The 114,305-nt window shown below is 61.8% G+C and carries 106 protein-coding genes; 32 read left to right on the top strand and 74 right to left on the bottom strand.

All coding sequences use genetic code 11. The features are described from left to right. From AC07V8_RS18985 to epsL, 17 genes are all read right to left on the bottom strand, one after another. The coding region (locus tag AC07V8_RS18985) for a phosphohexomutase domain-containing protein (protein ID WP_494721484.1) at nt 1-512 on the bottom strand (512 nt) is incomplete at its 3' end. 32 nt (nt 513-544) lie between these two features. Beyond that, nucleotides 545-1,966, bottom strand: a complete 1,422-nt coding sequence (locus AC07V8_RS18990; protein ID WP_494679277.1) for a mannose-1-phosphate guanylyltransferase/mannose-6-phosphate isomerase — start codon at nt 1,964-1,966, stop codon at nt 545-547. 6 nt (nt 1,967-1,972) lie between these two features. After that, complete coding sequence (locus tag AC07V8_RS18995; protein WP_494679278.1) at nt 1,973-3,103, bottom strand: nucleotidyltransferase family protein; 1,131 nt, start codon at nt 3,101-3,103, stop codon at nt 1,973-1,975. A gap of 74 nt (nt 3,104-3,177) precedes the next feature. After that, nucleotides 3,178-3,924 carry a WecB/TagA/CpsF family glycosyltransferase gene (locus AC07V8_RS19000; protein ID WP_494679279.1) on the bottom strand — a complete coding sequence of 249 codons (747 nt, stop codon included), beginning with the start codon at nt 3,922-3,924 and terminating at the stop codon, nt 3,178-3,180. Nucleotides 3,925-3,992: 68 nt separating this feature from the next. After that, a complete protein-coding gene (locus tag AC07V8_RS19005; protein ID WP_494679280.1) occupies nt 3,993-5,462 on the bottom strand; it encodes a lipopolysaccharide biosynthesis protein in 1,470 nt (489 codons plus the stop codon). 19 nt (nt 5,463-5,481) lie between these two features. Then, nucleotides 5,482-6,318, bottom strand: coding sequence for a glycosyltransferase family 2 protein (locus tag AC07V8_RS19010; protein ID WP_494679281.1), 837 nt, complete (start codon nt 6,316-6,318; stop codon nt 5,482-5,484). Nucleotides 6,319-6,367: 49 nt separating this feature from the next. Beyond that, nucleotides 6,368-7,393: a glycoside hydrolase family 5 protein gene (locus tag AC07V8_RS19015; protein ID WP_494679282.1), complete on the bottom strand. Its 1,026-nt coding sequence runs from the start codon at nt 7,391-7,393 to the stop codon at nt 6,368-6,370. Continuing rightward, nucleotides 7,390-8,472, bottom strand: coding sequence for an acyltransferase family protein (locus AC07V8_RS19020; RefSeq protein ID WP_494679283.1), 1,083 nt, complete (start codon nt 8,470-8,472; stop codon nt 7,390-7,392). The genes AC07V8_RS19015 and AC07V8_RS19020 overlap by 4 nt, the downstream gene beginning before the upstream one ends. A gap of 30 nt (nt 8,473-8,502) precedes the next feature. After that, complete coding sequence (locus AC07V8_RS19025) at nt 8,503-9,624, bottom strand: glycosyltransferase family 4 protein (protein WP_494679284.1); 1,122 nt, start codon at nt 9,622-9,624, stop codon at nt 8,503-8,505. After that, on the bottom strand, nt 9,614-10,927 hold the full coding sequence (locus AC07V8_RS19030) for a polysaccharide polymerase (RefSeq protein WP_494679285.1): 1,314 nt from the start codon (nt 10,925-10,927) through the stop codon (nt 9,614-9,616). Before AC07V8_RS19030 ends, AC07V8_RS19025 begins: the two co-directional genes overlap by 11 nt. Before the next feature lie 17 nt (nt 10,928-10,944). After that, on the bottom strand, nt 10,945-11,817 hold the full coding sequence (epsG, locus tag AC07V8_RS19035; protein ID WP_494679286.1) for a chain length determinant protein tyrosine kinase EpsG: 873 nt from the start codon (nt 11,815-11,817) through the stop codon (nt 10,945-10,947). A 29-nt stretch (nt 11,818-11,846) separates the two neighbouring features. Beyond that, nucleotides 11,847-13,238, bottom strand: a complete 1,392-nt coding sequence (gene epsF / locus AC07V8_RS19040) for a chain length determinant protein EpsF (RefSeq protein WP_494679287.1) — start codon at nt 13,236-13,238, stop codon at nt 11,847-11,849. A gap of 76 nt (nt 13,239-13,314) precedes the next feature. Beyond that, nucleotides 13,315-14,106 (bottom strand): polysaccharide export protein EpsE, encoded by a 792-nt coding sequence (gene epsE, locus AC07V8_RS19045; RefSeq protein ID WP_494679288.1) that lies wholly within the window; start codon nt 14,104-14,106, stop codon nt 13,315-13,317. Nucleotides 14,107-14,158: 52 nt separating this feature from the next. Beyond that, entirely contained in the window at nt 14,159-15,094 is a 936-nt protein-coding gene (locus AC07V8_RS19050) for an EpsD family peptidyl-prolyl cis-trans isomerase (RefSeq protein ID WP_494679448.1), read from the bottom strand. A gap of 124 nt (nt 15,095-15,218) precedes the next feature. Further along, nucleotides 15,219-15,734 (bottom strand): hypothetical protein, encoded by a 516-nt coding sequence (locus tag AC07V8_RS19055; protein WP_494679289.1) that lies wholly within the window; start codon nt 15,732-15,734, stop codon nt 15,219-15,221. A 98-nt stretch (nt 15,735-15,832) separates the two neighbouring features. Further along, nucleotides 15,833-17,215, bottom strand: coding sequence for an undecaprenyl-phosphate glucose phosphotransferase (locus AC07V8_RS19060; RefSeq protein ID WP_494679290.1), 1,383 nt, complete (start codon nt 17,213-17,215; stop codon nt 15,833-15,835). A 9-nt stretch (nt 17,216-17,224) separates the two neighbouring features. Further along, nucleotides 17,225-18,481, bottom strand: coding sequence for an XrtB/PEP-CTERM-associated polysaccharide biosynthesis outer membrane protein EpsL (gene epsL, locus AC07V8_RS19065; RefSeq protein WP_494679291.1), 1,257 nt, complete (start codon nt 18,479-18,481; stop codon nt 17,225-17,227). On the opposite strand from epsL, the gene AC07V8_RS19070 reads away from it, so the two are divergent. Further along, nucleotides 18,475-18,750: a hypothetical protein gene (locus AC07V8_RS19070; RefSeq protein WP_494679292.1), complete on the top strand. Its 276-nt coding sequence runs from the start codon at nt 18,475-18,477 to the stop codon at nt 18,748-18,750. The genes epsL and AC07V8_RS19070 overlap by 7 nt on opposite strands. A 32-nt stretch (nt 18,751-18,782) precedes the next feature. On the opposite strand, the gene AC07V8_RS19075 is transcribed toward AC07V8_RS19070, so the two are convergent. Continuing rightward, nucleotides 18,783-18,983, bottom strand: coding sequence for a hypothetical protein (locus tag AC07V8_RS19075; RefSeq protein WP_494679293.1), 201 nt, complete (start codon nt 18,981-18,983; stop codon nt 18,783-18,785). Nucleotides 18,984-19,664: 681 nt separating this feature from the next. On the opposite strand from AC07V8_RS19075, the gene AC07V8_RS19080 reads away from it, so the two are divergent. Beyond that, a complete protein-coding gene (locus AC07V8_RS19080; RefSeq protein ID WP_494679294.1) occupies nt 19,665-20,348 on the top strand; it encodes a phosphatase PAP2 family protein in 684 nt (227 codons plus the stop codon). Nucleotides 20,349-20,514: 166 nt separating this feature from the next. Here the strand turns inward: AC07V8_RS19080 and AC07V8_RS19085 are convergent, their stop codons facing one another. The 6 genes from AC07V8_RS19085 to AC07V8_RS19110 all read right to left on the bottom strand — a co-directional run bounded on the left by AC07V8_RS19085 (nt 20,515) and on the right by AC07V8_RS19110 (nt 27,520). Further along, on the bottom strand, nt 20,515-20,718 hold the full coding sequence (locus tag AC07V8_RS19085; RefSeq protein ID WP_494679295.1) for a hypothetical protein: 204 nt from the start codon (nt 20,716-20,718) through the stop codon (nt 20,515-20,517). A gap of 28 nt (nt 20,719-20,746) precedes the next feature. Next, nucleotides 20,747-22,123 (bottom strand): LLM class flavin-dependent oxidoreductase, encoded by a 1,377-nt coding sequence (locus tag AC07V8_RS19090; protein ID WP_494679296.1) that lies wholly within the window; start codon nt 22,121-22,123, stop codon nt 20,747-20,749. Between the two features lie 8 nt (nt 22,124-22,131). Continuing rightward, nucleotides 22,132-23,340 (bottom strand): SfnB family sulfur acquisition oxidoreductase, encoded by a 1,209-nt coding sequence (locus tag AC07V8_RS19095; protein WP_494679297.1) that lies wholly within the window; start codon nt 23,338-23,340, stop codon nt 22,132-22,134. A gap of 4 nt (nt 23,341-23,344) precedes the next feature. After that, nucleotides 23,345-24,589, bottom strand: coding sequence for an SfnB family sulfur acquisition oxidoreductase (locus AC07V8_RS19100; RefSeq protein WP_494679298.1), 1,245 nt, complete (start codon nt 24,587-24,589; stop codon nt 23,345-23,347). A 357-nt stretch (nt 24,590-24,946) separates the two neighbouring features. Then, nucleotides 24,947-25,285, bottom strand: a complete 339-nt coding sequence (locus tag AC07V8_RS19105) for a P-II family nitrogen regulator (RefSeq protein WP_038487829.1) — start codon at nt 25,283-25,285, stop codon at nt 24,947-24,949. A gap of 180 nt (nt 25,286-25,465) precedes the next feature. Beyond that, on the bottom strand, nt 25,466-27,520 hold the full coding sequence (locus AC07V8_RS19110; RefSeq protein ID WP_494679299.1) for an NAD(+) synthase: 2,055 nt from the start codon (nt 27,518-27,520) through the stop codon (nt 25,466-25,468). A gap of 137 nt (nt 27,521-27,657) precedes the next feature. Here AC07V8_RS19110 and AC07V8_RS19115 point away from each other — a divergent pair, with 137 nt between their 5' ends. Continuing rightward, nucleotides 27,658-28,833, top strand: coding sequence for a GNAT family N-acetyltransferase (locus AC07V8_RS19115; protein ID WP_494679300.1), 1,176 nt, complete (start codon nt 27,658-27,660; stop codon nt 28,831-28,833). A gap of 51 nt (nt 28,834-28,884) precedes the next feature. Here the strand turns inward: AC07V8_RS19115 and AC07V8_RS19120 are convergent, their stop codons facing one another. Continuing rightward, the gene (locus AC07V8_RS19120; protein WP_494679301.1) at nt 28,885-29,028 is read right to left on the bottom strand and encodes a hypothetical protein; all 144 of its coding nucleotides are present in this window, start codon (nt 29,026-29,028) and stop codon (nt 28,885-28,887) included. 124 nt (nt 29,029-29,152) lie between these two features. Continuing rightward, complete coding sequence (gene ppa / locus AC07V8_RS19125) at nt 29,153-29,692, bottom strand: inorganic diphosphatase (protein WP_062114092.1); 540 nt, start codon at nt 29,690-29,692, stop codon at nt 29,153-29,155. A gap of 302 nt (nt 29,693-29,994) precedes the next feature. On the opposite strand from ppa, the gene AC07V8_RS19130 reads away from it, so the two are divergent. Genes AC07V8_RS19130 through AC07V8_RS19155 form a run of 6 tightly spaced genes read left to right on the top strand, consistent with a single transcriptional unit; the run spans nt 29,995 to nt 34,331 of the window. Further along, nucleotides 29,995-30,654, top strand: a complete 660-nt coding sequence (locus tag AC07V8_RS19130) for a GbsR/MarR family transcriptional regulator (protein ID WP_494679302.1) — start codon at nt 29,995-29,997, stop codon at nt 30,652-30,654. A 7-nt stretch (nt 30,655-30,661) separates the two neighbouring features. Then, entirely contained in the window at nt 30,662-30,889 is a 228-nt protein-coding gene (cydP, locus tag AC07V8_RS19135) for a cytochrome oxidase putative small subunit CydP (protein WP_494679303.1), read from the top strand. After that, entirely contained in the window at nt 30,886-32,472 is a 1,587-nt protein-coding gene (locus tag AC07V8_RS19140; RefSeq protein ID WP_494679304.1) for a cytochrome ubiquinol oxidase subunit I, read from the top strand. The genes cydP and AC07V8_RS19140 overlap by 4 nt, the downstream gene beginning before the upstream one ends. A 12-nt stretch (nt 32,473-32,484) precedes the next feature. After that, complete coding sequence (gene cydB / locus AC07V8_RS19145; RefSeq protein WP_494679305.1) at nt 32,485-33,624, top strand: cytochrome d ubiquinol oxidase subunit II; 1,140 nt, start codon at nt 32,485-32,487, stop codon at nt 33,622-33,624. Nucleotides 33,625-33,645: 21 nt separating this feature from the next. Beyond that, entirely contained in the window at nt 33,646-33,819 is a 174-nt protein-coding gene (gene cydX / locus AC07V8_RS19150; protein ID WP_061540764.1) for a cytochrome bd-I oxidase subunit CydX, read from the top strand. Further along, complete coding sequence (locus tag AC07V8_RS19155) at nt 33,816-34,331, top strand: DUF2867 domain-containing protein (protein ID WP_494679306.1); 516 nt, start codon at nt 33,816-33,818, stop codon at nt 34,329-34,331. The genes cydX and AC07V8_RS19155 overlap by 4 nt, the downstream gene beginning before the upstream one ends. Nucleotides 34,332-34,350: 19 nt before the next feature. Here AC07V8_RS19155 and AC07V8_RS19160 read toward each other — a convergent pair whose 3' ends face one another. From AC07V8_RS19160 to adh, 3 genes are all read right to left on the bottom strand, one after another. Then, on the bottom strand, nt 34,351-36,261 hold the full coding sequence (locus AC07V8_RS19160) for a sigma-54-dependent Fis family transcriptional regulator (protein ID WP_494679307.1): 1,911 nt from the start codon (nt 36,259-36,261) through the stop codon (nt 34,351-34,353). 121 nt (nt 36,262-36,382) lie between these two features. After that, nucleotides 36,383-36,781 carry a DUF779 domain-containing protein gene (locus tag AC07V8_RS19165; RefSeq protein ID WP_494679308.1) on the bottom strand — a complete coding sequence of 133 codons (399 nt, stop codon included), beginning with the start codon at nt 36,779-36,781 and terminating at the stop codon, nt 36,383-36,385. 78 nt (nt 36,782-36,859) lie between these two features. Continuing rightward, nucleotides 36,860-38,380, bottom strand: coding sequence for an aldehyde dehydrogenase (gene adh, locus AC07V8_RS19170; protein WP_494679309.1), 1,521 nt, complete (start codon nt 38,378-38,380; stop codon nt 36,860-36,862). A 485-nt stretch (nt 38,381-38,865) separates the two neighbouring features. Here adh and AC07V8_RS19175 point away from each other — a divergent pair, with 485 nt between their 5' ends. Beyond that, a complete protein-coding gene (locus AC07V8_RS19175; protein WP_494679310.1) occupies nt 38,866-39,099 on the top strand; it encodes a DUF2867 domain-containing protein in 234 nt (77 codons plus the stop codon). Here the strand turns inward: AC07V8_RS19175 and AC07V8_RS19180 are convergent. The 4 genes from AC07V8_RS19180 to AC07V8_RS19195 all read right to left on the bottom strand — a co-directional run bounded on the left by AC07V8_RS19180 (nt 39,066) and on the right by AC07V8_RS19195 (nt 41,926). Continuing rightward, nucleotides 39,066-39,848 carry a molybdopterin-dependent oxidoreductase gene (locus tag AC07V8_RS19180; protein ID WP_494679311.1) on the bottom strand — a complete coding sequence of 261 codons (783 nt, stop codon included), beginning with the start codon at nt 39,846-39,848 and terminating at the stop codon, nt 39,066-39,068. The genes AC07V8_RS19175 and AC07V8_RS19180 overlap by 34 nt on opposite strands. Nucleotide 39,849: 1 nt before the next feature. Further along, nucleotides 39,850-40,602 carry a cytochrome b/b6 domain-containing protein gene (locus AC07V8_RS19185; protein WP_494679312.1) on the bottom strand — a complete coding sequence of 251 codons (753 nt, stop codon included), beginning with the start codon at nt 40,600-40,602 and terminating at the stop codon, nt 39,850-39,852. A gap of 162 nt (nt 40,603-40,764) precedes the next feature. After that, entirely contained in the window at nt 40,765-41,037 is a 273-nt protein-coding gene (locus tag AC07V8_RS19190) for a helix-turn-helix domain-containing protein (protein WP_494679313.1), read from the bottom strand. 637 nt (nt 41,038-41,674) lie between these two features. Beyond that, complete coding sequence (locus AC07V8_RS19195) at nt 41,675-41,926, bottom strand: hypothetical protein (protein ID WP_494679314.1); 252 nt, start codon at nt 41,924-41,926, stop codon at nt 41,675-41,677. Nucleotides 41,927-42,023: 97 nt separating this feature from the next. On the opposite strand from AC07V8_RS19195, the gene earP reads away from it, so the two are divergent. Together earP and AC07V8_RS19205 are read left to right on the top strand one after the other, a co-directional pair. After that, a complete protein-coding gene (gene earP, locus AC07V8_RS19200; protein ID WP_494679449.1) occupies nt 42,024-43,181 on the top strand; it encodes an elongation factor P maturation arginine rhamnosyltransferase EarP in 1,158 nt (385 codons plus the stop codon). 138 nt (nt 43,182-43,319) lie between these two features. Continuing rightward, nucleotides 43,320-43,889 carry an elongation factor P gene (locus AC07V8_RS19205; protein ID WP_061939317.1) on the top strand — a complete coding sequence of 190 codons (570 nt, stop codon included), beginning with the start codon at nt 43,320-43,322 and terminating at the stop codon, nt 43,887-43,889. Nucleotides 43,890-44,216: 327 nt separating this feature from the next. Here the strand turns inward: AC07V8_RS19205 and AC07V8_RS19210 are convergent, their stop codons facing one another. Both AC07V8_RS19210 and AC07V8_RS19215 read right to left on the bottom strand, forming a co-directional pair. Then, entirely contained in the window at nt 44,217-45,464 is a 1,248-nt protein-coding gene (locus tag AC07V8_RS19210) for an MFS transporter (RefSeq protein ID WP_494679315.1), read from the bottom strand. Nucleotides 45,465-45,733: 269 nt separating this feature from the next. Continuing rightward, nucleotides 45,734-46,168, bottom strand: a complete 435-nt coding sequence (locus AC07V8_RS19215; protein WP_494679316.1) for an Rrf2 family transcriptional regulator — start codon at nt 46,166-46,168, stop codon at nt 45,734-45,736. A gap of 49 nt (nt 46,169-46,217) precedes the next feature. Here AC07V8_RS19215 and AC07V8_RS19220 point away from each other — a divergent pair, with 49 nt between their 5' ends. Both AC07V8_RS19220 and AC07V8_RS19225 read left to right on the top strand, forming a co-directional pair. Then, entirely contained in the window at nt 46,218-46,562 is a 345-nt protein-coding gene (locus AC07V8_RS19220) for a helix-hairpin-helix domain-containing protein (protein ID WP_494679317.1), read from the top strand. Between the two features lie 66 nt (nt 46,563-46,628). Then, nucleotides 46,629-47,543, top strand: coding sequence for a LysR family transcriptional regulator (locus AC07V8_RS19225; protein ID WP_494679318.1), 915 nt, complete (start codon nt 46,629-46,631; stop codon nt 47,541-47,543). Nucleotides 47,544-47,638: 95 nt separating this feature from the next. Here AC07V8_RS19225 and AC07V8_RS19230 read toward each other — a convergent pair whose 3' ends face one another. Next, nucleotides 47,639-47,797: a hypothetical protein gene (locus AC07V8_RS19230; RefSeq protein WP_494679319.1), complete on the bottom strand. Its 159-nt coding sequence runs from the start codon at nt 47,795-47,797 to the stop codon at nt 47,639-47,641. Between the two features lie 3 nt (nt 47,798-47,800). On the opposite strand from AC07V8_RS19230, the gene AC07V8_RS19235 reads away from it, so the two are divergent. Together AC07V8_RS19235 and AC07V8_RS19240 are read left to right on the top strand one after the other, a co-directional pair. Continuing rightward, the gene (locus tag AC07V8_RS19235) at nt 47,801-49,117 is read left to right on the top strand and encodes an MFS transporter (RefSeq protein WP_494679320.1); all 1,317 of its coding nucleotides are present in this window, start codon (nt 47,801-47,803) and stop codon (nt 49,115-49,117) included. A 64-nt stretch (nt 49,118-49,181) separates the two neighbouring features. Continuing rightward, complete coding sequence (locus AC07V8_RS19240; protein ID WP_494679321.1) at nt 49,182-50,171, top strand: M14 family metallopeptidase; 990 nt, start codon at nt 49,182-49,184, stop codon at nt 50,169-50,171. Nucleotides 50,172-50,252: 81 nt separating this feature from the next. Here the strand turns inward: AC07V8_RS19240 and mmsB are convergent, their stop codons facing one another. The 3 genes from mmsB to AC07V8_RS19255 form a co-directional block, all read right to left on the bottom strand. Then, entirely contained in the window at nt 50,253-51,146 is an 894-nt protein-coding gene (gene mmsB / locus AC07V8_RS19245; RefSeq protein WP_494679322.1) for a 3-hydroxyisobutyrate dehydrogenase, read from the bottom strand. 72 nt (nt 51,147-51,218) lie between these two features. Then, nucleotides 51,219-52,718, bottom strand: a complete 1,500-nt coding sequence (locus tag AC07V8_RS19250; protein WP_494679323.1) for a CoA-acylating methylmalonate-semialdehyde dehydrogenase — start codon at nt 52,716-52,718, stop codon at nt 51,219-51,221. Nucleotides 52,719-52,793: 75 nt separating this feature from the next. Next, nucleotides 52,794-54,017: an ABC transporter substrate-binding protein gene (locus tag AC07V8_RS19255; protein ID WP_494679324.1), complete on the bottom strand. Its 1,224-nt coding sequence runs from the start codon at nt 54,015-54,017 to the stop codon at nt 52,794-52,796. Nucleotides 54,018-54,187: 170 nt separating this feature from the next. Here AC07V8_RS19255 and AC07V8_RS19260 point away from each other — a divergent pair, with 170 nt between their 5' ends. Next, nucleotides 54,188-55,108, top strand: coding sequence for a LysR family transcriptional regulator (locus AC07V8_RS19260; protein WP_494679450.1), 921 nt, complete (start codon nt 54,188-54,190; stop codon nt 55,106-55,108). A 26-nt stretch (nt 55,109-55,134) separates the two neighbouring features. Here AC07V8_RS19260 and AC07V8_RS19265 read toward each other — a convergent pair whose 3' ends face one another. Continuing rightward, complete coding sequence (locus tag AC07V8_RS19265) at nt 55,135-56,154, bottom strand: hypothetical protein (RefSeq protein WP_494721485.1); 1,020 nt, start codon at nt 56,152-56,154, stop codon at nt 55,135-55,137. A 196-nt stretch (nt 56,155-56,350) separates the two neighbouring features. Between AC07V8_RS19265 and AC07V8_RS19270 the strand changes: the two genes are divergently transcribed. Next, nucleotides 56,351-57,187 carry a GNAT family N-acetyltransferase gene (locus tag AC07V8_RS19270; protein ID WP_494679326.1) on the top strand — a complete coding sequence of 279 codons (837 nt, stop codon included), beginning with the start codon at nt 56,351-56,353 and terminating at the stop codon, nt 57,185-57,187. Between the two features lie 12 nt (nt 57,188-57,199). Here AC07V8_RS19270 and AC07V8_RS19275 read toward each other — a convergent pair whose 3' ends face one another. After that, complete coding sequence (locus AC07V8_RS19275; RefSeq protein WP_494679327.1) at nt 57,200-57,775, bottom strand: DUF1439 domain-containing protein; 576 nt, start codon at nt 57,773-57,775, stop codon at nt 57,200-57,202. 306 nt (nt 57,776-58,081) lie between these two features. After that, complete coding sequence (locus AC07V8_RS19280) at nt 58,082-59,092, bottom strand: quinone oxidoreductase family protein (RefSeq protein ID WP_494679328.1); 1,011 nt, start codon at nt 59,090-59,092, stop codon at nt 58,082-58,084. A 97-nt stretch (nt 59,093-59,189) separates the two neighbouring features. Here AC07V8_RS19280 and AC07V8_RS19285 point away from each other — a divergent pair, with 97 nt between their 5' ends. Next, nucleotides 59,190-60,065, top strand: coding sequence for a LysR family transcriptional regulator (locus AC07V8_RS19285; protein ID WP_494679329.1), 876 nt, complete (start codon nt 59,190-59,192; stop codon nt 60,063-60,065). Between the two features lie 50 nt (nt 60,066-60,115). Here AC07V8_RS19285 and AC07V8_RS19290 read toward each other — a convergent pair whose 3' ends face one another. Then, nucleotides 60,116-60,640 (bottom strand): GlcG/HbpS family heme-binding protein, encoded by a 525-nt coding sequence (locus AC07V8_RS19290; protein ID WP_494679330.1) that lies wholly within the window; start codon nt 60,638-60,640, stop codon nt 60,116-60,118. Between the two features lie 400 nt (nt 60,641-61,040). Between AC07V8_RS19290 and AC07V8_RS19295 the strand changes: the two genes are divergently transcribed. Both AC07V8_RS19295 and AC07V8_RS19300 read left to right on the top strand, forming a co-directional pair. Then, complete coding sequence (locus AC07V8_RS19295) at nt 61,041-61,487, top strand: SRPBCC family protein (RefSeq protein ID WP_494679451.1); 447 nt, start codon at nt 61,041-61,043, stop codon at nt 61,485-61,487. A 19-nt stretch (nt 61,488-61,506) separates the two neighbouring features. Then, on the top strand, nt 61,507-61,782 hold the full coding sequence (locus AC07V8_RS19300; protein WP_494679331.1) for an LIC_13387 family protein: 276 nt from the start codon (nt 61,507-61,509) through the stop codon (nt 61,780-61,782). A 92-nt stretch (nt 61,783-61,874) separates the two neighbouring features. On the opposite strand, the gene AC07V8_RS19305 is transcribed toward AC07V8_RS19300, so the two are convergent. Further along, entirely contained in the window at nt 61,875-62,135 is a 261-nt protein-coding gene (locus AC07V8_RS19305) for a hypothetical protein (RefSeq protein ID WP_494679332.1), read from the bottom strand. A gap of 232 nt (nt 62,136-62,367) precedes the next feature. Here AC07V8_RS19305 and tmpT point away from each other — a divergent pair, with 232 nt between their 5' ends. The 3 genes from tmpT to AC07V8_RS19320 all read left to right on the top strand — a co-directional run bounded on the left by tmpT (nt 62,368) and on the right by AC07V8_RS19320 (nt 65,027). Next, a complete protein-coding gene (gene tmpT / locus AC07V8_RS19310) occupies nt 62,368-63,012 on the top strand; it encodes a thiopurine S-methyltransferase (RefSeq protein WP_494679333.1) in 645 nt (214 codons plus the stop codon). A 250-nt stretch (nt 63,013-63,262) separates the two neighbouring features. Continuing rightward, nucleotides 63,263-63,607, top strand: coding sequence for a zinc ribbon domain-containing protein YjdM (locus AC07V8_RS19315; protein ID WP_211441925.1), 345 nt, complete (start codon nt 63,263-63,265; stop codon nt 63,605-63,607). 76 nt (nt 63,608-63,683) lie between these two features. Further along, a complete protein-coding gene (locus AC07V8_RS19320; protein ID WP_494721486.1) occupies nt 63,684-65,027 on the top strand; it encodes a TAXI family TRAP transporter solute-binding subunit in 1,344 nt (447 codons plus the stop codon). A 227-nt stretch (nt 65,028-65,254) separates the two neighbouring features. Here AC07V8_RS19320 and AC07V8_RS19325 read toward each other — a convergent pair whose 3' ends face one another. From AC07V8_RS19325 to AC07V8_RS19380, 12 genes are all read right to left on the bottom strand, one after another. Further along, nucleotides 65,255-65,920 carry an energy transducer TonB gene (locus AC07V8_RS19325; protein ID WP_494679335.1) on the bottom strand — a complete coding sequence of 222 codons (666 nt, stop codon included), beginning with the start codon at nt 65,918-65,920 and terminating at the stop codon, nt 65,255-65,257. A 149-nt stretch (nt 65,921-66,069) separates the two neighbouring features. Further along, nucleotides 66,070-66,399, bottom strand: a complete 330-nt coding sequence (locus AC07V8_RS19330; protein ID WP_494679336.1) for a DHCW motif cupin fold protein — start codon at nt 66,397-66,399, stop codon at nt 66,070-66,072. Nucleotides 66,400-66,456: 57 nt separating this feature from the next. After that, a complete protein-coding gene (locus AC07V8_RS19335) occupies nt 66,457-67,458 on the bottom strand; it encodes an XdhC family protein (protein WP_494679337.1) in 1,002 nt (333 codons plus the stop codon). Nucleotides 67,459-67,646: 188 nt separating this feature from the next. Continuing rightward, nucleotides 67,647-68,930: a c-type cytochrome gene (locus AC07V8_RS19340; protein WP_494679338.1), complete on the bottom strand. Its 1,284-nt coding sequence runs from the start codon at nt 68,928-68,930 to the stop codon at nt 67,647-67,649. Beyond that, nucleotides 68,930-69,481 carry a (2Fe-2S)-binding protein gene (locus AC07V8_RS19345; protein WP_494679339.1) on the bottom strand — a complete coding sequence of 184 codons (552 nt, stop codon included), beginning with the start codon at nt 69,479-69,481 and terminating at the stop codon, nt 68,930-68,932. Before AC07V8_RS19345 ends, AC07V8_RS19340 begins: the two co-directional genes overlap by 1 nt. Continuing rightward, on the bottom strand, nt 69,478-72,306 hold the full coding sequence (locus AC07V8_RS19350; RefSeq protein WP_494679340.1) for a xanthine dehydrogenase family protein molybdopterin-binding subunit: 2,829 nt from the start codon (nt 72,304-72,306) through the stop codon (nt 69,478-69,480). The genes AC07V8_RS19345 and AC07V8_RS19350 overlap by 4 nt, the downstream gene beginning before the upstream one ends. A 353-nt stretch (nt 72,307-72,659) precedes the next feature. Continuing rightward, nucleotides 72,660-73,511: an ABC transporter permease gene (locus tag AC07V8_RS19355; RefSeq protein WP_494679341.1), complete on the bottom strand. Its 852-nt coding sequence runs from the start codon at nt 73,509-73,511 to the stop codon at nt 72,660-72,662. Between the two features lie 66 nt (nt 73,512-73,577). After that, a complete protein-coding gene (locus AC07V8_RS19360) occupies nt 73,578-74,399 on the bottom strand; it encodes an ABC transporter ATP-binding protein (protein ID WP_494679342.1) in 822 nt (273 codons plus the stop codon). 90 nt (nt 74,400-74,489) lie between these two features. After that, complete coding sequence (locus AC07V8_RS19365; protein ID WP_098496350.1) at nt 74,490-75,527, bottom strand: ABC transporter substrate-binding protein; 1,038 nt, start codon at nt 75,525-75,527, stop codon at nt 74,490-74,492. Nucleotides 75,528-75,773: 246 nt separating this feature from the next. Beyond that, entirely contained in the window at nt 75,774-76,370 is a 597-nt protein-coding gene (gene recR / locus AC07V8_RS19370; RefSeq protein ID WP_098496349.1) for a recombination mediator RecR, read from the bottom strand. Between the two features lie 22 nt (nt 76,371-76,392). After that, nucleotides 76,393-76,713: a YbaB/EbfC family nucleoid-associated protein gene (locus tag AC07V8_RS19375; RefSeq protein ID WP_014006791.1), complete on the bottom strand. Its 321-nt coding sequence runs from the start codon at nt 76,711-76,713 to the stop codon at nt 76,393-76,395. A gap of 58 nt (nt 76,714-76,771) precedes the next feature. Next, nucleotides 76,772-78,883: a DNA polymerase III subunit gamma/tau gene (locus tag AC07V8_RS19380; protein WP_494679343.1), complete on the bottom strand. Its 2,112-nt coding sequence runs from the start codon at nt 78,881-78,883 to the stop codon at nt 76,772-76,774. A 249-nt stretch (nt 78,884-79,132) separates the two neighbouring features. On the opposite strand from AC07V8_RS19380, the gene AC07V8_RS19385 reads away from it, so the two are divergent. Beyond that, nucleotides 79,133-80,779, top strand: coding sequence for an isovaleryl-CoA dehydrogenase (locus AC07V8_RS19385; RefSeq protein WP_494679344.1), 1,647 nt, complete (start codon nt 79,133-79,135; stop codon nt 80,777-80,779). Nucleotides 80,780-80,964: 185 nt separating this feature from the next. Here AC07V8_RS19385 and AC07V8_RS19390 read toward each other — a convergent pair whose 3' ends face one another. The 13 genes from AC07V8_RS19390 to AC07V8_RS19450 all read right to left on the bottom strand — a co-directional run bounded on the left by AC07V8_RS19390 (nt 80,965) and on the right by AC07V8_RS19450 (nt 100,128). Then, complete coding sequence (locus AC07V8_RS19390; protein ID WP_494679345.1) at nt 80,965-83,412, bottom strand: penicillin-binding protein 1A; 2,448 nt, start codon at nt 83,410-83,412, stop codon at nt 80,965-80,967. 104 nt (nt 83,413-83,516) lie between these two features. Beyond that, entirely contained in the window at nt 83,517-84,353 is an 837-nt protein-coding gene (locus AC07V8_RS19395; protein WP_494679346.1) for an alpha/beta fold hydrolase, read from the bottom strand. Nucleotides 84,354-84,549: 196 nt separating this feature from the next. After that, nucleotides 84,550-86,622: a TonB-dependent receptor domain-containing protein gene (locus tag AC07V8_RS19400; protein WP_494679347.1), complete on the bottom strand. Its 2,073-nt coding sequence runs from the start codon at nt 86,620-86,622 to the stop codon at nt 84,550-84,552. Between the two features lie 93 nt (nt 86,623-86,715). After that, nucleotides 86,716-87,492 carry a 2,3-dihydro-2,3-dihydroxybenzoate dehydrogenase gene (locus tag AC07V8_RS19405; RefSeq protein WP_494679348.1) on the bottom strand — a complete coding sequence of 259 codons (777 nt, stop codon included), beginning with the start codon at nt 87,490-87,492 and terminating at the stop codon, nt 86,716-86,718. 23 nt (nt 87,493-87,515) lie between these two features. After that, nucleotides 87,516-88,358, bottom strand: a complete 843-nt coding sequence (locus AC07V8_RS19410) for an ABC transporter ATP-binding protein (protein ID WP_494679349.1) — start codon at nt 88,356-88,358, stop codon at nt 87,516-87,518. Next, the gene (locus AC07V8_RS19415; protein ID WP_494679350.1) at nt 88,358-89,449 is read right to left on the bottom strand and encodes a FecCD family ABC transporter permease; all 1,092 of its coding nucleotides are present in this window, start codon (nt 89,447-89,449) and stop codon (nt 88,358-88,360) included. The genes AC07V8_RS19410 and AC07V8_RS19415 overlap by 1 nt, the downstream gene beginning before the upstream one ends. Beyond that, a complete protein-coding gene (locus AC07V8_RS19420) occupies nt 89,446-90,504 on the bottom strand; it encodes a FecCD family ABC transporter permease (RefSeq protein WP_494679351.1) in 1,059 nt (352 codons plus the stop codon). Before AC07V8_RS19420 ends, AC07V8_RS19415 begins: the two co-directional genes overlap by 4 nt. 20 nt (nt 90,505-90,524) lie before the next feature. After that, complete coding sequence (locus AC07V8_RS19425; protein WP_494679352.1) at nt 90,525-91,460, bottom strand: ABC transporter substrate-binding protein; 936 nt, start codon at nt 91,458-91,460, stop codon at nt 90,525-90,527. Continuing rightward, nucleotides 91,457-92,350, bottom strand: coding sequence for a siderophore-interacting protein (locus AC07V8_RS19430; protein WP_494679353.1), 894 nt, complete (start codon nt 92,348-92,350; stop codon nt 91,457-91,459). The genes AC07V8_RS19425 and AC07V8_RS19430 overlap by 4 nt, the downstream gene beginning before the upstream one ends. Beyond that, a complete protein-coding gene (locus AC07V8_RS19435; RefSeq protein WP_494679354.1) occupies nt 92,343-96,326 on the bottom strand; it encodes an amino acid adenylation domain-containing protein in 3,984 nt (1,327 codons plus the stop codon). Before AC07V8_RS19435 ends, AC07V8_RS19430 begins: the two co-directional genes overlap by 8 nt. A 1-nt stretch (nt 96,327) precedes the next feature. Next, nucleotides 96,328-97,206: an isochorismatase family protein gene (locus AC07V8_RS19440; protein WP_494679355.1), complete on the bottom strand. Its 879-nt coding sequence runs from the start codon at nt 97,204-97,206 to the stop codon at nt 96,328-96,330. Nucleotides 97,207-97,231: 25 nt separating this feature from the next. Then, the gene (locus AC07V8_RS19445; RefSeq protein WP_494679356.1) at nt 97,232-98,896 is read right to left on the bottom strand and encodes a (2,3-dihydroxybenzoyl)adenylate synthase; all 1,665 of its coding nucleotides are present in this window, start codon (nt 98,894-98,896) and stop codon (nt 97,232-97,234) included. Next, nucleotides 98,893-100,128 (bottom strand): isochorismate synthase, encoded by a 1,236-nt coding sequence (locus tag AC07V8_RS19450; protein ID WP_494679357.1) that lies wholly within the window; start codon nt 100,126-100,128, stop codon nt 98,893-98,895. The genes AC07V8_RS19445 and AC07V8_RS19450 overlap by 4 nt, the downstream gene beginning before the upstream one ends. A gap of 355 nt (nt 100,129-100,483) precedes the next feature. Here AC07V8_RS19450 and AC07V8_RS19455 point away from each other — a divergent pair, with 355 nt between their 5' ends. Beyond that, a complete protein-coding gene (locus AC07V8_RS19455) occupies nt 100,484-101,623 on the top strand; it encodes a 3-deoxy-7-phosphoheptulonate synthase (protein ID WP_494679358.1) in 1,140 nt (379 codons plus the stop codon). Continuing rightward, nucleotides 101,620-102,813, top strand: coding sequence for an MFS transporter (locus tag AC07V8_RS19460; protein ID WP_494679359.1), 1,194 nt, complete (start codon nt 101,620-101,622; stop codon nt 102,811-102,813). The genes AC07V8_RS19455 and AC07V8_RS19460 overlap by 4 nt, the downstream gene beginning before the upstream one ends. A gap of 88 nt (nt 102,814-102,901) precedes the next feature. On the opposite strand, the gene AC07V8_RS19465 is transcribed toward AC07V8_RS19460, so the two are convergent. Further along, nucleotides 102,902-105,334 carry a DNA internalization-related competence protein ComEC/Rec2 gene (locus tag AC07V8_RS19465; RefSeq protein ID WP_494679360.1) on the bottom strand — a complete coding sequence of 811 codons (2,433 nt, stop codon included), beginning with the start codon at nt 105,332-105,334 and terminating at the stop codon, nt 102,902-102,904. A 22-nt stretch (nt 105,335-105,356) separates the two neighbouring features. After that, a complete protein-coding gene (locus AC07V8_RS19470; protein WP_494679361.1) occupies nt 105,357-106,154 on the bottom strand; it encodes a TatD family hydrolase in 798 nt (265 codons plus the stop codon). Between the two features lie 191 nt (nt 106,155-106,345). Between AC07V8_RS19470 and AC07V8_RS19475 the strand changes: the two genes are divergently transcribed. The 5 genes from AC07V8_RS19475 (at nt 106,346) to AC07V8_RS19495 (ending at nt 112,043) form a co-directional block, all read left to right on the top strand. Then, nucleotides 106,346-107,350: a flavin reductase gene (locus tag AC07V8_RS19475; protein ID WP_494679362.1), complete on the top strand. Its 1,005-nt coding sequence runs from the start codon at nt 106,346-106,348 to the stop codon at nt 107,348-107,350. 72 nt (nt 107,351-107,422) lie between these two features. Beyond that, nucleotides 107,423-108,373 carry a LysR family transcriptional regulator gene (locus AC07V8_RS19480; RefSeq protein WP_494679363.1) on the top strand — a complete coding sequence of 317 codons (951 nt, stop codon included), beginning with the start codon at nt 107,423-107,425 and terminating at the stop codon, nt 108,371-108,373. Nucleotides 108,374-108,600: 227 nt separating this feature from the next. After that, entirely contained in the window at nt 108,601-109,887 is a 1,287-nt protein-coding gene (locus tag AC07V8_RS19485; protein WP_494679364.1) for an MFS transporter, read from the top strand. 75 nt (nt 109,888-109,962) lie between these two features. Continuing rightward, the gene (locus AC07V8_RS19490) at nt 109,963-110,649 is read left to right on the top strand and encodes a DUF2848 domain-containing protein (RefSeq protein ID WP_494679365.1); all 687 of its coding nucleotides are present in this window, start codon (nt 109,963-109,965) and stop codon (nt 110,647-110,649) included. A 35-nt stretch (nt 110,650-110,684) separates the two neighbouring features. Beyond that, nucleotides 110,685-112,043 (top strand): amidase, encoded by a 1,359-nt coding sequence (locus AC07V8_RS19495; protein WP_494679366.1) that lies wholly within the window; start codon nt 110,685-110,687, stop codon nt 112,041-112,043. 271 nt (nt 112,044-112,314) lie between these two features. Here the strand turns inward: AC07V8_RS19495 and AC07V8_RS19500 are convergent, their stop codons facing one another. From AC07V8_RS19500 to AC07V8_RS19510, 3 genes are all read right to left on the bottom strand, one after another. Beyond that, nucleotides 112,315-113,025, bottom strand: coding sequence for a DUF1223 domain-containing protein (locus tag AC07V8_RS19500; protein WP_494679367.1), 711 nt, complete (start codon nt 113,023-113,025; stop codon nt 112,315-112,317). A gap of 169 nt (nt 113,026-113,194) precedes the next feature. Next, nucleotides 113,195-113,980 carry an SDR family oxidoreductase gene (locus AC07V8_RS19505; RefSeq protein ID WP_494679368.1) on the bottom strand — a complete coding sequence of 262 codons (786 nt, stop codon included), beginning with the start codon at nt 113,978-113,980 and terminating at the stop codon, nt 113,195-113,197. Beyond that, nucleotides 113,977-114,279, bottom strand: a complete 303-nt coding sequence (locus tag AC07V8_RS19510; protein ID WP_494679369.1) for a 4a-hydroxytetrahydrobiopterin dehydratase — start codon at nt 114,277-114,279, stop codon at nt 113,977-113,979. The genes AC07V8_RS19505 and AC07V8_RS19510 overlap by 4 nt, the downstream gene beginning before the upstream one ends. Nucleotides 114,280-114,305: the final 26 nt, after the last annotated feature.

A 114,305-nucleotide genomic window follows, 5' to 3' on the forward strand; every position in this document is an offset into this window, starting at 1 on the left:
GGCCGCGCCAGCTTCACATCGCCGACGATGCGCTGCAGGTAGGCATCCTTGATGTCGTGCCGCCGGTAACTGCCGTTGGGCGCAGCCAGGGTGGCCCCGCCGCTGCCATTGACGACGGCTTGATAAAGCTGCTGGATCGTCTCGCCGTAAATCGCCTCCCCTGCCAGCACCATCTTGAAGCCGTTGTAGTCAGGCGGATTATGGCTGCCGGTGACCATGATGCCGGACTGCGCGCCAAGCACATGCGTGGCGAAATACACCATGGGGGTCACCACCACGCCAAGATCGATGACGCCGATGCCTGCATTTTGCAAGCCCGTCGCCAAGGCTGTACTCAGTTCCGGTCCCGACAATCTGCCGTCGCGCCCAATAATGACGACGTTTTCCCCTCTGGCGCGGGCAGCGACGCCGAATGCCCGGCCGATCTGGCGCGCAATCCCTTCGTCGAGCGTGACGCCGACGACGCCGCGGATGTCATAAGCCTTGAAGATGGATTTTGATAGTTGCACCATGTTTTCCTCGAAACGAATGCCAAATGAATGCCTTAACAGCGCTTATAAATGTCTTCGAAGCGGACGATATCGTCCTCGCCCAGGTAACTGCCCGACTGCACCTCAATCAGGTGCAGCGGCAGTTTCCCGGGATTTTCCAGGCGATGCTTGACGCCGATGGGGATATAGGTAGATTCATTCTCGGTAAGGAATTTCTCCTCCTCACCGCAGACGATGCGCGCCGTGCCGCTGACCACCACCCAATGTTCGGCGCGGTGGTGATGCATCTGCAGCGAGAGTTTGCCGCCCGGATTCACCGTAATCCGCTTCACCTGGAAGCGGTCGCCGGCGTCTATGCCTTCATAACAGCCCCACGGCCGGTAGACGCGCATGTGATTCATGTGCTCGGTGCGGCTGTCTTTCCGCAGCGCGTCGACGATTTTCTTGACGCCTTGCACCTGATCCTTGTGCACCACCAGCACCGCGTCCTTGGTTTCCACCACGATGGTGTCTTTTACCCCGATCACCGCCACGAAACGGCTTTCCGCGCGAATCATCGAATCGCGCACGCCGTCGACATACACGTCGCCGCGCAATACATTGCCGTCGTCGTCGCCATCCATGATTTGCCATAACGCGGACCAGGAGCCGATATCGCTCCAGCCTATCGCCGCCGGCACCACCACCGCGTGCCGGGTATGTTCCATGACCGCGTAATCGATGGATTCAGCCGGGCACTTGGCAAAGGCCGCCTCATCCAGCCGGCAAAAATCCAGATCCCGATAGGAGGCATCGAAAGCCAGCTGGCAGCTGTCGGCGATAGCCGGCCGGAATTCGCGCAGTTCAGCCAGGTAGCGCGCCGGCTGGAACAAGAACATGCCGCTGTTCCAGCTATATGCGGCATCGGCGAGAAAAATCTCTGCATTCGCCTTGTCCGGCTTTTCGACGAACTTCTCTACCGCATGACAGCCGTCGATGCCGCTGTAGACGGCTTTGGCGCGGCGAATATAGCCATAGCCTGTTTCTGCCGCGGTCGGCACGATGCCGAAGGTCGCCAGAGCGCCCTTTTCGACTGCCTGCGCCGCACGCCGGACGGCAGCATGGAAGGCTTGCGGATCGCCGATCACATGGTCTGCCGGCAGCACCAGCATGATGGCATCTTTATCGTGCTGCAGCAGGTAGTGCGCCGCCACCGCCACCGTTGGCGCGGTATTTTTGGCTTCCGGCTCAAGCAGGATCGCCAGCGGAGCGATGCTGATCGCGCGCAGCTGCTCCGCCACCATGAAACGATGCTCGTTGCCGCAGGTGAGCAGCGGCGGCATCAATTCCGGCCAGTCTGCCAGCCGCAGCAAGGTTTCCTGCAGCATCGAATATTGCGAGCGCAGCGCCAGCAGCTGCTTGGGTATGGCTTCGCGCGAAAGCGGCCACAAGCGCGTTCCGGAACCTCCGGCAAGGATTACTGGATATATTTTCATGTCAGCTCATTCCAGGGAGGTTACCGGTTCCAGCAGGCGGTCGCGGGCGTCGCCCCAATCCTGTACCCTGGCCTCGGACAAACGGCGCATCTCGCCGGCACGGTTGACGCTGTATTCCTTGAATACGATCACCTCGTCCAGCCGCGCATCGCCCAGGACGCGGGTGTATTCGAACAGCACGCTGCGTTCCACCTGCGCGCCGCTGCAGATATGGCTGCCGTTTCCTATCCAGGTCGGGCCGACGATCTTGCAGCCGGCGTCTATGCGACAGCCTGAGCCGATATACACCGGTCCCTCGATAGTGGTTCCATGCCAGTCTATGCTGGTGTTCAGGCCAGCCCACAAGCCATCGGCGATCTGCTTGCCCGGGATATCCAGCTGCGCCACGTGTCCCTGCAATACGCTTTGCAAGACGCTCCAGAAATCGGTCACGGTGCCGATATCGGTCCAGTTGAAAAAACGCTGCTGTGCATAGAACGGCAGGTTTTTCTTCGCCATCAGCGGAAACAGCTCGGAACCGATATCGAACATTGTGTCGGCGGGAATCAGGTCGATCATCTCCGGCTCAAAGATGTAGATGCCGGTGCTGGCGAAATTGGACAGAGCCTCATGCTGCTCCGGCTTTTCCTGGAACGACTGCACCCTGCCATCCTGGTCCATCACCACCACGCCGTAGTTGTTGACCTTGTCCCAAGGTACTTCCTTGGTGATGACGCTGGCCATGGCGCCCTTGTTCTTGTGCTCGAACAAGGCCGATGCGAGATCCAGGTCGATCAAGGCGTCGCCGCAGATGACGATGGTGGTGTCGTCGAAAAAGTGCCCGAATTGCTGTATCTTCTTCATGCCGCCGGCCGAACCCAGTGGCTCCGCCACCACTTCTCCGCGCTCGTTGGTGTAGCCTTCGAAGGAATAGCCGATCTGCACCCCGTACTGGCTGCCGTCGCCAAAATACTCTTCGATCTTGTGATGCAGGTAGCTCACGTTCACCATGATCTCGCGCACTCCGTAACTGGCCAGATATTCAACCAGGTAAGCCATCACCGGCTTGCCCAGGATCGGTATCATCGGTTTGGGCAGATCGTAGGTCAGCGGACGAACGCGCGTCCCTTTGCCTGCTGCCAGAATCATTGCTTTCATTTTTCACCTCGCATGAATTTGAACAAAATCAGATCGGACGGCCGCCCCGCGGCAACCGTTTCCGGGCGGCTTCTTCAGGTTTTTTGGCTCCCGCCGTCGTGCCTGCGGCACAGCAGCAGGAATTTCAGGATGTCGACGGTATAGCGGCGCAACAGGCGGCGCGGCTCAAGACACAGGCGATACAGCCATTCGAGCCGCATCCTTTGCACCAGCTGCGGCGCCCGCGGCTTGTAACCGCCCCAGAAATCGAACAGGGCGCCGACGCCGATGACCACTTTTGCATCCAGCGCCTGGCGGTTGGCGAGTATCCACTCTTCCTGCAGCGGATTGCCTAGCGCAACCAGTACGATTTCTGCCTGCGCCCGGTTAATCTCATCAACCAGGCCGGCGCGCCGCTGTTGCAAGCCGGCATAGCCGTCGCAACTACCGGCCACAGTCTGTTTCAATTTCCCGCGCACATGCTCCACCGCCTTGGGCAAGATCTCCGGCTTTCCTCCCACCATGAATACACGCTTGGGTCCATCCGCCCCGGACAGCAGTTGCGGTATGAAGTCGGTGCCGTTCAGGTTTTCCTTGAAGGCGTCGCGGCGGAACAGGAAGGCTGCGATATCCATGCCGACGCCGTCGTTGACGATCGTCACTGATTCGCTTTTCATCTTGTCCAGGAGATGGTTGCAGCGAACAATGAAATTCGTGTTGGCGAAAAACAGCGTTATCTTCTTGTTGAGCCACATCGCGTACAGCAGATGCCTGGTCAGCGCAGAGGACGTCGTCGCCACTACCGGAAAACCTGCAATCGGAATTGTCTTCTTTGTGTGCATGAAAAATCTCTCCTAAGCCGCGTCGCTGAAGACGCGGGAATGCCCATGGCTGCACGCTGTGCCGCTGCCTATCGCATACGGCCAAGGCGCATGGCTGAAAGCAGCAAGCCGTGCCAGGAAGCGTTGACCGTCCTGATCTGCCAGCCGGTGACGGCTACCATGAACGGGTACAAAAAACAGGCAATAAGAACACCGCCCGCAACTAGCGTCACGTTGCCAAGGCCTGGTGGAATCAGCGACAAATAAAGCACCAGTCCCGCAACCAAAATAATGCTGCCCACCAGCGGCGGCGCCAGTGCATACCACATCGCCCGTGCGTTCAGGCCAAGCGCACGGTTCAGCAGGATCTGGGATGTGGGGAAAACCAGCAGGTAGGCGCCACAGAACGACAAGCTCATGCCGAGCAAGCCGAAGCGATAAAAATTCACCGCCAGCAGGGTCGCCAGCGTCAATTGCGCGATGCCGAGCAGCACCGGCACACGGTTCCTGCCCAGGGAGAAAAACAGGTAGTCGTTCAGATGGACGATAGACGACAGCAGGTACAGCAAAGCCAGCACGCCGATTATCGGCGCCGCCGGCAGCCATTGAGCGCCGAATACGGCTGCCACCAGAGGTTCCGCCAGCACAGCCTGGAAGCACAGCAAGGGCGCCACGCAAAACAGCGTGATGCCGACAATCTTCAGATAGCCGCGGCTGAGCGCCGACAGGTCGGCGCCCGCATCGGAAAATACCGGCAATGCCACTTTCTGCATGGAGCTGGCGATCACCATGTACACCGACGAGGTCACCCGTTTTGCCAGGTTGTACAGGCCGGTGGCGTACGGTCCCAGGAAAATGCTCACCAGCAGCGAATCGCCATTGGTGTTGGCAAAGCTCAAGACACCGGTCAAGCCAACCTGGCGGATGTCGTTCCAATATTTATCGTTCAACGCCCGGTCAAGCACGATGCGCGGCAGCCAGCGGCTTTGCGCCACAATCAGCGCCAGCGCCAGTCCGGATCCGGTCACCTGCTGCACCACCAGCGACATCGCGCCCCAGCCGCTGGCGGCCAGCGCAATGCCGACTACGCCGCCGGTCAATACCGAGCCGATCGAGCGGATCGCCAGCTGGCGGAACATCATGTTGCGCACCAGCCTGGCTTCGTAGGCGCGCATCAGGCCGAAAAACAGCACCGAAAGGCTCATGCCCTGCAATACCGGCTTCAGTTCCGGCGCCCGGTACATGGAGGAAACCACGCCCGCGGAAAAAAACATCAAGGCGGTCAGCAGCAAGGCCGCCGCCGTGCAACAGGTAAACACCCAGGAATAAAGCCTGTCGTCCGGGACGCCGCCGCGTATCACCGGCATGGCAATCGCATCGAACACCACCAGCCGGGTAAACAGGATGAACAGATGGGCGACTGTCAGCAGGCCGAAGGCATCCGGCGCCAAAAAGCGCGCCAGCACCGCAAAGATCACGAATGAAATGACTTGCTGCGCGAGATTGTCCACGATCGACCAGATCGATCCGGAAGCTAAGCCAATGGTCTTCTGATTCATAACACTCTCATCTTTGTTGCTACGCGCGCCAGCCGCGCATGCGCGCCAGCACGCTCAGGTACTTGAACCTGGCCTTGAGGAAATTGCCGCTCGCCAGCGCCACCAGGACACCGCAGCAAGTCCTGATGCAGGTCACCGGGAAATACCAGAACGGATAGTGGTTGATGCGCATCACGCGCCCTATTCCGGCCTCATATTTCTGCTGCCGGCTGCAAGCGCCGGCGTCGAAATGACTGGTCTTTACCGGATGATGCAAAGTCATGTCGGCCATGAATTTCAGCTTGAACCCATGGCGCAGGCTGCGCAGAAGATAGTCCGTGCCCTCCGCAGCCCCCCAGACCGTACCCGCGCCGACGCCCAGCGTCTGGTCGAACGGCCCTACTGCATCGACCACGCGCCGGCGCAGGAAAATGCTGAATTCAATCGCGCCGCGCCAGACGTTATAGCGGTCCAGCAGCACGCTGCTTGCCAGCCAGCGGCCCTCGGTATTGCCGTCGCCGTCGGTGAAACGGCCGGTAATCCCATCCAGTTCCGGATGGCCGTTCAATACCGTTGCGACCTTTTGCAGCAAGCCCAGCGGGTACCAGCAATCGTCGTCGGGGAAGGCGATCACGTCTCCATCCACCAGTTCCAGCCCGAGATTGCGCGCGCGCGATACGCCGCGCGCCGGCGCCCGCACATGGCGCAGCGAGAATTTCTTGCGGTAGCGCTGCAGCAGCGCCACCAGCCTGTCATCGTCGTTCTGGTCGACCACGATCAATTCAAAGTTGCGGTAGTCTTGCGCGTCCAGCGATTCCAAAAAACGCACAAATTCCTCAAACCGTCCTACCGTAGCTAACACCAGCGAAAATTTCATTTGCATTCCTTTCAGTCTTGCTATCCGGCCGGGCACGGTCTGCCGGGCGCTATTGCTTGTCCTTGGAAGGCATGGCATTTTTCAAGATCGCCATTTGCGGCCGCTCGCCGCCGCCGTCCGGCTGCAGGCTGAACGGATAAGTCCCCAGCCATTGCCCAGCGGCCCAATAGGTCCAGCCGCCCCAGGCGGGGTTGCCTTTCATTGCATCCGCCATTGCCGACAAGGCTGCCAGGCATTGCTGATTTGCCGGCACGCCGAATTCCCCCAGGAACAGGCGGCGCCTGGTCGAGGTGGCCCAGAGGGCGACGTTGGCCATGATTGCGTTCAAGCGGGCCGGCTCCACGCAATCGTTGCCGGTGCCGGAAAAATTCGCGTCCGCGTACTGATGAACTTCGATCATGTAGTTATCGGCGGGATCGTGAAAGAAGCGGAAGGCGTCGGCATTGGAAACCGCGCCGTCTTTTGCATACCAGGAGTGGGCGCCGCTCCAGCCGCCGCCGGGAACCATGATCAGATGCCGCGAACCTTTCCTGCGCAAGGCGCTCAGCGTCTCTTGCGCGGTTGCCGCCCATTCCGCGGTCGGCAGCTTGGCCGGTTCGTTCATCAGGCCGAAAGCGACGTTGGCCGGATCCCTGAAATTGGCCAGCAGGCGCTGCCAGAGGTCGACCAAGGCCGCGCGCGGCACTTGCGGCGAACCGATGGGCTTGCCGCGATATTGACCATAGTTGTGCACGTCAAGGATCAGGCACACGCCGATTGAGCTGGCGGCGGCAACGCTATCCTTGATGCGCTGCAGTTCGGCCGGGTCCAGTTCGCCGAACAGCTGCGGCTGCACCCTCTCCCATAGAAACGGCAGGCGGAAGGCGTTCATGCCCATGGCTTGGAACAGGCGCATTTCGTCCAGGTCCGGATACACGTAATCGGTGAATGCCTTGCCGGGCAATTTCTCGGCAGCGAACTCGGCGCCGCTCAGGTTGACGCCAGCCAGTGGCTTGCCGTCCAGGCAAGCGGCCAGCACCGGCTGGCACATCAAGGCAAAAGCCAGGGCTGCGGCGGAAAACAGGAATTTGATCATCTGATATCACCTCCTAAAGGCATCGCCCGAGGGCTGGCCGCCGTCGGAAACAGGGCAAGGAATTTCCGCTTGAATACGGCGCCGACGGATTTGATCAAACGCGCTCCGGGCTTTTCAAGCAATCGATAGCTGAGCCATGAAAGCAAGAGAACAAGCATCGCCAAGGGAAGCAAAATGAAGAGTTGGAACGGCTCAGGATGGATTTTCCGGAGCAGGTAAATAACCGGCATATGCAGCAGATAAATGGAGAAACTGCATTCGCCGCACAGAAGCATGACCCTGTTTGCGAAAAAGCCATTGCCGACGGCGGAGGGGAAAGAGAGGCTGAATACCAGCAAGGCGCCGAATACGGCGGTCAGGATGCTGTTGTAGAACTCCTCGTTGCCGGAAAACGGAAGAACCAGCCATCCCGCCGCAATCGATATGAGCGCGGCAATCGCCAGCGCATGCAGGACGGCGAACAGTTTGCGGCTCTGGCCGGCGCTCTGGATGTGAGATCGCATCCAGCCGGCAACCACACCGAACAGGAAATAATGCAATTTCGAGCCGACGAAGGTGCCCGGGAAAATATCCCGGTACGACAGCAGAATCACACTGGCTAGAATCAGAAACAACAGGCCGGCGACGTCGGCACGGATCAGGTAACGGCTGCTGGCGGCCCAGGCCAGCACGAACAGGAAGTAGAACTCCACCTCCGGCGTGATGCTCCAGAATACCGACACATTGCCCGAAAAGAAAATATGGCGCAGGATATTCTTGCCCGATATCCCATAGACGAAATTCGGATCGATGTTGACGTAGATGAAAAAGGAAAGCAGCAGGATGACAATATAGGCGGGCGCGATGCGGGAAAAACGGGAAACCGCATAGTCGACCACGTTGAGCGCCGAAAATCTCTTGCCGAGGTAGAGATAGGCCATCAAAAAGCCGCTCAAGGAAAAGAAGATCGTCACGCCGATTTCCCCGGAAAGGTGGTTTTTCCAGGGCAGCGCGAACCAGTCCAGCGCGTGGCCGTACACCACCAGCAGCGCCGCCAGTCCGCGCAATCCCGTGATTGCATCGATTTTTTCTCTATCCATGGATCGCACCGGATGCCGTGGGCTGCCGCCTCAAGGCACCAGCTCCTTGTATATGTCGATATATTTTTCCGCGATGTGCCGCCAGTTGTAGCGTTCCACGAACTGCTGCATCTGGGCTCGCCGCTGCGTGTAATTGCTCTGCATCTCTTCGTGCAGGGCCAGCAACCGGCTTATGTTTTGCTCCGGGTTTTGCGTTGACAGCAACAAGCCCGCTCCGGATTGTTCCAGCAGGTTGCGGAATGGCGGGATATCGCTCAAGACCGGCGTCAAGCCGGCGCTCATCGCCTCGATCGGCGCGATGCCGAAACCTTCATGCCGGGACAGGCAGATGAAATAGCTGGACTGCGCTATCAGCGCCGCCAGTTCATGATCGGACGGGTTGGCAACGATCTGCACCGCGTCCGCCAGCTGCTCCCGCGTTGCCCATGCTTGCAACTCGTCCGCGCTGTGGTCGTATTCGCGGCCGGCGATAATCAGTTTCCAGCCAGGCTGGCGCTGCGCAAGTTGCTGGAACAAGGCCAGCGTTTCGAGCAGGCCTTTGTTGATCGACCAGCGGCCGAAATAGATCAATGTCCGTGTCGGCGCGAGCGCCGACTGGCCGCTGTATTTTTCTACATTGACGCCGTTTTCGATCACGGCCAGCTTGGGCGGCCTGACGATCCCGGCAAACATGTCGCCGTCGTTGTCGCTGGTGGCGATGATCTTGTCATACGCCAGGGATGAAGCGCGCGTGATCGTGTTGAAATACACTTTCTTGAGACGGGATGCGAATTTGGTGTGGAAGAATCCGCCATGGGTCGATGCCACCAGCGGCCGTTTGTGCACGGGGCGGGTCAACGCCAGGTAATCGAAAAAGAAGTCGATGCCGTGCACATGGATCACATCGGCGTCGGCAACATGTTCCAGCACGCTCGGGCACACCGGGTATCTGCTGCTGCCGTGGAACGGCAGGCGCACCACGGCGACACCGTTGACCGTGGCTTCGGCGCTGAGGAATTCGGCTGAATTCCTGAACAAGCGGTTGAGCGTGACCACTTTCGGCAGCTGGCCGTGATGATCGCGCTGCTGCCTGGCGATATTCTGCACCACGTCTTCCATGCCGCCGATGGAGGGAGAATACTGGCGCACGATGTGCACGACTTTAATAGGCATTTTTTTGCTCCTTTGTTTTACCCGCCGGCCGTGCCGCTTGACCTGCCGGGGATGAAGAAGAGGACGGGGAAAAAGCGGCCGCCTTGCCTGCGGTGCAGCCGACCAGGAACCAGAGGATGCCGGCGGTCTTCAGGGCAAACAGCGAAGTGCCGCTGACGCAGAGGATCAGGGAGATGTACAGCGTGATGTAGGTGCGGAAACGGTCCCCCCGCTGATCCTCCATCTTGAGCATCCAGAACGGACACCAAAGCAGGAAACACAGCGGCAAACCCAGCCGCGTCAGCAGCGAGGGATAACCCATGTCGCCGAAATTGGTGTTGTAGCCGTCCAGGCCGAGCAGCATGCCGACATTCAGGTTGAGCAGCGTGCGGCCGCTCACATATAGCCGGCCCAGGAAACTGTCGCTATAACCGCCGTCGAAGAAAGCGCCTATCAGCAGCAGCATCAGCGCGCTCAGCAAGGGCAGCACGATCAGCCAGGTGTTACGGGTCCTGGCCAGGGGCGAACAACGCAGCGCGATCAGCACCGCGACCGTGATCATGCCGTAACGCGAGTCGCTCATGACAATCATGGCAGCGGCGGCCAGCAGGAAGAAAATCGTCTCCTTGATTTCTTCGCGCCGTTTCGCCAAGCCCCAGGCAGCAATGATCACGGCAAAATTCCCCAGCGAAACCGGCTCCAGGAAAATCGAGGATATGCGGTGGCTGCCGAGCAGCGCCGGCAGTATGGTGCGGCCGATTCCCTCCGGCCGTATCCCGTTCAGTCCAAGCACGCTGTCTTTCGCCCAGTTGGAACCGGCGGCCAGGCCGCCCTGGCTGACGTAATAGGAAAAAATATTGAAGATGCGCGAATAAAAATCCAGGAAAAACCATTCAAGGAAGCCGAAAGCCAGCACCAGCAGCACTGCCAGCTTGAGGATACGGTCGGCATACCTGATATCGCCGATCTGCCGCCCGAGACCGTAGAACAGGATGGGAATCATCACATCCCGGAATCCTTTCGGATCGAGCTGGTTGCGCATGATCGCCAGCAGAAACAGATAGGCCGCCGTCAGGGCGGCGATGGCGACCAGTTCCAGCCGGATGTTCTTGCTCAGCACCACCATGCATGACAGGTAGATGACAAATTCCGCAAACACCACGCCGGCGGTGGAAATGGCATGGACGTTGGTATGAATGGCGCACAGCGCCGCCTGGTACAGCAGCGCCGCGATGAGTATCCACCACGTCAGCCGTTCAGCCGGCACCGACAAGCCGGCCGAACGCGGAAAAAAGAAATCCCTGATGTTGGCAAAACCTTGCATACGCTTGATTCCTTTTATCAGAAGCTGACCAGCACCGAACCGACGATTTCCGTGCCGCTGCGGCGCAGCTGGTCGCTGAAAGCGCTGAGATCGGCCGTCCGGGTATGGTCTTTGCGCACCACCAGCAGCACGCCGCCGGCGCGGGCGGCGATGGTCAGCACGTCGGCTGCGCTGGAACAGGCCGGCGTGTCATACAGGATGACGTCGAAACGGCTGCGCAAAGTCTGGTTCAAGGCGTTGAAGCTGGAGCGATTGATCAGTTCCTGAGGATTGGGCACCGACGCTCCGGCCGGCAGCAGCGACAGATCGGCGAACGACTCGGCGACCGCGAGCGGCTCCAGGCCGGAGCGTCCCGCCAGCACGTCGGCCAGCCCATGGCCGGCAGCCAGGTTGAATATCCGGTGCTGGCGCGGCTTGCGCAAATTGGCGTCCACCAGCAGGGTCTGCATGCCCAGCTGCGAAAACACGATGGCCAGGTTGGCCGTCAGCAGGCTGGTGCCGTCGCCGGCATTGACGCTGGCGATAGCCAGTGTCTTGCGCGCCCCGGTAAACCAGCGCAGCATCAACTGGCTGCGCACCGAACGCAGCATTTCGACTTCCGCGCTGAAAGGCTGGTAGGCGGCTACCAGGGCCTCCGGATAGTTTCCGGGGCTTTCCTGATAGGGATAGTCGAACTGGCGCGACAGCACTTGCTGGATATCCAGCTCACTGACCAGGCCCAGCTGTTGCGCCGCTTCGCCGAAACGCAGCCCTTGTTCCTGCTGCACGCGCCTTATGCGTTCGGCCTGCTCCAGCGTGAGTTTCCCTTGCTCCACCAGCATGTGGCCCATATTGCCGTCCTTGCGGGACGCCATTGTGCTGCCGAAGAGTGGACTGACCGGTTTATTCATTTTGATTCACCTTTCCGGTTGGCGCGCGATCATCGCGATAAGAACAGCTGAGGGAATGCGATCCTGCGCGCCGGCTTGCGCCAGACGATGGTGCCCAGCACCGGCGCGTCCAGCACATTGAGCAGGTCGCTGCCGCTCCTGATGCGCCGGTTCGCCATTTCCGCCAGCACCGCCAGGGCCAGTCCAAGCATGCTGCCGAACAGCAGCGACAGCACCATGTTGAGCGGAACATTCGGACTGGCGGGACGGGTCGGCACGGTGGCCGGGCTCAGCACGGAAACATCGGACTGGTTCGACTGCCCTTCCAGTTCAGTCTGGCTCAGGCGCTGGGCGGCGGCGTCGTAAGCGTGCTGCGCACTCTCGACATCCTTGGCCAGCACCGACAATTCATCACGGGCGCGGTTGAGCTGCAGCACCTTGGCGGTTTGTGCCGCCAGCGCGGCCTTGATCTCGCCCTCGCGCTGGCGCTGGATGCGGGCGTTGTTGGCGGCACCGGCATTGGCGGAGCTGATGCTGCTGTTGAGTTCCGAGCGCAACTGGTCGACCTCCGCCTTGGCGGCCTGGTACTGCGGATGGTTGCGGTCCAGGTTCTGCGACAGCAAGGCGAACTTCCCTTCCGCCGTCGCCAGCGAGGCTTTCAGGTTCTGCACCAGCACGTTCGAAATCACGTCCGGCGAGTCGCGGCCGCCGCGGCCCATCGCCTGGCTGCCGCGCGACGAGGCTTCCGCCCCCTGCCCTTGCGCCAGCACCAGCTGGCTAGATAACTCATTCAAACGCGTTGTTTCAACATCCAGATGGCTGTCTGCACTGACCAGCCCATGCTCTTGCTGGTAGCGCGACATCTTGTCCTGGGCTTGTTCCAGTTCGACGCGCAAAGCCTTGGTCTGCTGCGTGAAATATTTCGCAGCCTGCTGCAAAGGCTCGACCTTGATCTGCAGGTTGAGCTGCTGGTAAGCAGCCGCGATGCCGTTCGCCACCTGCGCCGCAAATGCCGGATCGCTGCCCTTGGCGGTGATTTCTATCATGCTGCTCTCGCGCGAAGGCGCTACTTCGATCATCTTCAGCAGAGAATCAGCCAGCCACTCGCGGATCGAGCCCTTGCCGTTGGCCAGCTGCCTGAAGCGTTGCTGGGTGACCGGATTGTCGGCCAGGCCAAGCATGTCGACCGCCTTCAAAGCCACGCCCCTGCTGCCGACGATATCGACCTGGGTGGCAATATAGCCGGACACCAGCTGCGCCGGCAGCACGTGGCCGGATACCGGGTCAGTGCCCTTGTAGTTCAGCAGCAGCGTTGCCGAAGTCCGGTAGATCCTGGGCAAGGCGAAACTGACCGCGGCAGTCGCCGCCACCGCGATCAGCAAGGTCAGCAGGATCACCTGGTAGCGTGCGCGCAGGATGCTTAGAAGCTGGGGGAAAGTCATGAGAGCTCCTCTCTGGCAGCGGCCTGAAAATGACAATAGGCCCATATGCGGATCAAAATATGGATCGGAATAAGCATCAAAACAGGCTCTCTTTCACATACACGACATCGTCCGTCTGCAATATTTCGTCGCGCGTGGCGTCTAACATCAGGACATTGCCCTTGCTGTCGCGCCGCTTGATGCGCACGCCACGCTCGGTGCCGCGCGGCGTCAACCCGCCCCCGACCGACAGGGCCTGGGCGATAGTCATGTTGCGTTCCAGCCGGTAGCCGCCGGGGTGCTGCACTTCGCCGTAGATATAGAATTTAGGCGCGCGGTCGACATAGATCATGTCGCCATTGACCAGGTCCAGGTTCGCTTTCATATCCGCCGCCTGTATCATGTCCTGCAGATTGACCACCTGCTTGCTGGTCTTGCCGTTGCGGGTGCGCACCACCACAGCGGTATCGCCGCCCTCAGGACCCACGCCGCCTGCCATCGCCAGCATGTCGGTCACGCTGCGCTTGCCGGCAATCGCGTAGCGGCCCGGATGCAGCACCTGGCCGAGTATCGACACCTGCTGGCTCTGCAGCTCGGTCACCGTGACATTCACTTCCGCCTTGCGCAGGAAGCCGCCCTCGATCAGCATGCCGGAGATTTTTTTCTCAGCCTCGGCGGCCGACAAGCCGCCGAGGCCAACCGCGCCTATCAGCGGGAACGTGATGTTGCCGGCATCGCTGACCTTGGTTTCCAGGCTCAGGTCGGGATTGCCGAACACCGAAATCTTCAAGCCGTCGCCGGGGCCGATCGGCGTATCCGCCGCGTTGGCGGAATTGATCGAAAGCGCCGTCAGCAGCGCCAGCAGACACAGGTAAATTCGTCTTATCATGATGGCCATCCCATTCATTTATTGTTGATTCCGGCAGGCAGCGTCAGACTGTTCATTTGAGCCCCGCCACGCCGGACACTTCCATGCTCTTGCGCACCTCGGCCTGCTGCTTGCCTGGCGACGTCGCCGCCACCGGCAGGCCGTTGCTATCGATGCTGTTAGCCGGCTTCTCCATGTACTCAAGCTTGGCGGCCGAACGCAAGCGGGTGATTTCCGCCGTGGCAATTTCCTGCATCTTCTTGTTCATCAAGTAACGCTCAATCTGCGGCCGGGCGACGTCCGGCGCAACCGGGCTATCCCGCAGTTCGGTCAGGACGCACAATAAATCGCGTTGCCCGTCCTTCATGACAAACAGGCGGCTCCTGCCTAGCGTCTGCAGCTTGTTGCCTATTTCCGCCGGCAGCTCCGCGCTGCTGTAGGAATATTGTCTTTGCGCATGCGCGATCTTGTTTTGCCGCAGCCATGCAGCCACCTGGCTGAGCGATTTAGACGAATCCATCATGGCTTTCAGCGGCGCGCTGAAGTCGCGGTCGGCGATGATCAGCTGCTCGACCTCAAACATCTTGCGATGGGCAAACATCTCCGGATGCGCCTGAAAATAGCCTTCGACTTCCGCCTTGCCAGGCTGCTCCTGGCCTCCCGCCCTGGATTCGAGATAAGCCTGCACAATGGCCTGGGTCTTGAAACGTTCGATAATCTGCAGCAATGCCGGGTCGCGGTCGATCTTGTTGCGCAAGGCTTCATCCAGCAACAGCTGGCGGTCGATCAAGGCTTCCATGGCTTGTTCGCGCATGGCTTGCCGCGGCGCGGCGCCATCCTCCTGCAGCCTGCTGGCGTAGCGCAGTTCAGCCTCGAGCTGCGGCGCGGTGATCTCTTCGCCGTTGATCCTGGCCACTACCTGGCCGCCTTTCTTTTTCTGATCGCCGCAGCCAGACAAATTTATTGCGGTAAGCAGCATCAGAATGCCTATTCCTTTCACGCCTAGCACCTTATTGACGAGAGACTTACTATTGATACGTTCAGAACACGCCAAGATCCGACTCCTCCGACTCCTGTTAGCAAGACAATTCCCGGCGGCGCGGCTGCGGCCGTTGCGCCGGCGGCGGCTGAGATCAGGCTGCATGTTGCCCGGCCAGCCGTGACGCCGAACCGAAACCGATAGAGGTGCGCATGGGGCGGCGGCGCAACTGGTACAGCAGGAAGCTGAATGCGATTAAAAGCATGGCCCAGCGCGCCGGCTTTTGCGGCGGCTTTGCCCTGAAGTCCTTGAGGAAATAAAACAGCAGGTCGTCCGACGCATTCATGCCGGCCACCGCCTTCCTGGGAGGCTGGACCAGCTTGGGAGTGCTTGAAAAAGCGACGGGAACGATGCCGGCGGCGGACCCGGCGCGGCCGCCTTGCGCAGAAAATGCATCCTCCCGGGCCGCCTCGGCGGGCTCCGACGCCGCCATTTCAGCGATTGCAGTAGCGGAACTGGCGGCCTCGGTTTGCGGCTGGTAGGCATACACTGCCGACGCATTTCCCGCCTCTTGCTGCTGCCCGTTCAACTGGAAAACCGGGGCCGCGGCCATCAGCGGGCCGCAATAGGCAGCCAGCAGGAAGCTCATCGATAGCGCTATTTTCTTCATGATTCTCTCCTGACAAAGTCCATCGTATTTCTTCAATTTCCTGATTCGGAAACACGAAAAAGATTCTCTCCGCGCGGCGCACAGCCTGATACGCCTGGCTAGTAAGCACTGTCCTTCTTCAATACCTCTTTGACCGTGCGCACGATGATCCACAGGTCCAGCGCCAGCGACCAGTTGCGCAGGTATTCCAGGTCGAACTCGATCCGCGAGCGCATTTTGTCCAAGGTGTCGGTTTCGCCGCGGTAGCCGTTCACCTGCGCCCAGCCGGTGATGCCCGGCTTGACCTTGTGCCGCAGCATGTAACCCTTGATCAGCTTGCGATACATTTCGTTGTGGGCGACGGCGTGCGGACGCGGGCCGACGATGCTCATGCGGCCTTGCAGCACATTGAAAAACTGCGGCAATTCATCCAGCGATGTGCGCCGCAGGAAGCCGCCGAAGCGCGTCACGCGGGCATCGTTCTTCTTGGCCTGGTCGACTACCGCGCCGTCTTCGGCAACCGTCATCGAACGAAACTTATAGACGATGATTTCTTCACCGTTCAAGCCGTAGCGGCGTTGCGCAAAAATGATGCGTCCGGGCGAAGAAAGTTTTACCCCGATTGCAATGGCGAGCATGATCGGCAGCAGCATGATCTGGATCAGCAGCGCCAGGACGATGTCGCTGCCGCGCTTCAAGACGCCGCGCAAGCCGATGAAAGGCGTCTCGCAGATACCGATGACCGGAATCCCGGCGATGTGGTCGAGCCGGGCCTGTATCAAGCCGAAGGTATAGATATCGGGCACGAAATAGACCGAGGCCGTGGTGTCGCGCAATTCCTCCATCAGAGCCAGCACCCGTGGCTGCGCCGACATCGGCAGGCAGATGAATATGGTGCGTATCTTGTGGGCGCGCACATACGCGCCGACATCCGCGATGGCGCCGAGATGCGGGCAGCGCATCCCGGACGGGCGGGCGGCCTGGTTGCGATCGTCGAAGAAGCCGCGCATGTCGATGCCGGCATTGCTGCCTGACGCCAGGCACTTGAGCACATCGTCGATCGGATCGTTGGAGCCGACGATGATCGCCGAGCGCAGCTTCAGCTCCTTGCCGAAATGGAAGGCCAGCATATGCGCTGTCAGGCGGCTCAGCAGCAATGCGAACGGCGCCAGCAAAAACCAGGCCAGGATGACACGCTCGGAAAACTCGTAGCGCAGCCCGGTTCCTTGTCCGATCAGGACCAGCACGACGACGGTGGCCGCCCAGCCCATGAAAATATCGCCGGCATACGCTAGCTGCTTGCCGATATGCAGAGTGCGGTAGAGATCGATCTGTTCGTAGACATAGGAAGATATGAAGAAGGCGATGATCATCAGCAGCAGGTAGTCGCCGGTGAATATTTCATTCTGCGTCAGCACGATCAGGTACAGCGAGCCAAGGATGATGGCCGGATCAAGCAGGCGCTTGAAAAACGAAACCAGCGGGATGTCGTTCTCAGTCATTTCCCACCTCTAGAATGCATAGCGCGTATTGAGCATCACGCCGTTGCTGACAAAACCGCCTGGCGCATTTCTCAAGGTCTGCGTGCTGCGGGTGCCGGACAGCTGGACGCGCCAGCGCAGGGTCGGGTTGTAGACCACGCTCAGCGCGGCATCGCGCAGTACATCGTTTTGATTGATGGATCCGAAGGTGCCGGATCCGGAGGAAGGTCCGAAATCTCTTTTTTGATATTTGTACTGCGCCACCAGCTGGATTTTTTCCGAATATTGCCAGGTCGACCCCAGGCTGGCGCCATGGTTCAGCGAATAGACGGTGGAGAGATCGTCCACCGCGCCTATCTCGCGCCAGCCGGCGACCGTGAGCTGAATCTTGCCGGTCGGCGACCAGTCGGCGGAGAGACGCGTGTTGACGCCGCTGAAATTCCTGACTGGAAGCGCATCCTGCTTGCGGCTGACCCAGCCGCCAAGGAAGTGCAACTGCGTCTTGCCGCTCAGCAGCCAGTCTATCTTGGCTTTCACTTCATCCTGGTTATAACCATTGAACACCAGCAAGCCGTTGTCCAGCTCAGGATTGGGGAAATCGGCATGCGTATGGCGCAGCTGGAGGCCGATCGTGCTGCCGCTGGCGGCGAGATAATCCAGGCCCAGCTCGGTCCGGTTCTGGTTGTTGTCGGCAGGCTGCTGCGACGCCAGGTCGTATTTCAATTTGCTGTACTCCAGGCCGCCGCGCACGCGCCAGCTCGGATGGAACAGCCAGGAACCGTCGGCGTAGACTTTTTCCTGCGTACGTATATTTCGCTCCAGCAGATGGAAGTCGATGAACGGCGTCAATCCTTCCGAATAATTGGCGCCGATATTGCCTTCGAAATGATCGCCTGCATGCCAGTTCCAGTTTGCGGCGAGATTCTTGTCGAGGTGATTGAGCTGGTCGAAGTGGTTGTAATCAACTTTGGCAACGTTCAGGTTCGCCGTCAGGTGCTGCCGGCTGAGCGTCTTATCCACAGCCAGCCCGAACAGATAGCGTTGCGTGGTGTCGGACAGATCGCTGCCTATCCCCATCGCCTGCGCCGCCGCCGAATTCTGCAGCCTCAGCAGATTGCTGTCGTAGCCGATGCTGTAGCCGGCATAGGGGGTGACCGCATCCGCCGGCGGCTGGATGATGTCGGCGGGCGGCATGATATCGGTTGGCACCAGGTCGGCGGCGCTGGCCTGGGTTGCGACTGCGGCGCAAGAGCATATCGGTATCAGGAAAACGATCTGCCATGGCATTCGGTAAAACTCGCTACAGGATTTTGAGCGCCTGTTCATTACACACCTCTCTAACGCAGCAGCTGCGTCATAAATGCATCGATCCAGGCTGGCTTGATATTGATATTTTTTACCAGGCAAATGGCGCGGCGAAATTTTCCGCTGATGGATCGATTCGCTGTTTTTGGAAACCCATCAAGCGATCAAAGATTGAGTCTTTCGTAGAAACCGGATCTATCGCCCTGCTTACGGACGGAATTCCGGCCTGGTCATCAGTTACGGAAAGCTGAAACTGTGCGACAGACAACAATGCTGCTTGCCATCAGGCTGCTGACGGCAACTGTGATATGGAATGAAACAAGAGCGGGTGGAAGGAAAAACAGGAAACGCCGTTCAGACGCTTGCGTACGATGTTTGACATGCGGACATCGATTTTCAGGGAGCGCATTACATCTTGCGCATCGGGTGCTGGCAAGCCGGAGCCAGCGGGGTTTTTACAAAAATCTTGAGCGGTTTTTCGCATGATATTCCCCTTAACAAGATACTTATGGAGCCAGCTGCGGCTCATACTGTAATTTGAATAAAGTTGACACCAACGTCAGTTTCTTACGATCTGAGAACGCCAGGTTTCGATCTGCATTTCTGAAATCATCGCGTTGCGAATACATGTTGCAGGACAACATAATGACCCCCGCCTTAGAAACTTAGTTCGTCATTGAAACGATTTGTTACATCTTACTTTTTATCAGTTCTCACGTTGACAACTACTTCGTTGACTGTTTAAAAATATATAAAAACATCAAATTTCCAATCCGACAAATTTTTATTACAATGCCTCAAAACGTATTAAATATAAGCTTCTCAAGCGATTAGCGTATGCCCATAATATGTCGCCCGAGCGTAAATCTCCATGTCATGGAAAAATTATCGCGAGTTATTTTTGACCTTCAAAAAAACTCCGGCGCTGCTAGTCAGGCATTGGTTTTCGCAAGGAAACAATTGATTGTGCGAAGCAGCAAATAAACCTTAAAAAGTACTTTACACAAATCAATGCCGCGGATTAAATCAAGAGAAAGGAATAAATCATATAAATCATATATTCATTAAAATCAGCCACCTTCCAAACATGGAACCGGATAACTAAATTAATTACTCAAAAGAAAGGCAGGAGATGATGTGGCACAATTACGCAGACCTTGCGGTGATGAACTGGATATCTCAGTTCACGGCCGCGTCGGCTCCTTTCAACCAGATCGTTCACTACATTTCAGGCTCCAACCTGTTCAAGGGCTTGCCGATCATGGGCATACTTTGGTACTTCTGGTTCAGGGATACGGATCCGAAATCAGGCAGCAGGCGCATCATCATCGCCACCTTGCTGGGCTGCGTGCTAGCCGTGCTGATCGCCAGGGTCGCGAACAACATCGGCCCTTACCAGCCGCGTCCTTTCGCCAGCATCGCGCTCTCCAATCACCAATACGTCGGCTTACCGTTGCCGGAAAGCCAGGCTTTGTACATATGGAGCTCCTTTCCCAGCGACCACGCCGCCTTGTTCTTCAGCCTGGCTACGGGAATTTTCCTGATCTCAAGAAAGACAGGCCTGCTGGTCTATCTGTATGTCCTGCTCTTTATCGCATTGCCTCGCGTATATCTTGGCTTGCACTACCCTACCGACATCATTGCCGGCGGCATCCTGGGAATAGCCTGCGTAGCGCTATCCAATCGCAGCAGCGTCATCGCGTTATATGACAAGCACAGCACCATGCTGCTGGATAGGTATCCGGCGGCCTTCCAGACCGCCTTGTTCATCATCAGCGTTGAAATAGGCACGCTGTTCGGCGACATCCGTCTTCTTCTCGAGGGCATAGTGAAATACTTTCCAAAATAGGGTTATCCGGCCACCTGATATTCCACTGCACGCATTGGGCGAGCGCAGCGTCAATGATCGTGCGCGAGAAATTTCCTTGGGGGGAATGGCCATGCTATTGCGTATTTCTGCCTCGGTCTGTACGCCAGCTAACAGAGAAGGCAGTGCAAGGACAATGAATCATTTTCTAGATGAAGCAGCTCTGATCCCGGCCAAGGATGGCTTGTTCGACGAGACCGGCAATATCGGCGCGAACAGCAAGAAGTTCCTCCAGCACTGGATGGGCTGCCATCTTGCCTGGGTAAAAACACAAGGCCTGATTGTTTTTTCTTCGCCGCGCGCTCAGGTCACGCGCGGGCACAGCTGCCGATCCTGCGAGCAGGATCGACAAACAAGATTTGTCATGATTCAGGAAAATATCAATCGGAGCGGACGGCCTGCCGGTAGCCTGCTGCCGGATGCCTGCCGGGCAAGGTCGGCTGCCCGGCTTCGAACAATTTCTCGCGCAAAGTCCCCTCTTCGTAATCCAGCTTGTAAGAGCCGCGCGCCTGCAATTCAGGAACCACCAGGTCGACGAAATCCTCGAAGCTTTCCGGCGCCACCGTGCGCGTCAGGTTGAAGCCGTCGATATCGGTATCCCTGATCCAGGCTTCCAGCTGATCCGCCACCTGCTGCGGCGAGCCGACGATGGCGACGTAACGACCGCCCAACGCCAGCTGGTCCAGCAGCTTGCGCACGGTCCAGCCGGCATCCGCGGCTGTCACCGCCTTGGCGGAGGACTGGATGGCGTTGCTGCTGGCCGGCTTGATGGCGTCGTCGATGCCGTACTTGGAAAAATCGAAGCCGGTACCGGCGGCGAAGTGGGCCAGGCCGGCTTCCGGATTGGCGTAACGGCAGTACTCGGCATATTTTTCTTGCGCCTCGGCGGCGGTCGGGGCGACGATGACCGAGATGCCCATGAAGATTTTCAGATCGTTGCGCTGGCGGCCGGCCAGCTGCGCCTGATCGCGCAGGTCGTTCACCAGTTTGCGTGCCGCTTCCGGTTTCTGGCTGGAGATGAATATGCATTCGGCATGCGCCGCAGCGAACTGCTGACCACGATCGGAGGCGCCGGCCTGGTACAGCACCGGGGTGCGTTGCGGCGAAGGTTCGCTGAGGTGATAGCCGTCCACCTGGTAGTGCTCGCCGCGATGGCTGATGCGATGCACCTTGGCCGGATCGGCAAACACCCGCCGCTGGCGGTCGCGCAGCACGGCGCCATCTTCCCAGCTGCCTTCCCACAGCTTGTACAGCACCTGCATGAATTCTTCCGCCCGTTCATAGCGGGCATCGTGTTCCGGCTGTTCGCTCAGGCCCATGGCGCGCGCCGCGCTGTCGAGGTAACCGGTGACGATATTCCAGCCTATCCTGCCGCGGGTCAGATGATCGAGTGTCGACATGCGGCGCGCGAACAGATACGGCGCTTCATAGGTCAGGTTGACGGTGACGCCAAAGCCCAGATGCCTGGTGACGGCAGCCATGGCCGACACCAGCAGCAAAGGATCGTTGACCGGCAGCTGGATGGATTCGCGCACGGTCAGGTCGACCGAGTCCTGGTAGACATCGTAGACGCCGACGATATCGGCCAGGAACAGGCCATCGAACTTGCCGCGCTCCAGCAATTTGGCCTGTTCGGTCCAGTATTCGAGGCTGGTGTATTCGGTGGAACGGTCGCGCGGATGCGTCCACAAACCATGGTTGATATGCCCGACGCAATTCATGTTGAAGGCGTTGAGGCGGATTTGCTTCTTCGGCATAGGCTTGTTCAGATGGCGCCGTGGCGCGGCGGATTCTTTTCGTTGAGATAGTAGTTACCGACCGCGTGATACTTCCAGCGCACCGGATCGTGCAGCGTGTGGGTGCGGGCGTTGCGCCAGTGGCGGTCGAGGTTGTGCTCGGCCAGGGTCGCTTGCGTGCCGGCCAGTTCAAACAGCTTGCTGCCGGCGGCCAGCGATATTTCCGTCGTCAGCACGCGCGCTTCAGCCACTGCTATCGAAGCCGCCGCCACCGAGGCCACGGCCGGATCCCAGGCAGCGGCATCGACCGCCGCGCCGGCCAGCTCCAGCAGCGCTTCGGCGCCAGCCAGCCGCACCGCCAGGTCGCCGAACTCGCGCACCGTCAGCGGGTCGTCGATGGCGCGCTCGACCTTGCTGTCGATCCAGGCGCGCGAACGGGTGCGCACGAATACCGCGGCGTCATGCAAGGCGGCGCGGGCGATGCCGATATCGATCGCCGCATGCAGCAGTTGCGCCACCGGGCCCAGCGAAGTCGGCCGCTCGAAGGCGCTCTGGAACGGCAGCACTTCTTCCGCCGTCACCCGCACATTGTCAAACACGACGGAACCGCTGCCGGTAGTACGCTGGCCGAAACCGGACCAGTCGTCGATCACTTTGACGCCCTCGGTGTCGCGCTTGACGATGGCCAGTTGCTGGACGCCGTCGTCGTCGATCACCGAGACCGGAATCCGGTGCGCATACAGCGCCCCGGTGGCATAGAATTTACGGCCATTGATGCGGAAACCGTCGCCATCCTTACTCAACCGGGTGCGCCGCTCCTGCGAAGTACGCGTGCCAAGTTCCGCCAAGGCGTTGCCGAAGCGTTCGCCGGCCAGGATGCGTTCGAAGTAATAGCGCTTTTGCGCCTCGCTGCCGTTGACCCGCAAGATCTCGACCGCATAGAAATGGTTCTGCGGGATCTGCCCGAGCGAACCATCGGCCGCGGCGATGGTGGCGATCACCTCGGCCAGCGTAACGTGCGAGACGCCGGCGCCGCCATAAGCGCGCGGCACGGAAATCCCCCACAGGCCGGAACGGGAAAACTGCTCCAGCTCGTGCAGCGGCAGCCGCCGCTCGCTGTCGCGCCGGCTGGCTTCGCGCGTGAATGAGACAGCCAGCGCGCGCGCCGCCGCAATGGCCTGGATATCGTCAAGAATGCGCACCACCGGACCGGCGGCGGCGTTGATAGAAGTCGTCATAGCGTCAATTCCAGGAATGCCGTGCGGGCGCGATGCCGTTCAGCAGATAGTTGCCGATGGCGTGCAGCTTCCAGCGCACCGGATCGTGCAAGGTATGGGTGCGGGCGTTGCGCCAGTGGCGGTCCAGGTTGTGTTCCGCCAGGGTCGATGCCGAACCGGCCAGCTCGAACAGCTTTTCGCTGGCGAGCAGCGCTATCTCGGTGGTCAGCACCTTGGCTTTGGCGACAGCAATCGAGGCGCGGGCGGAGGCATCGGCGTCGATCGCTACGGTTGAAATCTGGTCCAGCGCGACAGCGGCCTTGGCCAGCAGTGCATTGGCCGCATGCAGGCGGATCTTGAGGTCGCCGATGTCGCGGATGACATAGGGATCGTCGCTGGCGCGCTCCACCCCGCTGTCGGCCCAGGGCCGCGAGCGGCTGCGAACAAATTGTACGGTGTCTTCGATGGCCGCAGCGGCAATGCCGGCGTCGATCGCGGCCTGGATCAACTGCGAGGCTGGCCCCTGGATGCCGGCCTGCTGTGCCAGTTTCTGCAGCGACAGCACGTTTTCCGCGGCCACCGCCAGGTTTTCCAGCAGCACCGTGCCGCTGGCGGTGGTGCGCTGGCCGAACCCCGACCAGTCGTCGACGATGGTGAGGCCGGGCGTGCCGCGCTTGACGAACACCAGCACCGGCTGGCCCTGGTCGTCCAGCGCCTTGACCGGCACCCAATGCGCGAACAAGGCGCCGGTGGAATAGAATTTCTTGCCGTTGAGGCGATAGCCGTTCGGCGTTTCGCTCAGGCGCGCCTTCATCTCCAGGATGTTCCTGGTGCCGCGCTCCGGTCCGGCATTGCCGATGCGCAGGCCGTTCAGGACGTCGCTGTAGATGCGCGCCTTTTGCGCGGCGTCCGCGCTGTGGGCGACCACGCCGAGGATGCCGAAATGGTTTTGCGGAATCTGTCCCAGCGCCGGATCGGCGGCGCACAGCAGGCGGAATACTTCAGCCAGCGTGCGGTAGGAAACCTGGGCGCCGCCGAACTCGCGCGGCACCGTGATGCCGCCCAGTCCGCTGGCGGAGAATTTTTCGATTTCCGTCCAGGGCAGGCGGCGCTGACGGTCGCGCACGCTGGCCTCGAGGCGGAACTCGGCCGCCAGCTCGCGCGCGATATCGAGCGCTTCCTGGTCGCTGCCGATGCGATGCGCCGGCAAAACCCGGGGTAACAGGTCTGCCTGGCTTGCATCCGTTGCTGTTGTCGCGATAGACGACATGAATCACCTCTCTGGTAGCGCAGTTGACGGCAACTTGTGGTTGCCGCCGGTTGCCAAGAGAAAACGATAGCGCGCAGAGGCGACAGGCGTCCAATAAGAAAAACGCGTGAGAGTATGCGGAAATTGTTTTGCCGGCGTTCAGCGCTTGCAGATTGCATGCAGCACGGTCGCAACGACAGAACTGAAGGACTTGCTCATGGAGGGGAAAGCGTTACTGCGGTGAGCCTGGAGCCGCGGCCAGTCATCCAGTACATCGAACGACCGCGGCCAGATATGAGAACTTAGCAGAACTTGAAGGGAAGGAAGTACGACTTCTCAGGGTGCTGCAGAAACTGCATCAACCTTGCGCATGCAAACTCAAACGGCATCAGGGCCGGTTTCGCCGGTGCGGATGCGGATCACCTGTTCGATATTGCGCACGAAAATCTTGCCGTCGCCGATCTTGCCGGTGCGTGCCGCCTTGATGATGGCATCCACTGCGCGTTCGGTCAGGGCATCGTCGATCACCAGTTCGACTTTCACTTTCGGCAGGAAATCGACCACGTACTCGGCGCCGCGGTACAGTTCGGTATGGCCCTTCTGACGGCCAAAGCCTTTTACTTCGGTCACGGTGAGGCCGGTGACGCCGACTTCGGCGAGGGCTTCACGCACCTCGTCCAGCTTGAAGGGTTTGATAACGGCAGTAATTTGCTTCATGGCAACTCCTTTAGGCATTAAATATAAATCTGTTGCAGCGTGCTTGTCGTCCAGGCGCGATTCCTGCCAGGATCAAGCGCAATCTCGTAGAGTATATGAAAAACTCTATTTGTCTATACGCGGCAATCAATAACTCTGTTTTTAGGAGAGTTATGCAACACGGACTGAACTGTCATGCGCTCAGTCCGGAATCTTCGCCAGATCATCCAGCCATACTGTCGCTTCCGAATCGCTGGGCGCACGCCAGTCGCCGCGCGGCGACAAGGAACCGCCGTTGCCGACCTTGGGCGCGTTCGGCACGCAGGACCGCTTGAACTGGCTGCTGCGGAAAAAGCGGTCGAGGAAAATCCCCAGGTTGCGCTTGATGGCCGCCAGGTCGTACTGGTTCCTGGCGACGGCTTTATCCTCATGCGGCCAGCTGCCCTTGCTCTTGTCGTGCCACGCCGTGTAGGCCAGAAAAGCGACTTTCGAGGGCGCAAAGCCATAGCGCAGTATGTAATACAGATTGAAGTCTTGCAATTCGTAAGGGCCGATGACGTTTTCCGTGATCTGCTCCGGCTTGCCGCTGGCCTTGCCCGGCACCAGTTCCGGGCTGATTTCGGTATTGAGCACATTCAGCAAGACATCGGAACCGAGATAGCCGATGGCGCCGGTGTCGGCCACCCAGCGCACCAGATGGGAAATCAGGGTCTTCGGCACGCTGGCGTTGACGTTGTAATGCGACATGTGATCGCCCACGCCGTAAGTGCACCAGCCCAGCGCCAGCTCGCTCAGGTCGCCGGTGCCGATCACGATGGCGTGATGGAAATTGGCCAGCCGGAACAGGTGGTTGGTGCGCTCCCCCGCCTGGACGTTTTCAAAGGTGATGTCGTACTGCTCCTGGCCGGCGGCATAGGGATGGCCGAGGTCCTTCAGCATTTGCAGGCAGCTCGGGCGGATGTCGATTTCCGCCGCCGTGCTGCCGACCACCTGCATCAGTTGCCGCGCCTGCTGCAAGGTGCGGTCGCTGGTGGCGAAACCGGGCATGGTGTAAGCCAGGATATTGGAACGCGGCAGGTCCAGGCGATCCATGGCCTTGGCGCAGACCAGCAAGGCGTGGGTCGAATCGAGCCCGCCGGAGACGCCGATCACCACCTTGGACAGCTTGCTGGAGGAGAGCCGCTGCACCAGCGCCTGCACCTGGATGTTGTAGACCTCGGTGCAGCGCTCGTCGCGCCGTTTGCTGTCGGCCGGCACATAGGGGAAGCGCTCGACCTTGCGTTCCAGCGGCAAGGCCTGGCTGAGCGGCAGCGCCAGTTCAAAACGCACTACATCGAATTTCGCCACTTCCGCCGCATGGCGCCGCACCGACTGGCCGAAGGTGGTCTGCCGCATGCGTTCGCGCGACAGGCGCTCCAGGTCGATATCGGCAAAAATGAGATGCGAGGCGTCCAGGAAGCGTTCTGATTCCGCCAGCAGTTCGCCGTTTTCATAGATCAGGGCCTGGCCGTCCCAGGCCAGGTCGGTCGACGATTCGCCCTTGCCGGCCGAGGTGAACAAATAGGCCGACACGCAGCGCGCGGATTGCTGGGCAACCAGCTGGTGACGATAAGCGGCTTTCCCCACCAGCGCATTGGATGCGGACAGATTCACCAGCACGCTGGCGCCGGCCAGCGCGGCAAACGACGATGGCGGAATCGGCACCCAGACGTCTTCGCAGATCTCGGCATGGAAGCGCAGCAGCGGCAGGTTGGCGACCTCGAACAGCAAGCCGGCGCCGAAGGGCACCTTGGCCCCCAGCAGCGGGATCTCGCGCACCGCGGTGTTTTCGGCAGGACTGAATTGGCGCAATTCGTAAAACTCGCCGTAGTTGGGCGGATAGCTTTTCGGCACGATGCCCTGGATCCGGCCGCCGGCCACGACAGCCGCGCAATTGAACAACTGATGCTCAACCCGCAAAGGCAGGCCGACGATCATCGCCAGCGACAGTTCGGCCGAAGCCGCCACCACGTCGGCCAGCGCCGCTTCGCAAGCATCCAGCAAGGCGCGCTGGTGAAACAGGTCGTCGCAGGTATAGGCAGACAAACCCAGCTCCGGAAATGCTACCAGCACGGCGCCCTGCTCTTGGGCCCGGCGCGCCAGGCGGATGGTTTCGGCGGCATTGAAAGCCGGATCGGCCACCCGGCAATTGGGCACGGCGACCGCGACGCGCGCGAAATCATGGGAGTAAAGGTTGAGAAATTTATTGGTTGTCATCATTCTTCCTGCGCTCTGCGTGATGCTTTCAATTATCGCATGTAATGCCCTCTGCTCAGGATGGCGCGGCAGAGCGGTGGGGATGCTGCTAAACTTCCCTTTTTCGCCCTCATCCCCATTCACGGCTCGTCCAGTCCTTGACCAATACCACAACAGTACAGAATACCGGCCAGTTCGCCACCCGCATCGTCGCCTCGCTGAGCGAAGTCGGCCAGGCGGCATGGGACGAACTGCTGGGCTTGCAAGCCGACGCCAATCCTTTCCTCTCTTTCGCTTTCCTGCACGCCTTGCACGAAAGCGGCAGCGCTTCGGAAAAATCGGGCTGGCAGCCGCAGTACCTCACCTTGTGGGACCAGGCCGGACAGCTGGCGGCGGCGCTGCCCTTGTACGTCAAATACCATTCCTACGGTGAATACGTGTTCGACTGGGCCTGGGCCGACGCCTACCAGCGCAACGGCCTGGAATACTATCCCAAGCTGCTGTCGGCGATTCCGTTCACGCCGGTGACCGGCGGCCGCCTGCTGGCGCGCGACGCCACCGCGCGGGCGGCGCTGCTCAAGGTGCTGCAGGCACTGCGGCGCGATACCCAGACTTCGTCCACCCACATCCTGTATCCCCCGGCGGAACAGGCCGAAGCCTTGCAGCAGGCCGGCTTCATGCTGCGCAGCGGCGTGCAGTTCCATTGGCTCAATCCCGGCTATCGCGATTTCGATCAGTTCCTCGCGACGCTGGAGCGCAAGAAGCGCAAGAACATCGCGGCCGAGCGGCGCAAGGTGGCCGAGGCCGGCGTGCGCCTGCGCCGGGTGCGCGGCGTCGACGCCACGGAAGCGGACTGGGCGTTTTTCAACCGCTGCTATGCGCGCACCTACGCCGAGCACCGCTCCACGCCCTACCTCAACCTGGATTTCTTCCTGCGCATCGGCGCCAGCATGCCGCACAACATCCTGCTGATCGTGGCCGAGCGCGACGGCCGGCCGATTGCTTCATCGCTGCTGATCCATACCGAACAGACCCTGTACGGCCGCTACTGGGGCGCGCTGGAATTCGTGCCCTGCCTGCATTTTGAAACCGCCTACTACCAGCCGCTGGAATTCTGCATCGAGCAACAGATCGCCTGCTTCGAAGGCGGCGCCCAGGGCGAGCACAAGATGGCGCGCGGCTTCTTGCCGCAGAAAACCTGGTCGGCGCACTGGCTGGCGCATCCGGGTTTTGCCGATGCGGTGGCGAATTTCCTGGAACGGGAATCGGACGGCATCGACAGCTACATGGATGAGCTGAACGACCGCAATCCCTTCCGTTCTGCCCCACCCTGACTCAACAATCCATACCTCTTTACCGGCTCGGCGGACGTCCGTTGCCAGCGCTCAGGCGCCGGCGGTGATGGGGCTCAACCCCTGCTCGACGGCGTCGAGGAACAGCCTGGCCTTGGACGACAGATAACGGTTCGGCAGATAAATCCCGACCAGTTCGGCGGCCGCCTGCGCCCACGCGGAACGTCGATCATTCAAGGAGCGAATCCAGCGTGGGCAGAAAATCTGCCCACCCTACGGAAAACCGCCAGGTCATGAAAAAAGCGCACCGCGGTGCGCTTTTCAACATCAAACAACGCCGGATGGCCGGCGTTGCAGCAAATTACGCCGCGATGGACTTCTTGTAAGCCTCGACGCCCGCCAGGATTTCCTTGCGCGCTTCGTCAGGGCCGAACCAGCCGTCGATCTTGACCCATTTGCCCTTTTCCAGATCCTTGTAGTGCTCGAAGAAATGCTGGATCTGCTTCAGGCGCAGTTCATTCATGTCTTCCGGCTTTTGCCAGTGGGTGTAGATGCTCAGCACCTTGTCGACCGGCACCGCCAGCAGCTTGGCGTCCTGGCCGGCTTCGTCCGACATCTTCAGCACGCCCACCGGACGGCAGCGCACCACCACGCCCGGGAACAGCGGGAACGGCGTGATCACCAGCACGTCGACCGGGTCGCCGTCTTCCGACAAGGTTTGCGGGATATAGCCGTAGTTGCACGGGTAGTGCATCGCAGTGCCCATGAAGCGATCCACGAAAATCGCGCCGGATTCCTTGTCTACTTCGTATTTGATCGGATCGGCATTCATCGGGATTTCGATGATGACGTTGAAATCGTTTGGCAAATCGCGCCCGGCCGATACTTGATTCAGACTCATGGTGTGCTCTCGTCAATAATAAAAAATCAAAAACAATGTGGTGCGTTGGAGTTTGGCGACGCCAGGCATAGGCCCCGGCGTCCGCAATGCACCTTGCTAACCCGAAATTATAACGGCTGATAGCCCTATCGTGCGATGCAACATCGACTTATGTTGCTGCAGGACGATATCTTTTCAACAATTAGGCGGCGCTTCGTTGCAGGCAAAACACTAATCGCAGTAAATGATGCGGTACAACATGCTCCTTGCAAGCATTCCTGTTTTATCTTATATTTCAGTAATTACTGAAAATTCAAAATACCATGCACACCATCCCATCCGGCAACACCCCCACCGCCAACGCTCCGCTCACGCCTTTGACGCCACTCACCCAGCGCTTCATCTCACACTTCGGCGAAATGGGCAGCCGCTGGGGCATCAATCGCACCGTTGGGCAGATTTATGCGTTACTTTATGTCCTGGGGCAACCTTTGAATGCCGACCAGATTGCCGAGTACCTGACGTTTTCCCGCTCCAACGTCAGCATGGGCCTGAAGGAATTGCAGTCGTGGCGCCTGGTCAAGCTGCTGCATCACCCCGGCGATCGCCGCGAGTATTTCGAACCGCCGAAAGATATCTGGGACATTTTCAAGACTTTGCTGGAAGAACGCCGGCGCCGCGAAATCGAGCCGACCTTATCGATGTTGCGCGATGCGCTGCTGGAAACCCCTGCCAACGAGACCGACCAGCAGGCGCAGCAACGGATGCGCGAAATGTACAACCTGATCGAGCTGTCCAGTTCCTGGTTTGACGATGTGCAGCGGCTCTCGCCGGAAACCCTGGCTTCGCTGATGAAGATGGGTTCCAAGGTCAAGAAACTGCTGGATGTACGCGACAAGTTCCGCATGCCTGGCTCGGGCAGCAAGACCAAGAGCAGCAACGATCACCCCGATGTGCACCAGAACGCCAAGCTGAAGGAGTAGACGCCCTATGTCTTTCGCCTTGAACAAACGCCTGACGCGCCTGCCGCTGGCGGTCGAGATCACCCTGATCCTGATCGTCAAGATTGCGCTGCTGACCGTGCTCTGGAAAGCTTTCTTTTCCGAGCCGCAGACCAAGAAAATGCGCATGCCGACCGACCTTGTAGAACAGCACATGCTCAGTCCGCAGCCCGCCGCAATCCCTTCCCATCTCCCCCCTTCTGAGGCCCGCCAATGATTCCTATCGATGAAGTCGTCGCCCTGTCGCGTCTGCAGTTCGCTGCGACTGCGATGTTCCATTTTCTGTTCGTGCCGCTCACCCTCGGGCTGGCGTGGATCCTGGTCATCATGGAATCGGTCTATGTCATGACCGGCAGCCCGATCTACAAGGACATGACACGCTTCTGGGGCAAGCTGTTCGGCATCAACTTCGCCATGGGGATCGCCACCGGCATCACCCTGGAATTCCAGTTCGGCACCAACTGGTCGTATTACTCGCACTATGTCGGCGACATCTTCGGCACGCCGCTGGCGATCGAAGGGATGATGGCCTTCTTCCTCGAATCGACCTTCGTCGGCCTGTTCTTCTTCGGCTGGGACCGCCTGTCGCGGGTTCAGCATCTGCTGATCACCTTCCTGGTGGCGTTCGGCTCCAGCCTGTCGGCTCTGTGGATCCTGATCGCCAACGGCTGGATGAACAATCCGGTCGGCGCCGAGTTCAACTATGAAACCATGCGCATGGAACTGACCAGCATCATCGACGTCATCTTCAATCCGGTGGCGCAGGTGAAGTTCGTGCACACCCTGTCCGCAGGCTATGTCGCCGCTTCGATGTTCGTACTGGGCATCTCCGCTTTTTATCTGCTGCGCGGCCGCGACACCGCCTTCGCCCTGCGCTCGTTTGCGATCGCGGCCGGCTTCGGCCTGGCCTCGGTCCTGTCGGTGATCGTGCTGGGCGACGAATCCGGTTATACCGCGGGCGAAGTGAACAAGGTCAAGATGGCCGCGATGGAAGCCGAATGGCATACCGAGCCGGCGCCGGCCGGCATCACCGTGGTCGGCTGGCCGAACGAGAAAGAACAGCGCACCGACTATGCCGTCAAGATCCCGTATGTGCTGGGCCTGATCGGCACTCGCTCGGCCGACAAGCAGATCACCGGCATCCAGGACTTGAAGAAAGAGCATGAAGTACGCATCCGCAACGGCATGCTGGCCTACGCCGCCCTCACCCGCCTGAAAGGCGGCGACAAGTCGCCCGAGGCGGTGGCAGCCTTCGACAAGCTGAAAGACGATCTCGGCTACGGCTTGCTGCTGAAGAAGTACACGCCGAACGTGATCGACGCCACCCCGGAACAGATCGCCATGGCGGTCAACGACACTTTCCCGAAAATTGCGCCGATGTTCTGGTCGTTCCGGCTGATGGTCGGGCTGGGCATGCTGTTTCTGTTCATCTTCTCCTGCTCGTTCTACTTCCTGATCCGCAAGCAGCTGGCCAAGCAGCGCTGGCTGCTGCGCCTGGCGGTGTACAGCATCCCGCTGCCGTGGGTAGCGATCGAGCTGGGCTGGCTGCTCGCCGAGTACGGCCGCCAGCCGTGGACCATCTCGGGTGTGCTGCCGACCCATCTGTCTGCCTCGACCCTGCAGCCTGGCAGCCTCTACTTCAGCCTGGCCGGCTTCCTCGGTTTCTATGGCTTCCTGTTCATCATTGAAATGATACTGATGGTGAAATACGCCCGCCGCGGCCCGAGCAGCCTGCATACCGGCAAGTACCACTGGGAACGCCTGGAAGCATCAACCACCGGCTCGACCGCCAAGGCATAAGGAGAAACCGCCATGTTTGACTATGAAACCTTGAAAGTAATCTGGTGGGGCTTCGTCGGCGTGCTGCTGATCGGCTTCGCCCTCACTGACGGCTTCGACTTCGGGGTCGGCATGATGCTGCCCTTCATCGGCAAGACCGACGGCGAACGCCGGGTCGTCATCAATTCGATAGGCAGCACCTGGGAAGGCAACCAGACCTGGTTCATCGTCGCCGGCGGCGCCATTTTCGCGGCCTGGCCGCTGGTCTACGGTGCTGCGTTCTCGGGCTTCTATGTCGCCTTGATGCTGCTGCTGTTCTCGCTGTTCTTCCGCCCGGTCGGCTTCGACTACCGCAGCAAGGTGGCCGACACGCGCTGGCGCAATGCCTGGGACTGGGGCCTGTTCGCCGGCGGGTTCGTGCCGCCGCTCATTTTCGGCGTCGCCTTCGGCAACCTGTTCCTCGGCGTGCCTTTCCATTACGACGACACCATGCGGGTCGAATACACCGGCAACTTCTTCCAGCTGCTCAATCCCTTCGGCTTGCTGGCCGGCCTGCTGAGCGTGGCCATGCTGCTGATGCACGGCGCCGCTTACCTGCAGGTCAAGACCGATGCCCTGATCGCCCAGCGGGCGCGCGGCGTCGCCAAGGTTGCCGGACTGGTGACGGTGCTGCTGTTCGTAGCCGGCGGTTTCTGGGTCGCCTTCGGCATCCACGGCTATCGCATCACTGCCATGCCGGACGCCAACAGCGCCTTCATGCCGATCGTCAAGACCGTCGCTACGGCCAACGGCGCCTGGTTCGACAACTACGCGCGCTGGCCTGCGATCTGGGCCCTGCCTGGCATCGCCGTCGCCGGCGCTTTGCTGTGCGTGATGTTCAGCGCCGCCAACAAGGCCATGGCCGCCTTTCTCTCAAGCGGCTTTTGCGTCACCGCCATCATCCTCACCGCCGGCGCCTCGCTGTTCCCGTTCATCATGCCGTCCTCGCTCGACCCCAACAGCAGCCTGACGATCTGGGACGCTGTATCGAGCCACAAGACACTTGGCATCATGTTCTGGGTAGTAGTCGTCATGCTGCCAATCATCATGCTTTATACAAGCTGGGTGTACCGTGTCATGCGCGGCAAGGTCACGCTCAAGCATATCGAAGACAACCAACACACTGCTTACTAAGCGCACAGACAGGAGAAGATTATGTGGTATTTCGCATGGATATTAGGAGTCGGCCTGGCGCTGGCGTTCGGCATCATCAACGTCATGTGGCTGGAAGCCAACTACGCCTTCGGCAGCCGCGACGAAGAAACCACGCGCGAGCGCTTTGAAAGCGCTGCGGCCGAGCATGAACAAGCACGGGCGCGCAAGAAATGAGCGCCGCCTATGCCGTGGCAAACCTGGTTGCACCCAGCGCGGATTGCGAAGCGCTCTTGCCAGGCCATGATTTTGTCGATGCCTACCAGGTGCGGGCCGGCCTGCCAGGACTGAGCGCCAGGCATGCCGCCGACGCCATCATCAAGCATCCGCCGGGCTGGATCAAGCAACTGGTGGCGACCCGCAACCGCGTGGTGCGGCTGTTCCGGCTGCGCACGGTGGATATCGGCGTCGACGATCCGCACGCATCGCAGCAGACGGTTGGCGGCTTTCCGCTGGTGACGCAATCGGAGCGCGAAGTGGTGCTGGGATTTGACGACCGCCATCTGGATTTCCGCATCAGCATCAGGGTCGCGCCGGACGGCCCGGAGGCGACGCAAGTGACGGTCTCGACCATAGTCAAGACCAACAACCCGGCGGGACGCGCCTATCTGGCGACGATCATGCCCTTCCATCGGCTGATCGTGCGCCATCTGCTGGAACATGCACGTTTCCAGCAACATCCTTCCTGAACGCGACCGGCGAACGCTTTCAGCGCAGGTGCAGTTTGCGGTACACCGTATTGCGCGACACACCCAGGGCCTTGGCGGTAGCGGAAACGTTGCCGCCGCTGGCCTCAAACGCCTGCCTTACAGCCGTTTGCGCCAGATCTTCCAGACTGCCGCGACCGGCAGCGTTAAGCGTTGCCGGCGCCAGCGCCTGCATATCTTCCAGGAAATCGTCAGGCAAGTGCTCCAGCCGGATCACGCGGTCGGCGCCGGCCATCACCACCGCAGTCCTGAGCAGGTTGCTCAACTGGCGGAAATTGCCCGGCCAGCCGTGGCGATGGAACAGCGCCATGATCTCTGGCGCAACCGTACAGCAAGGCTCGCCGCCGGGCTCCTCCAGCAGCAGCTTGTTGACGATGGCCTCGAGGTCGGAACGTTCGCGCAAGGGCGGCAGCTTGACCACCAGCCCGTTCAGGCGATAGTACAGGTCCTCGCGGAACAGGCTGGCGGCAATCAGCTCGCGCAGATTGCGGTTGGTGGCGCAGATCAGCGCCAGGTTGACCGGAATCGACTTGGTGCTGCCCAGCGGCGTCACCATCCGTTCCTGCAGCACGCGCAACAGGCGCGCCTGCAGGGCCAGCGGCATGTCGCCGATTTCGTCCAGGAACAAGGTGCCGCCGTTGGCTTGCAGGATCTTGCCCTGGCCGCCTTTTTTCCGGGCGCCGGTAAATGCTCCCTCTTCATAGCCGAACAGCTCGGATTCGATCAGCGTTTCCGGAATCGATGCGCAATTGACCGCGACGAATGCGCCATGCCGGCGCGGCGAATCGTTGTGGATCGCCTGCGCCAGCAATTCCTTGCCGGTGCCGGTTTCACCGGTGATCAGCACCGGAATGTCGCGCCCTCTTACCTTGTCCAGCTTGCCGATCAGCGCCGCCATCTGCGGATCGCCGGTATTCAGGTAACGCAGGCTGGAGAGACGCGGCGGCGATTTCGACAGCGCCGGCGCGGCGGCATCCGCCGCGGGGCGGACTTCGCTGAAATGCTGGAACACGCTGTTCGACAGCCGCAGCTCTGCTTTCGCAGACACTCTGACGCCGCTGTGCAGGCAAAGATCAAGCAAGCCAGGCGCCGCCGTTCGATAATGATCGAACAGGGTCGATACCGGCAAGCCGAACAGCGAGCTGAAGGTATGCGACTGCAATGCCGTCAGCGGCAAGCCGAGCTGGAACAAGGCGCTGCGGTTGGCGGACAGGAAGCGCCCGCCCGGCGTAAAGCAGGCGATGCCCTCCATCAGCGTGCCGACGAATTCGGGCCGGCTGTGGAAATGCAGGGCGACCGCATTTTCAAACGCGGCGGTAAACAGCTGGTTCTCGATCATCTGCGCCGACATCCGCACCAGCGCCATGGTGTGCTTGTGATAGCTGTCGCGGTCGCCGCTGACATCCAGCACGCCGAGGATCTTGCCTTGGTGGTCGAAGATCGGCGCCGCCGAACAAGTCAGGAAATGGTTGGCCTGCAGATAATGAGCGTCGGCATGCACCGTGGTCGGCGCCCGCTCCGCCAGCGCGGTGCCGATGGCGTTGGTGCCCTTGCTTTGTTCGGACCAGGCCACGCCCGGATTCAGCGCCACCCGTTCGGCCTTGACCAGGAAATCGTCGTCGCCCAGCGCATGCACGATGACGCCGCTGGCATCGGTCAGCAGCACCATGTTGTGGGTATTGATGATCTGCTCGTAGAGCGTTTCCATGACCGGCAAGGCATGCGTGTACAGCGCGTGGTTCTGCTCCAGCAGCAAGGACAGGGAAGCCGCCCCGAGCGGCCCGATATCGGGCTTGTCCTGCCGAGCCAGGCCGTACGCGCTGGAACGCTGGTGCGATTTCTCAATCACGCCGGGGTCGCTGGCCGCCAGCGCAAAGCGCTCGGCCGGCCTGTTGCATGACAGCTCACTCATCGGGTCTCCTTCGGCCGGCAATGCCCGCCTTTGCGTCGGGCGCTGACGCGCCTCTAGAGGTAATTAGCCCTTAGTCTACCTTCGAATGGCTATCGATGTGATTAAACTGCGGGCGGCAACGTCAGTTGCCAGACTGGCTACCTAATAGCAAAGGCGTTTCGGCCACCCTGGCATATTCGTCGTCGCTGAACAAGCGCGAGCGGCTCAGAAACCTGAGGCCGCTGCCGTTTTCCAGGGAAAACATGCCGCCGTTGCCCTGCACGACATCGATGATCAGCTGGGTGTGCTTCCAGTATTCAAACTGCTCGGCGCCGATGTAGAACGGCGTGCCGTCCAGGTCGCCCAGGTAGACGTCGGCATCGCCGACCTGGAAATCGCCGAGCGCGTAGCACATGGGCGAGCTGCCGTCGCAGCAGCCGCCCGATTGAAAGAACATCACCGGGCCGTGCTTTTTCCTGAGGCTGCGCAACAGGTCGAGTGCGGCGGCGGTGGCGCTGACGCGGGCGATAATCGAGGGCATGATTGGCCTTGCAGGTAGCACACAATTGATGGCAAAAATGGTCCTGCCTGCCGCTGGGCCGGCAGGACCGCCGCGGCTTTAGAAAAAGCCCAAGGCATCAGGGCTGTAGCTGACCAGCAGGTTCTTGGTCTGCTGGTAGTGATCCAGCATCATCTTGTGGTTTTCGCGGCCGATGCCGGATTGCTTGTAGCCGCCGAACGCCGCATGGGCCGGATACAGGTGATAGCAATTGGTCCAGACGCGGCCGGCCTGGATCGCGCGCCCCATGCGGAAGGCGCGCGAGCCGTCGCGCGTCCACAGGCCGGCGCCGAGGCCGTACAAAGTGTCGTTGGCCAGCGCCAGCGCCTCTTCCTCATCCTTGAAGGTGGTCACCGACAGCACCGGGCCGAAGATTTCTTCCTGGAAGATGCGCATCTTGTTATTGCCTTCGAATACCGTCGGTTCGACGTAGAAGCCGGCTTCGAAATCGCCGCCCAGCTGCTTGCGCGCACCGCCGGTGATCAGCTTGGCGCCCTCCTGCTTGCCGATGTCGATGTAAGACATGATCTTTTCCAGTTGCTCCTGCGACGCCTGGGCGCCGATCATGGTTGCGCTGTCGAGCGGATTGCCCTGCTTGATGGCCTTGACCCGTTTCAACGCGCGCTCCATGAAGCGCTCGTAGATCGACTCCTGGATCAGCGCGCGCGAAGGACAGGTGCAGACCTCGCCCTGGTTCAGCGCAAACATGGCGAAGCCTTCCAGGCATTTGTCGAAGAAAGCATCGTCCTGGTCCATCACATCGGCAAAGAACACGTTCGGCGATTTGCCGCCCAGTTCCAGCGTCACCGGAATGATGTTTTGCGAGGCATATTGCATGATCAGGCGGCCGGTGGTGGTTTCGCCGGTGAATGCGATCTTGGCGATGCGCTTGCTGGAGGCCAGCGGCTTGCCGGCTTCCAGGCCGAAACCGTTGACGATGTTCAGGACGCCGGGCGGCAGCAGGTCTTGCACCAGCTCGATCCAGACCATGATCGAGGCCGGCGTCTGCTCGGCCGGCTTGATCACCACGCAATTGCCGGCCGCCAGCGCCGGCGCCAGCTTCCACACCGCCATCAGGATCGGGAAATTCCAGGGAATGATCTGGCCGACCACGCCCAGCGGTTCATGGAAATGATAGGCATAGGTCTGGTCGTCGATGGTCGCGACCGAACCTTCCTGAGCGCGGATGCAGCCGGCAAAATAGCGGAAATGGTCGATCGCCAGCGGAATGTCGGCGGCGGTGGTTTCGCGGATCGGCTTGCCGTTGTCGATGGTTTCGGCGATCGCCAGCAATTCCAGGTTGGCTTCCATGCGATCGGCGATCTTGTTGAGGATGTTGGCGCGCTCGGCCGGCGAGGTCTTGCCCCAGGCGGCCTTGGCGGCATGGGCGGCGTCCAGCGCCAGTTCGATGTCTTCCGCGCTGGAACGGGCGATTTCGCAGAAGGTCTTACCGATCACCGGACTGACATTCTCGAAATACTCGCCCTTGACCGGCGGCACAAACTTGCCGCCGATGAAATTGTCGTAACGTTGCTTGAATGGATTGCGGGTAGCTAGCTTGCTGATGTCTGCGAGATTCATGTCGTCCTCTGGCCTGGTTGGAGTCATTGTCTAGGATGGATAGTTACAAACTACACCCGACATGGCGCAATGAACGTGCCAGCTGGCGGCGCGCGCCACGCGCCGCCAGACACCAGACAAGAGAGGGGAATATCCGTTTCGGATGGATGCCTGGACGCCAGGAAAATGTTCAGTTATTGAACAGTGGCGCGGCACATCTGCTGCGAAATACAACACCAGGTTAGCAATCCGACAGCTATAAATTTGACAGTAGACAATCCCAAGGCCCCGCTCCACGGTCTCCGATGTTGCACTGCACGCTGCCGCATTCTAGCTCTCTCAACGCAAGCTGACAGGGGCATTCATGGGCTTGCAATTCCAGACACTTGATCTTTTCCTGCGCACACACGCTGTCGAATTTCCTTACAAGGAATTGGCTTGGATGATCCACGCCCGACACAGCATACGATGGGTGGCTTTCCGCTGGTAGTGCAATCGGAGCGTAGGTGGCGCAGGGATTCGACGGCAGTCATTTGGATGTGCACATCAGCGTCAGGGGCGTGCCGGACAGTCCGGCCGCGGCCCAAGTAACGGTCTCCACCTTAGTCAAGTTCAACAAGCTGCCGGGACGTGCCAATCCGGCGGCGGTCATGCCCTTCCGCTGGCTGATCGTGCCCTACCTGCCGGACAATCGTCAGCGAAAAAGTCAAATGCCGGCATGCCAAGACCAACCTTTCTGAATCCATCCGTCAGGACCCATATCATCATATTTATCAGCTACATAAATCCGCCTGATATATTTCATGCTCTTATAGCCTACTTGGGTTTCAACCCTTAACCGTAACGGGGCTCCATGGCCAAGTGGAAGACCGCGACCATTCATGCCGTACGCCAAAATCGTTTGCGGATGCAGAGCGTCAATCATATCGATGCTATCAGCCACTGAGTCAAAAGCGTAAAAATTCACAAACCGAGCATTGGGAAGCATGCCAGCAGCCTCAAGCAGGAGCCGAAGTGGTGTACCAGTCCACTCCGTAATTGCCGACCAACCTTCTTCACAGGTGTGTTTCGTTATCTGTCTGCGGGACGGCAAGCGTTTGAGATCGGCCAAAGAATACATGCCTGGCCGCGCAACACACCCCTCGACAGATAGTTTCCAATTTTCGAAATCTCCGGCTTTCAAACGCTCGTATAGTGGGCCGTATTCTTGGCTATATGACGACTGCGCCGCGTTACCTGGGTCCGTTGTCTCCACTGCTGGCATAGATGTAATATCGCTGCGTTCATATTCACGCACCAGAGATTCCCTAGGCAACAGCAAGCGTTGTGCCCTATAGGTAAAATTATCTCCCATCCTCAAAATATTGCCGTAGGTTGGAATCTCTTCCGACCTTTGTGCCAACATAACGCCGCCAACGGTTGCCAAACCCGCGATAAGTGCTTGTCGTCTTGTGAACAATTTTGGACTGTTCGGTTTAAGAATCTTCATTTCAATTACTCCAGATCATAGCTTTAACCTGACGAACAAATCCCGTGACAATTACCATCACGATATGGATGATGAAAAACAAAAGGAGAAAGCAAAGAACACAAAAATGAATAGTGCGGGCAGACTGTGCTCCGCCAAACATATCAGGGAGAAAATGATACGCAGCGGTCACAGCCGGGGACATCGAGAGACCGGTTAGCACCATTGTGGGCAATGCCAGAAAAATCACAGTCAGATAGGCGCATTTCTGGATAAGGCCATAGGGTTGCACACCTGCCGACGCTGGAACTTTAGTCAGCACATGTGCTTTTAGGTCGGGCCAAATACGGCGCAAATCCAATTCCGAACGTGTGGGAATCAATTTCTTCCATATATGTCCGCTAATAAGGCCGGCTGTCAGATAAACAGAGAATGCCGTTACAAGAAACCAAGCAACCAGAAAATGCAAGCTTCGCGCCCAAGCGTTCTCGTTAAATATCTCAAAGATGCGCGATTGAGTGATCGGCCCTGCGGTGGAGAAAAAATGTGTCGGCAGACTCCAACCGCCATGTTTATAATTTGGGCCCAACGGGAGTTCAATCAGGGCAGCTGTCAAATCGTTACCTACATTACCCCAATAAAGTCGAGGATGTGACATCAAAATAATGACACCCGAGAAGGCGAGTGTCAGGATGCTGATGGCAATGCCCCAGTGGCAGACACGTAGCCATAAAGGACGCCCAGCACCTAGTTCCATTTTGTGGTTGTCACGCATATCCTGCTCCATTTCTCTCTCAGTTTTTCAGCAAAAAAATGTCCCAACACCACCGCGTCAGTCAATCCACCCAAGTTAAAATAATATGGTCGATAGTGTGAGTTTTATTTCACTGTCTGCCATGTCCGCTCTGACCACCTTGCTTCAAGATTTCGCACCTGACTATGCTCTACAGAATTTCTCCACAACGCCCGTCATTCCGACCAGCAATCCGCACAGGCCATAGCCGTGCCAGGCGTGGCCCATGTTGCAAACCGATTGTCTGCTCACGCCAAACGTTGCGGCAATCTCGTTCAGTGTCGTTTTGCGAGCGCGAAGCATCACGTCGACCGCATGGGTACGAATATCACAATGTTTATAGTTGACCGACAGTCGCCGCAAGGTCTTGTCCTCGGTTTCGGTCAGTTCGGTCAGGCACTTGGACTTCTGCGGCACGGTTATTTAACCGAAGGTAGTAAATTTCAAATGCACTTGCCGGCAATGCTTGAATATCGATCTATTCATTTTCAGAGTACCTTTTTGAAAATATCAAAACAACCAGATGAAATAGATTGTGAATATCGAATTTCTTGATACCTTCGACCGCGCTTTGGAAAATTCAGCAATTTTTTTGACGCATGGCCTTGCGCGGTTTTCTTCCAGGTCTTCGCAGCTTTGAGAGATTTTCACGATGTTGATAGGTCTGGTCGGCAATCAAGTCGAGCAGTTGCCGCAGCAGTTTGCCCGCTGCCATATACAGACCTCAATTCTCGGGGGTGTTGGCCAGCCAGGTCAGGCATGATTGCTGCCCAGTCGTCCGTGATCCGGGGGAGGTTGTCGCCAGACCTGGTGGGTGGCTAGTGATCGCTGATAGTGACTTGGTCCGGAGAATACCCGAGGTCCTCCGTAGCATGAATGCCAAGACCTGCTGCCATACGTTGTTGGCCATCAGGCGTTTCTGGCGCCCCTTTTTCAGAAGATCATAAACACCCTCTTAGGGCGCCCTGCCGCCGCGATTTTGCGCTGGCGCTCCGCAAGCTCGAATGGCGGCAAAGCATCACCTTCCGTAGTCCGGACAAGCTGTCGATCATTTTCAGATAGGCACCGCCGCTGTTTCCGGCAACTCCTGTCCGGCTTCAGGCGGAGCCGGACTCTCCGCGTCGGCGTCATCGTCCGCGCTGATGGCTAGCGCCACCTGCTCCAGCTTGGTCACCGCTACGTTCAGCGAGTCGTTGATTTGCGCCTTGCTATGCTCGGGCATGGTTTCCGCTATCTGCGCCACCGCTCCTGCCAGATCGATCAGCGCCAACGTTAAGCTGGCAATCAGGTCGCGCTCATTAATCATCTTTCAAGTCCAGTATCATACGGGGACGGCATTATTACATTACACGGCCGAATGCAAAACCGTCGGCAATAAAAAAACTCATCACGCTGGAATTTGAATCTTGGACCATCAACAGACACAAACATCGCTAGCCCTGTTTTGCAAAGTCGTCGACAACTATGGCGACATCGGCATCTGCTGGCGCCTGGCGCGGCAGCTGGAACAGGAACATGGGATTGCCGTGACCCTGTGGGTCGACGACTTGCCGAGCTTCCGGCGGATTTGCCCGGAAGTCGAGGTCGACCGCGAGCTGCAGCTGATCAGCGGGGTCACGGTACGCCACTGGCGCGATCAGCAAGGCGTATTCAGCGCGCAGGATGTGGCCGATATCGTGATCGAGTTTTTTGCCTGCGACATCCCACCCGGCTATATCAAGGCCATGTCGGAACGCAGTCCGCGTCCGGTGTGGCTGAACCTGGAAGGATTGAGCGCGGAAGCATGGGTGGAAGGCTGCCACGCCTTGCCGTCGACGCAGCCGCGTTCCCTGGTCAAATATTTCTTCTTCCCCGGTTTCACCAGCCGCACCGGCGGCTTGCCGCTGGAATCCGGATTGCTCCGGCAGCGCCAGGCGTTCCAGCAGGATGCAAGGGCGATGAGCGCCTTTCTTGGACAGTTCGGCGTAACCCCGGCCGAGATGACGGCGACCAAGGTTTCCCTGTTCTGCTATCCCCAGGCCCCGGTTGCCGAGCTGTTCGCAACCTGGCAAAACAGCGGCCGGACGATCACCTGCCTGGTGCCGGAAGGCGTGGCTGCCGATGCGGTCCAGGCATTTCTCGGACAAGCCGCGACCGCAGGCGCCAGCGCCACCCGCGGCGCGCTGACCGTGCGCGTGCTGCCCTTCGTGCCGCAGCCCGATTACGACAAGCTGCTATGGGCCTGCGACCTCAATTTCGTCCGCGGCGAGGATTCCTTCGTGCGCGCGCAGTGGGCGGCAAAGCCGTTCATCTGGCATATCTACCCGCAAGACAAGGACTTGCATCACGTCAAGCTGAACGCCTTCCTGCAAGCCACCAGCGCAAAAACCCCCAGCCTGATTGCCTTCGCCCTGGGATGGAACGGCGCCGCCGGCGAAGCCGTCGACTGGAACGTGGCATGGCGCCGGTTTGAGGCTGACCTGCCGGAAATTGCCAGATTATCCACAAATTGGGAGGGCCAATTGCTGGCAAATGGCGATCTGGCCACCAATTTATGCAAGTTCGCCGAAACAGTTAAGTAAGGGGCATGGAAAAATGGGTTAAAATATAGGGCTAATTTTTGACGCATTCTAAAATTCAATCATACGTGGGCTTGCGGTGCTTCCTGCCAGTAGGCTACAGATGATTTTTATGCAACCTACTTTTTACGTATATTCGCTATGAAACCAGCAAAAGAAATTCGTGTCGGCAACATCATCATGGTTGACAGCAAGCCCATGATCGTTCTGCGCTCCGACGTCAACGGTTCGAGCCGCACGGGCTTCACTTACAAGTGGAAACTGAAGAACCTGCTGACCAACGCCCCGATGGAAAACGTTTTCCGCGGCGACGACAAGTTCGACGTGGTCGTGCTCGACAAGAAGCCGGTCACCTATTCGTACTTCGCCGATCCGCTGTTCGTGTTCATGGACGCCGACTACGAACAATACGAAATCGAAGAAGAAAACCTGGGCGACGCCCTGCACTACCTGAAAGACGGCATGGAATGCGAAGCCGTGTTTTACGACGGCAAGGCAATCTCGGTCGAACTGCCGACCACGATCCAGCGCCAGGTGGTCTACTCGGAGCCAGCGGTCAAGGGCAACACTTCGGGCAACGTCCTGAAAGAAGCCAAGATTGAAAACGCCATCGAAGCCAACCAGCACATCGTCATGGTGCCGTTGTTCGTCAGCTCCGACGACATGATCGAAATCGACACACGCACCAACGAGTTCAAGAAGCGCGCTTAATAGCCCCTTCTGCTTGCCAAAACGCTGCCGATCATGCGCAGCGTTTTTTTTCGCCAAAACATTTTATTAAAATGAATATTCAACCCCGCTCTCATTGGCGACAAGGCGACAGACAACGCCTCGCAATCATCAATCCCCTGGATGCGGAAATCAAATCCGGGATTAAAGCAATATTGCTATTTGAATGATCGCTCAATTCAACTCACTTGCCCGCCCAGGCAGACAAGCGCAACTATCGGGATTCAAAGCCGGCCTGCGCTAACCAAGCGAAGCCAGCAAGACGAAGCGGCCTTAACGACTGACCGGCCCGGCTTCTTGCATGGTCTTTTACTTACTGAGTACTTCCGCCAGCTTCTTGTTGCCCATGCCGAAACTGGCAATCACCGCCAGGCTGGTCAGCGCCAGGAACCCGCCCAGCCACAGCGTGGCGGAAATCCCTACCGCATCGACCACCACGCCGCCGGTGAACGAACCGAGCGCAATCGCCACTTGGACGATGCTGACGAACAGCGCCGAACCGGCTTCCGGCAAATCCGGCGAAGAGAGCTGCAGCCAGATGCTGAGGCAGAGCGGAATCGCGCCGAAGGCGACGCCCCAGGCCAGCACCATCACGGCCACCGCGGCCGGCGATGCATGCACCAGCGGCAATGTCGCCAAAGCGACCAGCAGGATCGCCACCATGGCGAACAGCGAAGCCTGCAGATGACGCGTCACGGCCGTCGAGATCGCCAGGTTGGCGATAAAGCCGACAAAACCGAAGCCCAGCAATACCGAGGTAATCGCCGACAGGCTGAAATTGTTTTGCGCCAGGAAAGGCGTGACATAGGTGTAGGACGAGAAATGCGCGCCAAACACCAGCGCCACCATCAGCAAGCTCTTGCGGGCAGTCGCCCGGCTCAGCAAGGCGCGCAGGTCGCCGAAACGGATTGCCGCTTTCGACGGCAAGGCCGGCAATAGCAAAGCCTGCGCCGCCAAGGCCAGCGCCGCCAGCGCGCCGGTGGCGATGAACGATGCGCGCCAGGAATACAGGCCGCTGATGAAGGTGCCGAGCGGCACGCCGATCACGGTAGCGAAGGTAACGCCGCTGAGTATCATCGCCGTCGCCTTGGCCGCGTGCTCTTGCCGCACCAGCCGCCCCGCGGTCGCCAGCGCCAGGGTCCAGAAGCCGCCCAGGGCCGCCCCCAGCAAGGCGCGCCCCAGCAGCATGATGCCGAAACTGGGCGCAAAGGCAGACACCAGGTTCGATGTCAGCAGCAGGATCGACAAGGCCAGCAGGATGAAGCGGCGGTCGATGCGACCCGCTCCCAGCATCAGGCCCGGCGCCGAAATGGCGGCGATGATGCCGGGCGTGGTCACCATCAGGCCCGCGGTGCCCGGCGAGACGCCAAGATCGCTGGCGATCTGCGGCAGCAAACCCACCGGCAGGAATTCCGTCGTCACGAAAGCAAAAGCGCCTATCGCCACCGACACCACCGACAGCCAGGAGCGCAGCGGCGATGCAGCGCTGGCCGCATGAGCCGGCATATCCAGAAGGCTGTCGTTTTGCGCACTGAGCGCCGCCAGATTTTTTTCCATGTAAAACTCCCCTGCGCCTGGTCCAAGACCAGCGCTTAAATAAGCCGAATAAAAAATTGATTCAGACCAGCCGGCCCTGCCCCGCCACCACTACCGCTCGCCGGCTGCACTACGATGGCATCGAAGCAATGCAATGCGATGCGCCCCGATTAAACTGTATTATTTTTAGATACAGTTAAGAATATAAAAATAGGATCGAAATGATCCTTCCTGCCCCCGGCAAAATTAACTGTAATATACCAGAATACAGTTAACCGCAAAAAAACAGCCTATTTCCCAGCCTTGCCGTCAATCTTGTTGACCAGCTCGCATAGCTTTCTTTCCCGCAGAATATCCAGCAAGGCGCTTTCCACTTCCGACACCACCGGGTCCAGCACCATATCCATGCCGCAGCTGACCGGGCAGCACAGGTCTTTCGAGCGCGTATTGTGCTTCAGCACCGGCCCTTCCTCTACCGCCTGGTAAATCTCCGCAAGGTTGATGGCAGATGCCGGCCGCGCCAGCTGCACGCCGCCGCCCTTGCCTTCCTTGGTCACCACCAGCTTGGCCTTGCTCAGCTTGCGCAGCAGCTCGCGCACGAAAACAGGATTAGTATTGACGCTGGCGGCGATCGCCGTGGACGGGAAATACACTTCCCCGCCCCTGGTGGCGTACTCCACGCTGACTAAGATATGCGCCGCGACGGCAAATCGACTGGACTTCATACTGTAATTATATTCCATACAGATAATCGCGCAACGAATATCTTGGTATATGCTTATGAAGCTGCCGGCGCGCGCGGCCGATCACTATCAAAATGACGAGAACAACATGCCCAAGTACCTGGAAAGAGACGCCGTGGTAAAGCTGGAGGATTTGCCGAATATCGGCAAGGCCGGCGCCGCCGACCTGCGCTGCATCGGCATCCTGCAGCCGGCGCAACTGATCGGCAAATCACCGCTGCAGATGTATGAAGCCTTGTGCGTCGCCACCGGCGCCCGCCACGATCCCTGCGTGATCGATGTCTTCATGTCAGTGGTGCGCTATATGGAAGGCGCTGAGCCGCTGCCGTGGTGGTCGTACACGGCAGAGCGCAAGCGCCTGCTCAAGTCCGGATAACGGACCAGACAGCTTGCCGCCGCATGCGGAGACGGCTATTCATATTCCAGTATTACGAGAATAAAAATGCAATTGACCTGGCTTGAAGATTTTGTCGAACTGGCTCGGACACGCAGTTTTTCTCGCGCGGCGGAAAACCGCTTTGTCACGCATCCGGCCTTCGGGCGCCGCATCCACGCACTGGAACAATGGGTGGGCGCTGAATTGGTGGCGCGCACGCAGCCGCTGTCCCTGACCCCGGCTGGCAAGCTGTTTCTCGACGCCGCGACGCATGCGATCGATGTCCTGCATGCGGCCCGGGCGCAATTGCAGGATGGCGCTCAGCCTCCGGAGGAAATCTTGCGGGTCGCCACCGGCCGTACCCTGGCGCGCACTTTTTTCCCGGGCTGGTATGAAACGATCAACCGGCGTTTCGGACCCTTTCCGGTCTCGGTCAGCACCGGCGGCGCGCAAGAGGTCATCCTGCGCTTGGCGAGCGGCGATGTCGACTTGCTGGTCATTTACTCCAGCCCGGCGACGCGCTTGCTGATTGATCCGCAGCGTTACGAATCCGTCACGCTTGCGCGCGAAATGCTGTTGCCGGTCAGCGCCTCGGATGCCAAGGGACAGCCCAAATTCCGCTTGCCGGCCGGCGATGCGGCAACCCCCATTCCCTGGCTGGCCTTTTCGCAGTCGCTGACGCTGCGTGGCGTACTCGCCAGGCATCTGGCCGGCTTGCCGAAAAAACTGTCGCTGCGCATGGTCTACCAGGCCGACTCTTACGAGTCGATCCTGGAAATGGCGAAGCGCGGCGCCGGCCTGGCCTGGCTGCCGCAACGGCTGGTGCAGGACGATTTAAAGCAAGGCAATCTGCTGCTGGTCGGCGATGCCGACATGCGCGTCGGCTTCGATATTTCCCTCTACCGCATGCGGGGCAACGCCAATGCGCTGGTCAAAGCGATCTGGGAAGGCGTTTCTGCAGACGCCGTCGATGAGCTGTGATATCAGACAGTAAAGCGCGATCGCAATAAAAAGCACAAGCCTGTGCCGAAACGGCAATCGGGACTGCCGTACGCTCCCTATACTTCCTCAAATTTTCAAAAATTGCTGACGCGATCCGCCGCAGGACGCTCTGCAGACGCCGCCGGCAGAGCAGCTTCCGGCATGCCGCCAGCCAGTCTTTGAAAATCAAAAATAGCGCGCATCGTGCATTTCCGCACTGGATGAAACGCAAAAAACAACAATTCTGGAGCCATCGCATGTCATCACAGCCACGAACACTGGACCCTCGCAGCTTGCCAATCCGCAAACCTGGCAATCCCTGGAAAGAAATCTGTGCCGCCAGCATCGGCAACGCGCTCGAATTCTATGATTTGCTGATCTACGGCTATTTCGCGATCGTGATCGGCAAGCTGTTCTTTCCGGCGGCGGATGAAACCACGTCCTTGCTGCTCAGCGTCGGCACATTCGGGATTTCCTTCGTCATGCGTCCGCTGGGCGCCATTGTCCTGGGTTCCTATGCAGACCGGGCCGGACGCAAAGCATCGCTGACCGTATCCATCTTTGTCATGATGATTGGCACGGCGATGATTGCTTTTGCTCCGACCTATGCGCAAATTGGCATTGCCTCTCCCCTGATCGTGATCGTGGCCCGCATGCTGCAAGGCTTTTCCACCGGCGGCGAATTCGGCGCGGCAACGGCATTCATGGTCGAGCATGCCGATGCCAAACGGCGTGGCTTCTTCGCCAGCTGGCAATTGTCGACCCAGGGACTGGCGACCGTGCTGGCTGCCGGCGTCAGCGCGCTGCTCAGTTTTACGCTGACAGAGAACCAGCTGGACGACTGGGGCTGGCGGCTGGCGTTTGGCGTCGGTTTATTGATCGGACCGGTAGGCCTGTATATCCGCAGCCAGATCGACGAAACTCCGGAATTCAAGAAAATTGCGGCGGCCAAGCCGGAAAAATCGCCGTTGAAAGTTGTCCTGCTGCGCGACCGCATCAATCTGCTGCTGGGCATAGGAGTGGTTTCCGGCGCTACCGCATTCAACTACGTGCATAAATTGTATATGCCCACCTATGCATTAAAACAATTGCACATTCCTGCCACCTCCTCATTTCTCAGCGCAATGGTAACCGGGCTGGTCTTGATGATCAGCGCGCCGCTGTTTGGGGCACTGTCGGACCGCTACGGCCGCTTCCGCGTCTTGTCGATGGCGATGCTGACGATTGCCTGCACCTCCTATCCCCTGTTCCTCTTATTGACCACCTGGCCGACGGTCGGCACCTTGATGCTGGTCCAGGGCCTGGTCGGCATCTTGATCGCTGCCTGCCTGGGACCGATCCCCGCGATGCTGTCGGACATCTTCCCGACCAGCACCCGCGGCACCGGACTTGCCCTCAGCTATAACTTTTCCGTCACCGTGTTTGGCGGCTTCGCGCCGCTGATCGTCACCTGGATGATTGCCTTCACGCAGAGCAAACTGGCGCCCAGTTTTTATGTGATGGCGACAGCCTTGATCAGCATCGCAGCAGTGCTCGCGCTGGGCCGCCGGATGGCGCGGCGCGGGCCGGCCTGAACCGGCGGCATCCTCATTTTACTCAGCAACTATATTCAGCTTTTTCGAACAGGAGCAACGCTTGATGAAAACCTTGGAACAGATTCGTGCAAACTTGCATGAATACCCGATCGAGGTGGCTTTCCCCGATATCGCCGCATGGAAAACTGGCAATACAGGCGTCGATTACCTGCATACTTTCGACAGCGGCGTGGCCGGTCCGCATGCCATGATCCTGGCGCTCACCCACGGCAATGAAGTCAGCGGCGCAATCACCGTAGACCAGTTGCTGCGATCGGGAGTGCGTCCGGCAAAAGGCCGCCTCACGCTCGGCTTCGGCAACGTCGATGCCTATCACCGTTTCGACAGCGGCAATCCGGATGCGAGCCGCTTCATTGACGAAGACATGAATCGCGTCTGGTCGGCGGCAAGACTTGACAGCGACGATGATTCGCTGGAATTGCGCCGCGCGCGCGCATTGCGGCCCATCGTCGACAGCGTCGATTTCCTGCTCGACCTGCACTCCATGCATGAAGAAGCGCCGCCGCTGATGCTCAGCGGCCCGCTGGCCAAAGGCATCCGCTTTGCCGCCGGCATCGGCGTTCCCGAACACGTGATCGTCGATGCCGGCCATGCCAACGGCAAGCGGCTGCGCGACTATGGCGCTTTCGGCGACCCTGCCAGCCCGAAGAACGCCTTGCTGATCGAAACCGGGCAGCACTTCTCGGTGCGCAGCAAGGACGTTGCGCTGGATGCGGCGTCTCGTTTCCTGAACAAGACTGGCGTGGTCGCTGCGGCGGATCTGAAGGATTTCATGCTGCACGCCGAGCCTGCGCCGCAGCAAGTGCTGGAGGTAACGCAGGCAGTCATCGCCGACACGATGGATTTTGAATTCGCGCAGGATTTTCGCGGCCTGGAAATGATTGAACACGCCGGCACCGTCATCGCGCGTGACGGCGACAAGCACATTGTCACGCCTTATGACAATTGCGTGATCGTCATGCCGTCGCTACGCCATCTCGGTCCGGGCGTCACCGTCATGCGCCTGGCCCGCGCGCTTGAGAACTGGCAGTGAAAAACGCCGCGCCTTGCCGCAGCGCTGGTCCGCGGCAAGGAAGCAAGGCCTTTTCAAACCGGAATTGCTATCGTCCGCAACTCACTCGGCCTTGGCCAGCATGTTGAAAATGCTGGAGAAATCCAGGCCGCCAGCGCCACTCTTGCTGTGGATATCGTACAGGTTGCGCGCCAGCTCGCCCAGCGGCACGCTGCTGCCGGTCGACAGCGAGTTCTCCACCGCCAGCCCCAGGTCCTTCAGCATCAGGTCGACGCCGAAACCGCCGCTGTAGCCCTTGGATGCCGGTGCATTTTCCATGACGCCGGGACAAGGGTTGTACACTTCCAGCGCCCAATTGCGGCCCGAGCTCTTAGCCATGATTTCCGACAGCACCTTGGGATCCATGCCGTTCGCCATGCCCAGCCGGATCGCTTCCGAGGTGCCTATCATCAGGATTCCCAGCAGCATGTTGTTGCACACCTTGACGGTCTGGCCGCTGCCGTTGTCGCCGGCATGGAAGATCGCCTTGCCCATCTTTTCCAGATACGGCTTGGCCGCGGCGAAGCCTTCGGCCGAACCGCCGACCATGAAAGTCAGCGTGCCGGCCAGCGCGCCGCCGGTGCCGCCGGAGACCGGCGCGTCGAGCATGACGAAGCCCTTCTCGCGCGCTGCTGCCGCCACCTGGCGGGCGGCGTCGGGAGCGATGGTGGAACAGTCGATCAGCAAAGTGCCGGGCGCGGCCTGCGCCAGGATGCCGCTGGCGCCGAGATAAGCCCCTTCGACGTGGCGGCTGGCGGGCAGCATGGTGATGACCACCTTGGCGGCGCCGACCGCAGCGGCCAGGTCGTTGCCAGCGCTGCCGCCGCCGGCGGCGAATTTCTCGACGCTGGCGGCGACCAGGTCATGGCCGCTGACCTTGTGGCCGGCCTTGACCAGGTTGAGAGCCATCGGCAAACCCATGTTGCCGAGGCCGATAAAAACGATTTCGTGGTTCATGGTGGGTCTCTTTCTTGCGTGGTCTTGCATCGCCTGCCGCGGTCGTTTTCACTACGGCGGCAGGCAGCCTCATCATTTCATGGAAATGGTGGTGTTGATTTCACCGCCATCCGCATCCGGCGCAAACCAGCGCGCGGTCACGGTCTTGGTCTGGGTCCAGAACTGCACGGCCTGCTTGCCGTTAGGACCGAGGTCGCCCAGCTTCGAAGCGCGCGAACCGGTGAAGCTGAAATACGCCACCGGCACAGGAATCGGCACGTTGATGCCAACCTGGCCGACATCGATCTCGTTCTGGAACTTGCGCGCCGCCCAACCCGAGGAAGTGAAGATCGAGGTGCCGTTGCCGTTCGGATTGGCGTTGATGAAGGCGATCGCCTCGTCCAGCGTCTCCAGCTCGACCACGCACATGGCCGGGCCGAAAATCTCTTGCGTATAGATATCCATTTTCTCGGTCACGCCGGAGAAAATCGTCGGGCCGACGAAATTACCCTCGGGATAGCCTGCCACCTCGCAATTGCGGCCATCCAGCAGCAGCTGCGCGCCCTGCTCCACGCCGGTACCGATCAGGCGCTCAGTGCGCGCCTTGGCGGCTTTCGACACCATCGGCCCCAGGTCCGCCTGGCGGTCGCTGCCCGGGCCGATCTTCAGGCCGCGCGAACGCTCAACGATTTCCGGTAGCCAGGAGCGCGCCTTGCCGACCAGCAGCACCATCGAGTTCGCCATGCAACGCTGGCCGGCCGCGCCGAACGCCGCGCCCAGCAGGTTGTTGATGGCCTGATCCTTGTTGGCGTCCGGCAGCACGATGCAATGGTTCTTCGCGCCCATCATGCACTGCGCGCGCTTGCCGGCTTCGCTGGCGCGGCGATAGATATGGGTGCCGACGCTGGTCGAACCGATGAAGGAAATCGCCTTGATGTCAGGGTGATCGCACAGCATGTTGGCGACGTCCGGGCCGCCATGGACCACGTTCAGTACGCCCGGCGGCAAGCCGGCCTGCTGCGCCAGTTCCACCAGGAACAGCGACGAGGACGGATCCTGCTCGGACGGCTTGAGGATAAAGGTATTGCCGCAGGCGACCGCCACCGGGAACATGAAGCAAGGCAGCATCACCGGGAAGTTGAAAGCAGTGATGCCGGCGCCCACGCCGAGCGGCTGGTTGATGGTGTAGACATCGACGCCGCTGGCCGCGTTTTCCGCCAGCTCGCCCATTTGCAGCGAGGTGATGGAACAGGCGTGCTCGACCACTTCCAGGCCGCGCATGACTTCGCCTTCGGCATCCGGCAGGGTCTTGCCATGTTCGCGGGTGATCAGCTCGGCCAGCGGCGCGATGTTTTCACGCAGCAGCTGCTGGAACTTGAGCATGATGCGCATGCGCTGCGCCAGCGAGGTATTGCGCCAGCTGGCGAAGGCTTGCTTGGCGTTGGCCACGGCGTGGTCGACTTCCGCCTTGGTGGCGAACGGCACCCGCGCCACGATTTCCTGGGTGGCCGGATTGAGGACGTCGCGCCATTCGGTGCTGGTGGACTGTACGGCTTTGCCGCCGATGTAGAGCGGAACGTTTGGGATGGACATGATGACTTCCTTCAAAATGAAAAACAAAACATAGGCGAAAACAGGCGCAATCCGGGCCGCCCCCGGATTGCATTTTTATTTGGTCAGGGAGCAGGAAGCATCCATAGGCTTGAACGCCTGCTGCGCCGGGATCGTCGACAGCAGCTTGAGATAGTCCCAAGGGGCTTTCGACTCGGCCGGGGTCTTGACCTGGTACAGGTACATGTCATGGATCACGCGGCCGTCGGCACGGATGGAAGCGTTGCGCATGACCGCATCGTGGATAGGAATGTCGCGCATCTTCTGGGTCACGACCTTCCAGTCGTGCGACTTGGCGGCAGCCGCGGCCTTCAGGTAGTGATACACGCTGGAGTAGACGCCGGCATGCACCATGGTCGGCTTGCTGCCTTTGTTCAGCGCTTCGAAGCGCTTGGAGAAGGCGCGCGTATCGTTGTCGAAATCCCAGTAGAAACCATCGGTGTAGACCAGGCCCTGGGCATCGTTGAGGCCGAGCGCATGAACATCCGACAGGAACACCAGCAAGGCTGCCAGGCGCTGGTTCTTGCTGCCGACGCCGAACGCGCGCGCCGCCTTGATCGCATTCACCGTGTCCTGGCCGCCATCGGCCAGGCCGATCACCTGCGCTTTCGAACTCTGCGCCTGCAGCAGGAAGGATGAGAAGTCGCTGGCGTTCAAGGGATGGCGCACCGAACCGATCACCGTGCCGCCCAGGCTCTTGACGACATCGCCCGCATCTTTTTCCAGCGATTGGCCGAAGGCGTAGTCGACCGTGACGAAATACCAGGATTTCTGCCCCATCTTGGTCAAGGCTGCAGCGGCGCCGGCCGCCTGCGAATAGGTATCGAACATCCAGTGGAAGCCGTTAGGCGCGCATTCGGCGTTGGTCAGCACGGTGGTGGCCGGGCCGCTGTACATGGCGATGCCGCCCTTGTCGCGGATCAGCTTTTGCACCGCCAGCGCGACCGAGGAATTGGTGAGGTCGGCGATGGCGTCGACTTTGTCGCGGTCTATCCATTCACGCGCCTTGGAAGCGCCGATGTCGGCCTTGTTTTGGTGATCTGCGCTGAGCAGTTCGATCTTCATGCCCTTGCATTCGGCCTTCATGCAATCCTCGATAGCCATCTTGGCCGCAGCCACCGAGCCCGCCCCGCCCATCGCCGCATACGGACCGGACATATCGGTCAGGATGCCGACCTTGTAGACGTCGCCATCCTGGGCTTGCGCCTGGCTGAGCGCCAGCAAACCCGTTAACGAAAAGACCACGGCCGAACCAGCTGCAAGCAGCCTGCGCTTTGTCATCCTTGTCTCCTGTTTGCAGGGCGGCATGCAATGCCCGCTCTGCGTCGTTTTTATAAAATTTTCTGTAGAGACATTCTGCATGTGCATTATTATTGAAACAATAGACAATAATCCACAATAGCTTTGCATTTTTGCAAAGCGAGGAGATGCAGGTGAAACCGACAAACGCCGTGCTGGACTGGGACAACCTGCGGGTGTTCCTGGAACTGACGCGCAGCCAGGGACTGGTGGAGGCCGCCAAGAAGCTGGGCATAGACCACTCGACCGTATCGCGCCGCATGCGCCGCTTTGAAGAACAGATCGGCAGCCAGCTGTTCGAGCGCAACAACCAGGGCTACACGCTGACCGCCGAAGGCCACCGCCTGATCGAATACGCGGAAAAGATGGAAAGCACCATGTACGCCGCCGCCGAGGAACTGAGCGGCCACAACCGCCTACTGTCGGGCCAGGTGCGGCTGGGCGCCACCGAAGGCTTCGGCACCTTCGTGCTGGCGCCGCACCTGGCGCACTTCTGCGCACGCCATCCGCACATCACGGTCGACCTGCTGCCGGTGCCGCGCTTCGTCAACCTGTCCAAGCGCGAAGCCGACATCGGCGTCACCATCGAACGCCCGCAGAGCGGCAACTATGTGGTCACCAAGCTGACTGACTATCTCCTCAAGCTGTACGCCACCCGCTCCTACCTGGACCGCCACGCACCAATCAAGACGCTGCAAGACCTCAACCAGCACGCCTTCATCGGTTATGTCGACGACCTGGTGTTCAGCGAAGAGCTGCGCTACAAGGAAAACGTCGCCCCGGCCGCCTTCCGCGCCTTCCGCAGCACCAGTGTGATCGCCCAGTACACGGCGGCGCGCAGCGGCCAGGGGCTGGCGATCCTGCCCTGCTTCCTGGCCCAGCAAAGCGAGGATCTGGTGCCGGTGCTGGATGGCCAGGTCGATATCCAGCGCGCGTTCTGGCTGGTGGCCGCCACCGAAACTCGCAATGTGGCGCGGGTGGCGGCGCTATGGCGCTATCTGCGCGAGGTCATCGAACCCAATCGCCCCTACCTGATGGGCGAGTCGCGCGAGATGATCTATCAGGCCGACTGATGCGGAAGCGCGGGAAAATGACGACGCTACGAACGCGGCGCCACGCAGTGATTGATGAAGGCGCGTACTTTTTGAGATGCGGCGAGCGGGATATCCACCTTGAAGCCGATGAAAGTGGCGTCGTCGCGCGCAGTCTGCATGGCGTGGCCGACCGAGCGGCTGGCTGCTATGCGGCCGGCCTGCTCCGGCGTCAGCGTGAAGAAGGTTTGCAGCTCGCCCTTGTCAGCCGCCACGCTGTCCGGATCCGGCAAGGCGGCCATGCCGCCGTCGAGCAATAGCGAATGAACCCAGCGGCCGACAGCCATGGCGTCGGCTTTGTCGCCGGCCTGGTAAAAGGTGAACATCTGGATTTTTTGCTGGTCGCACAGGAAGGCGATTTTGCCGCGGCCGTATTCTGTGTCCTGCATGCCGCGCAAGTATTCGCCGCCATCGGTCACTTCCAGCGACCAGTCGGCAGGCTGACGGCCGTTATTGACCACATTCAACGCCTTCAGCTCGGCGTCGCTCAGCAGGTAGATGCCGTGTTCGCCCTGCTGCACCAGCAGATCGAGCAAACCCTGTCCCACACCCATCACCCGGATGTAATGCGCGATGCCGGCCGACACGATCTGCCCGGTATCGAGGTCGCCGGCGGCGGGCCCGGAGCTGCGCGATACGCGATGCACGCCGTATTGCGAACCCTCGCCGACATAGCGGTAGACGCCGCCCAGGAAGGCCAGCGAACAGGCGCTGTAGCAGACGCCCGGCCGCGGCGCGGCCGACGCCAGGCCGGCGCCGCCTTGATTGCCGCGGCCGGCCAAATAGCGTCCGACATGCGTGCTGGCCCGGGCCTGCCGCAGCAACTGGCCGATTTCCATGCCGGCGAACAGATCGCCGCCGGTCGAATCGAGATAGACTTCCACGCCTGCCGATCCGGTCCGCGCCAGCGCTGCCCTTACCCGCGCCGGCGCTGCGGCATCGATTTCGCCATCGAGGCTCATGATCCACGGCGCCACGACGAGGCCGTCCGCCCCGGCGCGGCCCGGCTGATCAAGGTGCACTGACATGACAGCGGCGCCGGCGTTGGCCGCGCAAAAAAATATCGAAACGGCAACAAGACTGCGCAGCATCGACATCATGGGGTCCGTTCTCATTTATTATTCGGGAATATGCGCAGCATCTTTACGCTCTGCATAAAATAATAGAACACAATGACGCCTGCGCCGAAGTAATTTCCCTCATCCCTCTTGCCCCGATCCCGCCATGATCCTGACCGGCCCCGAACTTGCCCAAGCACTTGAATTTGCCGAAGCCAGCCATTTAAGCAGACAGACCGACGCTTACCGTGAATGGAGCGCAGACCTGCGCGCTCAGGCGGTTGCCGTCGCCGGCGGCATCGCGGCGCTGACCGATCCGGTCTTCGGGCGCAAGCTGAACCACGTCACCGGCTGCGGCATGGACGCGCCGCTGAAGGCAACCGAACTGGCCGAACTGGAAAGCATGTATGCCGCGCAAGGGCTGGAGACGCAGATAGACCTTTGTCCGCATGCGCACAGCGGTACGCTGGCGCTTTTGGCAGCACACGGCTATGCGGTCAATGCTTTCAGCAATACTTACGTGCGCAGCCTGGCTGCGGCAGATGTGCGCACCGCCGCTGCTAACGGAATGGAAGTAACCGGCGACCATGCCTGGGTAGGCGCCAGGTTTGCAAGGCACTCGGTCGCGGGATTTTCGGTGCAGGCGGTAAATCGTCCGCCCGTTTTGCTGGAAGCGCTGGCGCAGATCGCGTTGCGACGCAGTGACACGCGGCTGTTTGCCGCGATCGTAGATGGTCAGATCGCCGGCACGGCGGGGATGAGCCTGATCGAGACGCCCGCCGGCTTGCTGGCGCATTTGTACATCGCCAGCACTTTGCCGGCCTATCGCGGACGCGGAGTGCAGCTGGCGCTCTTGCACGCCAGGCTGGATGCCGCACGCGAAGCCGGCTGCAGGCTGGCCAGCGTCACTGCCCGGCCGGCCAACGCCAGCGCCCGCAACACCGAACGCGCCGGCTTCAGCCTGGCTTACACCAAGGCGACTTTCAGCAAGCGCCCGGCCTAGGCTGGAGCCTCGTCAGGTTTCATTGATCTGCACCGCGATGCCGTCTGCCTGTACCGTGATCTCGCCAGGCTCGAAGGTTTTTCCGCTCAGGCGCAGTTCATCGACGGTAAAGGTATAGATCGGGTAATCCTTCAGCACCTGCTCAGCGACCATGGCGCCGATCTGGCTCAACTGCTCCCGGTATTGCTGCGGCACGCTGCTGAAATCGATGGTGTCGACGGAGGGACTGTCAAGACGGATGGCGCGCGTTGCCTTGTCGTACTTCAGGCGGCTGCTCAAGGTGATATTGCCGTTCAGCGGCGTCGCCAGCAGCAAGGGACTGAGCACGCTGACATGCACCAGCGTGACGACCCGGTTCTGCGGCGCATTGAGGCTCAGCTGCGGGCTTTTCAAATCGACGTTGAACACTTCCGCATAGCGCAGCCGCAGCGGAAATTTGCGCTCGATCGCGCTCTGCAGCTGCTGCTGCGTAAACGTGTATTCATTGGACCAGATGTTGTAGCCGGCCCAGGCACCGCCGGCAGCGCCGAACACACCCAGGGCCAGCAGCGATTTGATCAGCGTGCGCCGCTTCATAGTTACTTTCATAGCCATTCTTGTCACTTTCAAACGTCAAATGGCGGATGCCATTTTTCCAGCCAGCCGAACTTCGACCGGCGCGCGCCGGAAAAAATCCCTCAGCCTGCCCAATAACACCGCTTGAAGTCACGCCAGCGCACTTACTCTCCCTTGCGCAATGCACACTTTACCTTGATCATGTAGCCGATAACAGACCCCAGCACGCCCCACGGGTAAAAGACGGTGCCCCCATCCTGGCTCCTCACGAATAATGCGGTGGCTTGCTTCGATCCGGAAAAATTCATTTTCGGACAAACGACCAGAACAGTCCACTAGTCAAGCAGGCAGCAGGATGACGCCGCCGGCGGTCTTGCCGCTTTCCAGCTGACGATGGGCTTCGGCTGCTTCCGCCAAAGACAGCGTGAGCGAGACATCCATGACAAGGCCACGCGCCAGGCGAGCCAGAGTTGCCTCCGCGCCTTCCCGGTAGCGGGACAGGTCCGACATGAAACGGAACACGCTCGGACGCGACAGCGCAATGGAACGATAAGGGCCAAGCTCGCTGAGCGGCAGGACGGCGCTGTCTTCATTGCCGCTGATTGCCGCTTGGCCGACGCTGGCCGCCATGCCGAACGGGCGTACGGTCTGCAGCGTCTTGCTCAAGGTCTCGCCGCCGACGCCATCGACCGCAAAATCGACGCCGCGGCCGTCGGTCAGGCGCATCGCTTCGGTCACGAAATCCGTTTGCCGATAGAGAATCGCCTCCTGATAGCCCTTGCTCCTGGCCACCTCGCCCTTGCCCGCGCTGCCGACAGTGCCGATCATGCGCGCACCCAGCGCCGCGCCCCACTGCCCCAGCACCTGGCCCAGTCCGCCGGCAGCCGCCTGCACCAGGACGGTGTCGCCGGCGCGCACCCTGGCGACATGCTGGAACAGCATCTGGGCAGTGATGCCGCGCAGCAGAGTGCCGGCGGCCTGGATGTCGCTGACGCCTGCCGGAATCTTGATCAAGCGGTTCAGTGCGACATTGCGGGCAGTCGCATAGGCGCCGGCCGGCAATCCGGCGTAGACCACGCGGTCGCCGACCTGCACGTCGCTGCAATCCTGGCCGCCCTGTTCGCCGCCCATGGCTTCTACCACGCCGGCCGCCTCGACGCCGAGCACCGCGGGCAGTTCCGGCAGGCGGTACAGGCCGATGCGGTGATAAATGTCAGCGAAATTAACGCCGATGGCCGTGTGGCGCACACGCACCTCGCCGGCGCCAGGCGGCGGCAAATCGATGCTTGCCGCCTGCAATACGCCGGCATCGCCGGGCTGACTCATTCTGATGACCAGTTCCTTGCTCATGATGTGCTCCAGGTTGAGGGATTGAGAAGCATGGTAATGAAAATATTTATGCACTGAAAGCCGTCAAATATTCGCCTTTCATGTGCATAATTGCACCATGACCAATCTCAACTGGAACGATCTGCGCTACTTCCTGGCGCTGGTGGACAGCGGCAGCCTGACCGCCGGTGCACGCCGGCTGAAGGTGGAACACACCACGGTGGCGCGCCGCATCGAGGCGTTGGAAGAGGCGCTCGGCCTGAGGCTGTTCGAGCGCCTGCAGCGCCAATGGAAGCTGACGCCGGAAGGAGAAAACCTGCTGGCCGGCGCGCGCCGCCTGGAACAGGAAGCGCTGGCGCTGGAGCGGGCGGCGGCCGGGGCCGCGCCGCTGGCAGGCACCGTGCGCATTTCCGCGCCGCCGGTCATCGCCAGCCATCTGCTGGTGCCGCAGCTGGGCTTCCTGCGCCGGCGCCTGCCCGGCATCGCTTTGGAAGTGGTGGGTGAAAGCCGCGAAGTCAACCTGACCCGGCGCGAGGCCGACATCGCCTTGCGCCTGTCGCGGCCGGCCGCGGCAGAGCTGGCGGTGCGGCCCCTGATCGAGATCGGCTATGGCCTTTACGGCGCCAAGGAATATCTCGCCGGCGCCAAAAAGGATGCCTGGGAATTCATCGGCTATGAAGAAAGCCTGCTCGCCACGCCGCAGCAGAAGTGGCTGGAAAAGATCGCTGCCGGCCGCCCTTTCCCGCTACGCTCGAACGACCTGAGCAGCCTGTACCAGGCGGCGCGCGCAGGCTTGGGCGTCAGCGCCCTGCCGCACTTCCTGGGGCGCCACGACCCATTGCTGAAACTGGTAACCGCGCCGGCCTGTCCGGTAGTGCTGACGGTCTGGCTGGTCATGCATCCCGAAGTACGACGCTCGCCGCGCATACGGGCGGCGGCGGACGGGTTGATCGAACTGTTCGGGCAAGCCGGCGTGAAACGGCTGGCCGGGTAGCCTTGCGGCCTGTCTCGCTGCCTTCAGCTGCTGCGAACAGTGGCGCCGCACTACTTGATCGTATCGGCGGCTGCCTTGCACACGGCAGCGTCCTGATCGCCCGTGCCGCCGCTACAGCCGATAGCGCCGACAAGCTTTCCTCCTTCCACCAGCGGAAACCCGCCCGGCGATGCCACCAGTTGCGCATCCAGCGTTTGCACGTATCCATGCCCGGTCTCAAACTGGTTGTAGAAGATTCGGGTTTCGCGGCGGAATCTCGCAGACGTGCGTGCTTTGTTCTGGGATATCGCGATCGATGCGAATTGCGCGCCGTCCATGCGCTCGAACGCGAGGAGTTCGCCGTGCGGGTCGACGACAGCGATGTTCATTTTCCAGTCGTGTTTCCTGGCTTCCGTTTCCGCAATCGCGAGCAGCTTCTTCGCGCTGTCCAGACCAATCGCAGCGCCATACGGAATCTCGAATGGCATCTTGTCGGGCGTCCCGCCCGCCGGGGGTTGTGAGGCCGGGGTTTGCGCCGTCGCGGCGGTTGCCGCGGCCAGGCAGGCTGCGCAGGCGATCTGGATGAGGTTTTGCATCGCATCATCTCCCATGGGTTGGCGGGAGCCGCGTGCTTGAGGCTGTGTCGGAGCGCTAGGCACGCCGGGCTGGTAGTTTCCCACTGTAGCGCCACGCTGGGCGGCACGCAAGGGGCATTTGCTCATCGTGAGCGTAGCGGATTTTCCGCCGCGACAGCCGCGCCATTTCAGTCAATCAGACGCCTCAGGTGTATGCTAATGCCGTAAATCCTGATGTGCAGCTTTTCGCGGAAATTCAGTGCAGTACAAAAATGATATCGAGATCCCGGAAACGCAGGCGGCATGCAGGTCTCAGACCTTGAACCGGGGCGGAGCCATACCGCGGTCGCTAGAACTATCCTGCAATACCGCGACCCATATCGAAGTTCGTCATCACAGCGCAGAGAAAGGCAAAGAAATCATGGCTACGAACACAATCCGGCTTCATCGCGTGCTCCGGGCGCCTCCGGAGAGAATCTACCGGGCGTTTCTTGATGCCGACGCGATGACTAAATGGCTTCCGCCAAATGGTTTCACTGGCAAGGTCCACCATATTGATGCCAAAGTCGGCGGCACTTATAAAATGTCGTTTACGAACTTCGCCACGAAAAATAGTCATTCCTTTGGCGGGGAGTATCTCGAGCTAATACCTAACGAACGAATTCGGCATACGGACAAATTCGACGCCCCTGATTTGCCGGGGGAGATGCAAACGACGATTTCTTTACAAAAGGTCTTCTGCGGCACTGAAGTAAACATTGTGCAAGAAGGCATACCGGAAGCCATTCCGCCTGAGGCTTGCTATCTCGGATGGCAGGAATCGCTCACTCTACTTGCGCAACTGGTTGAGGCTGAGATTTCTGAATAACCGGCAGGCAGGCGCCGCCATGAGCACGATCGCCCCTTCGCTCGTCGCTGCCAGTGCAGCGATCATTCTGCTGCTGGGTCTCCTGCATCTCCTGTACACCTTCTACGGTCCAAAGCTGTTGCCCCGCGATCGTGAACTGCAAACACGCATGCAAGAGGTCTCGCCTGTTATCACGCGCCAAACAACGATGTGGAAGGCCTGGGTCGGCTTCAACGCTAGCCATAGCTACGGCCTCATCCTGTTCGGCGCCGTATATGGTTACCTGGCCCTCGCGCTCATCGTCCGTTGGGCTTAACCTTCTTTTACGCGGACGCGCCAGCAGCGGGCCGCTTCAGAATATTGACATTTTTAACGTCTGAATTAACTCGCTGCCGGCTGACTGCGCTGCTATTGGATTGCGCCACCCTCGGCGATCGGGTTGAATGACTTGTCAGGCCGGCGTGCGAGCGCAGTCTTGCTGGCGGAAATGGCGATGGGAACACCAAACAGCAACATGTGAGACAACAGATCCAAGGTGCTGCCAAGTGGCTTGAAAGTTACCGGGAATGGGAACGCAGAAAGCGGCAGCGCAAGCAGCCGCATGATGAGAAACACCACGACGCCGAACACGATGCCGGATACCAGCGGACGACGCAGCGTCCCTAGCATCTAGCGAATTTTCATTCAGCGATACATCCGCAATCGTTCAAAGCCGCCTATCAAGCTTGTTCATTATTGTGTTCAGCAATATCCATCATGCCATCTATCGCAACTATAGCTTGACTTAAAGCTTACTTTAACTTGTATCCTGGCCCGCAACCCAACTTCGCACATTGCTTGAATCACTAAGTTGGCCTCACGTTACTTATACATCAACACATCAGGCATTCAAGGAACCGATATGGAAGCAAGTTTTTGGCATAAAAAATGGGAACGAGGCGAGATCAATTTTCATGAGAGCGAGGCAAACACGCTGCTGACAGAACATTTTGAAAAATTGAATCCGGCAAATGGCAGTCGCGTATTCCTGCCCTTGTGTGGCAAGACACGCGATATTGCATGGCTGCTTGCCCGCGGCTATCGCGTTGCCGGCGCAGAATTGAGCGGACATGCCATCAGCGAACTGTTTAAAGAACTTGCCTTAGAGCCGAAAATATCCAAAGTCGGGGAGTTGGCACGCTACAGCGCCAAGGATATCGATATATTTGTGGGTGATATTTTTGAGGTGTCTGCCGAATGTCTCGGACCCATAGACGCGATATACGATCGCGCAGCTTTAGTTGCCCTGCCCCTTTCCACACGAGAGAAATATGCGTCGCACCTGATGAAAATAACCGGCGCAGCGCCACAGTTGCTGATCACTTATGAATACGAGCAAGCGCTGATGGACGGCCCACCGTTTTCAGTTAACGGGGACGAAGTAAAACAGCACTATGGCGCGGCTTACCAATTGACGCCTGTTGAAAACAAGGATGTCGCGGGCGGATTGAAGGGAAAAGTTGCGTCAACGGAGACCGTCTGGCTGCTCCGGAAAGCCCATAAATAATGCACTGAGGCGCAGCCGAGCGCGTCGACTCCTCTCCTTTTTTCAGCGCAACCACGCCGCGCAGCCTGGCGCTGCTGCCGGTAGCTGACGACATCCTGGCCGCAGGCGCTTAAGCAGGCACTGCAGCCAGCGGGGTTTTCCGCGATACTGCCGGTAAGCACGGCTACAGACCCAAAAGCCGGCAAGCGGCGCGGCAGGTTGTATACTGTCGGCTTTTTACGGCGCCAGCCTTACTCCGAAAGACAAGATCATGAGCACTCTGCCAGCCTGCCCCAAATGCAGCTCCGAATTCACCTATGAGGACGGCGGCCTCTATATCTGCCCGGAGTGCGCCCATGAGTGGCCGCAGCAGGCGGCGGCCGATGCCGCCGGCGACGGCGCCAAGGTTTACCGCGACGCTGTCGGCAATATCCTGCAGGACGGCGATACCGTCACCGTCATCAAGGACTTGAAACTGAAGGGCTCCGGCGGCGTGGTCAAGGTCGGCACCAAGGTAAAGAACATCCGCCTGGTCGACAGCGATCACGACATCGACTGCAAGATCGACGGCTTCGGCGCCATGAGCCTGAAATCGGAGTTTGTAAAAAAGGTGTAATCATGCGGGAGTCTTGACCGGCTCCCAAGTTGCAGTCTGGTTTCCGAGTTGCCCAACCGAGCGCTTTCCATAGCCCATGCCGAGACACAATCCAGCGCTGCACCGCATCCACAAACCGCCCATGACAGCGCGCCGGCTGCGTTTTCTGATCGTCGGCGCGATTATCTTGCTGGCCTCGCTGGGCTGGGGCCTGGCGGTCGTCCTCAAGCCGGCGATCCAGCGCACCATCGTGATCACCACCGGCGCCGACAAAGGCATCTACGCCGGCTTCGCAGAACGCTACGCGCCGCTGCTGAAGCGCGAGGGCATCACCCTGGATATCCGCAGCTCTTCCGGTTCGGTGGAAAACTATCAGCGGCTGAAGGATCCCGACAGCGAATACGAAGTCGGCTTCATCCAGTCCGGCACCACCACGCCCTCGCCCGAAGACCAGCTGCAAACCATCGCCGCCGTGTCGTACGAGCCGATCTGGGTCTTCTATCGCGGCGACGTCGTCGTCAACCGGCTGGCGCAGCTGCGCGGCAAGCGGATTTCGATCGGCGTTCCCGGCAGCGGCCTGCTGACGGTTTCGCGGGTGCTGCTTGGTCACAGCGGCATCAGCGCCGACAACACCAGCCTGCAGGAAATGGATGCCTACAAGGCTTATCAAAGCCTGGAAAGCGGCCAGCTGGACGCTGCCTTCTTCATCGGCCGGCCGGATGCGCCTATGCAGCAGATGCTGCTCAACAGCGACCTCAAGCTGATGAGCTTTGCCCAGGCCGATGCGCTGGTGCTGAAATTTCCTTCGCTTTCCAAGATCATCTTCCCGCGCGCCTCGACCAGCGTCGTCAACGACCTGCCGCAAGCCGATGTCACCCTGCTGGCAGCGACCGCGCTGCTGGTTTCCAAGGACACGCTGCATCCGGCGCTGGCTTACCTGCTGCTGGAAGCGGCCAATGCCGCGCATGCGCGCGAAGACTATTTCACGCCGCGCGGCGTGTTCCCCAACCTCAACACCGATGATTTCCCCATCTCGGATGAGAGCACGCGCTACTTCAAATCCGGCCGCCCTTTCCTGCAGCGCTACCTGCCGTTCTGGCTGGCCAGTTTCATCGAGCGGCGTTTGCTGATCCTGCTGCCTTTCATGGCCTTGCTGTTCGGCCTGCTGCAGGCCTTGCCGCGCATGGTGGAAGCGCGCATGAAAAACCGGCTGGTGGTGTGGTATCGGGAGATCAAGTCGCTGGAAGATGAGATATGGCAGAACAGGCAGCCAAGTCCGGAACAGATTGCGCAGTGGCGCGAGGATATCGAAAACATCGATGCCAACGCCAGCCAGATCCGGATCCCGCAGCGTTATTTCCAGGATGTGTACACGCTCAAGCAGGCGATCCGCGTAGTGCGCGACAGGATTTCCCAGGCTGCCGGCAGTGCCCGCTTTTAGTTCCAGGTCTCATACGAACATTGAATTACATTTAATATTGCAACTGTGTTATCGGCGAAAACGCCCAAAAATACCGGGAATTGAAAGACCGGGATAAACCGTGTGCAAATGGCGATTCAGTCGCAGCGATATCGCGTCAGGACGATGTCAAAAAGATAATTTCCCGTATCGCAGCAGCAGCAGCAGCAGCAACAGCAGCCGCAAGCTTTCCGTCCTTTCCTGCCGGCTCATTCCATTTTCCAGACATACTGCATGCGGGTAGTCGACTGCACCGGCTGGCCATCCGCCATGGCAGGCGTGAAATGGCAAAGGCTCCAGGCTTTCAAGGTGGCGCGGTCCAGCTCTTTGAAGCCGCTGCTTTTTTCAATCGAAGCGTCGACCACGTTGCCGTCGGCGCCGATGATCAGCTTCACGTTCACCGTCCCCGTTTCTTCATTGCGCAGCGAAGTCCTGGGATATTCCGGCTTTTCACAATTGCCGGTCACGCGCGCGCTGGTATGCGCCGGTCCGGCGGGCGCGGCGGTTGCCGCCGCGGGAGACGGCTGGGCGACAGAAGTCGGCAGCTCGTTGGTCGGCGGCTTGACGCTGGTGACCGCGGCAATCACGTTTTCCTGAGGCTGCTGCGCCACCTTGACTTCAGGCGGCGGCACATACGGTGGCGGCGGTGCGGTGGATTTCGGCGGCGGCGGAGTCGGTTTGTCAGGCAGCGGCGGTGGCGGCGGAGGTTTGATTTCAGCGATGATCTTGGTGATCACCGGTTCCTGGATCACCTCCACCACTTTGCGGGCCAGACCTGTCACCAGTGCATATACGATCGCGATATGCATCAAGACCACGATGCTGAAACCGACCAGTTTCCTGGTCGGCCGCTTCTGCTCCAGCATGAAATCCATTGCCGGACTCCTGTCTGCTCGCCTGGCTTTTTGACGATTCCGGCACCGGCGGCAAGCCAGCCACCGATGTCCTGATTTGTTGCGGATCGTCTAATTTCATACTAGCAGCTTAGGCGCCACAGTAAAGGGTGCACTGCAATATCCGGGGCTTAATCGACCACAAACAGCTTGGCGCCGACCGCGGTAAACGACCTGTGCGGCTCGGCGCCATCCGCCACCTGGTAGCTCATTCCCGGCTTCAGCAGGAACTTGCGGCCGTCTTCCAGCTCCGTCTCCAGTTCTCCTTCCAGGCAGAACAGCACATGCCCCTTGCTGCACCAGTGGTCGGCCAGGTAGCCCGCCGTATATTCAACCATGCGCACCCGGATTTCGCCGAAATGGCGGGTGCGCCAGTAGGCGATCCCGCTTTCGCCCTTGTGTTCGGTCCGTTCAACGCTTGCCCAGTCGGTGGTTCCGAAAGGGATATCAGTCATCTTCATGGTTTTCCTGTTTTTTTGCACATATCGATGCAGCCGGAAGCAGGCAAACCCTGGCGTTCAGGGCCGCTCCACCATCCGCACGTCATTGGCGCCGACAGCGCAGCTGGAGGGCGATGCCGCCACGCTGCCGCGGTTACGCAAAAGCACCAGCTCGGCCAGCACCGACACCGCGATTTCCGCCGGCGAGCGGCTCCATATCTGCATGCCGATCGGCGCATGCAGCCGTGCTATCTGCTCGCTGCTCAGGTCCAGCGTCAGCAATCTTTCCTTGCGCGCTTCGGTGCTCGCCATCGAGCCGATCGCGCCGACGTAGAACGCATCCGTCTTCAATGCTTCCATCAGCGCCATGTCGTCGACTTTCGGATCATGGCTGAGGGTGACGATGACGGTGCGGCGGTCGGGCTTGAACGCCAGCACGACATCGTCCGGCATGCCTTCCAGCCAGGTGACGTCGTCGGCCTGCCAGTTGCGGCGCTGTTCTTCGCGCGGATCGTTCAGGTAGACCGAAAAATCCAGCGCCGGCGCCATTTGCGCCAGGTATTCCGAGACCTGGCCGGCGCCGATGATCAGCAGGCGCCAGCGCGGCCCGAAGACCTGCAGCAATTCTTCTTCATCGAAACGCAGCGCGAAATCGGCAGCGGTGGCTTCGACCGTGGCCACGCCGCTGCGCATGTCGAGGCGGCGCTGCACCAGCCGGCGGCCGCTGACGGCCTCCAGCAAAGGCGTCAGCGCGGCGGCCGAGCTGAGCGGTTCGATCACCAGCTCCAGCGTACCGCCGCAAGGCAAGCCGAAACGGCGCATCTGCTCGGCACTGATGCCATAGCGGACCAGTTCGATTTTTTCCGGGAAAGCCGCGGCGAAGCGCTGCATCAGGTCGTCTTCGATGCAGCCGCCGGAAACCGAGCCGGTAAAATCGCCGGCATCGGTAATCGCGAACAGCGAACCGAGCGGCCGCGGCGCCGAGCCCCAGTTGCGCACCACCGTCACCATGGCGACCCGCTTGCCCTGCTGCAGCCAGGCGGCGGCGCTCTTCAATACTTGATAGTCGACTGCATTCATGCTCGCTTGATTCCTCTTTCAATTCTCACCAGTGTAATGAAAAACAGGATCGACCGCTTGCACGGTGGATCCTGTCAGACTGCTGGCTGCAATGGCCGTAGGGTGGGCAGATTTTCTGCCCACGCTGGAACGGTGCTCTATTATTTGCCGCGCCATTCCGCGTGGGCACGGGTGCCCACCCTACCCGGTTAATGTGCAGCAGTGCTCAGCCTTAACGCCTTGATCTGATCTGCTGTGATGCTGGCCGGCTGGCCACCCCAGGTCGCGCGCAGGAAATTGGACAGCTGCGCCAGTTCCTTGTCGTTCAGCTGGCCGGCAAAACCCTGCATGTCCTGCAGGCTCTCGGTGCCAGGGAATTTCTGCGCTTCGATGCCGTCCAGCATGGCGACGATCAGGTTATGCGGATCGGCGTTGCGCACCGTCGAATTGCCTTTCATCGCCACCGCCACGTGCGGCTTGCCGTCGCCCTGGAAACCATGGCAGCCGGCGCACACCGCGGTGTACAGGCGCTTGCCGGCATCCAGTTCCATGGCGTCCGCGCTGATCGTCTTGAGCGGCGCCGCCGGCAATGGCTGGTCGCCCATCAGATAAGTCGTCACCGCGATGAGATCATCCTTGCTCAGGTATTGCGTGCTCAGATGCACCACCGGGAACATCTCGCCGTAAGCTGAACCCTGGGGCGCGATGCCGGTAGCGAAAAAGGTCTGCAAGTCCGCCGCGGTCCAGCCCACCGCCGCCAGGCCGGCCGGCGTGATGTTCGGCGCGGCGACACGGCCAAGCGCCGAACCGGCCAGCGATTTCGACAGATCCAGCTGGCCGAAGGCGCCGCGCGGCGTGTGGCACTCTGCGCAGTGTCCCAGGGCATTGCTCAGGTACTGGCCGCGCAGCCACATGGCCGACTTGCCGGCAGATGCATCGGCCAGCTGATCCTTGAGGAAAGGCACGTTCCAGAACATCATGCCGAAGCGCATGTTGTAGGGGAAACTGAGGTCCGGAGCGCGGGTTGGCACGGCCGCCGGCTTTTGCTGCATCAGGTAGGCATAGATCGCATCGCTGTCGGATCGCGTCAGCGAGCGGTAGGAGGTATAAGGCATGGCCGGATACAAGTGCTTGTCCGGCGTGACGCCATCGTGCAGCGCCTTGTAGAACTGGCCGGCGCTCCATTTGCCGATGCCGTGCTCCTTGTCGGGCGTGATGTTGGAACCGTAGAACTTGCCGAAAGGCGAAGCCAGCTCGACGCCGCCGGCGAACGGCGCGCCGGTGGCTGTGGTGTGGCAGGCGGCGCAATCGGCGGCCTTGGTCAGGTAGCGGCCAAGGGCGACCTGGTCGGCGCTGCCGGGTTTCAGCGCGTTCTGATCCGCAGCCTGGACGGAGGCCGCAGCCGAGCTGCCGCCGTCGCAGGCGGACAACAGGGTTGCCGCCAGCAGCGCCAGGCCGGCCAGGGCGATGCGAAGATATCGAGGCTTGGTCATCACTTGGCATCCTTCACCAGTCCCGGCGTGCCCAGCACCACTTCCTTGACCGCCTCGAAGTAGCGGACATAGCCGGTACAGCGGCAGATGTGGTCGTTCAAGCCTTCGGTGATGGTGTCATCCAGCTGGGCTTTCGTCACAGGCTGGCGCTTGAGCTTTTCCACCAGCACGGTGGCGGCATTGACGAAACCAGGGGTGCAATAGCCGCACTGGAAGCTGTAGTGTTCCAGGAATTTCTGCTGGATCGGCGACAGCGCCACCACTTCGCCCTGCTCGTTGCGCTGGGCGTGACCTTCCACGGTGCGCACTTTCTTGCCTTCGAAAAAATGGGCGCCGGTGATGCAGGAACGCACTTCTTCGCTAGTGCCGTCCGGCTTGTCGAGGATCACCACGCAAGCGCGGCACAGACCTTGGCCGCAGCCCAGGCGCGAGCCGGTCAGGTCCAGGTATTCATGCAGAAAATCGATCATCATGATGCCTTCCGGCACCGGCACCGGGCCGACCGGCTTGCCGTTGATATGCATGGTGATGGGGTGTATGGTCATGCTCATGCCAGAGCCTCCTGAATATTTTGTTGGGTTACCGGCAGATCGGTGAAACGGTGGCCGATGGCGTGGGCGATGCCGTTGACGATGGCGCCGACCACCGGGATCATCACCACTTCGGCGATGCCTTTAGGTGGATCGGTTTCGGTCAGCGGCGGCAGCACTTCGCTGGTCTGGCTCCACACCGCGACATCCTTGGCGCGCGGCAGCTGGTAGCGGTTGAAATTCCAGCTGCCGTTGCCGGGGCCGTCTTCGTACAGCGGCAGGTATTCATGCAAGGCATGGCCGATGCCCATCGCCAGGCCGCCCTGCAGCTGGCCGGAGACCAGCTGCGGCGAGATCTGGTTGCCGCATTCCATGATCGAATGATGGGTCAGCAGCTCGACCTTGCCGCTGGCTTCATGCACCGCCAGCTCGACCAGGGTGCCGACCGCGCTGTAGTAGGTCACGGCTGCGTTGTTGCGCTGGGTTGGCGGGATCAGGACCTTCTTGCGGTTCAGCACCTCGTAGCCGCCGTCGGTAGTCTGCTTGGCTTGCAGGGCCTTGCTGGCGCCTTCGCCGTAGCGTACCGAGAGGCCGTCCAGCGGCACCCGCACCAGATTGCCGAGAATGTCGAAATCGGCTTCGGTCCATTGCCAGCGATTGAAGACGTGCACCGTGGCGCCGGTCACCAGCCCCAGCTCATGGGCTTTCTTGACCAGCTGTTCGTAGGGCAGCGCCTGCAGGCCGGCGGCCGACAGCTTGCCGTCGACCCAGCGCGCATCTTCCACCCGCACCACCAGCGGCGCCGCCTGGCCGCCGCCTATGCCCTGGCTCCAGATCGCCATCGCCGCCGGCCACAGGCCGTGCATGAAGATGACGCGCGCCGCTTCGCGCGTGCTGTGGGTGAAATAGAAAGCCGAATTGGTGGCGCTGGCCGGCGAGGAATAACCCGGCGACCAGCGCGGATTGGCCGCCAGCTTGTCTTGCTCGGCCTGGCTCATGATATAAGGATCGCCGCTGGTGACCACCGGCAAGTCGCTCCAGTCGGTGATCGAGGTGCGCACTTCATGGGCCGGCTTGCCCAGCCATTTGGCGCAGGCGATCGCCTGCGAGGTCGACATGCCGGTGCCGATTTCAGCCGCGCTGTGCGACAGGTGGATCTGGCCGTCGGCGCTGATCTCGACCTTGGCGAAGGACGCCTCGGCGCCGGTGCCGAAATCCTTCTGCACGCAGGCGAAGCCGACGCCGTAGCGATAGCCCGGATGGCTGATTTCGTACTCCGCTTTCCTCTTGGCGCGGTTGACCCAGAGCGGATGCAGCTTGGCTTTTTGCAGCACTTCGTCGACCCGGATGGCGCCCGCCGGAATCGCACCCTGGGTGTTCTTCATGCCGGAACGCAGCGCATTCTTGAGGCGGAAATCGATGGCGTCGAGACCCAGCTTTTCCGCCATCTCGTCGATCATCATTTCAGTCGCCGCCATGCTTTGCAAGGTGCCGTAGCCGCGCGCCGAACCGGCGTCGATTGCACGGGTAGCAATCGCGACCGCCGCCAGGTCGTTTTTCGGGAAGTAGTAGATCGACTGCGCTGCCGTAGCGCCCACCATCGCCACCGATGGCGAGAAATTGGCGCGGCCGCCACCGTTGGCTTCGAATTCGCCCTTGAACGATTGCAGCAAGCCGCTCTTGCGATCGACCGCGATGCGGTAGTGCATCTTGAAGGCGTGGCGCTTGATCGAAGTCTGGAACTGCTCGTAGCGGTCGTTGGCCAGGCGCACCGGCTTGCCGTCCGCATACAGCGAAGTCACCAGGCCGTAGAACGGAAAATTGTAGTGATCCTTGGAGCCGTAGCCGACCGTATAGCAAGGATGCAGGAACAGCTTCTTCAAAGGGAATTTTCCCTTCTTCATCATCTCGATGGCGCTGTCGACCACTTCCGCCGGCGATTGCGTCGGCACTACCATGTGCAGGGCCTGGTTGGCAGCGTCGTACCAGCAGTTGGCGTTGTCCGGCTCCAGCGCCGCGGTATCCACCGACTGCGTGTTGTAGTTGCGTTCCATGACCAGCCAGTCGGCCGGCGGGTGGTCCAGCTGTTCCTGGATCTGGGCGGCGTAGAACATGCCCTGCTCGCCCAGCTTGCCGTGCTCCTGGCCGTCCGGCCAGACCGGCTGGTGCTTGCGCATCATGCTCGGGAATACCGGCGCATTCTTCAGGCTGGAGAAGACATCGTCGTCGAACGAGGTCGCGCCGCCCACCCGCACGAAGCGGAAACTGCCCCAGGGATCGCGCTCCAGCGGGCCGGTCGCCGGACCGTACTGGATGACTTCATCCTTGAATTGCAGCTTGTCTTTGGCGAAACGGAAACGGGCGAAATCGTTATAGATCAGGATCGCCACGGCGTGTCCCAGATAGGCCGGTGTCTTGCCGGCCGGCAGCAGCATGTCTTCGCCGTAAAACGCCGGGAAGGCCACGCCGTCGCGCGCCAGGTCGGCGGCGGTGACCACGCGGTCCGGCTTCAATTCTTCGCCGAGCATGCTCAGGTCGAAGCCCAGGAAGCTGCGGTCGGCCTTGGTGGCGCGCAGGATGAAGGCATGGGCTTGCTGGTTCGGCCAGTGCGGCATGTCGCGCGCGCGCACATCGCGGGCAAACACTTTGGCGCCGGTGACCTTGGCAATGCCATCGATACGGAACTTGACTTGACCGTTGCCGCTGTCCCACTGGATGGGCGTCAGGATTTTTTCTTCAAACAGGGCGGCGAATGCCTTGCCGCCCATGGGCGCTACGTAAACCGAGACTCCGGCGATGACGCTGGCCTTCAAAAAACTGCGACGCGAAAGGTCGAGTTTTGTCATGTATTTCTCCTCAAAAACCAGGGAACAGCCTCAGCGCCGCAGCCGTTTCAGCTGCCGGCGATGGTTGCGCATGTTCGTAAGATCCAGCGAAAGCCCCTGCCGGGCATTCATCTGGGGGTCGGCATTTTATTACATTGGAGAATGGACAACATCATCACTATGACATGATGAGAATAGGTGATTTGAAGGCAATCGCAACCGCTTTTGTATTGAATTGATTTGAAGCATACTCTTGACGGGCGAGATTGCCGGAACTGGAAAAACCGCAGCGGCGCCAATTAACAAGAAGTCAACAAGGCAAATTGCCAAATGGCGAGAAGCTCAGCGAGCACCAGGAATTTCACCGGCTAAAATCACAGGCGCTCGGTCTCGCCGCTCTTGGGCTGCCACTTCATCAAGCGCTTTTCGATCATCCCCACCACCGTATCGAGCACCAGCGCAAAAGCTGTCAGCACCAGGATGCCGGCAAACACCGTGTTGATGTCGAACGCCCCCTCCGCCTGCAGGATCAGGTAGCCGACCCCGCGCGCCGAGCCCAGGTATTCGCCGACGATGACGCCGACAAACGCCAGCCCGACCGAGGTATGCAGGCTGGAAAACACCCATGACGTGGCCGACGGCAGGTAGACCGTGCGCAGCAGCTGGCGCTGGCTGGCGCCCAGCATGCGGGCGTTGGCCAGCACGACCGGGCTGACTTCGCGCACGCCCTGGTAGACGTTGAAGAACACGATGAAAAACACCAAGGTCACCGCCAGCGCTACCTTGGACCAGATGCCGAGGCCGAACCACATGGCGAAGATGGGCGCCAGGATCACGCGCGGCATGGCGTTGGAGGCCTTGATGTAGGGATCGAGGATGGCCGACGTCAGCGGCGACAAGGCCAGCCACAAACCGACGCCGAGGCCGAACACCGTGCCGATGCCGAACGCCAGCATGGTCTCGGTCAGGGTCACCAGCAGGTGCGAATAGATTTCCGCCGGAAAACTCAGGGTGAACCAGGTATGGTCGCCGAAGCCGACTTCCAGGCTGCCGCTGCCGACCGTGAACCATTGCCAGACCCGCTGCAGCACCTTGAGCGGCTCGCCAAAGAAAAACGCGGTCTGCGGATTGCGCGTCGCCAGGTGCCAGACGCCGAAGAACAGCAGCAGCACCAGCGCTTGATATACCCGCAGGTTTTTGTAATTCGGCTTGATGGCTTTCCACATGATCCTGTTTTCCTTATTGGCAGCAGCTTAAAATCGCAAGCACCTTCATTCCAGGCGGCCGCAAGCTCAGCTGATTTTCTTTTGCTGCTGGTAACCCTTCAGCACCTCGTCGCGCAGCACGCTCCAGATTTGCTGATGCAGTTCGACGAAGCGCGGTTCGCTGCGGATTTCAGCGACGTCGCGCGGGCGCGGCAGGTCGATCACGAATTCGCCGATCGGATGGGTGGCCGGCCCGGCCGACAGCACCACCACCCGGTCCGACATGGCGATCGCTTCGTCCAGGTCGTGGGTGATGAACAGCACCGCCTTGCGCTTGGCGCTCCACAGCTCCAGCACTTCGTTTTCCATCAGTTGCCGGGTCTGGATATCGAGCGCCGAAAACGGCTCGTCCATCAGGATGATGTCGGGATCCAGGATCAAGGTCTGCGCCAGCGCCACCCGCTTGCGCATGCCGCCCGACAGCTGATGCGGGTAGCGGTCGCCGAAGCCTTGCAGGCCGACCCGCGCCAGCCATTCCTCGCCCAGCTGGCGGGCCCTGGCTTCATCGGTCGCGCGGTATTGCAGGCCGGCGATGACGTTTTGCAGCGCGCTGCGCCAGGGCATCAGCGCTTCCGCCTGGAACATATAGCCGGCGCGGCGGTTGATGCCGGCCAGCGGCTCGCCGAACACCTTGACGCTGCCGGTGGAAGGCTGCAGCAAGCCGGCGCCGACATTCAGCAAGGTCGACTTGCCGCAGCCGGTCGGTCCCACCACGGAAACGAATTCCCCCGGCGCAATCGACAGGCTGGTGTCGGCCACCGCGGTATAGCGCTGCGAACGATCGTCCTTGGAGACGAAAGTGCAGCTGATGTTGTCCAGGAAAAGAGCGGGAGTTGAAGCGGAAGTCATAGGCAATACGGCCGGGGCCGAAGCAGATTTCAACGGAAGCCGTCCACAACCAGCCGCCGCGCCGCCAGCAGGCGGGCGGCGCATTGACGATTACTTGTACTTGGCGTCGGCCTTCTTGACAAACTCATTGGTGTAAGTCTGCGACAGGTCGATATTCTTGCCGGCCAGTTCAGGATCGAAGGCTTCCAGCGTATGCAAGGCTACCTTCGGCCCTTCTTCCGGGATCATGCCGTCCGGCGACAGCGCTTCGCGCATCTTGTTGAAGGCGTCGAGATACAAGTCGCGATCGCCCAGCTGGTAACTTTCCGGCACGACCTTGGCGACATCTTCCGGCGTGGCCTTCTGCAGCCACTTGAGCGCGCGCACCATGGCGTTGGTCAGTGCTTGCGTGGTGTTGGGATATTTCTTGATGAAATCGGCGGAAGCATACAGGGTGGCTGCCGGCATCGGGCCGCCGAACACCGCATTGGTGTCTTTCAGGGTGCGGGTGTCGGAGATGATCCTGATCTCGTTATTTTTCTGCATCATGGTGATCAGTGGATCGAGATTGACGATCACGTCGATGGAGCCGGAACGCAGCGCCGACAAGGCGCCGGCCGAAGCGCCGACGCCGATGTAGGAAACGTCAGTCGGCTTGAGCCCGCCCTTGGCCAGCACGAAATTGGACATCATGCTGGTCGAGGAGCCCGGCGCCGTGACGCCTATCTTCTTGCCCTTGAGGTCGGCGATGGTCTTGTAGTTGGGCATGGTCTTGTTGGACACGCCCATGACGATCTGCGGCGCCCGGCCCTGCAGCACGAAGGCGGTGATGCGCTGGTTCTTGGCTTGCATGCTGATGGTGTGCTCGAATGCGCCGGAAACCACGTCGGCGCTGCCGCCGATCAGCGCCTGCAAGGCCTTGGCGCCGCCGGCGAAATCGGAAATCTGCACATCCAGGCCTTCATCCTTGAAATAGCCGAGCTGCTCGGCGATCGTCAAAGGCAGATAATAGAACAGGTTCTTGCCGCCGACCGCGATCGATACCTTGGTCTTCTCCGGCGTCTGCGCAAACAGATTGCTGTTGAATGTCAGATAACCGGCCAGGAACAAACAAAGAGCAATTGCGAACTGCTTCCAGCTTAATTTCATGTTGTCTCCTCATGATTCTTTTTGGGATTTTGAAGATTTTGAAGTTACATGCTTGGCGATATCTTTCGCTCTACTGATGCAAAACACTTATGCAAAATAACAGAATTCTCGCGGGCCGGCACGATCTGTCTATCCATCTCTGGAAAAAATTTTCCGAAAAACGAAAAACCCACGAAAAAAACAGAAATCGATATGAGCTGATTTGCGCTTCTTTCATGGGTTTCGTGTTCTTCACGGACCGGATGGCTAAGTCGCTCGCCGGTCCAGCATGGCGCGAGCGATGGTGCCGGCATCCACATATTCCAGCTCGCCGCCAACCGGCACGCCGCGCGCCAGGCGGCTCACCTGCAAGCCGCGCGCTTTCATGGTTTCGCTGATGTAGTGGGCGGTGGCTTCGCCTTCGTTGGTGAAATTGGTCGCCAGAACGACTTCCTTCACAACGCCGTCGGTAGCGCGGCCCACCAGTTTTTCCAGCTGGATATCCTTGGGACCGATGCCGTCCAGCGGCGACAGCCGTCCCATCAGGACGAAATACAGACCCTTGAAAGTCAGGGTCTGTTCGATCATCAGCTGGTCGGTCGGCGTTTCGACCACGCACAGCAAGGTCGGGTCGCGCTCGGGATCGAGGCAGGTTTCGCAAACCTCGTTCTCGGTAAAGGTATTGCAGAGCGCGCAATGGCGGATCTGGTCGACCGCCTGGGTCAGCGCCCGCCCCAGCAGGGCGGCGCCGTCGCGGTCATGCTGCAGCAAGTGATACGCCATGCGCTGCGCCGATTTCGGACCGACGCCGGGCAGATGGCGCAAGGCTTCGGTGAGCAAGGTAAGACTGGAAGGTACTTTCACGCAGCGCTCAATGACGGGATGATCAGAATGGCAGCTTGAAACCGGCTGGCATGCCGGCGGTCAGGCCCGACATTTTTTCGGCCGACAGCGCTTCTGCCTTGCGTACTGCGTCGTTGAACGCGGCAGCCACCAGGTCTTCCAGCATGTCCTTGTCGTCCGCCAGCAGCGAAGCGTCGATCGCCACGCGCTTGACCGCGTTCTTGCAAGTCATCACGACTTTCACCAGGCCTGCGCCCGACTCGCCTTCGACTTCGATCAAGGCCAGTTGGTCTTGCATCTTTTTCATGTTGTCCTGCATTGCCTGGGCTTGTTTCATCAGCCCTGCCAGTTGGCCCTTCATCATGATACTTCTCCTGTTAAAAAATTAAATTCGCAAAACAAGGAGCGGACACTATGCCCGCCTACTTCGCTTCGCCTATCGGCTTGATTGATCCTGGTACGATCGATGCGCCGAATTCACGCATCATGCTCTGGATGAAAGGATCGTTCTGTGCGGTCTGTTCCGCCAGCCGCTGCCGTTCCGCCTGCGCCGCCATCGCCTGCGCATTGGCGGTATGGCGTACATTGCCAAGTTCGGTTTCCACTTTCACCGTGCGGCCGAAGTGTTCACTGAGCGCGGCCGCCAATTTATCAACGCTGCCGGCGGAACGCAAGGTGTCGAGCGGGATCCGCAAATGGATCAGCGCCGCGGGGCCGCTGCTGTCGCACTTGATCAGCTCGCTCTGCTGCGCCAGCTGGTGCGCTACGCCGCGCACCGCCAGGCCGGCGGCCAGCACCGGCCAGTTGCCATCCCAGTTGAGGTTGGCGTCGGGCTGCAGCACCAGCGGCGGCAAAGGCTCGGCCGGAATCTGAGGCTGCGGCGCCACGGCTTCGGGACGCGGCGCTTGGCGCGCATTGCCCGCGCCATTGGCAGTCGGGCGCGGTGGCGCTAGCGAATACGATTCAGTTTTTTTTTCAGCCGCCGAGCTGGAAAACTCGGTATCCGGCAAATCCATAGGCAGCGGGATCTCTTCTTCCCACGGCGGCACCGACGAATTTTGCGGTTCGTAGACTGGCGCCGCAGGCCGCGGCTTGACTGCCGCCGGCGGAGCAGCCGCGGCCGGCATGGGCTCAGCAGCAGCAACCGGCTGGGCCGGCGCCGGGCGCGCAGCACTACCGCCCTTGCGCGAAGAAGCAGCGGCGCGGGCCGCCTCCAGTGCGGCTCTGGCCGGACTCATGCCGCTGGTGTCGGGGCGGGTCACGGGCGCGCTGGTGCTGAGCGTTTGCGGCGCGCTGCTCAAGCGTGCCGCGGCGGGAGCGGCTGCCTGGGCAGCCGGCGCCGGCCGCGCAACAGCCGCCGCTGGCGCTGCCGGAGCGACATTAGCCTGCGGCCGCGGACGGCTGCTAGCCGGCGGCGTCACCGTGCTGCCGTCGGCTAGCGGACGGAAGGCCAGCATGCGCAGCAAGGTCATCGAAAAGCCGGCGTATTCATCCGGCGCCAGGCCCAGTTCATTGCGGCCGTGGACGGCGATCTGGTAAAACAGCTGTACTTCTTCGGCATCGAACAAGCCGGCCAGGCGGATGATTTCTTCCCGTTCCGGCAAATCGTCGGCTAGCGCGGCCGGCACGCTTTGCGCCAGCGCGATACGATGCAGCAAGGTGCCCAGATCCTGCAGCGCGGCACTGTAGGACAGGCTGCGGCTGGCCATGTCGTCGGCCACCGCCAGCAGGCCGGGGCCGTCCTTTTGCGCCAGCGCATCCAGCACGCGGATCAGGTAAGACTGGTCCAGTGCGCCGAGCATGCCCTGCACCGCTTCCAGCGTCACCTTGCCGGCGGCATAGGCGATCGCCTGGTCGGTCAGCGACAGCGCATCGCGCATCGAACCGTGCGCGCCCTGCGCCAGCAAGCGCAAGGCCGGGGTTTCGAATTCGATCTTTTCCTGGCCGAGGATATTGTCCAGGTGGCTGATGATATGGCCGGGCGGCATCTGCTTCAGGTTGAACTGCAGGCAGCGCGACAGCACCGTCACCGGGATCTTCTGCGGATCGGTAGTGGCCAGGATGAACTTGACATGTTCCGGCGGCTCTTCCAGCGTCTTCAGCATCGAGTTGAAGGCGTGGTTGGTCAGCATGTGCACTTCGTCGATCATGTAGACCTTGAAGCGGGCATTGGACGGCGCGTACACAGCCTGTTCCAGCAATTGCGCCATCTCATCGACGCCGCGGTTGGAGGCGGCGTCCATCTCGATATAATCGACGAAACGGCCGGCATCGATCGCCACGCAGGCGTCGCACACGCCGCAAGGTTCCGCGGTAATGCCGCCGTTGCCGTCGGCGCCGATGCAATTGAGCGATTTCGCCAGGATGCGCGACAGGGTCGTCTTGCCGACGCCGCGCGTGCCGGTGAACAGATAGGCATGGTGCAGACGCTGTTGCTCCAAGGCGTGCGTCAAGGCCCTAACGACGTGTTCCTGGCCGACCAGCGTATCGAAGCTTCTGGGGCGATATTTACGGGCGAGGACTTGATAGGACATAGAGGCGAATAGGGTCTGCATGTTGTGAAATACAACCGACATTTTACCTGACAGACGAAGCGAGCACGCTTTTTAAACTCGGCGGCTTGCCGGTAGCGGCCGGCAGCCTCGAATCCGGTCGGCCAGGGAATGGCCGCGGGACTGAAAGCGGGCTCTAAATAATTGCAATAAAGCAGCTACCCGAAGGCTGCCGCAAGGGGTAAAGTCAGGAGATCCACTCTAATACTGAAGCATATCAGGAGACCAGGCATGCAAGGACAGACCCACGAAGTGACGAACCAGGTTGCTGAGCTGTATGGCAATAATCTCTACCTCGACGACACCATCCTGCAAAGCGGCGTCCAGCGCCTGCATGGGCAATGGCATGCCGATGCGCTGGCGCGCTACGGCGCCGAGCTCGGCAGCAAGGAAAGCTGGCAGCTGGCCGAACTGGCCAACCGCCACCAGCCTGAACTGAATACCTTCGACCGCACCGGCAACCGCATCGATTCCGTCGAATTCCATCCGGCCTGGCATGCCTTGCTGGGCATGCTGCGGCGCGAGGGGTTGCACGCGCTGCCCTGGATCAAGCCGCAAAGCGGCAGCCGCGTGGCGCGCGCGGCCGGCTATTTCCTCCATGCCCAGCTTGAAGCCGGCTCGCTCTGCCCCACCACCATGACCTTCGCTTCGATCCCGGTGCTGCAGCAGGAGCCGGCGCTGTATGCCGCCCTGCAGGCAAAATTATTGTCATGTGAGCATGACAGCCGCGATCTCGCCCTGGAGCACAAGCACTCGATCCTGATCGGCATGGGCATGACGGAAAAGCAAGGCGGCTCCGATGTGCGCAGCAACACCACCGCGGCGCTGCCGCTGGAAGGCGGCTCCGGACGCGGCGCCGGCTACCTGCTGACCGGCCATAAATGGTTTTTCTCGGCGCCGATGTGCGATGCCCACATGGTGCTGGCGCGCACCGAGATGGGCCTGAGCTGCTTTTTCGTGCCGCGCTGGCGGCCTGACGGCAGCAAGAATCCGGTGCAGATCCAGCGCCTGAAAGACAAGCTCGGCAACCGCTCCAACTCCAGCAGCGAAGTCGAGTTCAGGGAAGCGTTCGGCATCATGGTCGGCGACGAAGGGCGCGGCATCCCGACCATCATCGAAATGGCCAACCACACCCGGCTCGATTGCGTCATCGGCTCGGCCGGCCTGATGCGCCAGGCGCTGGTGCAGGCGTTGCACCACGCGCGCAACAGGAGCGCGTTCGGCCGCGAACTGGCGGAGCAGCCGCTGATGCAGAACGTCTTGTCCGACCTGGCCCTGGAAAGCGAAGCGGCGACCTTGCTGATGCTGCAGCTGGCCAGCGCCTTCGAGCATCCCGACGATCCCCTGCAGCGGGCCTGGCGCCGCATCGTCACGCCCGCCGCCAAATTCTGGATCTGCAAGCGCGCGCTGGAATTCACCGGCGAATGCATGGAAATCTGGGGCGGCAACGGCTATGTCGAGACCGGACCGATGGCGCGCTTCTACCGCGAAGCGCCGGTCAACTCGATCTGGGAAGGGTCCGGCAATGTGATGTGCCTGGACGTATTGCGCGCCATCGAACGCGAGCCGGCCGGCTTCGGCCTGCTGCTGGCGCAACTGGGCGAAAGCGCCAGTCAGCATCCGGGCCTGCGCAGCATGCTGGACGACCTGACGAAGGACCTGGCGACGCCGCCGGATCAACGCGAAATGCTGGGACGGCGCTTCGTCCAGCGGCTGGTGCTGACGGTACAAGGCGCATTGATGCTGCAGCACGCGCCGGCCGTGATCGCCGAAGCCTTCATCGCCAGCCGCAGCGAAGCCATGGGCGGCCGCGTCTACGGCACCCTGGCGGCGCCGCATCTGCAGAAAACAATCTTGCAGCGAACCTGGGCCAGCTAGTCGGCGAATCAACAGGTAGGATGGGCGGGCTTTTTTGCCCGCGCGGATGCGCGGTGGTCACGCGTGGGCAAAAAAACCTGCCCACCCTACCGAAAACAATGCGCTTGCCGCGCTGAATCTAAAAAAAACCGGCGATACCCCTTATGGATATCGCCGGCTTGTGTGCAGCCCGTCGGCAGGCAGCGTCAGTGGCCGCTGAACAGCTTCAGGATATTCTGCTTCTCTTCCTCTTGCGGCGTCGCCGGCGGCGCGCCGGGCGCTGGCGGCGCGGTCGGCGGCAGGGGCACGCCATCCGGGCCGATTTCAAGCGGCGCCGCTCCGGCGCCTAATCCAAGCGAGGCGATAAAGCCGTTGCCCGGCGTGAAATTATCGAAGTAGAACTCGTTGTTGATGGTGGTGATCCCGGCCGGCATGGGCATCTGGGTTTGCGGCACGCCGCGCAGCGCGCGGCCCATGTACTCGGTCCAGATCGGCAAGGCCAGCTGGGCGCCGAACTCGCGGCTGCCCAGGCTCTTCGGCTGGTCGTAGCCCATCCACGCCACCGCCACCAGGGTGTTCTGGTAGCCGGCGAACCAGCCGTCGAAAGCATCGTTGGTGGTGCCGGTCTTGCCGGCCAGGTCGGTACGGTGCAGCACATTGGTGCCGGCGCCGGTGCCGCGCTGCGCCACCGATTGCAGCAGGCTGGTCATGATGTAGCTGTTGCGCGCATCCAGCACCCGCGTCGCGTTCTCGCCGGCGACCTGCGGCTCGACCTTGGACAGCACGTTGCCGCGCGAGTCGGTCACTTGCGCGATCAGATAGGGATTGACGCGATAGCCGCCATTGGCCAGCACCGCATAGGCGCCCACCAGCTGCAGCGGCGTGACCTGGCCGGCGCCCAACGCCAGCGGCAGGTAGGGCGGCGTCTTGTCGACATCGAAACCGAAATGGCTGGTGACGAAATCCTGCGCATACTTGACGCCGATCGCATCCAGCAGGCGGATCGATATCAGGTTCTTCGAGCGCTGCAGGCCGGTGCGCAGCGGCATCGGGCCGTCAGGCTGGTCGTCGTCCTTCGGTTCCCAGGCATCCTGGCCGGGACCGCCCGGAAAAGACACAGGCGCATCGTTGATGATGGATGCCGGGCCGAAACCCTTTTCCAGCGCCGCCGAATAGATGAACGGCTTGAAGGTCGAGCCCGGCTGGCGCCAGGCTTGCGTCACGTGGTTGAACTTGTTCTGGTTGAAGTCGAAGCCGCCCACCAGCGAACGGATCGCGCCGTTCTGCGGCGTCAGCGACACCATGGTCGCCTCCACCTGCGGCAGCTGGGTGATCTGCCAGCCCTTGGCGGTATTGATGACGCGGATCACCGAACCCTTCTGGATCTTCAGGTTCTTGCCGGCCTTGGCGCTCAAGGCGGAAGCGGCAAGCCGCAAGCCTTCGCCGCTGATGGTGACGGTGCTGTCGTTGCGCAGCATGACCTGCACCTGCTTGGGATCGGCGCTCAGCACCACGGCCGGCAGGATATCGTCATTGTCGGGCTTGTCCTGCAAGGCGTCTTCGATCGCCTGGTCGCGCTCGTCGCCGGCCGCCGGCAGTTCGATGGTCGCTTCCGGACCGCGGTAGCCATGGCGGCGGTCGTAGTCCATCACGCCCTTGCGCACCGCATCGTAGGCCGCGGCCTGGTCCGCCGAATTGAGCGTGGTGATCACCGTCAGGCCGCGCGTATACGTCTCTTCCTTGTATTGCGCGAACAGCATCTGGCGCACCATTTCAATCGCGTACTCGGCGTGCACGTTGTAGTTGTTGCCCTTGGTCTTGACCTGGATGTCTTCCGCCGCCGCCTGGTCGAACTGTTCCTGGGTGATGAACTTGAGATCCAGCATGCGCTTGAGGATGTATTGCTGGCGCACATGCGCGCGCTTCGGATTGACCACCGGATTGTAGGCCGACGGCGCTTTCGGCAAGCCGGCCAGCATCGCTGCCTGCGCCAGGGTGATGTCCTTCAGGTCCTTGCCGAAATAGGTGCGCGCAGCCGCGGCGAAACCGAAGGAACGCTGGCCCAGGTAGATCTGGTTCATGTAGACCTCCAGGATCTGGTCCTTGCTCAGCGCCGACTCAATCTTGTAGGCCAGCAGGATTTCATAGATCTTGCGCGAATAGGTTTTTTCGCTGGACAGGAAGACGTTGCGCGCGACCTGCATGGTGATGGTGCTGGCGCCCTGCGAGGCGCCGCCATGCATGATGTCGGTCAGGCCGGCGCGCAGGATGCCGATGACGTCGATGCCGCCATGCTGGTAGAAACGCGCATCTTCAATCGCCAGCACGGCATTCTTCATGTCGGCCGGAATATCGTCCAGCTTGACCAGGCTGCGCCGTTCTTCGCCGAATTCGCCGATCAGGACATGGTCGGCGGTGTAGATGCGCAGCGGTACTTTAGGCTGGTAGTCGGTGATGGCGCCCAGGTCCGGCAGCTGCGGCGTCATGACCACCAGCGCATACGTCAGCAACAGCCCGACGATGACAGCGCCCGCCAGGAACAGGCCGCCCACCGTCAGCAGCAATGCGTGGGCTACGCTGCCCTTGCCGTTTTTCCTGGCGTTGCCGGAGCGTGAGTTGTTTGTATCTTGCTTGGTTCTGTTTGTTGATGACATAGCAATATTCGATGGAAATAGCCCTGTATCCTACAACATGCCGGGCCAGAAACCGTGAAACGGCCATCAATTATGCGTTCGCTGTCATGGACTGTTACAGTCCACTAGTTGCGCGGGCGCCGGATTCGTGCTTCGCCGGCATTCAACAGGGACTCGATCATCTGACGCGTGGTAACGGCGGCAAGTTCCGGCGACTCCATCGGAAACAGGTGGCCGCCTGGGATCTGCTTGAAATATTTGCCGACCAGGCGCTTGGTCGCATCCAGCCCGGCCTGGCGGCACTCGACCGAATCGACGCCGCCGACGAAACCGATCGGCACCGGAAAACCGCGCTTCAGGACGCTGCTCATATTATGCGGCAAGGTGCGGTAGACCGCGGTTTCGATATCGCGCCGGAAACGCAGCACCATATTGCCCTGCTCTTCTTCCAGCCCGTAGGTAATGTAGTCGCGCAAGACTTCCGGCGCCCAGTTGGCAAACACCTGCTTGCCGGCGAAATGCTGGTAAGCCGCCTCGGCGCTCGGCCACAGGTTGCGCCGCTTGGCGGAAAATCTGGCGGGCGGCACATGGTTGTCCAGGCCCAGCGCCTTGGCGCCGCGCAGCAAGGTGGCGCGCCAGCCCGCCACTACCGGCGTGTCCAGCATCACCACGCAGCTGACCAGGTCCGGGCGCCGCTGCGCCGCCAGCAGGGCCAGTCCGCCGCCCATCGAATGGCCGACCAGGATCACCGGCCGGCTGTAGCGCGCCGCCAGCTCGTCGATCAGTTCCTGCACCAGCGCCGGCCAGCCGTCGGTGACCGGGTACTTCGGATTATGGGCATGGATATCGAGCGAGCGGACGTCATAGTCGCGCCGCAGAAAATCCAGGAACTGGCGATATGTGCCTGCGGGGAAACTGTTGCCGTGAACAAAATGCAAAATCGGGTGAATCGGATCGGTCATAGATAAGACAAGAAACCTGTTTTGATGGGGTCTTATTTAAAACCGAAAGTTGCGATGCGACAAAGGGAATATTAGAGCCGCTGCTCAGGAGGAGCCCAAAAAAAAACATCCCCCATGTCGTCCTGACCGCGGGGATGTGCATGCGGATCAAGGACAAGCGGAAGCTAAAGCCGCCGCAATCCCTGGCCGGCAATCATCAGAAATGCGCGTTCATGCCCAGCCACAGGCGCCGGCCTTCATCCACCAGCCAGTTGCCGTTGATGGTGGCGCGCGGGCGGCGGTCGACGTCGACCACCTTGTCGGCGACGTTCAACAGCGAGGCGTTCAGCGTCAGCATCTTGTTGACGATGTAGGATGCGCCGAGGTCGAAGGTGGTGGTGGCCGGACGCGTGCGCACGCCGGCGCCGCCATTGCGGTAGGCCGCCCAGAACTGCTCGCTGACGTAATTGACGCGTGCAAAGCTGGATACTGCGTCGCTCGGCTGCCAGTCGAGCTTGAGGTTGGCGGCATGTTTCGGTGTCTTGTCCAGCGGCTGGCCTTTCAGGGAACTGCCGTTGAACGCCGTTTCGCCCTCGCTTTCACGCTTGGAATCGGTATAGGTATAGTTGCCCGACAGCTTCCATGCATGCGACAAAGGCACCGTCGCACCGAACTCGACGCCGCGGATATTCACCTTGGCGATATTGTTGTAGGTGTACAAAGGCAGCCCGGTCAGCGGATCGTTGCGGCCGGCATAGTCGCTCACGATCTTGTCCTTGAAGTCGTTGTTGAACACCGTCACGCTGCCTGTCAGCCCATCCGGACCGTCGTAGCGCAAGCCGATTTCCTGGTTGACGCTGGTTTCGGCCTTCAGGTCCGGATTGCCGTACAGGACGCCCGGCATCGACGTCGGGCCGCCGCTGGACATCACATAGCCGGCCGAACTCTGGCGCAGGTTGGGCGCGCGGAAGGCCTTGGCGACGCCGCCGCGCAAGGTCAGCGTCGGCGACAGCTGGTACACCGCATAGGCGCGCGGATTGAAGTGCTGGCCATACTTGTCGTCATGATCGAGGCGCAGGCCGCCGGTCAGCGACAGCTTGCTGGTGACAAAATATTCATCCTCGGCGAACAGCGCCCACGACTTGCGCGTGATCGAACCCGGATTGACATAGTTCAGCACGGTCTTGCCGATCCGGCTCGGGCTTTCCGCCGCCGTGCCGTCCAGCTGGTTGTGGGTGTACTGGCCGCCCACTTTCAAGATATTGGTGGTGAAAGGCAGCGTGGCCTGAGCGTCGAAGATGGTGTTGGTGATCTTCGGGCTGGCCAGCGCAGCTTCAGGGCCGGCAGGGCCCTCGGTCTTGCCGCTGAACTTGCCGATTTCCTGGCACAGGCTGACGTCGGTATTGCCGAAAGCCCAGCGGCCGTTGTGGCTGGCCGCCCAGTGGCTGCGGGTATCCTCCGAAATGGTCTGGCTGTCGTCCGCGGCCAGCGATTTGCCGGGCGTATAAGTGCGCTTCAGTTCTTCATGGCCGGCTTCCAGCGTGATGTCCTGGTTGCTGGCCGGCTTGATGCCCAGTTTGGCGGTGAGCGCGCGGGTATCGGTATGGGCGGTGCCGTCCACCACCCTGTCTTCCTCGCGGGTATTCAGGTTGCCGTACAGTTGCAGGCCGACCACGTCGTCCTTGACCGGTCCCGCCAGATAAAAGTCGCCCTGGTATTCATTGCCCAGGTTGGAACGTCCTTGCAGGATGGTGCTGGCGTTGAGCGCCCCGCCCCAGGCCTTCGGCACTTTGCGCGTGATGATATTGATGACGCCGCCGATCGCATCCGAACCGTACAGCGACGACATCGGGCCGCGCACGACTTCGATGCGTTCGATCGCCGCCAGCGGCGGAATCAGGCTGGACTGGATGCCGCCGGTACCGCGCGAGCTGGTTTCGCGCGTACCCTGGCGCTTGCCGTCGACCAGGATCAGGGTGTATTCGCCGGGCATGCCGCGTATCGAAATATCCTTGGAATTATTGTCGCCGCCGACGATGCTGACTCCTTCCAGGTGGCTGACCGCGTCCTGCAGGTTGGCGAAGGGCTGCTTTTCCAGCTGCTCGCGAGTGATCACGCTGATCGATGCCGGCGCCTCCTTGATCTGCTGCTCGTAGCCGCTGGCGGTCACCACCACCTCTTTCAAGGTGGTCTCGGCAAAAGCCGGGCCGGCGCTCAGCAACACGCCGCCGCACAAGGCCGGCACCGCCAGTGCGCATTGCATGGTGCTTTTTTTCAATTTCAAATTCATTTCTACAGCTCCCTCGTGGTGTTAATTGACGATTTTTATTGGTAATGATTTTGGTGAGTAACTGGACTGCTCCCGCTTGTCCTGAGTCTTCTGTCAGGCGCCGAGGGTGGCGCCGCCGTCCACGCACAGTTCATGCATGGTGATATGGCGGGCGCGCTCCGAGGCCAGGAAGATCACGGCATCGGCGATGTCGGCGGCGTCGGCGATGCGGCTCAGCGGAATCCCCAGCCGGAACTGTTCCAGCGAACCGTTGATGACCGCCCGCTTGTGCTCCTCGCTGGTCCAGAGCTGGCGCTGCATGGCGGTATCGGTCGAGCCTGGCGAGACCACATTGCAGCGGATGCCGTGCACCGCCAGCTCCAGCCCGAGGCAACGGGTGAAGTGCGCCGAGGCAGCCTTGGATGCGGCATAGGCCGCCATCTGCTGGCGCGGCACCGCCGACGCATTCGACGCCACCGTCACGATCGCGCCGCGCCGGCGCGGCGCCATGCGGCCGGCGACCGCGCGGCACAGGCGGAATACGCCGCCGACGTTGACGCTGAAGGTTTTGTCCCAGTCGGCATCGCTGCAATCGAGCGCGGAGCCGAGGCGCAAGATGCCGGCGGCGTTGACCAGGATGTCTATCGGCCCCAGTTCGCGCTCGATGCGCTCTACCGCTGCATTCACCGCCGCGCTGTCGGAGACGTCGACAGCGATGTCCAGCACTTGCGTGCCGCTGCCGGCGAGCGCATCGGCCTGCTGCGCCAGCGTTTGCGGCTGCACATCGAACAGCGCCAGCCTGGCGCCCTGCCGCGCCATGGCCTGCGCGACGGCCGCGCCTATGCCTTGCGCCGCGCCGGTGACCAGCACTACCTTGTCTTGAAATTCCATATTGTCTTTCCTTGGGTTGTTAATCAAAGTTGCGCAACCAGCGCACTATCCGCATCTGCATGCGCTGCAATGGCGGCGCCATGAGCCGCCACCGGCACCACTACCGGCGCGCCGTCGCCCGGCGCCGCCAGCACGTCCGCCTCGACTTCATACAGCTGCCGCACTAACTCCGGCGTGACGATGTCGCGCGCCGCGCCGCTGGCCAGGATGCGGCCGTTGCGCATCGCCACCAGAGTGTCGGCGTAGCGCGCCGCCGCCATCAGGTCGTGCAGCACCATCACCACGCCGCGCCCGGCGGCAGCCAGCAAGCGGATGCGGTTGAGGACGTCGACCTGGTGCCCCAGGTCCAGCATGCTGGTGGGTTCATCCAGCAACAGCAGCGGCGTCTCCTGCGCCAGCACCATCGCCAGCCAGCAGCGCTGGCGCTGGCCGCCGGACAACTGCTCCAGCGGCCGTTGCGCCAGCGCCATCACATCAGTCGCCTGCAATGCCTGCCGCACCGCCCGCTCGTCTGCGGCCGACCATTGCTGCAGCAAGCCCTGGTGCGGATGTCGGCCGTAGCGCACCAGGCCGCTGACGCTGATGCCTTCCGGCGCTTGCGGCGCCTGCGGCAGCAAGGCCAGGCGGCGCGCAGCCTGCTGCGGACGCAGCTGCCACAGATCGTCGCCGCCGAGCCGGATGGCGCCCTGGCTCGGCTTGTGCAGGCGCGCCATGCAGCGCAACAGGGTCGACTTGCCGCAGCCGTTGGGGCCGACGATCACCGTCACTTTTCCGGGGACGATGCGCAGGTTGATGCCGTGCAGGACCGGCGTTTTTTGATGGCTGGCGTGCAGGTCTTGCACCACCAGCGTCTGATCGTTGCTCATTACATTTCCTTCTTACGTTCACTCAGCAACAGCCACAGCAGGAAAGGCCCGCCCAGCAGATTGCAAATCACGCCCACCGGCAATTCAGCCGCGGCCAGCAGCACCCGCCCCAGCGTATCGGCGCCAACCACCAGCAACGCGCCCGTCAGCGCCGCGCTGAACAAGGCGATGCGGCCGCCGCCGACCAGCCGTTCGGCGATGAACGGCGCCGCCAGCGCGACAAAGGCAATCGGTCCGCAGACGCCGACCGCCAGCCCAGCCAGCAGCACCGCGCTGAGCAGCGCCTGCCACTGCGTCGCCCGCACCGGCAAGCCAAGGCCGCTGGCGATCTCCAGGTCGAAACGCAGCAGCGCCAGCCGTCGCGTGCTTAACAGAGTCAGCGGCAAGAGAATGAGCAGGCCCACAGCCAGCGGCGCTACGGCAGCGTATGAGCGGCCGTTGAGGCTGCCGATGCTCCAGGCGTACAGCGAACTGGCATGCATCAGTTCCTGGCGCGACAAGGCCAGTTCGGTCACCGCGCGCAACAGGCTGGACAAGGCCAGGCCGACGATCAGCAGGCGCTGTCCGCGCCGTCCCAGGTTGCCGGACGCGATCAGCAGCAGGACTACCGCGCCCAGAGCGCCCAGCGGCCCCACCCACCACGGGCCGAACATGCCGGCCGCGCTGCTGATCAGCGCCACGAACACGCCCAGCGTGGCGCCATCGGCCACGCCCAGCAGATCGGGCGTGGCCAGGCGGTTGCGGGTCAGGGCCTGGATCAGGCAGCCGGCCAGTCCCAGCGCGATCCCGGCCAGCAAGCCGACCAGGATCCGCGGCAAGCGGAATTCCAGCACCAGCAGTTGCAGGCCCGGCGCGCCGTGTCCGCGCAGCGCCGCCAGCAACTGTTGCGGCGACAGCCAGGTCGACCCGGCCATCAGCGCCACGCCGACAGCTGCCGCCAGCAATGCGCACAAGCCGAGGCCGGCCCACAAAGAGCGGCGCGCAAACAGCAGGGAAAAGCGGCCGCAGCGCAGCAAATGCACACCGCTTTCCAGCTGTGCAGGCGACGCCTTCGGCGGCAGATTTTCTGCGACGGGAAAGGCAGCGTTCATAGGGCCGCTCCGTTCTGCCACGCCTTCGAGCGCGCCAGCCAGATCAGCAGCGGCGCGCCGGCCAGCGCGGTCATCACGCTGATCGGCGTTTCAAACGGCTGCACCGCCAGCCGCGCCGCCAGATCCGCCGCCAGCAGCAGGCCGGCGCCCAGCCAGGCTGCGATCAGCATCTGCGTTGCCAATCCGGCATGGCGTGAAGACGGCATCAGAGCCCGCGCCAGGAAGCGCGACAGATAAGGCGCGAGCAGTCCCAGGAAACCGATCGGACCAGCCAGCGCCACCGCGCTGCCGGTCAGCAAAGTGACGCTCAAGGCCACGCCCAGCCGCAAGGGCAAGGGCCGGTGCCCCAGCGAACGGGCGATGTCGTCGCCCAGCAGCAGCGCCGACAAGGGCCGCGCCAGCAGCAGCGCAGAACACAAGCCCGCCAGCACCACCGGCGCTGTCCACAGCGTCATGCCCGGCGTGATGCCGGCCAGCGAACCCAGCACCCAGAAGCGATATTGGTCGTAGCCGGCAGGCTGCGACAGCAGGATGGCCGAGCTGATGCCGATGAAGGTAGCGCTCAGCGCGACCCCGGCCAGCACCAGCCGCAACGGCGCTGCCGCGTGATGGCCTACCTGCGCCACCGCCAGCACGCAGGCGTTGCCGAGCAAGGCGCCGAGCCCCGCCCACAGCAGATAGCCGGGACCGTTCTCGACGCCGGCCCAGGCGATGCCGACCACCACGCCCAGCGCGGCGCCGGCATTCACGCCCAGCAAACCGGGCTCTGCCAGCGGATTGCGGGTCACGGTCTGCATCAGCATGCCGGCCACGCCAAGCGCGCTGCCGACCAGCAAGGCCGCCGCCATGCGCGGCAAGCGCAGGCTCAGCAGCACCGTCTGCAACTGCGCATCGCTGCGCGCAGCGGCATCGCCCAGCAGGAAGGCCAGGGCCTGGCCCGGACGGATCTCGCCGGCGCCGATCAGCAAGGACGCCAGCGCCAGCACAGGCACCGACAACAGCAACAACAGCAGCAAGGCCCGGCGCAACGCCGGGCGTTCAACATGTTCAAGCACAAGGACTCCGGGAAGCTGCTTCAAGAAGGGTTTTTAGGTTCAGCCCGGCCGCCCAGCATGACTTTTTCGATGTCGTTCAGGATCGCCTGCGCCGCCAGCGGGCCGCCAGGGCTGGTCCACAACGAGCCGTCGACCGCCACCATATGCCCCTTCTGCACCGCACCCAGCTGGCGGAAAGCCGGACTCTGCCGCGCCGCCGCCAAGGCATCGTTGGCCTGGCTGCTGTTGAGCGTACCGACGAACAGCCAGTCGGCGTCGATGCGCGACAAGGCTTCCAGGCTCAAGGGCGGCGAATGGGCGACGCCGGCCTGCATCTGTGCCGCCGGCCGGCGCAACTTGACGTCTGCCAGCACCAGGCTGGCGAAGGCGTCTTTCAGCATATAGGCCGGCCCCTGCGGATTCCAGCGCACCACGCTGACGGTAGCGTCAGCCTGGGCGCCGAGCTTGGCGCGCACGCTGTCGGCGCGGCGCTGGTAGGCGCTCAGCAAGGCTTCCGCCTCGGCATTGCGTCCCACCACGGCAGCGATGCGGCGCAAGGCCAGCTGCCAGTTCTCGCCCTGCTTGTAGCTGACCACGGTCGGCGCAATCTTGCTCAGCTGCGCCAGCAGTTCCGGATCCGGCAAGCTGCCGACCAGGATCAGGTCCGGCTGCGCGCCTATCACCAGGTCGAGCACCGGGCTGCCGAAATTGCCGACGCTGGCGATGCCGCTGACAGCGCTGCCAAGGTAATGCGGCATGGCGCTCTGGCCGCGGCCGTTGGTGGCGCCGACCGGTTTGAGCTTGAGCGCCAGCAGCGAATCGAGGTCGATTTCGGAGAGCGCCAGCACGCGCTGCGGCTGTGCCGGCAGCACCACGGTGCGGCCGGCGGCGTCGACCAGGCTGCGTTCGGCGCCGGCAGCGGCAGCCGACAGGAAGGCCAGCGCCAGCATTGCGCTGCGGAGTGTGCGGAGAATCATGATGCGGTTTCCTTGGTGTGGGTGGCGGCGTTCTCTTCGGCCAGTTCGAAGGCGTCCATGATGCGGTGCCGTTCGGCGTGATAAGCCTCTTCGGTGTGTTCGTCTTTCCAGTAAGGGACCGCGTACATGGCGCGGCGCGGCACCGCGCGTTCCTTCAGCAGGTATTCGCGCAGCGCCACCACTTGCGTGCTTTCGCCGGCCAGCGTCACCGACACGGCTGCGGCCGGCCAGCGCAGTTCACGCACATGATCGAGCAACAGCGTGCTGCTGCCGGCCGGCGCGCCTTCGCGCGACAGCCAGCGCACGGCGATGCCGGGAGGATGGCGCAGGTGCTGGATCTCGCTGCGGTCCGGCACTTCGATCAGCGCCTCTCCGCGGGCATGCTCAGGCAAGGCGGACAACACTGCGGCGAGGGCGGCAAACGCGCTCGGATCGCCCAGCAGCAAGTAGTACTCGGCGCCCGGCACAAAGCGCGGCGGTCCGCCCGGCCCGGCCACGCCGACCGCCGTGCCGGCGACCGCGTGCAAGGCCCAACTGGAAGCCGGGCCATCATCGCCATGCAGGACGAAATCGACATCCAGTTCGCCCGCCTCGGCGTCGTAGCGGCCGACCGTGTAAGTGCGGGCAATCGGCCGGATGTCGTCCGGCGGCCAGACCGGGCCGTCCGGCCCGAGCGTCGGCAAGACCGGCTCGACCTGGCCGGGACGCGGCAGCAGCAGCTTGATGTGGGCGCCGTTGCTGTCGGGCGGAAAACCGGCCAGCGCCGGACCGGCCAGCGTGATGCGGCGCATGTGCGGCGTCAGTTGCAGGGTGCGGCGCACACGCAGCATGCGCGGCGGCGTGCGCGGCGTGGCCGCAGGGGCAAGTGCAGGCGTAGGTGTTTTACTCATGATGATTTTTCAGGATGGATTGAAGGCTCAGGCGCCTGGCGAGCTCGCGGCCGATATGCGCCAGCGGCGCCGGCTTGCTCATGCCGATATGGGTGCTGTCGATCTCGACCCGCTCCATGCGTCCCTGCACATAAGGTTGCCAGCCGAGCCAGTCCGGCGCTTCCGGCGTACGGCGCGCGGCATGGAAAAAAAGCAGGTCGCCGCGGTAAGGCTGATGCCGCAGGTCACGGTATTGCAACATGCCATGCAAGGCGCTCTGCAGCAGACGCGCCATGCGCGCCTCGTCTGCCGTCGCCAGGGTGCTGTCCGGTTGGCGGAAGCGCGCCAGCATGGCTTCTTCCGACAAGGGCCGGCCGTCGGCGTCCAGCGGCGAAGCGCCGATCACGTCCAGCAAGGTCAGCAGGGCGTCGCGCTCCTGCGGCGGCGGCTTGCCTTGCCAGATATCGCTGGGATAGGCATCCATCATGGCCAGCATGGATACCTCTTCGCCGGCGGCCTGCAGCTTGACCGCCATGGCATGGGCGATGCCGCCGCCTGAGGACCAGCCCAGCAGGCGATAAGGTCCGTGCGGCTGGGTATTGCGCAGCAGCGCCAGGTAGCCGTCCACCTGCTCGTCCACCGAAGCCGGCAAGGCGCCGCTGATGCCGTGCGCCTGCAAGCCGTAGATCGGCATATCCGGCAGCTGCATGGTGAGGCCCAGGTAGCACCACGACAAGCCTTCCGCTGGGTGCACGCAGAACAGGGCCGGCTCGCCTTGCTCCGTGCCGCGCTGGATCACCAGCAGAGGCGCGAATTCAGAACCCGCGGCGGCAGGCGGCGGCGGATGGCCGGCCAGGGTGCTGAGCGAGTGCGCCAGCGCCGCCACCGTGCGATGCCGGAACAGCGCCGATACCGCGATCTCGCGCTGCAGGGCGATGCCGAGGCGGTTAGCTACCTGTATCACCTGCAGGGACTTGCCGCCGAGCGCGAAGAAGTCGTCCGTCAGCCTTACCGTGCTCACGCCCAGCACCTCGCGCCAGACTGCCATCACGGTTTGCTCCAGCTTGCTGGCGGCGGCATCGGGCTGCGCTTCCTCGGCTTCAAGCGGCAAGACAGACAGCGCCTTGCGGTCGATCTTGCCGTTGGCATTGCGCGGCAGCTGCGGCAAGACCAGGTAGCTGCCCGGCACCGCCACCGCCGCCAGGCGCTCCGCCAGGAAGGCGCGCAGCACGGCCGGCGCCGGCAAGACTTGGTCTGCCACCAGGCAAGCCACCAGGCGCTTGCCGCCGTTCGCCAGCGTCTGCGCCACCACCGCGGCTTCGCGCATGCCAGGGTATTGCAGCAAGGCGGCTTCGATTTCCAGCGGATCGATGCGATGGCCGCTCAGCTTGAATTCATCGTCCAGCCGGCCCAGGTAACGCAGCTGGCCGTCGCTGCCTAGCAGCACACGGTCGCCGGTGCGGTAAGCCCGGCGGCTGCCGCCCTGCCCGTCAAGATTTTCCAGTTGCACGAAACGCTGCGCGGTCAACGGTTCGCGGCCAAGATAGCCACGCGCCAGGCCGCCGCCCAGCAGGCACAGCTCGCCTTCCTCGCCGTGCGCAACCGCGCGCAAGGCTGCATCGACCACCGCAATCGCAACGCCCGGCAATGGCCGGCCGATAGGCACCATATCGCCCTCGAAACCGATCGCTTCAGGGCCGGCCAGCTGCGCCGTGGTGCAGATCACGGTGGCTTCGGTCGGGCCGTAGGTATTGAGCAGCGCCACATGCGACGGTACCGAGCTGCGCCAGCGCGCCACCCGCTCCGCCAGCGCCGCCTCGCCGCCGATGATCAGCAGCCGCACGCTGTCCGGCAATGCGGCTTCATGCTGGCTGATGCAAAAGCTGAGCTCGTGCCAGAACGCCGTCGGCAAGTCGAGCACGCTGACCTGCAGCCGGGCGCAAGCCTGCAAAAAGCGCGGCAGCGATTCCAGCATCTCGTCGTTGCGCAGGATCAGGCTGGCGCCGTTGCACAGGCTGAGGAAAATTTCTTCGACGCTGGCATCGAAATGCAGCGGTGAAAACTGCAGCACCCTGTCGTCCGCGGACAACCGGTAGCGCGCCGTGGCGCCGGCGACAAAATGCGCCAGGGCGTCGCGCCCGACCATGACGCCGTTCGGCCGGCCGGTGGAGCCGGAGGTATAGATCACATACGCCAGCGCATCCGCCGCGACGATGACCGGCGCGTCCAATGGCGCAGCATCCGATGCGTCGGCATCGTCCAGGCACAGCAACGGCAAACCGGCGCCGACCTTGTCGACATGCTGGCGCAAGGTCAGCACCAGCAACGGCTGCGCATCCTCCAGCACGGCGGCGATGCGCAGCGGCGGACCGTCGGGATCGAGCGGCACGTAGCCGGCGCCGGCCCACAGGATCGCCAGCAAGGCCACCACGGTATCCGGCGCGCGCGGCAACAGCAGCACCACGCGGCTGTCCGGCTGCACACCCTGTTCGAGCAAGCGCGCGGCCAGCTTCTGCACGCGCGCCAGCAGCTGGGCATAAGTCAGCGCCACGCCATCCTGCGCCAGCGCGAGCTGTCCTGGGGTATTGGCAGCGTGCCGGCGCAAGGCGTCCAGCACCGCTTCAGGCGGCTGCCCCAGGTCGCCGCCGGACAGTAGCGCCGGCTCGCCGGCATCGGCGCCCAGCGCGGCCGCCAGCGACAGTTCCGCGCCATGCGCCGGATCGGCCAGAAGATCCAGCGCCGCCAGCAGGCTGGCATGCAGCTCGGCCAGCGCGGCGCTGTCGTAGGCATCGGGATTGGCTTCAAAATCCAGGCGGACGCCATGGGCGCCGGGAGCAACCACGATAGAAAGATCTTCCACCGGACCGGCCGAGATCGGATGAGATGTCGCCGTCAAGCCGCCGAATTCCAGCGGCCGGTCGAACGGCATCAGGTTGATCACCGCGCCGAACAGGCGGCGACCGTCGCTCAGGCCAAGGTCGTGTTTCAGGTGTTCATAGCGATAGCGCTGATGCGGCCGCAGTGCGCGCATTTCAGCGGCGACCTGCTGCGCCAGCTGGCCGATTCCGGCGTTGCGGTCGAGCCGCAAATGCAGGGGCACGATATTCATGACCATGCAGGGCACGCTCAGCGACACCGAACCGAGCCGCCCCATGACCGGCAGGCCCAGCGTGATTTCGCTGGCGGCGGTTTTCTGCTGCAGCCATGCCGCGATGGCAGCTATCAGCCATGCGCTCCAGTCGACCCCGGCGGCGCTGGCGGCGGCCTGCCATGCGCTCAGGCTGGCGGCCGGCAAAGCGCCGCGCAGACGGCGTACGCCATGCGCCACCGGCTTGGCTGGCGCCAGCAGCAGCGGCGCCGGCGCATCCTTGAGGCGGGCGCACCAGAATTCGCGATCGCGCGCACTGGCGGAGGAAGACTGGTAAGCCAGGTCTTCCGCAACCACCGGTTGCAGCGCGCTGGAGCGCACCGGCGGCAGCGCCTTGCCTGCGGTATCGGCCGAATACAGGTCGGCCACGCGCTGCGCCAGCAAGGCATAGCCGAAACCATCCAGCGCCACGTGATGGACGCGCAGATACCACAGCGTGCGCGCGCCGCCGAGCCGCAGCAGCGCGCTGGCAAACAGCGGGCCGGACGCCAGATCGGCGATCTGCAGCAGGTCGGCCTGCATCCAGCGCTGCGCCGCTTCGAACGGTGCGGCGGCGGCGCTGAAATCCAGCTGCTCCAGCGGCCAGTCCCGCCCGGCAGCCGGCATCTGCCAGACTTCCGTGCCGTCGCTGGCGTAGCGCTGATGCAGGGCGTCGCACTCGGCCACCGCCTGCCGCACTGCCGCGATAAAGGCCGCCTGGTCCAGCGCGCCATGCAGTTCGACCGCCTCGGCGGTCCAGTAGGCGGGACTGGCGGGGTCCAGCTGCTGGCCCAGCCAGATGCCGTATTGCGCCGCCGACAGCGGCAGCGGCGCCGGTTCAGCCAGCTGCTCCTTGCGGGCGATATCCATCCTAGTTGCTCCGCGCCAGCGCCAGCAGGCTCCACCAGCCGGCCAGCGTCGGCTTCTCCGCCAGATCGACGAAAGTCAGGCTGGAGCCGCCGCGGCGCCAGCGCTCGACAAGGCTCATCAGGCGGATCGAATCAAGGCCGGCGTGCAGTAGATGATCGTCGCTGCGCAGATCGGATGCCGGCATCTGCAGCAACTGCGCGACCTCCGCCTGCAGCGCCGCCAGGCTGGCCGGCAGCACGCTGGCAGCGGCCGGCCGCAAAGCCGCGGCGACGTCCTGGGTGCTGCTGACCACGCCGCAGCGTTGCGAAACGTAATCCAGCGCCATGGCGTGCTGTTCGGCGGAGAAATCGGCCAGCGCATCGCCCACCAGGAACGGCTGTATGTCGTTCATGAAGGCGTCGGCGCTGGTCATCAGGCAGCCGATATGGGCGTACACGCCGCATACGATCAGCTGATCGCGCCCCTGCGCCTGCATGCGCTGCAGCAGGTCGCTGCGCACGAAGGCGCTGTAGCGCCACTTGGTCAGCACGATATCCTGCGCGCGCGGCGCCAGCTGCGCCACCACCGGCGCCCGCTGCGGCTGCGCCGTCAGGCCGGGCCCCCACCAGTCTTGCAGCAGGCCGCGCTGCTCCGGCGCCTGCTGCGCCGGCTGCGCGGTGTACACCACCGGCACGCCGGCAGCGTCGCAGGCGTCGCGCAAGCGGCCGATATGTTCCAGCAAGGCGGGGATCGGCGCTGCCTTGCTATCGTAGAAATCGAGGAAATATTCTTGCATGTCATGGATCAGCAGCACCGCGCGCGCCGGATCCGGCCTCCAGTCGACGCGGTTGGTGGGCATGGCGGCTGGCATGGGATAGGAAGCGATTCTTGGAATAGTCATGGTGATGTCTTGAACTGGTGATTGGTTAAGGATGGACACCGGCCTTGGCCAGCTGTTCTGCGATGCGTTCGCGCAGGACGCGCTTGTTGACCTTGCCGACGCCGGTCTTGGGGAAGCGGTCGACGAATTCGATGCGGTCCGGGATCTTGTAGTGGGCGATGCCGCGCTCGCGCAGGAAGCCGGTCAGGTCCATGGCCCGCGGCACCGGGCCGCGCGGAATCACGAAGGCGCAGCTGCGCTCGCCCAGGTAGGCGTCCGGCATCGCCACCAGGGCGACGTCGTACACGTTCGGGTGCGCCAGCAAATGGTTTTCGACTTCATCGGCGGCCACCTTGTCGCCGCCGCGGTTGATCTGGTCCTTGGCGCGGCCCTCGACCACCAGATGGCCTGACGGCAGGCGCGACACCAGGTCGCCGGTGCGGTAGAAGCCATCGGCGGTAAATGCGCGGGCATTGTGCTCTTCCGCCTTGTAGTAGCCGCGTATGGTGTACGGACCGCGGGTCAGCAGGTGGCCGACTTCTCCCGGCATCACATCGCGGTCTTCGTCATCCACCACGCGTACTTCATCGGCGGCGGAAATCGGCCGCCCCTGGGTCGAGGTGACCAGCTGCTCGATATCTTCGTAACGGGTGTAGTTGACCAGTCCTTCGGCCATGCCGAACACTTGCTGCAAGGTGCAGCCGAGCACCGGCCGCACGCGCTGCGCGACTTCGGCGGTGAATTTGGCGCCGCCTACCTGCAGCAGCTCCAGGCTGCTCAAATCATGGCGCCGGCCGCTGTTGCTGTTGCTGTTGGCGGCCGCATCCAGCCACACCATCGCCAGCGGCGGCACCAGCGAGGTGATGGTGACCCGTTCCGCTTCGATCAGCGGAAACGCATCGTCCGGACTGGCGCGCCGCGTCATGACCACGCAGCCGCCGGCGTACAGGACGCCGAGCGTGCCCGGCGAACTGAGCGTGAAGTTGTGCGCCACCGGCAACGCGCACAGATAGATGCTGTCCGGCGTCAAGGCGCAGATTTCGGCGCTGGCGCGGATGCTGTAGAGATAATCGTCGGGCGTGCGCGGAATCAGCTTGGGCAAGCCGGTGCTGCCGCCGGACAGCTGCAGGAAAGCGACGTCGTCCGCGCGCGGCTCGGGGAACCTGCGCGCCTCGTCATACAGGCTGTCAAGCGCGCAAAACTCCTCCGCCTCTCCCACTACGACGACATGCCGCAGGCCAGCCTGCTCGGCCCGGACCTGGCGCGCCAGCTGGCGGTAATCGAAGCCGCCCTCGACATCGGCGATGATGTAGGCCGCGGCTTCGCTGTGGGCGCAGAAATAGCCGATCTCGGTGCGGCGATGCGCCGGCAAGGCAAACACCGGCACCGCGCCCAGGCGGAACAGGGCAAAGCATACGGCGAAGAATTCGGCGATATTCGGCAGCTGCACCACCACCCGCTCGCGCGGGCGGATGCCGAGCCGGTCGAAACCGGCCGCCAGCCGGTCGCTGCGGCGGTCCAGCTCGGCATAGGTCCAGCGCCGCGCGCCGCACACCAGCGCCAGGCGCGACGGATATTGCTGCGCGCGCCGGCGCAGCATGGCGCCGAAGGTTTCACCGGTCCAGTAGCCGGCGGCGCGGTAAGCCGCCGCGGCCTCCGGTGGCCAGGGCGTGAATCCCGGCAAATAATCAAACTGATCGGCGCTGCTCATGACGCCGCCTTCGCCTGCTCGTCTTCCAGCATCAGCTCCAGGCTCATCGCCGCCAGCATGGTGCGCAGCTTGGCAGAGGTCTCCAGCAGTTCCAGCTGCGGCTCGGAGCCGGCGACGATGCCGGCGCCGGCATATAGCGTCGCGCTATCGGCGCCAACTTCGGCGCAGCGCAGCGTCACCGCCCATTCGCCGTCGCCATGGCTGTCGCACCAGCCCACCAGGCCGGCGAAATAGCGGCGGTCGAAACCTTCGGCGTCAGCGATGAATTTGGCCGCCGGCGCCGCCGGATGGCCGCATACGGCTGGCGTAGGATGCAGCGCCAGCGCTACTTCCAGCGAGGTGGTGGCGGGATCGGCCAGTTCGCCGCGCAGCTCTGTGCCCAGATGCCACATGGTCGGCGTCGCCAGCAGGCTCGGCGCCGCCGGCACTTTCAGGTTCTTGCAATACGGCCGCATGGCGGCGGCCACCGCATCGACCACCAGCGCATGTTCATGCAGATCCTTGGCCGACTGCAGCAAGCCGTCGGCGCGGCGGCGGTCTTCGGCCGCATCGGCGCTGCGCGGGATCGAACCGGCCAGCGGATGCGACACCAACTCGCGGCCGTAGCGCGCCAGCAGCAATTCCGGGCTGGCGCCGATCAGCGTGCGATGCGCCGCAGCCGCGTCGGCCAGGTCGATGGCAAAGGTGTAGCCGCGCAGATTGCGCGCCGCCAGCCGCTGCAGCAGGGCCGGGACTGCGATCTGGGCGTCGAGCGTCAGCGAGCGCGACAGCACGGTTTTTTCAAAGCGGGAATCGCGGATGGCCGCCAGCGCGCTGCGCACATTGCTGCGGTAGGCTTCGGGCGTCGGCTGCATCAAAGGCGTCATCGACAGCTGGGCGCCGCAGGATTTTTCCGCCGGACTCAAGGCGGCAACCGCGCTGTCGACACCGGCGCCGCTGGCCAATTGCTGCGGCATGTATAGATAGGGCGAAGCCGAACTGCCGTCCAGGCGGAACGGCAGCGCGCCCATCAGCACGGCGGGCGGGCGGCCTTCCTGCCTGGCTTCCTGCAGCCAGGCTGCCGCCTTGGCGGCAAGCTGGCTGGCCTCGCATGGCGGCAATACCGCCTTGACGCCGTGCGCCAGCAACGAGCGCCGCGGCGACGCAAAGAAGGTCGCGCCGGTCTGGTAGTGCTGGAGCAGATCCGCGGCGCTGGCTTGTTTTAAAAATGCATGATGAAGTCTGTCGTTCATGAAGACGGTCCTCGCAAGAAATGAGTGGTGGCGTGGCATGCGGCTAGCCGGATGAATGGTTGCCCTGCCCGCCAGCGAACGCGTCGCCCGCATCGGAACGATTGCATTGCCTTCGGCGCGATCAGTTGCGCGCTTTATTTCCGCTGCCGTTCATGCTTCTTGAGCAGAGCGGGAGACCGGCAAGAGCGTGCTCGACGTAACCAATTGTAAATGAGATTGTAAATGCAAATGAGAATGATTAGCAATTGATTTATTAACCGAATGGAATTAATATGCATGGCAGACAGATATTCCTCCTCGCATCCAGCCCCGCAATTCGCGCAGCCAAGGCAGCCACCACCTACCGAGCACCCTCATGAAAAGAGACCAACTTGTCGTCGATGAAGAAAGCTTCCTCAACCTGGCCGGCATCGATCCCATGCCCTCGCCCGCCGAACTGCGCAGCCTGCTGCCGCTCGACGCGCTGGCGGCGCAGACGGTCGCCACGGGCCGCCGCACCGTGCGCAACATCCTGGAGCGGCGCGATCCGCGCCTGCTGGTAGTGGTGGGCCCCTGTTCCATCCACGACCCGGATGCCGGGCTGGAATATGCGCGCAGGCTGCAGCAGCTGGCGGCCGAACTGGCCGACACGCTATACATCGTGATGCGGGTGTATTTCGAAAAGCCGCGCACCAGCATCGGCTGGAAGGGCCTGATCAACGATCCCGGCATGGACAATACTTTCCGCATCGCCGACGGCATGCTGCAGGCCCGCAGCTTCCTGCTGGAGGTCAACCGGCTCGGCTTGCCGGCCGCCGCCGAAGCGCTCGATCCGGTCTCGCCGCATTACCTGGGCGAGCTGATCAGCTGGGTGGCGATCGGCGCCCGCACCACCGAATCGCAAACCCATCGCGAGATGTCGTCCGGCCTGCCGATGCCGGTCGGCTTCAAGAACGGCACCGACGGCGGCGTCGAGACCGCGGTCAACGCCATCCTGTCGACCTCGCGCCCGCACGCCTTCCTCGGCATCGACAGCGACGGCCGCGCCGCCGTCATCCGCACCCGCGGCAACGCCCATAGCCACCTGGTGCTGCGCGGCGGCAGCAGCCGTCCCAACTACGACAGCGTCAGCGTCGCCCTGGCCGAACGCGCGCTGGCCAAGGCCAAGCTCGCGCCCAACATCGTCATCGACTGCGCCCACGGCAACTCTTACAAGGACCACCGGCTGCAAGCGACCGTGATGACCGACCTGGCGCAGCAGATCCGCCATGGCAACCGCAGCATCCTCGGCAGCATGATCGAAAGCTTCCTGGAAGCAGGCAACCAGCCTATTCCGTCCGACCTGGCGCAGCTGCGCTACGGCTGCTCGGTGACTGACGCCTGCGTCGACTGGGACGGCACCGCCGCCATGCTGCGCGACGCCGCCGCGCAACTGCGCGATGCGCTGCCGGCGCGCATCGATACCGATACCGATACCGATACAAATACCGATACCAGCACTACAGGAATGCAATGAAACAGCTGTCGCCCACCCAAGCCATCGTCATCGTCGCCGCCATCCAGTTCGTCTACATCCTCGATTTCATCATGCTGCTGCCGCTCGGCCCCGACCTGGCGCGGGCGCTGGCCTTCCCCAGCGACAAGCTGGGCTGGCTGTCGGCCGCCTACACCTCGGCCGCAGTAGTCTCCGGCCTGCTGTCGGTGCGCCTGCTCGACCGCTTCGACCGCCGCTCGGTGCTGCTGCTGGCCTTCGGCGCCGTCGGTCTGTGCACGCTGGCGGCCACCTTCGCCAGCAGCCTGTGGACGCTGATGCTGGCGCGCGGCCTGACCGGCCTGTGCGGCGGCCCCGCGATCGCGCTCGGCATGGCGATCATCATCGACAGCACGCCACCGGAACGGCGCGGCCGCGCCATCGGCAAGGTCATGCTGGGATTCTCGACGGCGGTCATCGTCGGCGTCCCGCTGGCGCTGGAACTGGCGCGCTGGGGCGGCTGGCGCCTGCCGTTCTATGCCGTGGCGGCGCTGGCGGCGCTGGTCTGGCTGCTGGCGGCATGGCGCCTGCCCAGCCTGCGCGCCCACCTGGAGCAGCCGCGCAAGCAGGCGGTGTCGGCACGCAGCCTGCTGGCCCAGCCGGCGGTGCGCGCAGCCTGCCTGGTGCAAGCGCTCAGCCAATTCTCCGCCTTCCTGGTGATCCCGCAATTCTCCGCCTATCTGCTGCTGAATCTCGGCTTTCCGCGCGAACGCCTGGGCATGCTGTACTTCGCCGGCGGCATTACCGCGATGGTCACAGTGCAGCTGCTAGGCCGCCTGGCCGACCGCGCCGGCCCGCTGCCGGCCGCAGCCATCGCCTCGCTAGCGTTCTGCGCCGGCCTCGCGCCATTTTTCGACCTCGGCGCGATGCCGCTGGTGCTGCCCTTCATCCTGTTCATGGCCGGCAACGCCGGCCGCAACGTCACCCTGGCCGCCCTCACCAGCCGGGTGCCGGCGCCGCATGAACGAGCCGGCTTCATGTCCTTGCAGAATATCGTGCAGGACCTGGCGATCACTGCGGCTGCGGTAGCGTCCAGTCTGATACTGGGAGAGACGGTGGATGGCCGGCTGACCGGGATGAGCGTGATAGCGTTGCTGTCAGCGGTGATGGCGGTTGCGGTGCTGTGTGCCTTGCCGCGCTTGCATCGGCCGTTGGTGGCGGTGGCGTCGAAGTAGCTGAAGAAAATGACTGCGTTATCGATCTCGAATCAATGGCAGGTTTGCGACACGTGGCAAGTATTCAACTCGCAAAAAGGCAATCAGATCAACGCCCATGCCAATACCGGCGACGCTGGTTCCTGTAGGTATCCGCCGCCACGCTATCGCCAAACTTCAACAAGATCGCCCCTCCCTCGTCGTTTCTAAAACTCTCTACCCCGCGTTCCTGATAGCGCGCCACCACTTGCTGTTTGGGATGATGAAACCGATTGCGATAGCCGACCTGGAACAACACAATCTGAGGATCAACCTGGGCCAGAAACGCCGCCGTGGATGAAGTCCCGCTGCCATGATGCGGCGCCAGCAGCACAGTGGATTTCAAATCCTCGCCATAGCGGGCGACCAGTTGCTGTTCCTGCGCGGCTTCGATATCTCCGGGCAGCAAAATGGCATGCGGGCCATGGCTGACCTTGAGCGTGCAACTGACCATGTGCGGCTTGCTTTTTTGCTGGGCGGCCGAAGCCTGATATTGCTCAATATCCGGATACAGCATGTCGAACTTCATCTCTCCCCATTGCCATGCCTGCCCTGCATGACAGTTTTGGTGATCGGCCGCTGCCTGGACGATCGGATGCTGCGGCGGTAGCGATGAATACACGGTGCCGACCTTGACGGCATCCATGACCGACAGGGCGCCGCCGGCATGGTCGTTGTGGACATGCGATATCACCAGCGCGTCCAGCGCAGTAATGCCGCGCGCTTTCAGGTAGGGCACGATGACGCGGCTGCCGGCGTCGGATTCCGGCGAGTGGTAAGGGCCGCTGTCGTACAGCAGGCGCCGGTCGGCCGTTTCCACCAGCACCGCCATGCCCTGGCCGACGTCGAGGGCGGTCACCCACATTTCTCCTGCAGGCGGACGACTGCCGTTATCCAGCAGCAGGGGCAGCCAGCCGGCCAGCGCCAGCCAGCGCAAGGGCCAGCCGCGCGGCGCCAGCAGCCACACGGTGGACAGCAAGGCCAGCGCGGAGGCCCAGGCCGGCGGCGCCGGCGTCTGCCATACCGCAAACGGCAAGGCGCTGAGCCAGCCCAACAGCAGCGCCAATTGTTCCAGCAGCAGATGCGCGGCGCGCCACAGCCAGGTCGACAGCGGCGCCGGCAGCGCACTGGCGATCAGCGTCAACGGCGTCACCACCAGGCCGACCAATGGAATCGCCACGGCATTGGCCAGCGGCGCAATCAGCGAAACGCGTCCGAACAACAGAGCCGTCAGCGGCAGCAGGCCGATGGTGACCGCATATTGCGTGGCGCCGGCGGCCCGCAAGCGTTGCCACCATGTTGACACGCGCGCATTGCCATCATCGCGCGCGGCCGGCCGGCGGCCGACGCTGGTGTACAGGATCACGCCGACGGCGCAGAACGATAGCCAGAAGCCGGGCCACAGCACCGCCCAGGGATCGGCCAGCAATACCACGAGGAGCGCGATGCACAGCACGTGCGAAACGCTGGCGATGCGGCCGCTCCACAAGGCCAGCGCCACTACCAGCAGCATGTAGAGAGTGCGTTGCGCCGGTATGCCGAAACCGGCCAGCAGCACGTAGACCAGCGCGGCCAGGGCGCCGCTCAGGGCGGCGGCTTTTTGCACCGGCAGCAGCAAGGGCAAGGCAGCGTTCGTGAAAAAAGAACGGCGCCATAACGCGGCCATGGCGGCGGCGAACATGCCGGCAATCATGGTGATGTGCAAGCCTGAGATGGCGACCAGATGACTGATGCCGGTGCGGTTGAAGATTTCCCAGTCGGACTGGTCGATAGCGCGCTGGTCGCCTATCGCCAGCGCCACCAGCACGCCGGCGTAGCGATGCTCGGGCAAGGCATCCAGGATGCGTTCGCGCAAACGGCCGCGCAACAGCGCCACCAGATTGCCGGGGCTGAATACAAACGGCTGCAATTGCCGGTTCCCTGAACTCGCTCCCTGGTCGCCGCGGACATAGCCGGTAGCGCGCAGATTGCGCTCCAGCAGCCAGGCTTCATAGTCGAACGCATGCGGATTGGCGCTGCCATGGGGCCGCTTCAAACGCACCGTCAATTGCCAGCGCGCCCCGGCCGTCAGCTGCGACTGCGGCGCTTGCTCCTGATCGCCATTGCGGTACCAGGCCAGCGCCAGGCGCTTCGGAATGACCGGCGATTCACCGTCCTGCTGCACGGCCTTTTCGACGGCAAAATCGAAACGCGCGCCTGTTTCAAAATACGACGGCAGGCTGGCTATCGTGCCAATCACCGTGACATCGCGCCCTTCCCACTCTGGCGCCAGCTCTTGCTGCAAGTAGCAATGCGCGAACAAGGCCGCCCAGACAAAGCCGCAGGCAAGGCCTGCCAGCAGGCGGGCGGCAAACCTGAGCTGCCAATGGGGGATTTTATAAGCTGCGCAAACCAGCGATATCGCCGCCAGCGCCAGGCAAGCCAGCAGCCAGACTGGCGGCAAAACCGCCTGGATTTGCAAAAAGATAACGCCAAGCAGGAATCCGATGATCGCGCTACGCATCCGGAGCGCGCCCGTACCTGGTTCAGGCTAAGGCCGCCAGGCGCGGCAATGCAGCGCGGGCGTTGGCGGCGGTGGCTTGCGCCAGCTCGGCCAGCGGCATGCCGCGCAACTCGGCCAGCACGGCGCCGATGCGGGGGATTTGCTGGGGCTGGTTGGTGGCGGGATGCAGCCATGCCGGGGACATGTCGGGCGCATCGGTTTCCAGCACCAAAGCATCCAGCGGCAGCTCCACCGCCAGGCGGCGGATCTGCAGCGCGCGGGTAAACGTCATGGCACCGCCGAAGCCGAGCCGGAAACCCAGGCCGATGAAGGCCTGCGCTTGCTGGAAGCTGCCGTTGAAGGCGTGCGCGATGCCGCCGCTCACCTTGATCCGGCGCAGATGCTTGAGCAGGATGTCTTGCGAGCGCCGTACGTGCAGCAGCACCGGCAGGCCGAACTCGCGCGCCAGCTTTAACTGTTCAACATAGAAGTATTCCTGCTTGTCGCGCAAAGGGCCGCGGTCCATGCCGGGCACGAAGAAATCCAGGCCGATTTCGCCGATGGCGACAAAGCGCGGATCGGCCATGGCGGCGCCGATGGCCGCGCGCAGGGCCAGCAGATCGCTGTCGTCGGCGTGTTCTACATAGAGTGGATGAATGCCGAGCGCATAGCTGCAGTTAGGCAGTTGCGCGGCCAGCGCCGCCACTGACGCGAAATTGGCGCGCTCCACGGCAGGGATCACGATCCACCTGACCTGCTGCTCGGCGGCAGCCGCGGCGACCTGCGCCTGTTCGCCGCCGAATTCAGCGGCATCCAGATGGCAGTGCGTATCTATCCACATCGGGTGATCCTTGGAAAATTATCAGGCCATATCAAACATATATCAGATACATCAACGCCTGGCGGATTAATAGATTGATATCGTAGCATGGGCAAACCTGGCCCCACGTAAGCGCAAACATAAACATTTCTCGCTCCGCCCGTTTGCCTGATAACATGATGCAAAAAAGTATTTGTTAGAAAGCAATCTAGATGTCCATCGCAAACCAGCCGTCAACTCCGTTCGACCAGCGCGAATTCCGCAACGCCCTGGGAACCTTCACCACCGGCGTCACCATCATTACTGCCTGCCAGGCCGACGGCAAGCTGGTTGGCGTCACCGCCAACAGTTTCAACTCGGTCTCGCTGGATCCGCCGCTGGTGCTGTGGAGCCTGGCCAAGTCGTCCAACAGCCTGGCGGCGTTTGAAGCTGCCGAACACTGGGCGGTGCATATCCTGTCGCACGACCAGGACCAGCTGGCCACCCATTTCAGCAAGCGCGCGCACGACAAGTTCGCCGGCCTGGAGGTCGAATCCGGCATGGGCGGCGCGCCCTTGCTGGCCGGCTGCACCACCCGCATGCAATGCAAGACCGCCTACCGCTATGACGGCGGCGACCATATCATCATGGTCGGCGAGGTGATGCATTTCGAGCATTCCGATATCGCCCCGCTGGTGTACCAGCGCGGCAATTACGCCATCGCCACCCGCAAGGAACTGGCCGACGAAGCGGAAGCCCTGATCAAGGCCACCGCAGCCTCCAGCAGCTTCGATGAAAGTTCGATGAGCTACCTGCTCGGCAGCGCGTATTTCCATCTGTACGGCAAGCTGCGCGAATTCGGCGCCGCCAAGGGCTTGAACGATGCCGAGTTTTTCGTGCTGAATACGCTGGCGGCGGGCGACGGCCGCAGCCTGGCGGAACTGAACCGGCTGTTCGTGTATGCCGGCCATACGCCGCTGATCAATGTGCTGGACGACATGACCGCGCGCGGCCTGCTGCAAATCGTGGTGGATAAAGGCGAACGCAACGACCGCGGCCTGTTCTACCTGACCGCCATCGGCCGCGCCCTGGCGCAGGAGATCGGCGACAGCGGCAAGCAGACCGAACTGGCGCTGCTGAACAGCCTGGGCGCGGTCGACACCATCGCCCTGCGCACCCTGCTGCGGCGCTTTATCAGCCTGACCGACGATGGCAAGCTGCCGCTGGATGAGGAATAAGCCCGTCTTTCTGCCACGGCCCGCAATGCGCTACACTTCAGTACAACCCATCATAGATTCCGGACAGCGCCGATGAACATCCGCTTCCTCGAAACCTTCGTCTGGCTGGCCAAGCTCAAGAATTTCCGGCTGACGGCGGAAAAGCTGCACACCACGCAGGCCGCGGTATCGAGCCGCATTGCCACGCTGGAGCAGGATTTCGGCGTGCGCCTGTTCGACCGCGGCGCCCGCGAAGTGGCCCTGACTACCGATGGCGGCAAGGCGCTGGTGTACGCCGAGCGCATCGTCAAGCTGATGCGCGAGATGAAAGACGAGATGTCGGCCAAGGATCATTATTCCGGCGTGCTGCGCATCGGCGTGATCGAATCGATCGTGCACAGCTGGTTCCCGGACCTGATCGGCCGCATCCACAAGCTGTTTCCGCAGCTGGAGATCGAAATCGCCAGCGACACCACCATCCACCTGCGCGAACAGTTCAGCAAGGGCGACCTCGACCTGGTGCTGCAGGCGGAGGCCGTAATCGCACCGCATATCCGCAATCTCAAGCTGTGCGAATTCCCGATGCGCTGGGTCGGCAGCGCCAAGCTCGACATCGGCAATGAAACCCTGAGCCTGTCCGACCTGGCGGCCTTCCCGCTGGTCAGCTTCGCCCGCAATTCCGGGCCGCATACCGTGCTGGAACAACTGTTTTCCGACAGCGAGCGCGGTTCCCTGCATATCAATTGCATCACTTCTGTCGCCACCATGATCCGGCTGGTCAGCGACGGCTTCGGCGTGGCAGTGGTGCCGCCGGCCATCATCCAGCGCGAGCTGAACGACGGTAGCCTGCAGCAGCTGCGGGTCGACGCCGATTTCCCGGCGCTGCAGCTGATGGCCTCGTTCCGCAACGATCCGGAAAATGCCTTGACCGAAACCATCGCCAGCATCGCCCAGGAAACCGCCTCCGAATTCGCACTGAATTGGGGACCGGAAATCGCCAGGCTACCGTCGGAACCGCTGGAACTGCCGTTTCCCGCTATATAAGATTGCCAGGCCTGCACCGGCGCTATTGGTGCGCACCCGCCCCAACTTTGCTCATAAGATTTTCCAATCAATCGCGCTGACAATTTCTTGTTGGACAGCCGCCAGCCCCTTACGCATACTCGATTCATCCGGCAGCACTCGCAGCCGCCGGTGACGGCCGTCACAGAAACGCCGCTTCATCCTGCGCCGCCCGCGGCGCAGCAGAATCCTCTATCGGGTGACATCACATGAGCAACAACATCAACGCAGCGCCAGATTTGCTGGAAAGCACTTACCGGAAAATCGCCTGGCGCCTGATTCCTTTCCTGGTTTTCCTGTTCGTGCTGGCCTGGATAGACCGCGTCAACGTCGGTTTCGCGAAGCTGCAGATGCTGCAGGACCTGCAGTTCAGCGAGGCGATCTATGGGCTGGGCGCAGGCATCTTCTTCGTCGGCTATTTCCTGTTCGAGGTGCCGAGCAACCTGCTGCTGGAAAAAATCGGCGCCCGCAAGACCCTGGCGCGCATCACCATCCTGTGGGGGCTGACCTCGATGGCGATGGTGTATGTGAAAACGCCCGCCATGTTTTATATCATCCGCTTTTTCCTGGGCGTGTTCGAAGCCGGCTTCTTCCCCGGCGTGGTGCTGTACCTGACCTACTGGTTCCCGGCCGAGCGGCGCGCTCGCGTCAACGGCTTGTTCATGACCTCGTTCGCGATCGCCGGCGTGGTCGGCGGACCGATTGCCGGCTTCATCATGAGCGCCATGGACGGCGTCGGCCATTTCGCCAACTGGCAATGGCTGTTCCTGCTGGAAGGGATTCCTTCGGTGCTGGCCGGCATCCTGGTGCTGATCTACCTGCCGGAAAGACCGCTCAACGCCAAGTGGCTGCTGGCTGCCGAACAGCAGGCGGTGACCAGGGCGCTGGCGGCGGAGAACCATGGCAACAAACATGCTTCGCTGCGCGATGCCTGCCGCAATTCGCGGGTCTGGATCTGCGCCGCCGTGTATTTTTGCGTAGTCAGCGGCAATGCCACGATTGCTTTCTGGTCGCCGTCCATCATCAAGGAAATCGGCGTGGCCGGCAACCTGCAGATCGGCCTGATCTCGGCCATTCCTTTCCTGGCCGGCACCATCGCCATGGTATGGAACGGCATCCATTCCGACAAGAGCGGCGAGCGGCGCCTGCATTGCGCCATCGCCACGCTGGTGGCCAGCATCGGTCTGATATTGACCGGCTTCTTCCTCGGCAATGCGGTGCTGGCGCTGTGCGCCTTGACGCTGGCGGCGATCGGCATTCTGGCGGCGTTCCCGGTGTTCTGGTCGATCCCGGCGGCGTTCCTGACCGGCACCGCGGCTGCCGGCGGCATCGCGCTGATCAACTCGATCGGCAACCTGGCCGGCTTCGCCGCGCCCTACATGATCGGCTCGCTCAAGACCAGCACCGGCAGCTTGTCGGCCGGCCTGTACTTTGTCGCCGGGCTGGAATTTACGGCGACGGTGCTGGTCTTGCTGTTCATTAAAAAAGTCCGCTAATTCTGCTGTCCTGTTTTACTGGGCGGTTTGCCGGCCGGATCCGTCACGTCCCATTTCTTTAACGCTGGAATCATCATGCATATTTCTTTTCAGGTAGACACCGAACAAGGCCCGCGCCAACTCGACACCGCCATCCACACCCTGATCGTCGCCGGCTGGGCCGGGCGCGATCACGCCGCCATCGAACACCATATCGAAGAACTGGCCGCGCTCGGCATCTCGCGCCCGAGCGCGGTGCCGCTGTATTACCGCATCGCCAGCAACCAGCTGACGCAGGCGTCGCAGGTGCAGGTGGTCGGACCGGATTCTTCCGGCGAGGTGGAAACCTTTGTCTTCGCCGCCGGCGGCGAGCTGTATGTCAGCATCGCCTCCGACCATACCGACCGCAAGCTGGAAGCGCATAGCGTGGCGCTGTCGAAACAGGCGTGCGTCAAGCCGGTGGCAAGCCGCGCCTGGCGCCTGGCCGAGGTGGCCGACTACTGGGATGAGCTGGTGATCCGTTCCTATATCGAGGAAAACGGCGCCCGGCTGCTGTACCAGGAAGGCGCGCTGGCTTCGCTACGCACGCCGCAAGACCTGATCGCCGGCTATACCAACGGCGCAACCATCCTGCCGGAAGGCAGCGGCATGACTTGCGGCACCGTGGCGGCAATCGGCGGCATCCGGCCGGCGCATTCATTTACAATGGAATTGTTCGATCCGCGCCGGCAACGCACGCTGCGCCATCACTACACGGTGGAAGTGCTGCCTGAAGTCGCCTGAATCCAGCACTGCCTTTACTTCATTTGCGAGAATGTATGACTGACACCCTCCCTACCCTGCACAGCTTATCCGAGGCCCTGCGCCAGCACCGCACCAGCTCGGCCGCGCTCATCGAAGCAGCGCTGACGCGCGCGCTGGATCCGGCCGGCGAAGGCCGCCGTGTTTTCACCGAATTGTATGCCGCGCCCGCAAGGGCAGCGGCGCAAGCCTCCGACCTGTTGCGCGCCAGCGGCCAGCCGCGTTCGCCGATAGAGGGCTTACCGATTTCGGTCAAGGATTTGTTCGATGTCGCCGGCAGCGTGACCCGCGCCGCCTCGGTAGTGTTGGACGATGCGGCACCGGCCAGCGTCAACGCCGTGGCGGTGCAGCGCCTGCTGGCGGCGGGCGCGGTGATCGTCGGCCGCACCAACATGACGGAATTCGCCTACTCCGGCCTCGGCATCAATCCGCATTACGGCACCCCGCGCAATCCCTGGGACCGCGCCAATGCGAGGATTCCCGGCGGTTCCTCCTCCGGCGCCGCGGTTTCGGTGAGCGACGGCATGGCGGTGGCCGCCATCGGTTCCGATACCGGTGGCTCGGTGCGCATCCCGGCGGCGCTGTGCGGTCTGACCGGCTTCAAGCCGACCGCGCGCCGCGTCCCGCTGGAAGGTACGCTGCCGCTGTCGGTGCAACTCGATTCTCTTGGTCCGATCGCCGCCAGCGTCAGCTGCTGCGTGGTGCTCGATGCCATCCTGGCCGGCGAGCCAGTGCCGAGCTTGACGCCCTTCCCGCTGCGCGGCCTGCGCCTGGCGCTGCCGACCACGCTGGTGCTGGACGGGGTCGATCAGCAGGTAGCCGCGGCGTTCGCCCGCGCCCGCGCCCAGCTGCAAGCGGCCGGCGCCCTGGTCGACGAAGTTGAGATTCCGGAATTTTCGACCGCCGCAACGATCAATGCCAAAGGCGGCTTCACTGCTGCCGAAGCCTATGCCTGGCACCGCAAGCTGATCGCCGAGCGTGGCGCCAGCTACGACCCGCGCGTGATTTCGCGCATCCGGCGCGGCCAGGAAATCAGCGCAGCAGATCTGCTCGACCTGTTCGCGGCGCGCAAGCAATGGATCGCTGCGGTTGAACAACGCATCGCCGGCTACGACGCCATGCTGATGCCGACCGTGCCTATCGTCGCGCCTCCGATTGCGGCGCTGGAATCCAGCGATGAAGCCTATTTCGCCGCCAACGGCATGATCCTGCGCAATCCGGCGCTGATCAATTTCCTGGACGGCTGCGCCTTGTCGCTGCCTTGCCATGCGGCCGGTGAAGCGCCGGTCGGGCTGATGCTGGCCGGTGCTGGCGGCCAGGACAGGAAGATTCTGGAGATCGGCTTGGCGGTGGAAGCTCTGTTGCGCAATCATTAAATGAAGAGAGTCATGCGGGGTCAGAGTTTTTTTACGACGGCTGTATCGTCGTAAATTACTCTGACCCCACATGACGGATTCGGAGAAAGATTCGGCGCACTACATGGTTTTGTTTTATCTAACGACGAGGCATGCATTCCGTAGTGCCGCTAAGTGGGGTCAGAGTGAAGTTTCTGCAAAAAACGCAGAAAATTCACTCTGACCCCAGTTAGCTGCGTACGTTAAGCGCGACAAAAACCAGGTTGCGATTCTGCCGCTCTTTATGAAATTCTCAGTGATCAACCGCCAGCCTGGCCGCCTGCAGCACTTCGCCGCTGTTCGTATTCTGGACGAAGGCGACAACGCCGAAGTGGTCGGCGCGCAGGTCGGGGGCGATGCTGTCGAGCGCGATCTTTTCATGGATCTGCACCATGCCGTTCTTCAGCGCGAACGGGCCCAGCCAGCGCCGCACTACATAGTCGTGATGCAGGGTGACGCCGCCGTTCTCGCCGGCCGCCACATTCGAGACCAGCTTGTTTTCATAGACGGCGATATAGGCGTCGTGGGCGTCCTTGGATTCCTGGCGCAGCTTGACGCTGGTCGCCAGCTCGAAGCTGCGCGGCGCGGTGCCGGACAGCTTGATCGCAATATCCGCCGGCGATGGCTGTGCCGTGATCTTGGCGATGGCGGCGTCAAACGCGCTGCCGGAGCTCCAGCGCCGCAGTTCGCGGCCGCCGGCAAAGACTTCCGGGGTATACACCAGGGTGGTGTTGGCGTAACCGGCCAGTTGCTGCTGGCGGGCGGTGAAACGATGATCGCCGAAGCGGTCCTTCCAGCCGAGCTGGTCCCAGTAGTCGACGTGCAAGGCCAGCGGCACCACGCGCTCCGCCGTGACTTGCGCACCCAGCCAGGACAGCCACTTATCGGCCGGCGGGCAGCTGCTGCAGCCTTCGCTGGAATACAGCTCGACCAGCGCCACCCGGTTGGCCGGGCTCTGCGTCATATAGTCGGCGGCGTGAACGCTCGCGGACAGTCCGAACGCAAGCGCGCCCAGAGCAAAAGTTTTAGTAAGGTTGATAATAATAGGCACCTGAGTCTCCTGGCTGGTCATGTGAAGCTTGGTCGTAGCACGCGTCACTTCCTTACAAATCCGCCCGGCCTCAGGTCCATCCCTATGGCGCCCGATACAGGTTGATCACGTCCCGCTCCACCCGCACCAGGTTCTGCCCGGCATCGACGACGAATTCCGCGCCGTTGAAAGATTGCCTCGTCAACAACAAGATGGCGTCGGCGATTTCCGTGGTCGGCGCGATATAGCCTAGCGGCGTCGAGCGGGCCGAGGAATACTCGAAATCGGCCTGGGTCTGGTCGCCGCTGGGCGTCATCAGGCCAGGATACAGCGCATTCACGCGCAGCACCGGCGCCGCCGACATGGCCAGCATCGCAGTCAGGTTGCCGAGCGCCGCCTTGGCCACCGTGTAGCTGAAATCCTCCGGATGAAAATTCGCCTTCACCTTCTGGTCCACCACATTGATCACCACGCCCTGCTGGCCGCGCTGCGCCGCTTGCCGATGAAAAGCCTGGGTCAGCAGCAGCGGCGCGCGGCAGTTGACTTGCCAGGAGCGCTCCAGGTCATCCAGCGCAAAATCCGCCAGCGTGTCGGGGAAAAAAATCGCCGCGCAGTTGACCAGCACGTCGAGCCGGCCGAAGCGGGCGTAGGCGGCGTCGATCATCGCCGTCAATTGCTGCGGCGACTGCAGGTCGGCCTGGTGGGCGACGGCAACCCCGCCTCCGGCTTCAATTTCCTGCACGGTTTGCAGCGCATCCTGCTGCGAGCCGCCGTAGTGCACCACCACGGCATAGCCGGCGGCGGCGAAGCGCTCGGCGACGGCCCGCCCGACCCGCTTGGCGGCGCCGGTGATCAGCGCCACCGGCTGCTGCGTAGCCGGCGTGCTCAATGCTTGGCGGCAGCGCCGGCGCTGCTATCCATGAATTGCGCCAGGCGCAGGTCGAGATCGGTGACGCCGTTGGCGTCGTGCGTGGTCAGCAGCACCTCGACGCGGTTATATACGTTGGACCACTCTGGATGATGATCCATTTTCTCGGCCAGCAAGGCGACCCGGGTCATGAACCCGAAGGCAGCGTTGAAATCGGCAAACTTGAAAGTCTTGTGAATCGCGTCGCGGCCTTCGACTGCAGTCCACGTGGTCAGGGTCTGCAGGGCGGCGGCGGCGCCGATGTGGTTGGAATGAGGCATGGGAGTATCCGTTCGTGAAAACTCCA

This window comes from Collimonas sp. GW821-FHT02H07, from assembly GCF_059421505.1.

Bases quoted from the DNA above. Each gene is read 5' to 3' on its own strand.
- AC07V8_RS19180 (WP_494679311.1), bottom strand. From the start codon at position 39,848: ATGAAGATTCTTAAACCGAACAGTCCAAAATTGTTCACAAGACGACAA.
- AC07V8_RS19375 (WP_014006791.1), bottom strand. From the start codon at position 76,713: ATGATGAAGGGCCAACTGGCAGGGCTGATGAAACAAGCCCAGGCAATG.
- AC07V8_RS19495 (WP_494679366.1), top strand. From the start codon at position 110,685: ATGACTGACACCCTCCCTACCCTGCACAGCTTATCCGAGGCCCTGCGC.
- AC07V8_RS19410 (WP_494679349.1), bottom strand. From the start codon at position 88,358: ATGAGCAACGATCAGACGCTGGTGGTGCAAGACCTGCACGCCAGCCAT.
- AC07V8_RS19350 (WP_494679340.1), bottom strand. From the start codon at position 72,306: ATGACAAAACTCGACCTTTCGCGTCGCAGTTTTTTGAAGGCCAGCGTC.
- epsE (WP_494679288.1), bottom strand. From the start codon at position 14,106: ATGATAAGACGAATTTACCTGTGTCTGCTGGCGCTGCTGACGGCGCTT.
- AC07V8_RS19100 (WP_494679298.1), bottom strand. From the start codon at position 24,589: ATGTCGTCTATCGCGACAACAGCAACGGATGCAAGCCAGGCAGACCTG.
- AC07V8_RS19390 (WP_494679345.1), bottom strand. From the start codon at position 83,412: ATGTCATCAACAAACAGAACCAAGCAAGATACAAACAACTCACGCTCC.
- AC07V8_RS19195 (WP_494679314.1), bottom strand. From the start codon at position 41,926: ATGATTAATGAGCGCGACCTGATTGCCAGCTTAACGTTGGCGCTGATC.
- AC07V8_RS19220 (WP_494679317.1), top strand. From the start codon at position 46,218: ATGCTTATGAAGCTGCCGGCGCGCGCGGCCGATCACTATCAAAATGAC.
- AC07V8_RS19500 (WP_494679367.1), bottom strand. From the start codon at position 113,025: ATGACGCAGAGCCCGGCCAACCGGGTGGCGCTGGTCGAGCTGTATTCC.
- AC07V8_RS19230 (WP_494679319.1), bottom strand. From the start codon at position 47,797: ATGGCTCCAGAATTGTTGTTTTTTGCGTTTCATCCAGTGCGGAAATGC.
- AC07V8_RS19155 (WP_494679306.1), top strand. From the start codon at position 33,816: ATGAGCGCCGCCTATGCCGTGGCAAACCTGGTTGCACCCAGCGCGGAT.
- AC07V8_RS19160 (WP_494679307.1), bottom strand. From the start codon at position 36,261: ATGAGTGAGCTGTCATGCAACAGGCCGGCCGAGCGCTTTGCGCTGGCG.
- AC07V8_RS19265 (WP_494721485.1), bottom strand. From the start codon at position 56,154: ATGTCAGTGCACCTTGATCAGCCGGGCCGCGCCGGGGCGGACGGCCTC.
- AC07V8_RS19225 (WP_494679318.1), top strand. From the start codon at position 46,629: ATGCAATTGACCTGGCTTGAAGATTTTGTCGAACTGGCTCGGACACGC.
- AC07V8_RS19335 (WP_494679337.1), bottom strand. From the start codon at position 67,458: ATGAATGCAGTCGACTATCAAGTATTGAAGAGCGCCGCCGCCTGGCTG.
- AC07V8_RS19290 (WP_494679330.1), bottom strand. From the start codon at position 60,640: ATGCAAAACCTCATCCAGATCGCCTGCGCAGCCTGCCTGGCCGCGGCA.
- AC07V8_RS19340 (WP_494679338.1), bottom strand. From the start codon at position 68,930: ATGACCAAGCCTCGATATCTTCGCATCGCCCTGGCCGGCCTGGCGCTG.
- AC07V8_RS19345 (WP_494679339.1), bottom strand. From the start codon at position 69,481: ATGAGCATGACCATACACCCCATCACCATGCATATCAACGGCAAGCCG.
- AC07V8_RS19380 (WP_494679343.1), bottom strand. From the start codon at position 78,883: ATGTCCTATCAAGTCCTCGCCCGTAAATATCGCCCCAGAAGCTTCGAT.
- AC07V8_RS19440 (WP_494679355.1), bottom strand. From the start codon at position 97,206: ATGACTATTCCAAGAATCGCTTCCTATCCCATGCCAGCCGCCATGCCC.
- AC07V8_RS19400 (WP_494679347.1), bottom strand. From the start codon at position 86,622: ATGAATTTGAAATTGAAAAAAAGCACCATGCAATGCGCACTGGCGGTG.
- AC07V8_RS19360 (WP_494679342.1), bottom strand. From the start codon at position 74,399: ATGACTTCCGCTTCAACTCCCGCTCTTTTCCTGGACAACATCAGCTGC.
- epsG (WP_494679286.1), bottom strand. From the start codon at position 11,817: ATGAATAAACCGGTCAGTCCACTCTTCGGCAGCACAATGGCGTCCCGC.
- AC07V8_RS19015 (WP_494679282.1), bottom strand. From the start codon at position 7,393: ATGATCAAATTCCTGTTTTCCGCCGCAGCCCTGGCTTTTGCCTTGATG.
- AC07V8_RS19010 (WP_494679281.1), bottom strand. From the start codon at position 6,318: ATGAAATTTTCGCTGGTGTTAGCTACGGTAGGACGGTTTGAGGAATTT.
- AC07V8_RS19060 (WP_494679290.1), bottom strand. From the start codon at position 17,215: ATGACTGAGAACGACATCCCGCTGGTTTCGTTTTTCAAGCGCCTGCTT.
- tmpT (WP_494679333.1), top strand. From the start codon at position 62,368: ATGGAAGCAAGTTTTTGGCATAAAAAATGGGAACGAGGCGAGATCAAT.
- AC07V8_RS19465 (WP_494679360.1), bottom strand. From the start codon at position 105,334: ATGCGTAGCGCGATCATCGGATTCCTGCTTGGCGTTATCTTTTTGCAA.
- AC07V8_RS19295 (WP_494679451.1), top strand. From the start codon at position 61,041: ATGGCTACGAACACAATCCGGCTTCATCGCGTGCTCCGGGCGCCTCCG.
- AC07V8_RS19020 (WP_494679283.1), bottom strand. From the start codon at position 8,472: ATGGATAGAGAAAAAATCGATGCAATCACGGGATTGCGCGGACTGGCG.
- ppa (WP_062114092.1), bottom strand. From the start codon at position 29,692: ATGAGTCTGAATCAAGTATCGGCCGGGCGCGATTTGCCAAACGATTTC.
- AC07V8_RS19285 (WP_494679329.1), top strand. From the start codon at position 59,190: ATGACCAATCTCAACTGGAACGATCTGCGCTACTTCCTGGCGCTGGTG.
- mmsB (WP_494679322.1), bottom strand. From the start codon at position 51,146: ATGAACCACGAAATCGTTTTTATCGGCCTCGGCAACATGGGTTTGCCG.
- AC07V8_RS19165 (WP_494679308.1), bottom strand. From the start codon at position 36,781: ATGCCCTCGATTATCGCCCGCGTCAGCGCCACCGCCGCCGCACTCGAC.
- AC07V8_RS19275 (WP_494679327.1), bottom strand. From the start codon at position 57,775: ATGAAAGTAACTATGAAGCGGCGCACGCTGATCAAATCGCTGCTGGCC.
- AC07V8_RS19435 (WP_494679354.1), bottom strand. From the start codon at position 96,326: ATGGATATCGCCCGCAAGGAGCAGCTGGCTGAACCGGCGCCGCTGCCG.
- AC07V8_RS19070 (WP_494679292.1), top strand. From the start codon at position 18,475: ATGGCATTCGGTAAAACTCGCTACAGGATTTTGAGCGCCTGTTCATTA.
- AC07V8_RS19460 (WP_494679359.1), top strand. From the start codon at position 101,620: ATGAAACAGCTGTCGCCCACCCAAGCCATCGTCATCGTCGCCGCCATC.
- epsF (WP_494679287.1), bottom strand. From the start codon at position 13,238: ATGACTTTCCCCCAGCTTCTAAGCATCCTGCGCGCACGCTACCAGGTG.
- AC07V8_RS19270 (WP_494679326.1), top strand. From the start codon at position 56,351: ATGATCCTGACCGGCCCCGAACTTGCCCAAGCACTTGAATTTGCCGAA.
- AC07V8_RS19025 (WP_494679284.1), bottom strand. From the start codon at position 9,624: ATGCCTATTAAAGTCGTGCACATCGTGCGCCAGTATTCTCCCTCCATC.
- AC07V8_RS19480 (WP_494679363.1), top strand. From the start codon at position 107,423: ATGAACATCCGCTTCCTCGAAACCTTCGTCTGGCTGGCCAAGCTCAAG.
- AC07V8_RS19130 (WP_494679302.1), top strand. From the start codon at position 29,995: ATGCACACCATCCCATCCGGCAACACCCCCACCGCCAACGCTCCGCTC.
- AC07V8_RS19235 (WP_494679320.1), top strand. From the start codon at position 47,801: ATGTCATCACAGCCACGAACACTGGACCCTCGCAGCTTGCCAATCCGC.
- AC07V8_RS18990 (WP_494679277.1), bottom strand. From the start codon at position 1,966: ATGAAAATATATCCAGTAATCCTTGCCGGAGGTTCCGGAACGCGCTTG.
- AC07V8_RS19320 (WP_494721486.1), top strand. From the start codon at position 63,684: ATGCCGAGACACAATCCAGCGCTGCACCGCATCCACAAACCGCCCATG.
- AC07V8_RS19470 (WP_494679361.1), bottom strand. From the start codon at position 106,154: ATGTGGATAGATACGCACTGCCATCTGGATGCCGCTGAATTCGGCGGC.
- AC07V8_RS19210 (WP_494679315.1), bottom strand. From the start codon at position 45,464: ATGGAAAAAAATCTGGCGGCGCTCAGTGCGCAAAACGACAGCCTTCTG.
- AC07V8_RS19030 (WP_494679285.1), bottom strand. From the start codon at position 10,927: ATGCAAGGTTTTGCCAACATCAGGGATTTCTTTTTTCCGCGTTCGGCC.
- AC07V8_RS19330 (WP_494679336.1), bottom strand. From the start codon at position 66,399: ATGAAGATGACTGATATCCCTTTCGGAACCACCGACTGGGCAAGCGTT.
- AC07V8_RS19305 (WP_494679332.1), bottom strand. From the start codon at position 62,135: ATGCTAGGGACGCTGCGTCGTCCGCTGGTATCCGGCATCGTGTTCGGC.
- AC07V8_RS19000 (WP_494679279.1), bottom strand. From the start codon at position 3,924: ATGCACACAAAGAAGACAATTCCGATTGCAGGTTTTCCGGTAGTGGCG.
- cydP (WP_494679303.1), top strand. From the start codon at position 30,662: ATGTCTTTCGCCTTGAACAAACGCCTGACGCGCCTGCCGCTGGCGGTC.
- AC07V8_RS19430 (WP_494679353.1), bottom strand. From the start codon at position 92,350: ATGAGTAAAACACCTACGCCTGCACTTGCCCCTGCGGCCACGCCGCGC.
- AC07V8_RS19485 (WP_494679364.1), top strand. From the start codon at position 108,601: ATGAGCAACAACATCAACGCAGCGCCAGATTTGCTGGAAAGCACTTAC.
- AC07V8_RS19140 (WP_494679304.1), top strand. From the start codon at position 30,886: ATGATTCCTATCGATGAAGTCGTCGCCCTGTCGCGTCTGCAGTTCGCT.
- AC07V8_RS19365 (WP_098496350.1), bottom strand. From the start codon at position 75,527: ATGAAATTAAGCTGGAAGCAGTTCGCAATTGCTCTTTGTTTGTTCCTG.
- AC07V8_RS19240 (WP_494679321.1), top strand. From the start codon at position 49,182: ATGAAAACCTTGGAACAGATTCGTGCAAACTTGCATGAATACCCGATC.
- AC07V8_RS19405 (WP_494679348.1), bottom strand. From the start codon at position 87,492: ATGGAATTTCAAGACAAGGTAGTGCTGGTCACCGGCGCGGCGCAAGGC.
- AC07V8_RS19490 (WP_494679365.1), top strand. From the start codon at position 109,963: ATGCATATTTCTTTTCAGGTAGACACCGAACAAGGCCCGCGCCAACTC.
- AC07V8_RS19095 (WP_494679297.1), bottom strand. From the start codon at position 23,340: ATGACGACTTCTATCAACGCCGCCGCCGGTCCGGTGGTGCGCATTCTT.
- AC07V8_RS19395 (WP_494679346.1), bottom strand. From the start codon at position 84,353: ATGACCGATCCGATTCACCCGATTTTGCATTTTGTTCACGGCAACAGT.
- AC07V8_RS19090 (WP_494679296.1), bottom strand. From the start codon at position 22,123: ATGCCGAAGAAGCAAATCCGCCTCAACGCCTTCAACATGAATTGCGTC.
- AC07V8_RS19080 (WP_494679294.1), top strand. From the start codon at position 19,665: ATGAACTGGATATCTCAGTTCACGGCCGCGTCGGCTCCTTTCAACCAG.
- AC07V8_RS19425 (WP_494679352.1), bottom strand. From the start codon at position 91,460: ATGATTCTCCGCACACTCCGCAGCGCAATGCTGGCGCTGGCCTTCCTG.
- AC07V8_RS19450 (WP_494679357.1), bottom strand. From the start codon at position 100,128: ATGAACGACAGACTTCATCATGCATTTTTAAAACAAGCCAGCGCCGCG.
- AC07V8_RS19280 (WP_494679328.1), bottom strand. From the start codon at position 59,092: ATGAGCAAGGAACTGGTCATCAGAATGAGTCAGCCCGGCGATGCCGGC.
- adh (WP_494679309.1), bottom strand. From the start codon at position 38,380: ATGAATCTCGCAGACATCAGCAAGCTAGCTACCCGCAATCCATTCAAG.
- cydX (WP_061540764.1), top strand. From the start codon at position 33,646: ATGTGGTATTTCGCATGGATATTAGGAGTCGGCCTGGCGCTGGCGTTC.
- AC07V8_RS19300 (WP_494679331.1), top strand. From the start codon at position 61,507: ATGAGCACGATCGCCCCTTCGCTCGTCGCTGCCAGTGCAGCGATCATT.
- AC07V8_RS19205 (WP_061939317.1), top strand. From the start codon at position 43,320: ATGAAACCAGCAAAAGAAATTCGTGTCGGCAACATCATCATGGTTGAC.
- AC07V8_RS19185 (WP_494679312.1), bottom strand. From the start codon at position 40,602: ATGCGTGACAACCACAAAATGGAACTAGGTGCTGGGCGTCCTTTATGG.
- cydB (WP_494679305.1), top strand. From the start codon at position 32,485: ATGTTTGACTATGAAACCTTGAAAGTAATCTGGTGGGGCTTCGTCGGC.
- AC07V8_RS19215 (WP_494679316.1), bottom strand. From the start codon at position 46,168: ATGAAGTCCAGTCGATTTGCCGTCGCGGCGCATATCTTAGTCAGCGTG.
- AC07V8_RS19250 (WP_494679323.1), bottom strand. From the start codon at position 52,718: ATGTCCATCCCAAACGTTCCGCTCTACATCGGCGGCAAAGCCGTACAG.
- AC07V8_RS19475 (WP_494679362.1), top strand. From the start codon at position 106,346: ATGTCCATCGCAAACCAGCCGTCAACTCCGTTCGACCAGCGCGAATTC.
- AC07V8_RS19385 (WP_494679344.1), top strand. From the start codon at position 79,133: ATGCAAGGACAGACCCACGAAGTGACGAACCAGGTTGCTGAGCTGTAT.
- AC07V8_RS19315 (WP_211441925.1), top strand. From the start codon at position 63,263: ATGAGCACTCTGCCAGCCTGCCCCAAATGCAGCTCCGAATTCACCTAT.
- AC07V8_RS19355 (WP_494679341.1), bottom strand. From the start codon at position 73,511: ATGTGGAAAGCCATCAAGCCGAATTACAAAAACCTGCGGGTATATCAA.
- AC07V8_RS19005 (WP_494679280.1), bottom strand. From the start codon at position 5,462: ATGAATCAGAAGACCATTGGCTTAGCTTCCGGATCGATCTGGTCGATC.
- AC07V8_RS19105 (WP_038487829.1), bottom strand. From the start codon at position 25,285: ATGAAGCAAATTACTGCCGTTATCAAACCCTTCAAGCTGGACGAGGTG.
- AC07V8_RS19455 (WP_494679358.1), top strand. From the start codon at position 100,484: ATGAAAAGAGACCAACTTGTCGTCGATGAAGAAAGCTTCCTCAACCTG.
- AC07V8_RS19325 (WP_494679335.1), bottom strand. From the start codon at position 65,920: ATGGATTTCATGCTGGAGCAGAAGCGGCCGACCAGGAAACTGGTCGGT.
- AC07V8_RS19415 (WP_494679350.1), bottom strand. From the start codon at position 89,449: ATGAACGCTGCCTTTCCCGTCGCAGAAAATCTGCCGCCGAAGGCGTCG.
- AC07V8_RS19445 (WP_494679356.1), bottom strand. From the start codon at position 98,896: ATGAGCAGCGCCGATCAGTTTGATTATTTGCCGGGATTCACGCCCTGG.
- AC07V8_RS18995 (WP_494679278.1), bottom strand. From the start codon at position 3,103: ATGAAAGCAATGATTCTGGCAGCAGGCAAAGGGACGCGCGTTCGTCCG.
- AC07V8_RS19255 (WP_494679324.1), bottom strand. From the start codon at position 54,017: ATGACAAAGCGCAGGCTGCTTGCAGCTGGTTCGGCCGTGGTCTTTTCG.
- AC07V8_RS19510 (WP_494679369.1), bottom strand. From the start codon at position 114,279: ATGCCTCATTCCAACCACATCGGCGCCGCCGCCGCCCTGCAGACCCTG.
- AC07V8_RS19110 (WP_494679299.1), bottom strand. From the start codon at position 27,520: ATGACAACCAATAAATTTCTCAACCTTTACTCCCATGATTTCGCGCGC.
- AC07V8_RS19055 (WP_494679289.1), bottom strand. From the start codon at position 15,734: ATGAAGAAAATAGCGCTATCGATGAGCTTCCTGCTGGCTGCCTATTGC.
- epsL (WP_494679291.1), bottom strand. From the start codon at position 18,481: ATGCCATGGCAGATCGTTTTCCTGATACCGATATGCTCTTGCGCCGCA.
- AC07V8_RS19075 (WP_494679293.1), bottom strand. From the start codon at position 18,983: ATGCGAAAAACCGCTCAAGATTTTTGTAAAAACCCCGCTGGCTCCGGC.